Annotated in this window: 104 protein-coding genes and 1 pseudogene (1 of these 105 cut by a window edge); 57 read left to right on the top strand and 48 right to left on the bottom strand. The window is 62.4% G+C overall.

Annotated elements, in window-relative coordinates; genetic code table 11:
• Nucleotides 1–9: 9 nt before the first annotated feature.
• From aztB to aztD, 4 genes are read left to right on the top strand one after another with little or no spacing between them, the layout of a single operon-like run.
• On the top strand, nt 10–969 hold the full coding sequence (gene aztB, locus J3A64_RS07050) for a zinc ABC transporter permease AztB (protein WP_210063902.1): 960 nt from the start codon (nt 10–12) through the stop codon (nt 967–969).
• A gap of 2 nt (nt 970–971) precedes the next feature.
• The gene (locus J3A64_RS07045; protein WP_210063901.1) at nt 972–2,240 is read left to right on the top strand and encodes an ABC transporter; all 1,269 of its coding nucleotides are present in this window, start codon (nt 972–974) and stop codon (nt 2,238–2,240) included.
• Nucleotides 2,237–3,148: a zinc ABC transporter substrate-binding protein AztC gene (aztC, locus tag J3A64_RS07040; RefSeq protein ID WP_210063900.1), complete on the top strand. Its 912-nt coding sequence runs from the start codon at nt 2,237–2,239 to the stop codon at nt 3,146–3,148. Before J3A64_RS07045 ends, aztC begins: the two co-directional genes overlap by 4 nt.
• 50 nt (nt 3,149–3,198) lie before the next feature.
• Entirely contained in the window at nt 3,199–4,443 is a 1,245-nt protein-coding gene (gene aztD, locus J3A64_RS07035; RefSeq protein WP_210063899.1) for a zinc metallochaperone AztD, read from the top strand.
• Between the two features lie 169 nt (nt 4,444–4,612).
• Here the strand turns inward: aztD and J3A64_RS07030 are convergent, their stop codons facing one another.
• Nucleotides 4,613–6,061 (bottom strand): SLC13 family permease, encoded by a 1,449-nt coding sequence (locus tag J3A64_RS07030; RefSeq protein ID WP_014921761.1) that lies wholly within the window; start codon nt 6,059–6,061, stop codon nt 4,613–4,615.
• Between the two features lie 12 nt (nt 6,062–6,073).
• Entirely contained in the window at nt 6,074–7,186 is a 1,113-nt protein-coding gene (locus J3A64_RS07025) for a PrpF domain-containing protein (protein WP_210063898.1), read from the bottom strand.
• A 218-nt stretch (nt 7,187–7,404) separates the two neighbouring features.
• Here J3A64_RS07025 and J3A64_RS07020 point away from each other — a divergent pair, with 218 nt between their 5' ends.
• Nucleotides 7,405–8,364, top strand: a complete 960-nt coding sequence (locus J3A64_RS07020; RefSeq protein WP_014921763.1) for a LysR family transcriptional regulator — start codon at nt 7,405–7,407, stop codon at nt 8,362–8,364.
• Nucleotides 8,365–8,378: 14 nt separating this feature from the next.
• Here J3A64_RS07020 and J3A64_RS07015 read toward each other — a convergent pair whose 3' ends face one another.
• From J3A64_RS07015 to J3A64_RS06985, 7 genes are all read right to left on the bottom strand, one after another.
• Nucleotides 8,379–8,855, bottom strand: coding sequence for a hypothetical protein (locus tag J3A64_RS07015; protein WP_210063897.1), 477 nt, complete (start codon nt 8,853–8,855; stop codon nt 8,379–8,381).
• Between the two features lie 346 nt (nt 8,856–9,201).
• On the bottom strand, nt 9,202–9,564 hold the full coding sequence (locus tag J3A64_RS23630; protein WP_051024973.1) for a hypothetical protein: 363 nt from the start codon (nt 9,562–9,564) through the stop codon (nt 9,202–9,204).
• A 211-nt stretch (nt 9,565–9,775) separates the two neighbouring features.
• Nucleotides 9,776–10,732, bottom strand: a complete 957-nt coding sequence (locus J3A64_RS07005; protein WP_210063896.1) for a LysR substrate-binding domain-containing protein — start codon at nt 10,730–10,732, stop codon at nt 9,776–9,778.
• Between the two features lie 57 nt (nt 10,733–10,789).
• On the bottom strand, nt 10,790–12,352 hold the full coding sequence (locus J3A64_RS07000; protein WP_210063895.1) for an ATP-dependent acyl-CoA ligase: 1,563 nt from the start codon (nt 12,350–12,352) through the stop codon (nt 10,790–10,792).
• Nucleotides 12,353–12,435: 83 nt separating this feature from the next.
• Nucleotides 12,436–12,753, bottom strand: coding sequence for a zinc ribbon domain-containing protein (locus J3A64_RS06995; RefSeq protein WP_043470203.1), 318 nt, complete (start codon nt 12,751–12,753; stop codon nt 12,436–12,438).
• Complete coding sequence (locus J3A64_RS06990) at nt 12,750–13,931, bottom strand: thiolase family protein (protein ID WP_210063894.1); 1,182 nt, start codon at nt 13,929–13,931, stop codon at nt 12,750–12,752. The genes J3A64_RS06995 and J3A64_RS06990 overlap by 4 nt, the downstream gene beginning before the upstream one ends.
• An 8-nt stretch (nt 13,932–13,939) precedes the next feature.
• A complete protein-coding gene (locus J3A64_RS06985; protein WP_014921767.1) occupies nt 13,940–15,268 on the bottom strand; it encodes an MFS transporter in 1,329 nt (442 codons plus the stop codon).
• A gap of 333 nt (nt 15,269–15,601) precedes the next feature.
• On the opposite strand from J3A64_RS06985, the gene J3A64_RS06980 reads away from it, so the two are divergent.
• Together J3A64_RS06980 and J3A64_RS06975 are read left to right on the top strand one after the other, a co-directional pair.
• Nucleotides 15,602–16,405 (top strand): cyclase family protein, encoded by an 804-nt coding sequence (locus J3A64_RS06980; protein WP_210063893.1) that lies wholly within the window; start codon nt 15,602–15,604, stop codon nt 16,403–16,405.
• 52 nt (nt 16,406–16,457) lie between these two features.
• Nucleotides 16,458–18,173, top strand: a complete 1,716-nt coding sequence (locus J3A64_RS06975) for a thiamine pyrophosphate-binding protein (RefSeq protein ID WP_210063892.1) — start codon at nt 16,458–16,460, stop codon at nt 18,171–18,173.
• 15 nt (nt 18,174–18,188) lie between these two features.
• On the opposite strand, the gene J3A64_RS06970 is transcribed toward J3A64_RS06975, so the two are convergent.
• Entirely contained in the window at nt 18,189–20,345 is a 2,157-nt protein-coding gene (locus J3A64_RS06970) for an amylo-alpha-1,6-glucosidase (RefSeq protein WP_210063891.1), read from the bottom strand.
• Between the two features lie 274 nt (nt 20,346–20,619).
• Here J3A64_RS06970 and J3A64_RS06965 point away from each other — a divergent pair, with 274 nt between their 5' ends.
• A complete protein-coding gene (locus J3A64_RS06965; RefSeq protein ID WP_017198961.1) occupies nt 20,620–20,976 on the top strand; it encodes a cupin domain-containing protein in 357 nt (118 codons plus the stop codon).
• A gap of 79 nt (nt 20,977–21,055) precedes the next feature.
• Here J3A64_RS06965 and J3A64_RS06960 read toward each other — a convergent pair whose 3' ends face one another.
• The 7 genes from J3A64_RS06960 to J3A64_RS06930 form a co-directional block, all read right to left on the bottom strand.
• Nucleotides 21,056–21,754, bottom strand: a complete 699-nt coding sequence (locus J3A64_RS06960; RefSeq protein ID WP_017198960.1) for a GntR family transcriptional regulator — start codon at nt 21,752–21,754, stop codon at nt 21,056–21,058.
• 33 nt (nt 21,755–21,787) lie between these two features.
• On the bottom strand, nt 21,788–23,242 hold the full coding sequence (locus J3A64_RS06955; protein WP_210063890.1) for an NAD-dependent succinate-semialdehyde dehydrogenase: 1,455 nt from the start codon (nt 23,240–23,242) through the stop codon (nt 21,788–21,790).
• A gap of 25 nt (nt 23,243–23,267) precedes the next feature.
• Nucleotides 23,268–24,521, bottom strand: a complete 1,254-nt coding sequence (locus tag J3A64_RS06950; protein ID WP_210063889.1) for an aspartate aminotransferase family protein — start codon at nt 24,519–24,521, stop codon at nt 23,268–23,270.
• 80 nt (nt 24,522–24,601) lie between these two features.
• A complete protein-coding gene (gene solA / locus J3A64_RS06945; RefSeq protein ID WP_014921775.1) occupies nt 24,602–25,735 on the bottom strand; it encodes an N-methyl-L-tryptophan oxidase in 1,134 nt (377 codons plus the stop codon).
• A 2-nt stretch (nt 25,736–25,737) separates the two neighbouring features.
• Nucleotides 25,738–26,505, bottom strand: a complete 768-nt coding sequence (locus tag J3A64_RS06940) for an amino acid ABC transporter ATP-binding protein (RefSeq protein ID WP_014921776.1) — start codon at nt 26,503–26,505, stop codon at nt 25,738–25,740.
• The gene (locus tag J3A64_RS06935) at nt 26,502–27,398 is read right to left on the bottom strand and encodes an amino acid ABC transporter permease (protein WP_043470208.1); all 897 of its coding nucleotides are present in this window, start codon (nt 27,396–27,398) and stop codon (nt 26,502–26,504) included. The genes J3A64_RS06940 and J3A64_RS06935 overlap by 4 nt, the downstream gene beginning before the upstream one ends.
• Nucleotides 27,399–27,442: 44 nt before the next feature.
• Nucleotides 27,443–28,363: an ABC transporter substrate-binding protein gene (locus J3A64_RS06930; protein WP_210063888.1), complete on the bottom strand. Its 921-nt coding sequence runs from the start codon at nt 28,361–28,363 to the stop codon at nt 27,443–27,445.
• 335 nt (nt 28,364–28,698) lie between these two features.
• Between J3A64_RS06930 and J3A64_RS06925 the strand changes: the two genes are divergently transcribed.
• The 9 genes from J3A64_RS06925 (at nt 28,699) to J3A64_RS06885 (ending at nt 39,418) form a co-directional block, all read left to right on the top strand.
• Entirely contained in the window at nt 28,699–29,373 is a 675-nt protein-coding gene (locus tag J3A64_RS06925; protein WP_210063887.1) for a haloacid dehalogenase type II, read from the top strand.
• Nucleotides 29,374–29,399: 26 nt separating this feature from the next.
• A complete protein-coding gene (locus tag J3A64_RS06920; protein WP_014921780.1) occupies nt 29,400–30,677 on the top strand; it encodes an FAD-binding oxidoreductase in 1,278 nt (425 codons plus the stop codon).
• 17 nt (nt 30,678–30,694) lie between these two features.
• A complete protein-coding gene (locus J3A64_RS06915) occupies nt 30,695–32,245 on the top strand; it encodes an aldehyde dehydrogenase family protein (protein WP_210063886.1) in 1,551 nt (516 codons plus the stop codon).
• A complete protein-coding gene (locus J3A64_RS06910; protein WP_210063885.1) occupies nt 32,242–33,360 on the top strand; it encodes a tartrate dehydrogenase in 1,119 nt (372 codons plus the stop codon). Before J3A64_RS06915 ends, J3A64_RS06910 begins: the two co-directional genes overlap by 4 nt.
• Nucleotides 33,357–34,337: a D-2-hydroxyacid dehydrogenase gene (locus J3A64_RS06905; RefSeq protein ID WP_210063884.1), complete on the top strand. Its 981-nt coding sequence runs from the start codon at nt 33,357–33,359 to the stop codon at nt 34,335–34,337. Before J3A64_RS06910 ends, J3A64_RS06905 begins: the two co-directional genes overlap by 4 nt.
• Nucleotides 34,338–34,451: 114 nt before the next feature.
• Entirely contained in the window at nt 34,452–36,041 is a 1,590-nt protein-coding gene (locus J3A64_RS06900; RefSeq protein WP_210063883.1) for an ABC transporter substrate-binding protein, read from the top strand.
• Between the two features lie 30 nt (nt 36,042–36,071).
• Entirely contained in the window at nt 36,072–37,013 is a 942-nt protein-coding gene (locus J3A64_RS06895) for an ABC transporter permease (protein ID WP_011774659.1), read from the top strand.
• Entirely contained in the window at nt 36,997–37,842 is an 846-nt protein-coding gene (locus J3A64_RS06890) for an ABC transporter permease (protein ID WP_210063882.1), read from the top strand. The genes J3A64_RS06895 and J3A64_RS06890 overlap by 17 nt, the downstream gene beginning before the upstream one ends.
• Nucleotides 37,835–39,418, top strand: a complete 1,584-nt coding sequence (locus J3A64_RS06885) for an ABC transporter ATP-binding protein (RefSeq protein ID WP_210063881.1) — start codon at nt 37,835–37,837, stop codon at nt 39,416–39,418. Before J3A64_RS06890 ends, J3A64_RS06885 begins: the two co-directional genes overlap by 8 nt.
• Before the next feature lie 39 nt (nt 39,419–39,457).
• Here the strand turns inward: J3A64_RS06885 and J3A64_RS06880 are convergent, their stop codons facing one another.
• From J3A64_RS06880 to J3A64_RS06870, 3 genes are all read right to left on the bottom strand, one after another.
• The gene (locus J3A64_RS06880; RefSeq protein ID WP_143711700.1) at nt 39,458–40,651 is read right to left on the bottom strand and encodes an acyl-CoA desaturase; all 1,194 of its coding nucleotides are present in this window, start codon (nt 40,649–40,651) and stop codon (nt 39,458–39,460) included.
• A gap of 63 nt (nt 40,652–40,714) precedes the next feature.
• Complete coding sequence (locus J3A64_RS06875; protein ID WP_011774663.1) at nt 40,715–41,428, bottom strand: GAF and ANTAR domain-containing protein; 714 nt, start codon at nt 41,426–41,428, stop codon at nt 40,715–40,717.
• A 9-nt stretch (nt 41,429–41,437) separates the two neighbouring features.
• Entirely contained in the window at nt 41,438–42,121 is a 684-nt protein-coding gene (locus J3A64_RS06870) for a GAF and ANTAR domain-containing protein (protein WP_210063880.1), read from the bottom strand.
• Nucleotides 42,122–42,331: 210 nt separating this feature from the next.
• On the opposite strand from J3A64_RS06870, the gene J3A64_RS06865 reads away from it, so the two are divergent.
• From J3A64_RS06865 to J3A64_RS06830, 8 genes are all read left to right on the top strand, one after another.
• Nucleotides 42,332–42,736, top strand: a complete 405-nt coding sequence (locus J3A64_RS06865; RefSeq protein WP_011774665.1) for a tautomerase family protein — start codon at nt 42,332–42,334, stop codon at nt 42,734–42,736.
• Between the two features lie 162 nt (nt 42,737–42,898).
• A complete protein-coding gene (gene iolC / locus J3A64_RS06860) occupies nt 42,899–43,921 on the top strand; it encodes a 5-dehydro-2-deoxygluconokinase (protein ID WP_043806057.1) in 1,023 nt (340 codons plus the stop codon).
• A complete protein-coding gene (locus tag J3A64_RS06855; RefSeq protein WP_011774667.1) occupies nt 43,918–44,892 on the top strand; it encodes a hypothetical protein in 975 nt (324 codons plus the stop codon). Before iolC ends, J3A64_RS06855 begins: the two co-directional genes overlap by 4 nt.
• A gap of 6 nt (nt 44,893–44,898) precedes the next feature.
• Nucleotides 44,899–46,845 carry a 3D-(3,5/4)-trihydroxycyclohexane-1,2-dione acylhydrolase (decyclizing) gene (gene iolD, locus J3A64_RS06850; RefSeq protein ID WP_210063879.1) on the top strand — a complete coding sequence of 649 codons (1,947 nt, stop codon included), beginning with the start codon at nt 44,899–44,901 and terminating at the stop codon, nt 46,843–46,845.
• Nucleotides 46,846–46,890: 45 nt separating this feature from the next.
• Nucleotides 46,891–48,402, top strand: a complete 1,512-nt coding sequence (locus J3A64_RS06845) for a CoA-acylating methylmalonate-semialdehyde dehydrogenase (RefSeq protein WP_210063878.1) — start codon at nt 46,891–46,893, stop codon at nt 48,400–48,402.
• An 83-nt stretch (nt 48,403–48,485) separates the two neighbouring features.
• A complete protein-coding gene (locus tag J3A64_RS06840) occupies nt 48,486–49,403 on the top strand; it encodes a sugar phosphate isomerase/epimerase (RefSeq protein WP_210063877.1) in 918 nt (305 codons plus the stop codon).
• Between the two features lie 42 nt (nt 49,404–49,445).
• Nucleotides 49,446–50,459 (top strand): Gfo/Idh/MocA family protein, encoded by a 1,014-nt coding sequence (locus tag J3A64_RS06835; protein WP_210063876.1) that lies wholly within the window; start codon nt 49,446–49,448, stop codon nt 50,457–50,459.
• A 12-nt stretch (nt 50,460–50,471) separates the two neighbouring features.
• The gene (locus tag J3A64_RS06830; protein WP_210063875.1) at nt 50,472–51,344 is read left to right on the top strand and encodes a sugar phosphate isomerase/epimerase family protein; all 873 of its coding nucleotides are present in this window, start codon (nt 50,472–50,474) and stop codon (nt 51,342–51,344) included.
• 100 nt (nt 51,345–51,444) lie between these two features.
• On the opposite strand, the gene J3A64_RS06825 is transcribed toward J3A64_RS06830, so the two are convergent.
• The 3 genes from J3A64_RS06825 to J3A64_RS06815 form a co-directional block, all read right to left on the bottom strand.
• Nucleotides 51,445–52,467 (bottom strand): Gfo/Idh/MocA family oxidoreductase, encoded by a 1,023-nt coding sequence (locus J3A64_RS06825; protein WP_210063874.1) that lies wholly within the window; start codon nt 52,465–52,467, stop codon nt 51,445–51,447.
• Between the two features lie 110 nt (nt 52,468–52,577).
• A complete protein-coding gene (locus J3A64_RS06820) occupies nt 52,578–53,597 on the bottom strand; it encodes a sugar phosphate isomerase/epimerase (RefSeq protein WP_011774674.1) in 1,020 nt (339 codons plus the stop codon).
• Nucleotides 53,594–54,772 (bottom strand): Gfo/Idh/MocA family protein, encoded by a 1,179-nt coding sequence (locus tag J3A64_RS06815; RefSeq protein ID WP_210063873.1) that lies wholly within the window; start codon nt 54,770–54,772, stop codon nt 53,594–53,596. The genes J3A64_RS06820 and J3A64_RS06815 overlap by 4 nt, the downstream gene beginning before the upstream one ends.
• 150 nt (nt 54,773–54,922) lie before the next feature.
• Here J3A64_RS06815 and J3A64_RS06810 point away from each other — a divergent pair, with 150 nt between their 5' ends.
• From J3A64_RS06810 to J3A64_RS06775, 8 genes are all read left to right on the top strand, one after another.
• On the top strand, nt 54,923–55,936 hold the full coding sequence (locus tag J3A64_RS06810; protein ID WP_210063872.1) for a LacI family DNA-binding transcriptional regulator: 1,014 nt from the start codon (nt 54,923–54,925) through the stop codon (nt 55,934–55,936).
• A 144-nt stretch (nt 55,937–56,080) separates the two neighbouring features.
• The gene (locus J3A64_RS06805) at nt 56,081–57,076 is read left to right on the top strand and encodes a substrate-binding domain-containing protein (protein WP_193352654.1); all 996 of its coding nucleotides are present in this window, start codon (nt 56,081–56,083) and stop codon (nt 57,074–57,076) included.
• Nucleotides 57,077–57,128: 52 nt separating this feature from the next.
• Complete coding sequence (locus tag J3A64_RS06800; protein WP_043470222.1) at nt 57,129–58,178, top strand: ABC transporter permease; 1,050 nt, start codon at nt 57,129–57,131, stop codon at nt 58,176–58,178.
• Nucleotides 58,179–58,189: 11 nt separating this feature from the next.
• Nucleotides 58,190–59,113, top strand: coding sequence for an ATP-binding cassette domain-containing protein (locus J3A64_RS06795; RefSeq protein WP_011774679.1), 924 nt, complete (start codon nt 58,190–58,192; stop codon nt 59,111–59,113).
• 112 nt (nt 59,114–59,225) lie between these two features.
• Nucleotides 59,226–60,224, top strand: a complete 999-nt coding sequence (locus J3A64_RS06790; protein ID WP_210063871.1) for a Gfo/Idh/MocA family oxidoreductase — start codon at nt 59,226–59,228, stop codon at nt 60,222–60,224.
• Nucleotides 60,221–61,279, top strand: a complete 1,059-nt coding sequence (locus tag J3A64_RS06785) for a Gfo/Idh/MocA family protein (protein WP_210063870.1) — start codon at nt 60,221–60,223, stop codon at nt 61,277–61,279. Before J3A64_RS06790 ends, J3A64_RS06785 begins: the two co-directional genes overlap by 4 nt.
• Nucleotides 61,280–61,312: 33 nt before the next feature.
• The gene (locus J3A64_RS06780) at nt 61,313–62,419 is read left to right on the top strand and encodes a Gfo/Idh/MocA family oxidoreductase (protein WP_210063869.1); all 1,107 of its coding nucleotides are present in this window, start codon (nt 61,313–61,315) and stop codon (nt 62,417–62,419) included.
• A 23-nt stretch (nt 62,420–62,442) separates the two neighbouring features.
• Nucleotides 62,443–63,477 carry a Gfo/Idh/MocA family oxidoreductase gene (locus J3A64_RS06775; protein WP_210063868.1) on the top strand — a complete coding sequence of 345 codons (1,035 nt, stop codon included), beginning with the start codon at nt 62,443–62,445 and terminating at the stop codon, nt 63,475–63,477.
• Between the two features lie 81 nt (nt 63,478–63,558).
• Here the strand turns inward: J3A64_RS06775 and iolB are convergent, their stop codons facing one another.
• Both iolB and J3A64_RS06765 read right to left on the bottom strand, forming a co-directional pair.
• Nucleotides 63,559–64,452 carry a 5-deoxy-glucuronate isomerase gene (iolB, locus tag J3A64_RS06770; RefSeq protein WP_210063867.1) on the bottom strand — a complete coding sequence of 298 codons (894 nt, stop codon included), beginning with the start codon at nt 64,450–64,452 and terminating at the stop codon, nt 63,559–63,561.
• Between the two features lie 19 nt (nt 64,453–64,471).
• Nucleotides 64,472–65,212 carry a GntR family transcriptional regulator gene (locus tag J3A64_RS06765; protein WP_043470228.1) on the bottom strand — a complete coding sequence of 247 codons (741 nt, stop codon included), beginning with the start codon at nt 65,210–65,212 and terminating at the stop codon, nt 64,472–64,474.
• Between the two features lie 253 nt (nt 65,213–65,465).
• On the opposite strand from J3A64_RS06765, the gene J3A64_RS06760 reads away from it, so the two are divergent.
• The 5 genes from J3A64_RS06760 (at nt 65,466) to J3A64_RS06740 (ending at nt 72,375) form a co-directional block, all read left to right on the top strand.
• Entirely contained in the window at nt 65,466–65,891 is a 426-nt protein-coding gene (locus J3A64_RS06760) for a ChaB family protein (RefSeq protein WP_210063866.1), read from the top strand.
• Nucleotides 65,892–66,042: 151 nt separating this feature from the next.
• A complete protein-coding gene (locus J3A64_RS06755) occupies nt 66,043–67,065 on the top strand; it encodes a 3-oxoacyl-ACP synthase III (RefSeq protein WP_011774687.1) in 1,023 nt (340 codons plus the stop codon).
• Nucleotides 67,059–69,776 (top strand): alpha/beta fold hydrolase, encoded by a 2,718-nt coding sequence (locus tag J3A64_RS06750; RefSeq protein WP_210063865.1) that lies wholly within the window; start codon nt 67,059–67,061, stop codon nt 69,774–69,776. Before J3A64_RS06755 ends, J3A64_RS06750 begins: the two co-directional genes overlap by 7 nt.
• Nucleotides 69,773–70,762 carry an NAD(P)-dependent oxidoreductase gene (locus tag J3A64_RS06745; RefSeq protein WP_210063864.1) on the top strand — a complete coding sequence of 330 codons (990 nt, stop codon included), beginning with the start codon at nt 69,773–69,775 and terminating at the stop codon, nt 70,760–70,762. Before J3A64_RS06750 ends, J3A64_RS06745 begins: the two co-directional genes overlap by 4 nt.
• Nucleotides 70,763–70,881: 119 nt before the next feature.
• On the top strand, nt 70,882–72,375 hold the full coding sequence (locus tag J3A64_RS06740; protein WP_210063863.1) for an APC family permease: 1,494 nt from the start codon (nt 70,882–70,884) through the stop codon (nt 72,373–72,375).
• Between the two features lie 6 nt (nt 72,376–72,381).
• Here the strand turns inward: J3A64_RS06740 and J3A64_RS06735 are convergent, their stop codons facing one another.
• The gene (locus J3A64_RS06735) at nt 72,382–73,194 is read right to left on the bottom strand and encodes a hydrolase (RefSeq protein WP_210063862.1); all 813 of its coding nucleotides are present in this window, start codon (nt 73,192–73,194) and stop codon (nt 72,382–72,384) included.
• A gap of 120 nt (nt 73,195–73,314) precedes the next feature.
• On the opposite strand from J3A64_RS06735, the gene J3A64_RS06730 reads away from it, so the two are divergent.
• Together J3A64_RS06730 and J3A64_RS06725 are read left to right on the top strand one after the other, a co-directional pair.
• On the top strand, nt 73,315–73,521 hold the full coding sequence (locus tag J3A64_RS06730; RefSeq protein ID WP_210063861.1) for a DUF2945 domain-containing protein: 207 nt from the start codon (nt 73,315–73,317) through the stop codon (nt 73,519–73,521).
• A 4-nt stretch (nt 73,522–73,525) separates the two neighbouring features.
• Nucleotides 73,526–74,722 carry an FAD/NAD(P)-binding oxidoreductase gene (locus J3A64_RS06725; RefSeq protein WP_210063860.1) on the top strand — a complete coding sequence of 399 codons (1,197 nt, stop codon included), beginning with the start codon at nt 73,526–73,528 and terminating at the stop codon, nt 74,720–74,722.
• A 68-nt stretch (nt 74,723–74,790) separates the two neighbouring features.
• Here J3A64_RS06725 and J3A64_RS06720 read toward each other — a convergent pair whose 3' ends face one another.
• Together J3A64_RS06720 and J3A64_RS06715 are read right to left on the bottom strand one after the other, a co-directional pair.
• Nucleotides 74,791–74,994 carry a cold-shock protein gene (locus tag J3A64_RS06720; protein WP_014921815.1) on the bottom strand — a complete coding sequence of 68 codons (204 nt, stop codon included), beginning with the start codon at nt 74,992–74,994 and terminating at the stop codon, nt 74,791–74,793.
• A gap of 212 nt (nt 74,995–75,206) precedes the next feature.
• Nucleotides 75,207–76,604, bottom strand: coding sequence for a cation:proton antiporter (locus tag J3A64_RS06715; protein WP_286176205.1), 1,398 nt, complete (start codon nt 76,602–76,604; stop codon nt 75,207–75,209).
• Nucleotide 76,605: 1 nt separating this feature from the next.
• Between J3A64_RS06715 and J3A64_RS06710 the strand changes: the two genes are divergently transcribed.
• Nucleotides 76,606–77,214 carry a dihydrofolate reductase family protein gene (locus tag J3A64_RS06710; RefSeq protein WP_210063859.1) on the top strand — a complete coding sequence of 203 codons (609 nt, stop codon included), beginning with the start codon at nt 76,606–76,608 and terminating at the stop codon, nt 77,212–77,214.
• A gap of 34 nt (nt 77,215–77,248) precedes the next feature.
• On the opposite strand, the gene ligD is transcribed toward J3A64_RS06710, so the two are convergent.
• Nucleotides 77,249–78,493: a non-homologous end-joining DNA ligase gene (ligD, locus tag J3A64_RS06705; RefSeq protein WP_210063858.1), complete on the bottom strand. Its 1,245-nt coding sequence runs from the start codon at nt 78,491–78,493 to the stop codon at nt 77,249–77,251.
• 558 nt (nt 78,494–79,051) lie between these two features.
• Complete coding sequence (locus J3A64_RS23625; RefSeq protein WP_011774698.1) at nt 79,052–79,207, bottom strand: hypothetical protein; 156 nt, start codon at nt 79,205–79,207, stop codon at nt 79,052–79,054.
• Nucleotides 79,208–79,342: 135 nt separating this feature from the next.
• Here J3A64_RS23625 and J3A64_RS06695 point away from each other — a divergent pair, with 135 nt between their 5' ends.
• Nucleotides 79,343–81,091 carry a pyruvate dehydrogenase gene (locus tag J3A64_RS06695; protein WP_210063856.1) on the top strand — a complete coding sequence of 583 codons (1,749 nt, stop codon included), beginning with the start codon at nt 79,343–79,345 and terminating at the stop codon, nt 81,089–81,091.
• A gap of 1 nt (nt 81,092) precedes the next feature.
• Here J3A64_RS06695 and uvrA read toward each other — a convergent pair whose 3' ends face one another.
• Complete coding sequence (uvrA, locus tag J3A64_RS06690; RefSeq protein ID WP_374100536.1) at nt 81,093–83,681, bottom strand: excinuclease ABC subunit UvrA; 2,589 nt, start codon at nt 83,679–83,681, stop codon at nt 81,093–81,095.
• A 156-nt stretch (nt 83,682–83,837) separates the two neighbouring features.
• Here uvrA and J3A64_RS06685 point away from each other — a divergent pair, with 156 nt between their 5' ends.
• Complete coding sequence (locus J3A64_RS06685) at nt 83,838–84,254, top strand: nuclear transport factor 2 family protein (RefSeq protein WP_238324598.1); 417 nt, start codon at nt 83,838–83,840, stop codon at nt 84,252–84,254.
• Here the strand turns inward: J3A64_RS06685 and J3A64_RS06680 are convergent.
• A complete protein-coding gene (locus tag J3A64_RS06680) occupies nt 84,251–84,655 on the bottom strand; it encodes a RidA family protein (RefSeq protein WP_011774702.1) in 405 nt (134 codons plus the stop codon). The genes J3A64_RS06685 and J3A64_RS06680 overlap by 4 nt on opposite strands.
• Nucleotides 84,656–84,701: 46 nt before the next feature.
• Nucleotides 84,702–85,121: an alternative ribosome rescue aminoacyl-tRNA hydrolase ArfB gene (gene arfB, locus J3A64_RS06675; RefSeq protein WP_011774703.1), complete on the bottom strand. Its 420-nt coding sequence runs from the start codon at nt 85,119–85,121 to the stop codon at nt 84,702–84,704.
• Nucleotides 85,122–85,224: 103 nt separating this feature from the next.
• Between arfB and J3A64_RS06670 the strand changes: the two genes are divergently transcribed.
• The 5 genes from J3A64_RS06670 (at nt 85,225) to J3A64_RS06650 (ending at nt 90,419) form a co-directional block, all read left to right on the top strand.
• Entirely contained in the window at nt 85,225–86,049 is an 825-nt protein-coding gene (locus J3A64_RS06670; protein ID WP_210063854.1) for an ABC transporter ATP-binding protein, read from the top strand.
• Between the two features lie 44 nt (nt 86,050–86,093).
• Nucleotides 86,094–87,074: an ABC transporter substrate-binding protein gene (locus J3A64_RS06665; protein ID WP_014921823.1), complete on the top strand. Its 981-nt coding sequence runs from the start codon at nt 86,094–86,096 to the stop codon at nt 87,072–87,074.
• Between the two features lie 9 nt (nt 87,075–87,083).
• Entirely contained in the window at nt 87,084–89,222 is a 2,139-nt protein-coding gene (locus J3A64_RS06660) for an iron ABC transporter permease (protein WP_286176204.1), read from the top strand.
• Nucleotides 89,223–89,324: 102 nt separating this feature from the next.
• A complete protein-coding gene (locus J3A64_RS06655; protein ID WP_210063853.1) occupies nt 89,325–89,720 on the top strand; it encodes a hypothetical protein in 396 nt (131 codons plus the stop codon).
• A gap of 84 nt (nt 89,721–89,804) precedes the next feature.
• The gene (locus J3A64_RS06650) at nt 89,805–90,419 is read left to right on the top strand and encodes a dihydrofolate reductase family protein (RefSeq protein ID WP_014921826.1); all 615 of its coding nucleotides are present in this window, start codon (nt 89,805–89,807) and stop codon (nt 90,417–90,419) included.
• Nucleotides 90,420–90,444: 25 nt separating this feature from the next.
• Here the strand turns inward: J3A64_RS06650 and J3A64_RS06645 are convergent, their stop codons facing one another.
• Nucleotides 90,445–90,864: a hypothetical protein gene (locus tag J3A64_RS06645; RefSeq protein WP_286139604.1), complete on the bottom strand. Its 420-nt coding sequence runs from the start codon at nt 90,862–90,864 to the stop codon at nt 90,445–90,447.
• 231 nt (nt 90,865–91,095) lie between these two features.
• On the opposite strand from J3A64_RS06645, the gene J3A64_RS06640 reads away from it, so the two are divergent.
• A complete protein-coding gene (locus tag J3A64_RS06640; RefSeq protein ID WP_210063852.1) occupies nt 91,096–91,578 on the top strand; it encodes a pyridoxamine 5'-phosphate oxidase family protein in 483 nt (160 codons plus the stop codon).
• A 6-nt stretch (nt 91,579–91,584) separates the two neighbouring features.
• Nucleotides 91,585–91,941: a TraR/DksA C4-type zinc finger protein gene (locus J3A64_RS06635; RefSeq protein ID WP_210063851.1), complete on the top strand. Its 357-nt coding sequence runs from the start codon at nt 91,585–91,587 to the stop codon at nt 91,939–91,941.
• A 17-nt stretch (nt 91,942–91,958) separates the two neighbouring features.
• Here J3A64_RS06635 and J3A64_RS06630 read toward each other — a convergent pair whose 3' ends face one another.
• Entirely contained in the window at nt 91,959–92,219 is a 261-nt protein-coding gene (locus J3A64_RS06630) for a hypothetical protein (protein WP_011774712.1), read from the bottom strand.
• Nucleotides 92,220–92,301: 82 nt separating this feature from the next.
• Here J3A64_RS06630 and J3A64_RS06625 point away from each other — a divergent pair, with 82 nt between their 5' ends.
• Nucleotides 92,302–92,895 carry a carboxymuconolactone decarboxylase family protein gene (locus J3A64_RS06625; RefSeq protein WP_011774713.1) on the top strand — a complete coding sequence of 198 codons (594 nt, stop codon included), beginning with the start codon at nt 92,302–92,304 and terminating at the stop codon, nt 92,893–92,895.
• Here J3A64_RS06625 and J3A64_RS23620 read toward each other — a convergent pair.
• From J3A64_RS23620 to J3A64_RS06585, 9 genes and pseudogenes are all read right to left on the bottom strand, one after another.
• Nucleotides 92,892–93,230: pseudogene (locus tag J3A64_RS23620) on the bottom strand (dihydrofolate reductase family protein); the annotation flags it as partial. The gene J3A64_RS06625 and the pseudogene J3A64_RS23620 sit on opposite strands and share 4 nt — an antisense overlap.
• Nucleotides 93,231–93,254: 24 nt before the next feature.
• Nucleotides 93,255–93,446, bottom strand: a complete 192-nt coding sequence (locus J3A64_RS23615) for a hypothetical protein (protein ID WP_286176201.1) — start codon at nt 93,444–93,446, stop codon at nt 93,255–93,257.
• Nucleotides 93,443–94,750, bottom strand: coding sequence for an MFS transporter (locus tag J3A64_RS06615; RefSeq protein WP_210063850.1), 1,308 nt, complete (start codon nt 94,748–94,750; stop codon nt 93,443–93,445). Before J3A64_RS06615 ends, J3A64_RS23615 begins: the two co-directional genes overlap by 4 nt.
• A 71-nt stretch (nt 94,751–94,821) precedes the next feature.
• Nucleotides 94,822–96,030 (bottom strand): VWA domain-containing protein, encoded by a 1,209-nt coding sequence (locus J3A64_RS06610; RefSeq protein ID WP_286139605.1) that lies wholly within the window; start codon nt 96,028–96,030, stop codon nt 94,822–94,824.
• A complete protein-coding gene (locus J3A64_RS06605; RefSeq protein ID WP_210063849.1) occupies nt 96,027–98,330 on the bottom strand; it encodes a DUF5682 family protein in 2,304 nt (767 codons plus the stop codon). Before J3A64_RS06605 ends, J3A64_RS06610 begins: the two co-directional genes overlap by 4 nt.
• 3 nt (nt 98,331–98,333) lie before the next feature.
• Nucleotides 98,334–99,440 carry an AAA family ATPase gene (locus J3A64_RS06600; RefSeq protein ID WP_011774718.1) on the bottom strand — a complete coding sequence of 369 codons (1,107 nt, stop codon included), beginning with the start codon at nt 99,438–99,440 and terminating at the stop codon, nt 98,334–98,336.
• Nucleotides 99,437–100,879 (bottom strand): DUF5691 domain-containing protein, encoded by a 1,443-nt coding sequence (locus J3A64_RS06595; RefSeq protein ID WP_210063848.1) that lies wholly within the window; start codon nt 100,877–100,879, stop codon nt 99,437–99,439. Before J3A64_RS06595 ends, J3A64_RS06600 begins: the two co-directional genes overlap by 4 nt.
• Nucleotides 100,876–102,174: an SWIM zinc finger family protein gene (locus tag J3A64_RS06590; RefSeq protein ID WP_210063847.1), complete on the bottom strand. Its 1,299-nt coding sequence runs from the start codon at nt 102,172–102,174 to the stop codon at nt 100,876–100,878. Before J3A64_RS06590 ends, J3A64_RS06595 begins: the two co-directional genes overlap by 4 nt.
• 107 nt (nt 102,175–102,281) lie before the next feature.
• The gene (locus tag J3A64_RS06585) at nt 102,282–104,216 is read right to left on the bottom strand and encodes an FAD-binding monooxygenase (protein ID WP_014921836.1); all 1,935 of its coding nucleotides are present in this window, start codon (nt 104,214–104,216) and stop codon (nt 102,282–102,284) included.
• A gap of 168 nt (nt 104,217–104,384) precedes the next feature.
• Here J3A64_RS06585 and J3A64_RS06580 point away from each other — a divergent pair, with 168 nt between their 5' ends.
• The 4 genes from J3A64_RS06580 to J3A64_RS06565 all read left to right on the top strand — a co-directional run bounded on the left by J3A64_RS06580 (nt 104,385) and on the right by J3A64_RS06565 (nt 107,938).
• Nucleotides 104,385–105,335: a 5'-3' exonuclease gene (locus J3A64_RS06580; RefSeq protein WP_210063846.1), complete on the top strand. Its 951-nt coding sequence runs from the start codon at nt 104,385–104,387 to the stop codon at nt 105,333–105,335.
• Nucleotides 105,336–105,489: 154 nt separating this feature from the next.
• Nucleotides 105,490–106,047: a Clp protease N-terminal domain-containing protein gene (locus J3A64_RS06575; protein WP_014921837.1), complete on the top strand. Its 558-nt coding sequence runs from the start codon at nt 105,490–105,492 to the stop codon at nt 106,045–106,047.
• A gap of 175 nt (nt 106,048–106,222) precedes the next feature.
• Nucleotides 106,223–106,642 carry a YciI family protein gene (locus J3A64_RS06570; protein WP_043806069.1) on the top strand — a complete coding sequence of 140 codons (420 nt, stop codon included), beginning with the start codon at nt 106,223–106,225 and terminating at the stop codon, nt 106,640–106,642.
• Between the two features lie 36 nt (nt 106,643–106,678).
• The gene (locus J3A64_RS06565) at nt 106,679–107,938 is read left to right on the top strand and encodes an RNA polymerase sigma factor (RefSeq protein WP_210063845.1); all 1,260 of its coding nucleotides are present in this window, start codon (nt 106,679–106,681) and stop codon (nt 107,936–107,938) included.
• Nucleotides 107,939–108,266: 328 nt separating this feature from the next.
• Here J3A64_RS06565 and J3A64_RS06560 read toward each other — a convergent pair whose 3' ends face one another.
• From J3A64_RS06560 to J3A64_RS06545, 4 genes are all read right to left on the bottom strand, one after another.
• Nucleotides 108,267–110,312, bottom strand: coding sequence for an HNH endonuclease signature motif containing protein (locus tag J3A64_RS06560; RefSeq protein ID WP_210063844.1), 2,046 nt, complete (start codon nt 110,310–110,312; stop codon nt 108,267–108,269).
• A 425-nt stretch (nt 110,313–110,737) separates the two neighbouring features.
• Complete coding sequence (locus J3A64_RS06555) at nt 110,738–111,286, bottom strand: hypothetical protein (RefSeq protein ID WP_210063843.1); 549 nt, start codon at nt 111,284–111,286, stop codon at nt 110,738–110,740.
• Nucleotides 111,253–111,543, bottom strand: a complete 291-nt coding sequence (locus J3A64_RS06550) for a hypothetical protein (RefSeq protein WP_210063842.1) — start codon at nt 111,541–111,543, stop codon at nt 111,253–111,255. Before J3A64_RS06550 ends, J3A64_RS06555 begins: the two co-directional genes overlap by 34 nt.
• A 247-nt stretch (nt 111,544–111,790) precedes the next feature.
• The gene (locus tag J3A64_RS06545) at nt 111,791–112,708 is read right to left on the bottom strand and encodes a helix-turn-helix transcriptional regulator (protein WP_011774728.1); all 918 of its coding nucleotides are present in this window, start codon (nt 112,706–112,708) and stop codon (nt 111,791–111,793) included.
• Nucleotides 112,709–112,838: 130 nt separating this feature from the next.
• Here J3A64_RS06545 and J3A64_RS06540 point away from each other — a divergent pair, with 130 nt between their 5' ends.
• Together J3A64_RS06540 and hrpB are read left to right on the top strand one after the other, a co-directional pair.
• Entirely contained in the window at nt 112,839–113,882 is a 1,044-nt protein-coding gene (locus J3A64_RS06540) for an NAD(P)-dependent alcohol dehydrogenase (RefSeq protein WP_210063841.1), read from the top strand.
• Nucleotides 113,818–114,521: the beginning of an ATP-dependent helicase HrpB gene (gene hrpB, locus J3A64_RS06535; RefSeq protein ID WP_210063840.1), read on the top strand. 2,068 nt of this gene lie beyond the right edge of the window; the window shows 704 of its 2,772 coding nt (coding positions 1–704); it begins with the start codon at nt 113,818–113,820; its stop codon lies beyond the right edge, outside the window. The genes J3A64_RS06540 and hrpB overlap by 65 nt, the downstream gene beginning before the upstream one ends.

The raw sequence follows: 114,521 nt of genomic DNA, 5'->3' as shown, positions 1-114,521 counted from the left end.
CTTTTGATAATGAATCTCAATATGCTTTACAGTGACTGGGTGCGCTGGCTAATTGAACCCTTTACCGCAGACTTCTTCCTTCGGGCCCTCATCGGAGGAGGCCTCGTTGCGATCATCTGTGGTGTCGTTGGGACCTGGGTGGTTATACGGGGCATGGCCTTCCTTGGCGAGGCCATCGGCCACGGGATGCTGCCGGGCGTAGCACTGGCGACAGTCGTCGGCGCACCGGCCATAGCGGGCGGGGCGGTGAGCGCCGTCGTCATGAGCGCGACGATCAGCTTGCTTCAACGTCGCGGCCGGCTGTCGTACGACACCAGCATCGGTCTGCTCTTCGTCTCCATGCTGTCGCTCGGAGTCATCATCGTGTCCCACTCACGCTCTTTTGCCACGGACGCAACCGCCATGCTGTTCGGTGACATCCTCGCCATGGACGCCGGCGACCTGCTTGGGCTGCTCCTGGCGGCCTTTGCCACAGTCTTCATTGCGGTCATCCTCCACCGCAGCTTCGTGGCCACAGCCTTCGATACACGCATCGCCCAGACCTTGGGCCTCCGACCACAGCTCGCCCAGCTGGCAATGGTGGGACTGGTGACCCTCGCTGTTGTCTCTTCCTATCAAGCCGTCGGTTCGTTGCTGGTGGTGGGACTCTTGCTCGCGCCGGCTGTTGCTGCCGGCCCTTGGACACGCAGCATTCCGGCCCGAATGGCGGTAGCAGCCGCCTTCGGCATAGTGGCGGTGGTACTGGGCCTGCTGTGTTCCTGGTACGCCGGCACAGCGGCGGGCGCCTCCATCGCCATGGCCGCTATTACCCTGGCCGCCTTATCCAGCTTGGTAGCGTCCAGCGTGGTGGCGTCCAGCGTGGGTGCATCAGGTGCGGGGCGGCGCCTAAACGCCTGGCGCAGCAGGCGGGCAGCCAAAATGCCCGAACCGCAACCTGCCCCTGTCTCTGTATCCCTCATTGGAAAGTAGCTATGAACCTCCGCGCAAACCCGGTGAATCTCCGAACGAAACCCGCAGCCCTCGCCGCCCTGGCCCTTCTCTTTCTTTCGGGGTGTGGCAGCCCGTCCACCACGCAGTCGCCACAACCTGGCGCGGGCGAACTTTCCTCGAGTGGTGATGGGCACGGGACGATCAACGGCGTGGCTGAGGTTGCTGAACCGCAGCTTCACCTTGTGGCTATCGACTCCGAAGGCGAGGCCTCCATGCTGGATCTCCTCAATGGAACGCCGTCCCGGCTGGGAAGCGTTGGGTCTCCGGCTTCGGTCAGCACCGACGGGCGGTACATCTTTGCTGCCAGCAGCACCGGCGTGGACATTCTGGACAGTGGTGTGTGGACGTGGGATCACGTGGACCACTTCCACTACTACCGGGGTGAAGCCGGGAAGCTCGGCAAGGTAGACGGTGAAGGTACTGCCGCCATCGCCACGGGGATGCTCTCTACGGCGGGCACAACCGGGCTGTTCTTCCCAACCTCCGGGGAAGCAGTCCTAGTGGATAACACGGCGCTCTCCGACGGGACTATTTCCGAGACCCTTCGCATCAAGACCGAGCCACACGCAGGCTTGATCGCCCCCTTGGGCGAAGGGGCAGTGGTCACCGACCCGGACAGCGCAGGGAACGCTGCCCGGCTGCGCGCCCTCGACGCCAACGGCAAGGAAGTGGCCAGCACTGATTGCCCTGCGGCGGAAGGAACCATCACCACCAGGGTGGGATTGGTGATTGGCTGCTCCGACGGTGCCGTGATCGCAACCATGGACAACACAACACCAGTCTTCGAACACGTTCGCTACCCGCAGGGTGCTGCTGCCCCGGCCACCGAATTCAATGCACGAAAGGGCAGGCCTACGGTTGCCGGCCTGGGCACCGATTCCGGAGTATGGCTCCTGGACACCCGCCAGCAAACGTGGGACTGGCTGCCGACGTCCACCCCCGTCGTAGCTGCCGCAACAGCGGACGACGCCGAGCACCACGCGGTGATCATCGGCGCCGACGGCACGGTGCAGGTATATGACACGTCAACAAAGGAACGCATTGCCACCACGGAGCCGCTGATGGCCGCTTCCCTTGCGGATCCAGCTCTGGCCGGAAAAATTCAGCTCGCAGTCGATGCCCAGCGGGCCTACGTGAATGCCCCCGCCGAGAGCCTGATCTACGAAATTGACTATGCCGACGACGCGAGGATTGCGCGGACGCTGGACCTGCCTACAAAGCCTGTTCATTTTGCGGAGACCGGCCGATGAGGCGCGCGGTCGTACTTGCCCTCGCCGCGGCGGCCGCACTGGCCCTCCCGGGTTGCTCGCAACCCGGGACGCCGGAGAAGCCGCAGGTAGTGGTTACCACCAACATTTTGGGTGACGTTACCAAGGAAGTACTGGGTGACCAGGCCGAGGTAACAACTCTGATGCAGCCCAACGCTGATCCGCACTCCTTCGAAATATCGGCCCAGCAGGCGGCCCTCGTGGGCAGCGCAGACCTGGTGGTCTCCAACGGCCTCGGCCTGGAGGAAGGATTGCAACAACATCTGGACAGGGCCGCGAAAGCCGGTGCGCCAATGGTGGCGGCAGGTGAGGTGGTGGACGTCGTGCCTTACAGTTCCGGCGACGCCCAAGGCGCGCCCGACCCCCACTTCTGGACGGATCCGGCAGCCATGATCGACGTCGTTGACGCCGTTGAAAATGCGGCGCGCGATATTAAGGGGATCGATCCCACCCAGCTTGCTGCCAACGCAGCGGCTTATCGGAACCAGCTCAATCAGCTGAACACGGAAATGACGAGCGCCTTCGCTGCCATCCCCAAGGAGCGAAGGGCCTTGGTCACCAACCACCATGTTTTTGGCTACCTTGCCAAACGATTCGATTTCCAGGTTGTTGGCGCGGTGGTCCCCGGGGGGACAACCTTGGCGGCACCGAGCGCCGCTGACCTGCGCCAACTCAGCGAGGCCATCCGCAGCGCCGGTGTCCCTACCATTTTCGCGGATTCATCCCAGCCCGACCGGCTGGTGCAAGTCCTCGCCAGTGAGGCCGGCGTCAACGTTCAGGTCGCGGAGCTCTTCACCGAATCGCTGACAGGACCCGACGGCGGCGCAGCCAGCTACCTGGACATGATGCGCGCCAATACAGATCGCATTGCCTCCGGGCTCAAGGCCTGATTACTTCACACAGCACTCGTAACAACCCGCACTCAAAACAACACAACAGAATGAGGAACCACTACATGCTCCGCCAACGAAGCACCCGCCTGGGAGGCATCGCACTGATTGCCGGGATGACGCTCCTGGCCTCCGCCTGCGCCAGCACCACATCAGGCAGCACCACTCTAGAAGGTACAGCCGGGTCGCCCAGCGCGTCCTCCACGGACTCCGCAGAGGCTCACGGACGCGTTGCTATCTCCTACCCGGGAGGCATCAGCGTCCTGGACAGCAAAACACTGGAGGTGGTCAAGAAATTCGACTCCGAAGAGTTCACCAGGCTGAACGCTGCCGGCGACGGCCGCCACGTTATTGTCACCACTAAGGCAGGCTTCCAGCTTCTGGACACGGTGGAACCTAAGCTCACTGAGCTGGTGGTGGACGCAACGGCTGCCGGGCACGTAGTCCGGCACGCCGGCAAGACGGTCCTGTTCGACGACGGTACGGGAACCACCACCATCCTGAAGACCGACGCCCTCGCCAAGGCAGAGGGTGCTTTGCCTGAGGCGCAGACGTACAAGGCCGACTCCGCACACCATGGAGTGTCCATTGTGTTGGAGGACGGGAAGCTCCTTACCACCCTTGGTGACAAATCATCACGCAGTGGTGCCATTGCGCTCGAATCCCACGGCGACCACTGGGACAAAGTGGCCGAGAGCAAAGAATGCCCCGGGATCCATGGCGAAGGAACTGCAGCTGATGAGGCAGTGATCTTTGGCTGCGAGGACGGCGCCCTGCTGTACCACCACGGAAAGTTCGAGAAGTTCACGGCACCGGATAAGTACGGCCGGATGGGCAACGCCTTCGTCTCCGAGACCAGTCCGATTGTGGTGGGCGACTACAAAACTGACCCTGACGCTGAAGGCTACCTCCTCAACTCTGTGGCGCTGATCGACACGGATCAGCACACGTTCAATGTGATCAAGCTCCCGGAAGCCGTCCAGTACACCTTCCGGGATGTCGCCCGGGGACCCGGAGACTTGGCCTACATCCTCTCCACGAACGGCTCAATCCACGTGCTGGATCCAAAGGACGGGAAGATCGTCAACGAGTTCCCCGTGATCAAAGCCTGGGAAGGCCCGGCTGATTGGCAGGACGCCCACCCCGCCATCGTGGTCAACGGGAACATCGCGTACGTCACCGAACCGGCAGCAAACACCGTACATTCGGTGGATCTGACCACGGGGAAGATCACAGCATCGTCCAAGCTGGACGTCGTGCCCAACGAAATCGCCATCACCCTCGGAACGCACTGACCTACTACTACTGATTTATCAACCAAGGGCAGGACCACTGATGGTGGTCCTGCCCTTGGTTGGCTGGGTCCGTTCCTGCGCCCGTCGGTCGGGCTTCCTGTTGCGAATGGAGTGCAGGTGCGGTCCGTGCCGGCCGACGGCGTGCGTCGGCAGTTTGTTGGTTTCGGGGTTACATGATGCCGGTGGGTACCAGCAGCGCCCAGGCAAGGGCGGGTGCGACGAGGACTACTCCGCCTGCGTACATCATCAGTTGCTTGTAGACGCGCTGCCTGTCGTCTTCGCGGGCGTTCGCTACTACCAGGGCACCGTCGGTGGAGAAGGGCGATACGTCCACGACGGTTGCGGCGATGGCGAGAGCGGCCACCGTACCTGAGGCGCTGAGTGAGCTGGTCGCCAGCAGGGGCCCGGCCAGGGGGATGAAGGCGGTGAGCAGCGCAGTGGACGAAGCGAAGGCTGAACCGACGCCGATCACGTAGCAGAGTACCAGGGCGATGAGCAGCGGAGCGCCGAGGGCGAGGGCTTGCTCGGCAAGGGTATCGATGACGCCGACGTGCTGGAGCAGGGAGACGTAGGTGATCATGCCGGCGACGAGCAGGACCGTGGACCAGGAGACGCCGCCGATGAAGGTCCGGTGTTCCTTGATGTTGACCAGGGCCAGGAGGAGCCCGGCGGAGAGGGCAACGAAGCCGATGGGCATGTGGAAGCCCAGGGCGCAGACGAGCATGGCGACGATCAGTGCCAGGGTGAGGATCTGCTGGCCGTGCGGCCGCGTGGTGCGTGTGGTGTCGAGGTCGGCGTGTTGGCCCGTGGCACCGTCGCGGAGTTTTCCAAGGAGGGCGAACAGCACCACGGTCAGGACGGACAGGATGAGGTTCAGGGCGAAGCTGGCTCCGAAGAGCGCGCCTTGGGAGATGGGGAAGCCGTTCTTCACAGCGATGTCATGAACCAGCACACCTGCCACGGAGAGTGGGGAGAATCCGCCGGCGTGGGCTCCGTTGATGATGAAGGCGCCCATGAGGACGGGATGGATGCGTGACTCGTAGGCGAGACCGATGGCGGCGGGTGCCAGCAGTGCGACGGCGGCGGGGGAGAAGGTGCCCAGTGCAGTCAGGGACGCGGCGAGGAGGAAGAATACCCAGGGCAGAAGCAGGGTTTTGCCTCGGACGAGCCGGACGCAGGTTTGGACGATGATGTCGACGGTGCCGTTGCGTTGGGCCATGCTGAAGAAGTACGTGACGCCGATGATGGTGATGACGATGTTTGCGGGGAAGTCGGCCAGGATTTCCTTGTCGGTCATACCGAGCATGAAGTAGCCGACGCCGAAGGAGGCGACGAGTCCCATCACGCCGATGTTCAACGGCCACTTGGTGGCGACGACGAACATCACAACGAGGATGACCAGAGGGATGATCTGGGTGGCGGTCATGGTCGGCTCCGATTCCCGGGTGGCCGCCGGGTTAAGGATGGCACCCCCGAACAGGATGGCAACCAGACCCAGGATGACGGAAGCGGCAACCGTTATCAGCAGGATACGGCGGCGGTTGTTGGGACGCTGGGAACGTTCTTCCCGGATGTTGCTCTCTGCCTCGGGAGCTGGTTGGTAAATAGTCTTAGCCATGGTGGTTTCTCCTCATCGAGTGGCTGTTGCTAGTGAGGCTTCGACGGCGTTGCCGAGAGTCTCCGGGAGATGAATGATGCTGGTGGCGATGGTGCGGGCGGTCCGGTCGACGCCGACCAGAAGGGACCCGTCGTGCTCCTCGCTCCAGGTCTCGATGACGCCGGCCGGTGTCCGCAGTTTCAGGACTGCCTGGGGTGCGTCGCCGGTGATGTCGTTCATAACCGTGCCCGGGGTGCGGGCGGCGAGCGTGAGTGCGATGCTGCCGGTGATGGCCAACGCCGGATGCGGCTTGCCCATCGACAGCATCATCACGTTAACGTCCCACTCCGGCCCGGTGGGTGGGCCGACGATTGCGAGCTTGGGAACGGCGCGTGCAGCTTCGGTTGGAGTTGCTGCCATTCCCATTCGGACCGCTGCCTGACGACGGATGACGTCCAGGGTGTCCAGGTGCAATTCCACGCTGGCCTTCCACGTCTCGTAGCGGGCAGTGTCCAGTCCAAGTTCCTCGGCCCGGACGATGACTACCGGGGCGCCGGCGTCCACCATTGATACGGTCCAGCGGGTTCCGCCGGCCATGATCGTGTCTGACGCCTCACCCGTGGGGAGCAGATGTCCGGTGGTCTTGCCGGCCGGATCTTGGAAGCCAAGACCGACTCTGTAGCCGGGAAACACAACGCCGGGCATGTGCGCGTCCGGGGTGATCGGCAGCGCGCCGGCAGGTGTGGAAACCCGCTGGATGATGATCTGGCCCGTGTTGGTGTTACGGGTGACGATGCGCGTGGAATCACTACTGGGTACAACCCAGCCTTTCTCGATGGCGTAGAGGCCGACGACGGCGGAGCAGTTCCCGCAGTTGCTGCCCCAGTCAACGGTGGCCTCCTCGATGCCGACCTGGGCGAAGGTGAACTCGACATCGACATCATCGCCTGCCGGTCGGCTGAGGATCATTGCCTTGCTGGTAGTCGACGTAGCCCCGCCCACCCCATCGATCTGCCGGGAGTCCGGGCTGCCGAATAGCCTGGGCAGAAGCACGTCCCAGTCTGTGCCGGCCATATCGGTGGGGCCTGTTTCGAAGACCCAGCATTTGCTGGTGCCTCCACGCATCCATTCGGCTTCGATCTTCATGGTGTTCCCTGCTTCCCGTGGCGCTTTGTCAACTTTGTGGCCTATTACGAGAATGATGCGGATCACACATGAAGACAATGTTGGATATCCGTGGGGGAATGTAGCTTTACTTCATTCATTGCTGTGAAGAGGTTCCTGTGCCTCTTCTGTGAACGACTCATCCTTGATCATCACGGAATTGGCCCTTGACACACCGGGACATTGCATAGAATGAACTAATGAAGAACAAGGGTGAAGCATTGCTTAACGATGAATACTCGGATTTGTTCGATATCCGGCGGCTTGCCCTGCTGGTGGAGGTGGTTGAGCATGGATCGATCACGGCGGCGGCTGACATCATGATGTATTCGCCCTCAGCCGTCTCGCAGCAGCTGCGGAAGCTGGAACAGGAAGTGGGCCAGCCCCTCCTCAACCGCAGATCCCGAGGGGTGGTTCCCACTGAGGCGGGTCAAGTGCTGGCGGGGCATGCTCGGAAAATCGTCGGACAGATGAGGGCAGCCAGGTCCGACCTGGGCCAGATCGCGGGTTTGAGGCGTGGATCGTTGACGGTCGGTACGTTCCCTACGCTGGCCGGTTCCTTTTTGCCATTGGTGATCCGCGCGTTCAAAAAGCGATACCCGGCAATCGGCCTCTCCGTGCGCAGCGCGCGCTTCGATGAGCTCGTGTCAGATCTGGAGTCCGGGGTCACTGGACTGTGCTTACTCTGGGATTATCCGTGGAACCGGTTCAACGACGAGGCCATTCGGATCACGGAGGTGTTCCAAGAGAGCACGGTGATCCTCGTGGCCAAGGGACACCCCCTGGCGGACCGTGATGAAGTGACCATGAAAGAACTCCGCAAGGAGTCATGGATAGTCCGTGCGGAGGCCCACCCTGTAGTGGAGGTACTTCAGCGATCCGCTCACGACGCCGGCTTTGAGCCGACCATCGGTTTCCTTGCCAATGACTATCAGGAGGCTCAAGCCATGGTCAGTGTTGGCATGGGCGTGGCGATGGTCCCCAAGACAGCAGTGGCTCTGCAGCATCCGGATGTCAGGATCCTCAGCCTCGGTGCTGACGCCCCAAAGCGCCGGGTTCTCTTGGCCCAGCGCCAGGACAAAGTGTATGCACCCGCAGAGGTAGCCTTCCACTCAACCCTTCTGGAGATTGCGCGTGAGCGGGGCAATGACTACCTCTAAGGCGGTGCGCTGACTTAGGTAGCCCGAATTTCGTCCCGAAGCGCTGCCTGACTGGACGGATGGGGGATGAAGCGGCGGATGAACGTTGCGGTAATTGCCCCGAGTCCGGACAAGAAGATCCAGGGAACGAAGGCTGTAGCCGAAGGTGTGTAGGCGAGTTCGTAGAGGGGCGCTAGTGCTGCATTCCCCAAGACCACGGCGAGCCCTCCGGCGCTGGCCAGCAATCCGTAGTACGCGCCGGTGGGGCGGCCGGATGCAAACTCCAGAACCAGCCCCATGGTTACTGGCTGCACGCACATGTTGCCCAGTGCAGTACCTGTGACAAGAACAAGCGCTGGAAGAATCGGTAGCCAGCCCGCCGGGGGCAATGTGGCCAGGACTCCTAATGAGGCGAAGCCAAGGGTCTGGAGAGCGAAGCCCAAGGGAAGGGCTATCCCGGGCACGGCTCTCCGCATCAGGCCTGCTATCGGCCATTGCAGCGTGTTGGTCAAGACGGATGCGTAAGTAAAGACAAGCGCCAGTGAGCCGACTCCGGCTCCGCTCCGCTCCGCTCAAGTTCCACGGGAAGCCCGAAGTAGAGCTGGTGGATCGCCAAGAGGTTGACGCTGTAGAAGGCCGCGAACCGGAGGAACCTCCTGTCCTTAAGGCAGGATCAGAGGTTCGACGGCGGCGCGGGGCTGTGCAGTTCGGCAGAAGCCTTGGGGTTGGGGCTGTTTTTCGGCAGGAACAGCCAAAAGATCACGGTCATGAGGGCGAACACGCCGGCCCCGGTCAGTAGTGCCGTATCAAACCCTGTGTTGAGGAGAAACGATCCGAGCAGCGGTCCGACGACGACGCCTACCTACCGCAGATCACAAGCAATGCGAAGAGGGTTGACCGGCTGCTTTGCCCCTTGCCGTTCTTCACCGACGCGTCATCGGTGCCGCCGCCGGCGGATGGTGCGGATTCCTTGGAAGGACCGCGTTCGGCGGCGGCGCCAACGAGGCTTTGTAGTGCAGGGGAGAACAACGCCCCACCGATCCCGGTGACGATGGCCCCGATGAGAAAGAGCGGGAAGTCAGCGGCCCAAACCAAGAGCAGGAAGCCGGCAATACGCACGATGCATCCAGTGATCATGGACCGGCGGGCGCCCAGGACAATCCCGATGGCCAATGCGCCCATGCCGAAGTCACTTCGCATGGCCACTGCAAGGAAGGGCATAAAAACCTATGTTGAAAATCAACTGGCTCGCCAGCAGAAGTTGCGGCGCTGGTTCAACCCTGCCGGGACGTCCTTTTCTGATGATCGAACCGAAGGTCCGGGGAGCCGACAGGCTGATCTTTTTCTGCCGTGCGGCGGGGCTGGGTCATGATCCTATCTGGGGGCGCTGAAGCCTTCAAAGATTATCAAGAACGGTTCGCAGTTGCTTCCCTCAGGCATCCGTATCTCGACCAAGGGCAAGATCGCGTCCGATTTCGTCCCCAACTTCCCGTAGCTTCTCCGCGAGCAGTGCCGCGCTCGGAGTCAGCGGACGGTCCGGGGGAAGCAGCAAACCAACCTGTTGGGCGAGCCCCTCCAAGTGCAGGTCCAGAATCTCTACTTTCGCTTCCACAGTGGCCATGGACTCGGGCATGAGGGCAAGGAAGCCGCCCTCAACAACAAGCGTGCGCAGGGTTGCGGGTGCGCCTGATTCGACCTGCTGCGCCGGCGGTGCCAGCCCGGCATTCCGGAAGTTCAGTTCGAGTTCGTCCCTTAGGGGCGTATTAGCCAAGGGCACTACCCACCGGTGAGCGGCCAAATCGGCCAATGTCACCTGCGGCAGCGCATGCGCAGGATGCGACGGTGCAGCAACGATCCGGAACTCCTCCCTATAAAGCGGGACAAGCCGCAGCCGTGCTGTGCTTGGATGGTCGGTCACCCTGCCCACCAGCAGGTCCAAATCCCCGCTGCCCAGCTCCTGGATCAGGGTTTCCGGTGGTGCCTCGCGCAGCCGAACTTCAACCCGGGGCTTCTCAGCCATGAGCCTGGCCACGGCACGCGGCAAGAGCAGATTCGCGCCGGTGACATGGGCCCCCACCTGCACCAGGCCGGCATCGGGGTCATTAAGCTCATCTACCCGACGCCGCAGGGTTCCAAGGTGTCCTACGATCGCCTTGGCGTGTTCGAGGCAGGCTGCCCCGGCAGGAGTGGGAACCATGCCTCGCGCTGTCCGGTCGAACAGGGAGGCCCCTACGGCGTGTTCGGCTTCCCGAAGCGCACGGCTGAGCGCCGGTTGAGTCAGATACAGTTCCTCTGCGGCCCGAACCAGGCTTCCGTGTTCTGCGACAGCGAGCACTATGACAAGGTGGCGCAGCTTCAGGTGGGTTGTCAGCAGCGCCCGCAGGTCCATACGCTCATCCTACGGGCAGCTACCTCCACGGCCGGAGCTCCAGGGACTGGATGACGGTCAGCGGGCACCAACCGCCGCGGCGCGCCTCGGCTGCGCGATTTCCCGATCCCACTCGGCGGCCTCCCGGCCGGCGGCTTTAAGAACCTGTTTGCGTACCTTGCCGTTCTCCGTCTGAGGCAGTTCGTGCACAGTGCGGAAGAAGCGCGGGATGGCGAAGGACGCCAGGCGCGGAAGGCAGAACCTGCAGACTTCGCCGAAATCTACGGGCTCCCGGAGAATCAGGGCGGCCATGACTTCATCCTCACCGAGCTCGGAGTCGACCGCGTATACAGCGGCTTCCTGGATGGCAGGGTGTTGGCGGAGTACCTGCTCTACCTCGACAGAGGAGATGTTCTCGCCGCGGCGGCGGATCACATCCTTAATCCGGTCAACAAACCGCACCCAGCCGTCGTCGTCGATTACCACACGGTCACCGCTGTGGAACCACAGGTCCTGCCAGGCTTTGGCAGTTGCCTCGGGCATGTGGTGATATCCGGTGGCCATGGCGTGCGGCTGATCGCTGCGGATCAGCAACTCCCCGGGCTGGCCATCGGGAACAGGCACGCCGTCTGAGTCCACCACGCGGATGGAGAAGCCCGGCCGGACCTTACCCATGTACCCTGGTCGCCACTGCTGTGGGGTGGACCCAATAACGGAGTTGGTTTCGGTGGACCCATAACCGTCCAGCAGGAGTACCCCGAACCTCTCCCTGAAGGGCTCAACCAGGCGTGTGGGTGTGGCCGGAGAGAGTGCCAATCGGATCTGGTGATCACGATCCCCAGGGCTGGGGTCGCGACTGTCGAGTATTCCCACCATGGCGCCCAGAAGATAGGTGACCGTTGCCCCGGCCAAGGATGCATCAGCCCAGAATCGCGTTGCAGAGAACCGCGGTCCGAGCACGTACTCGCCGCCACAGATGACCGCTTGCATGAAGGCATTAAGGGCGTTGGTATGGAACAGGGGCAAGCAGGTGTACAGGACATCGTCAGGCCGTAGCCCCAGTTGGTCGGACATGTTCGCAGCCCACCAATAGAACTGTCCTTGCGGGCAGAGAACTCCTTTGGACACTCCTGTGGTGCCGGAGGTGTACAGGATGGCCGCGGTATCTGCTGGGCCGGATTCCAGAGGCTCAATGGCGGCCGAGGGCTCCGGCATGGGCTCCACCCCCAGCTCGGGGTGACTTTGTACGTTCGTCCCATCAAGGACCCAGACCTTCACCCGCGCGGGCGCCGGACCGAGGGCGGCAATGTGGGGCAGGAACTCCTGCTCGGTGACCAGCAGGACGGGGTTGGCATTTGTCAGGATGTGCCGTAGTTGCTCTCCCCGGCTGGCCGTGTTGATGGGAACGGCGATCGCGCCGATCCAGGCGCAACCGAGAATAAAGTCCAGCAATTCGGTCCTGTTGGATGACATCAAGGCAACGCTCTGGCCCGCCTCGATGCCGGCCTTGCGCAGCAGTCCACCTGTGCTGGCAGCGGCCTGAACCACCATGGTGCTGTCCCTACGGACCTCGCCGCAGCGGAACAGTGGAGCCGAAGGAGAGGTGCGGGCGCGTTCAAGCAGCATCTGTGGAATGGTCATTGGACGTTGGCTTTGATTGGCAAAACCGAGGTTCATTGTTGTTCCCCATTCAAGAGTTGTTTCGTGGTCATAGTTGTCCTCGCTCACGGTTGTTGCCCACTTGTCTGTGAGGGGTCCGGCAGGTAGGCGTACACACCGCGGGTAGTGTTCAGATTGTTCGCAAGCGGCAAACGGTCACCGGAGGATGCGGGGCCGCCGGTTACACGCCCGACGACGGATGGCCCGCCCGGGATTCTCAGCGTTGCCAAGAGTGTGCCGTCCGCTAGACGCGTTGTTTCAGCCACGTCAGCGTGCTCCACCAACTCTGTGGAGAAGTTCTCCCGACCGCACTCGGGACAGAAAAGCCGTGCCGGGAAGAAGAGGTTCCCGCAGCCCAGGCACTTTTGGATCGCGGCGCTCATTGGGCAGCCTCCAAGACCGACATGGTGGCGCAGGCTCCGTAGCGGTAGAGGACCATGCCGTAGCCGCTGACCACCGCATGACGGGCAGCTACCTGCCGTGTTCCGGCGCGGCCCATAAGCTGAAGTGCCGCTTCGGCCAACCCGTGCATTCCACCGGCGGCGCCCGCTTGGCCGGCGGAGAGCTGCCCACCGGAGGTGTTTACAGGCAGCAGGCGGGTGGCGAGCCGGGCTTTGATGAAGGTCGCAGGATCATCGTGATCGGAAAGGACTCCCAGATCCGAGAGTTGAGCCACCACCATGGCCGGGTAGTCGTCGTAGACGCAGGCCAGGCCCACGTCTTCAGGCCCAATTCCTGACTGTTCCCAGCCCAAGGGCGCGCATTCCCGCAGCCCGGTTACCAGTCCGTCGCCTGATTGCTGGTCTGTGTTGTAGGAGGCCCGGACGGAGAGCACCTTTGCCCGGGGAGTTCCGTTGCCCGGATCTGCGATCAGCACAACGGCGTCCGCGCCGGTGACCGGCGGTACGCAGTCGTACCTGCCCAAGGGCGTGGCGACCATGGGGGAGTCCAGGTATTCGTCAAGGCTCAGGGGTTTCCGGTACACGGCGCCGGGATTATCGGCGGCCCACTCGCGTTGTGCCACAGCAATACGTCCGTAGTCTTCCCGGCTGAGTCCGAGCTTCTCCATCTGCCGGGTGGTCAACATGGCAAACAGGGCGTTGGGGCCGTTCATCGGCAGCGGTGCCAGGTGGTCCTCGGTGGCTTTGTTGTAGCTGGCTACCAGGCGGGAGAAGGCTGCTTGATCCATCACATCCCCTGCGGCCAGGACTATCACGTTTGCGTCACCTGCTTCTATGGCCCGGACTGCATGTTGGAGCATGCCGCCGGCGCTGGCACCGCCGTTGGTGTCTTGCATCAGCCATGAGAGACGCAGGCCCATCCGCCACGCCAAGTCGATGGCGTGATCGGGGCCGAGGGTGAAGCTGGACACTGCGAACCCGTCTACGTCGCTTAGCCCTAGACCTGAATCGTTGAGCGCGTTGCTCACGGCACGGGCGATGACACTGGATGTTTCTGTTCCGGCTGAGGGATGCCGGGTGTAGGGGGACTGTCCTGTCCCGACGATGGAGACCGTCACGGTGATCCTTTCGGTGAGTACGTCAACAGGAAGAGAAGGCATGTCCGTTGCTACGGAACCCTCTGCACTGTGCGCTCTGCTGACTCCCGCTTTTCAGTCTTGATGCCGTGCCGGGAGAAGACCAGCGCAATGACGGTGACCAGTACCAGACCGATCACGTAGAGCGACACCGGGACGGAGGAGCCGAATTGCAGCAGCAAGGCCGTGGCGATCAAGGGTGCGAAGCCACCGGCAAAAACTGCTGCGAGTTCGTGTGCGATCGCCATCGCGGAGTATCGGACTTCAGCGGAGAACAGTTCATGGAAGAACGCAGGCTGCGTTCCGATCATGGCACCGTGGCAGAGACCGTTCGCCACGAGGAAGGCCAGGATGACCACAGCCGGCGTATTTGAATCGATCATGGCAAAGAAGGGGAAGGCCATGGCACCCATGCCGATGGCGCCGAGGGCGTATACGGGCCGCCGTCCGATCCGGTCCGAGAGGTAGCCGAAGAAGATGTAGGTGCCAAACGAAACGAGCATGGACACTGCCACAGCCATCAGAAGGAGCCCCTTGTCCACGCCCACGTGGACCCCGTAGGCGATGGAGAACGAAAGGAAAATGTACGAGCCCCCGTTCTCTGCGACCCGAAGGCCCATGGCAACCAGGATTTCCCGAGGGTGGGTTTTGATGGCGGCCAGAACCGGGAGACGGTGTTGCTTGGTCTCGCTAACTGCGGTGAATTCCTTGCTTTCAGGCAACCGAAAACGAATGTAGGCGCCCACTGCGAGCAACACAACGCTCAGCAGGAACGGTATACGCCAGCCCCACGCCATGAACTGCGAATCAGGCATCAACTGAACCAGGAAGAAGGCCAGCGAGGAGAGAACGAAACCCAAGGAGATGCCACCTTGGCTGAAAGCCGACAGCATTCCGCGCCGCGAGTCCGAAGAGTTTTCGCTGATCAGCAGAACACCGCCTCCCCACTCGCCGCCGGCTGCGATGCCTTGGGCGATTCGAAGCAGTATGAGCAACGTTGGAGCCCAAAGCCCAACCTGGGCATAAGTGGGTAGTAGACCCATGAGGGCTGTGCTGATGCCCATGATGGTGAGCGTCATGACCAACGCCCGCTTCCGCCCCAGCCTGTCGCCAATATGTCCGAAGATGATGCCGCCCAAGGGCCTCGCGGCGAATCCGACGGCGAACCCGGCGAAGGCGGCCATGGTGCCGACGAGCGGGTCGACGTCGGCGGGAAAGAACAGCCGGCCGAAGACTACCGCCGACGCTGTGGCGTAAAGAAAGAAGTCATACCATTCCAAGGCGTTGCCTACGAGCGATGCAACAACGTACCGACGGACTCCGGGACGTTGTCCTGGCAAGGTGTGCTGCTGATGGGACATTGGTGCTCCTTGAGTAAAAGCTGGGGCGTTCGTCCGGCCAGAGCGACCTCGTTGTCGCGGCCGGGACGCCTCGGCGGGGCTTACGCTCCAGTGCCGAAGCGGACGAACTGTGATGGGCGTTACAGCTGCTAATTCAGTTTCTCTCCATGCCGGGACAACGTCGAATGCCTGTTTTGCCAGGGGCTATGCCTATCCGGGTAACCCGGGACTCAACGCTTGAAAAGCTGTTCCTGAGGGATCGCGGGGGTGCTAACGTCGCTGCCACAAGTCCCGTTTGAATCTTCACGGGCCCGGCCCTGTCGAAGGGTAAAACCCCTACTAAGGAACGTACTCATGGATATGAACAGCACTACAGACGTGCGTCAGGGCAGCGTCGCCCATCTGCTGGAGGGCCTCGCAACTCGACGGATCGATGTCATCGACCTGACCACCAAACTGTCCCACGCAACGCCAACACTGGAACTACCCGAACCGTTCGCGAACCTCATCGACTTCAGCCTCGAGGAAGTCTCCGCGTACAACGAACCTGGCCCGTACTGGAAACATCACAACATCCACACCGGGGAACACATCGGCACACACTTGGATGCTCCAGTGCACTGGATCACGGGGCGCGGCGGCAAAGACGTGGCGCAGATCGAGCCGGGCCGCCTGACGGGTTCGGCCTTGGTCCTGGACGTGAGCGAAGAGGCCGCCGCCAACCCCGATTTCCTCTTGGGTCTACACCACATCCGTCAATGGGAGGCCACCTTCGGTCCTATCCCGCAGGGCAGTTGGTTACTCATTCGAACGGGATGGGAAGCCCGTGCCCATGACCGTCAGCGGTTTCTGAACAACGACGAAAAGGGTCCCCATTCACCCGGCTTGACAGTGGAATGCGCACAGTGGATCGCAGAAGAGTCGCCGTTGTCCGGAATAGGCGTGGAAACTGTGGGAATCGACGCCGGAGCCGCAGCCGGCCAAGAGCCCCCGTTCCCGGCGCACCACTTCCTGCTGGCCAACGACAAATACGGAATCACCTCCTTGCAAAACCTTTCAAAGCTTCCCCCCATCGGCGCGGCCATCATCGTGGCGCCCCTGCCGATCGTTGGCGGAACGGGCAGTCCAGCCCGGGTGCTCGCATTCGTGGACACCTGAGCGGCACTATCACTCACAGACGTCACCTGACCCACCGGAAAGAGAAACACACATGACACTTACAACCAGCAGTCCCAAGGCCGACGAGGCATCCACATGGGCAGATACAGAACCGAGCGCTGTCACTGTGGCTGAACTCGTTGGGACCACACTCGCCAGTCTTGGCGTGGGCCATGTCTTTGGCGTAGTGGGCAGCGGCAACTTCGTAGTAACAAACGCCCTGCGAAGGGCCGGCGTTCCGTTCACTGCCGCCAGGCACGAGGGGGGTGCCGCCACCATGGCCGATGCCTATGGCCGAATGTCCGGAAAGGTAGGTATAGCCACAACGCACCAAGGCTGCGGGCTTACCAACGCCGTGACCGGCATAGGCGAGGCGGCGAAGAGCCGGACACCAATGATTGTTCTTACGGCAGACACCCCTGCGCCGGCCACCCGATCCAACTTCAACATCGATCAGGATGCGCTCTCCATCAGCGTCGGAGCTGTGGCTGAACGGGTACACAGCGCTGAAACCGCGGTGGCAGATACCGTTCGGGCCTACCGTACGGCGGTTAACCAGCGGCGGACCGTGGTCCTGTCGTTGCCCACTGATATTCAGAGCCAATGGGCAGTTGAGGAAGGGAACCAGCCTGGACCGCTCGACCCTCCCCAGCATGTCAGGCCATCCGAGGCAGCCGTCTCACAGTTGGCAGAACTCATCAAAAACGCAAAGCGGCCAGTCTTCGTTGCCGGGCGTGGCGCCCGGGAAGCAGGGCCCGAAATAGCCGCGCTCGCCGACACTGTGGGTGCGCTTCTGGCGACTTCCGCTGTCGCTCACGGGTTGTTCAATGGCAACCCGTACAACCTCGGTATCTCCGGCGGATTCTCGTCCCCTTTCACCGCGAAGACCATTGCGGAAGCCGACCTGATCGTGGGTTGGGGTTGTGCGCTGAACATGTGGACCATGCGGCACGGCTCCCTGATTGGTGACTCAACAACGGTGGTTCAGGTGGACCTTGAGGACTCAGCCCTTGGTGCCAACCGTCCCATCGATCTTGGGATCTTGGGTGACTGCGCTGAGACGGCTGTGGCTGTGCTCAAGGAAGTGCAATCCGCTGGATACAGCGCTACCGGACTTCGGACGCTCGAAATGGCACAGCGCATCGATGAGCACGCCCGTTGGAACTCCGTGGAAACGGAGGACCTATCAACTGATGAGACCATCGACCCTCGAGTACTGAGCCGTGAACTGGACCGGATGCTGCCGGCAGATCGCATCGTCTCTGTGGACTCGGGCAACTTCATGGGCTACCCGAGCACCTATCTTTCCGTCCCGGATGAGTATGGCTTCTGTTTTACGCAGGCTTTTCAGTCGATCGGGCTGGGCCTTTCCACCGCTATTGGGGCGGCAATCGCCAGGCCTGAGCGGCTCCCGATCCTGGGAACCGGGGACGGGGGCTTCCTGATGGCCATTTCAGAATTGGAGACAGCGGTACGGGAACGCATCCCGCTGGTAGCAATCGTCTACAACGATTCCGCCTACGGGGCTGAGGTCCATCACTTTGACGCGGACGATTCAGATCTTGAGGTTGTGAGGTTTCCAAGCACCGACATCGCCTCCATCGCGTCCGGCTATGGAGCGGCGGCCGTAACGGTTCGGCGGCCCGAGGACCTGGCTCGAGTGAAGGAGTGGTTGGCAAGCCCCCGCCGGGCTCCGCTGGTCATTGATGCACGGATCGCCTCTGATGGCGGTGCGTGGTGGCTTGCCGAAGCCTTCAAGGGCCACTGAAGTAGGGAAGTTTGCCTAGCCCTTCTTGCGCAGCCCCGCCTGTTCCACGAGTTCGGTCAACCACGGCCGGTGTCCTTGATGGAATACCATCCCGTCCGGCAATCCCCGCACTCGGGGGACCGAATCGGCAATGTCGATGGTTACCCTGCCCCCTGCCATGGGTGCGTTGGTGATGTGCAAGTCGCCGTAGGAGGCCGGTAATTGCGGGTCCATCCAAAATCCGCCGTGAGATACGTGGGCGTCGTACCTCATCAAGCTAGTGATCAGCTGGATGGGTGAGGTGGCTGCCCAGGCTTGGGGTGAGCAGGCGGTGGGGTAGGGCACTGGCTCGCTGTACTGCTCGCGGTTGAACCCGCAGAACAGCTCGGGGAGGCGTCCCTCGGAGAAGGCGGCCGCATCGAACAGGGCTGTGGCGATTCTTTGAGCCTCCTCCACGAATCCGTAGCGCATCAGGCCGGCCGCGATGACGGCGTTGTCATGCGGCCAAATGGATCCGTTGTGGTAGCTGGCCGGGTTGTAGGCACCCATGTCGGTTGCCAGGGTGCGCACACCCCAACCACTGAACATCTCGGGTGACATCAGCCGTTCAGCTATGAGTGGCGCCTTGTCATCGTCTACCAAGCCGACCCATAGGCAGTGCCCCATGTTGGAGGCGCACGCGTCCACCTGGCGCTTTTTGCCATCCAATGCAATCGCGTAGTAGCCGCGGTCCGGCATCCAGAACTGCTCGTTGAAACGTGCCTTCAACTGGGCCGCGCGATCGGCGAGCTCTCGCGCCAAGGGTGCGTCACCGGCGTCGTAAGCCATCCAGGCCCGGGCCATGTACGCGTCATAAACATATGCCTGGACCTCGCACAGCGCGATAGGAGGCTCGGCGAGGCGTCCGTCCGCAAAGTTGATCCCGTCCCATGAGTCTTTCCAACCCTGGTTGATCAGCCCGCGATCGTTGAGGCGCTCATACTCGACGAAGCCATCGCCGTCCCTGTCGCCGTAGTCGCGGATCCAGTCGAGGGCCCGGTCTGCATGGGGGAGCAGGGCGGCGATGGTGTCCTTGGCGAAGCCCCATCGGCTCACCGAACCCAGAACCACCACGAACAGGGGAGTGGCATCGACACTGCCGTAGTAGATGGACTTGCCGCCCAAGGCCAAGCTGCTGGAAACGTCGAGTCGGACCTCATGCAAAATCTTGCCCGGTTCTTCCTCGCTTACCGGGTCAATCACCGTGCCCTGGCGCTCTGCCAAGGTTTGCAATGTTCCCAAGGCCAACGACGGATCCACCGGCATGGCCATTTCCGATGCCCACAAGGAGTCCCGTCCAAACAGCGTCATAAACCACGGTGCACCTGCGGCCACAACCACTCTCTCCGGGTGGGCAGGATCCTCAATGCGGAGGGCGCCGAGATCGTCATAACTGCGTCGCAGGGTCCTCTCGATGGAGCGGTTACCCATGTGAAGGACGGGAATTTTGGCCACCCATTCCAGTCGGCGTTGGTCGCTTCGGGAGAGTTCGCCGACCGCGGGACGCACCAGGGGCGCTGACGGTTCCGCTCCTTCAAGGCCAGGCATCACCACCACTTGGGTGGCCCAGGAGCCGCGCGCGGGGATGGTGGTCCGGTAGGTGAACCCTTCACGACTCGCCTCAGCGACATCGGAACTTACGACGACGGACTTCCGGACTTCCTGCCATCGGGCGCGAATGGTCAGTGTGTTGGCATCGACCTCGCGGCTTTCTTCCCACTGCGTCTGCACGCGCGCTTCCTTCACTTCGAAGACATCGGCGAAGTCGGAGGCTAGGGTAATCGCGATAAGGCATTCCGCAGGCTTCACAGAGTAGTTGCGGACGGTGACGTCCTCCACCATTCCCAAACCCAACTCCCGGGTGCGTTCAACAATGAGCGGGGTATCCGCATAGCCGTCGGACATGGTGATACGGCCTGCAAAGACTGCCCTGTATGGTTCCCTCGTTTGGGCTGTCAGGGGTTCCACTGACTGCCCGTTCACGGTCAGGGTCCACGCGGACAGGATGCGCGTGTCCTGAAAGAACAAGCCATGCGGATGATCCGGGCTGATGTCACCGCTGGGCAATGAGATGCAGAAGGACGTGCCCTCCACCAAGGTGACCGTCCCGGCACCCAAGGGACCGGCAGCGGTGTCGGCATTCCATCCAGCCATTTCCGGCTCCTTTGACGCTCCTGCTGAGTCCTCGGCGTTCTTCGACGTCCTCACAGTGACGCTACTCTTGCTCCGCGGCGTGGGCCAGAGCTGCGGTCGGCAGTCATCATTGGGATTGACCATGTTGGCTGGCCCTCCGGCACAGCGTCCATTCTCTGGATATTTGCCGCCATTCCTATCGTCGATTGTTGACAATTGCTAGGATTATTTCTGTGCGTTCCAAAGATGGCGGGCACATTCACGCGAGGGGCTAAGGCCCTAGGAGGAGAAATCAATGGTCAAGGCAACTGTCATGAAAAACGCGAACACCGAGAACCCTGGCGAACACCTTCCGAAGCCCACATCGAGCACACCAGGTCAGACCGAAGTGTCCCTCCGCCTTTGGGCACGGGAAGGACTCAAGACGGGCATCTGGGAGGCAACGCCCGGTGTGTCCACGAGCACCAGGCCCGGATATGACGAGATCTGCCAAATCCTCAGTGGCACGGCGACCATCACCGAAGAGGATGGAACCAGCTTCGAAGTCGGCCCCGGCTCGTTGTTCGTCACGCCGGCCGGTTGGACGGGAACGTGGACCATCCACGAAACAATGAGGAAGATGTGGGTAGTGGCCGACCTTCCCCAGGTCTAATATCCAAGGTCAATGAATGGAGGGAGGGGCCCGGTTCAATGAACCGGGCCCCTCCCTCCATTCGGAAATTCGACGATGCCTAGGCGGTTATCCCGCTTACTTCAGGCTCGGAAGTAAGGTCCTCCACGGCTTTCTGCATGTGACGTTTGATGGCATTCTGCAGGCCGCTCTGATCGCGCGCTTCGAGCAGATCCAGAATCATTTGGTGTTCCTGCACCAACGCATCGATACGTGGGTAGGCCACCTCCAAACTGAGGATACACATCCTGGATTCCGCAGCAAGGGTCTCGTATATCCGGATCAGGCGCGTGTTCCCTGTTCCGGAAACAAACGCAGTGTGGAACTGCATATCCAGCCGGGCAATGGCCTGCCAGTCCGACGCCGCGACCTGTTTGGCCATACTTCGGATGATGCCCTTAAGTTCCCGGCACGTGTCAGCGACCTGATCCGCCTCGGAACCCAGAAGCGTGTTGGCGGCGGCCAGTTCCACAGCTTCACGGACTGCATATATCTCCCTGACGTCATCCGGGGAGAGTTCCAGCACGAAGACGCCGCGGTTGCGCTTGCTCACCAGGATGCCTTCCTGACACAGCCGTTGCAGAGCTTCGCGGAGTGGGCCCCTGGACGTGCTGAGCTGACTGGCCAGTGCCGATTCGTTGACTTGTTGTCCAGGCCTGAAAGCTCCCTGGACAATAAGCTCCCGCAATTGGTCAGCTATCAGCTGCGCCGTGGGCCGGCCCTCCAAAACGAACATTCCCTCCGGTGCCGCCATTGACATCCCCTCATTCCATGCTTCGGCAATTTGAATTTATTAGACCGCTACTGCGGTGTACTTGTATTCCAAAAACTCTTCAATCCCAATTTTCCCGCCTTCGCGTCCCAACCCGGACTGTTTGACGCCACCGAACGGCGCGGCGGGATTGGATACCAAGCCGGTGTTCAGCCCAACCATTCCCACTTCCAGATCCGCGGAGAACCGCATGGCCTTGTCCATGCTCTCCGTGAAGACGTACCCCACCAGGCCCCATTCAGTATCGTTGGCCAGGCGTACGACTTCGTCTTCGCTGTCAAACGGTGTAATGGCAGCTACAGGGCCGAAGATTTCCGTGGACATCAACGCTGCGTCCCTGGGTACGTCCACAAGGACGGTGGGGGAGTAGAAGTAGCCAGGCCCTTCCGGACGGCTGCCGCCGGTTAGGATACGTGCGCCCTTGGATACGGCGTCCGCGACCAGGCTTTCGACTTTTTCCAGGCCCTTCTGTTCAATCAGGGGTCCGACGTCGGTCCCTGCCGAAGCGCCATTGCCTACCTGCAATTCTGACATCTTTTTGGAGAACTTCTCGCCAAAGTCTTCCACTACGGAGCGGTGGACGAAGAAGCGGTTGGCGGCCGTGCAGGCCTCGCCCATGTTCCGCATCTTGGCTTTCATGGCTCCATCCACGGCCTTCTCGATGTCCGCATCGGCCAGCACGATGAAGGGGGCGTTTCCGCCGAGTTCCATGGAGGACCGCATGACGTTGTCAGCAGCCTGGCGCAGGAGGATCTTTCCCACTTCCGTGGAACCCGTGAAGCTGATCTTGCGCGCAATCCCGCTGTCCGTCCAGGTCCTGACCACGCTGGAGGCGCTCGACGTCGTCACAACGTTCAGTACGCCGTCGGGAAGTCCTGCTTCCTTGAAGATCGCAACGAGGGCCAACGACGTCAGGGGCGTCAGCTCGGCGGGCTTGAACACCATGGTGCAACCGGCAGCAACTGCCGGCGCGATCTTCCGCGCGCCCATGGCGAGCGGGAAGTTCCATGGCGTAACCAGCACGGAGGGGCCAACCGGTTCCTTGGTGATGAGGATACGCGTGTTGCCGTCTACGGAGCTGGCGTTGTCTCCGCCGATCCGTACTGCCTCTTCGGAGAACCAGCGGAGCATATCGGCGCCATAGGCCACTTCGCCCTTTGCCTCCATGAGTGGTTTGCCCATCTCGGCGGTCATGATGGCTGCCAATCGCTCCGTATTGGCAATGACGAGGTCGTACGCGCGGCGGAGAATGTCCGCGCGTTCCCGAGGCGTGGATTTCCCCCACGCTGCTTGGGCGCGCCCGGCGGCCTCAATGGCCAGGGCGGCATCTTCGGGGCTGCCGTCGGCGACGTGGGCGATGACTTCGTTCGTTGCGGGGTTTTCCACTGCAAAAGTGGCGCCGTTTGCGGCCTGCTGCCAGCGTCCATTGATGAACAGGTCTGTCTGCAGTGAGCTGGGATCAAATGAGGGGGTCATGGGGGCTCTTTCAGTGATCGGGGGACTAGGAAGTGGCCGACTTGAGTGCCTGCGAGAACCTGGACAGGCCAACCTGGATCTCGTCGCTGCTGACGTTCAGTGCGGGGATGAGGCGAATGACGTTGCCGTGCGGCCCGCAGGTAAGGAGGAGGAGCTCTTCCTTGATGGCAGCCTGCTGAACGGCCAGTGCAGTTGCCGCGTCCGGGGTGTTGTCTGCTGCAGTGAATTCGACGCCCTGCATCAGGCCCCGGCCGCGGACGTTGCCGATTCCGGCGAACTCGGTTTGCAGTGTCTCCAGTCCTGCCCTGAGCTCGTCGCCGCGGAGTAGAGCGTTTTCCACGAGATTTTCGCGCTTGATGACACCAAGAGTGGCCACTCCGGCTGCTGCCGCGACGGCGTTCCCTCCGTAGGTTCCGCCTTGGGAGCCTGGCCAGGCTTTGCCCATTAGCTCTGCGGAGGCGGCGATTGCCGAGATGGGGAAGCCACTGGCGAGGCCCTTGGCGGTGATCACTACGTCAGGCAGGATTCCGGCCCAGTCGTGGCCCCAGAACTTACCGGTGCGGCCAACGCCGGCCTGGACTTCGTCGAGGATCAGCACTATGCCGTGTTTGTCTGCTCGTTCACGCAGCCCTTGGAGGAAGGCTACGGGGGTGGGGATGTAGCCGCCGTCACCGAGGACGGGTTCGATGATGAAGCCGGCTGTGTCACTGGGCGCACTGATGGTCAGGAGGAGGTGGTCCAGTTCCTTCAGCGCGAATTCGACGGCGGTGGCTTCGTCCCAGCCATACCGGTACCAGTGCGGGAACGGGGCTACGTGCACGCCACCCATGATGGGAGAAAACCCTGAACGGAACTTTGTTCCAGCTGTGGTGAGGGAGGCCGCGGCGACGGTCCTGCCGTGGAACCCGCCCTGGAAGGAGATGATGTTGGGCCTGCCGGTGGCCATGCGGGCCAAGCGGATGGAGGCTTCTACGGCCTCAGAGCCGGATGTTGCGTAAAAAACGCTATCCAAACCTTGTGGCAACACAGTTCCCAGCAGTTCAGTGAGCTCCAACAGCGGCTTGTGCATCACGGTGGTGTATTGGGCATGGACAATCTTGCCGACCTGTTCGCGGGCGGCGGCCACAACATCGGGGTGGCAGTGGCCGGTGCTGGTGACACCAATCCCGGTGGTGAAATCCAGGTATTTCTTGCCGTCGGTCGCGTGGATCCAGCTACCGGCCGCGTGGTCGACAACCACGGGGGTTGCCTGCTTCAGGATGGGGCTAAGTGTTGCCATGGCTTCATACTTTCTTAGGAACTGTAGATTGTCAACAATTGTCGAATCGAGCGTTATTCCCGCTGCTCACGCGGAACTTGTCAGGGTTCTTGGAACCGCTGGGGCCGCAGGAAGTCCAGACCGTCGAACCAGCGCTTGCCGAGCGCTTCGTTGGCTGCAATTTCCCCGTAGCCGGAGGCCATTTTGAAGCCGGCTCCGGAGAATCCGGTTGCAGAGTAGACCCTGGCGGATTTGCCGAGGAAACCCATCAAGGGCTGCGAATCGGAGGTGAAGAGGTCCGGGAACGCATCCGAGCGCACGATGCTGGGAATCAAGCCCGGGAAGAACTCCGAAACTGTCTCTATGGTTTCCGTGATCTCCGCTGTGCTGAGATCACGGGGCACGGAGTCGGCAGCGGGAGTTGGTGCCCCGCGACCATCAAGAGTGGCCTTGACGGTTACGCCGTCCACTGCGGGGGCCCCATACATGGAGCGATTTCCCGAAATCCTGATGAAGATCGGAAATTTTTCCGGTGAGAATTGTTCTGCTTCGCGGGCAACGAACCATGAGAGGAAGATCCGCTTGGTTTCGGTGTGGGCTTTGAGGTATTCGGGCATGAGTTGTTTGGACCAGGCGCCCGAGGCAACGATGACTCGTTCGAAGGTCCAGGAGTTTGCGCCGGACGTGATAACGACGCCGTCGTCAGTTTCAGTGATGCTGTCAATCGGAGTGTTGGTCTTGACCGATGCACCGTTGGTTTCCGCCGCGGTGATGGCCGCGGTGATGGCGCGATCGGTTCGCAGGGCGCCGGCGTTGGGGTCGTAGACGGCGATATCGTCGGAGCGGAGGTTGTGCTGGGGGTAGCGGCCGGCCATTTCCTCACGGCTGAGGATCTGGTGGGCGGCGCCGGTGATTCGTGTCGTTTCGAGCAGGCTGCGGAGGTACGGTCCGTCACTGGTACCGATGGAGAGTCCCCCGCAACGGGTGAGGATGTCTTGTCCGGTCTCCGCTTCGAGTTCTGCCCAGAGCCCGCGGGAACGTTCCAGGAGTGGGTAGTAGGCCGGGTTGCCTCGGTAGATCACGCGGAAGAGCCGGGTGTCTCCGCCTGCGGCGCTGCGTGCGTGGGCAGGGGAGTGCGCTTCGAATCCCACCACGGCGTCGGTGAGCCGGGAGGCTTGCCAGAGGGCCATGCTGCCTATGCTGCCCAGACCGATGATTGCGAGTTTTCCGTCCATGGTTAGAGGACCTGTTTGAGGAAGGTTTGGGTGCGGGGTTCTTTGGGGTTGGTGAGGATTTCGCGGGCGTCGCCGCGTTCTACGACGTTGCCGTCGTCCATGAAGATGAGGGTGTCGGCTACTTCGCGTGCGAAGCCCATTTCGTGGGTGACGACGACCATGGTCATGCCTTTTTTGGCGAGGTCTTGCATGACGTTGAGGACTTCGCCGACTTTTTCGGGGTCCAGGGCGGAGGTGGGTTCGTCGAAGAGGATGATTTCGGGGTTCATGGCCAGTGAGCGGGCGATGGCGACGCGTTGTTGTTGGCCGCCGGAGAGTTCGGCGGGGTAGCGGTCTCCGAAGGCTTCGAGGCCGACGCTGGCGAGGAGTTCTTGTGCGTGTTTGGCTGATTGTTTTTTGTCGGCGTGTTTGACCAGGACGGGTCCTGCCATGACGTTGTCGCGGGCGGTCATGTTGGGGAAGAGGTTGAACGATTGGAAGACCATGCCGACGCGGGTGCGTTGTTGGGCCAGTTTCTTGGGGGGGAGGGCGTGGTAGGCGGTGTCGGTTTCGTAGTAGCCGAAGTCTTCGCCGTTGACTTTGAGGATGCCGGAGTCGATGGTTTCGAGGCCGTTGATGCAGCGTAGGAGGGTGGATTTTCCGGAGCCGGAGGGGCCGATGATGCAGCAGATTTCTCCGCTGGCGATGTCGAGGTCGACGTTTTTGAGGACTGTTTTGGGTCCGAAGGATTTGCGGATTTTTTGGGCGTGGATGGTGCCGTCAGCGTTCATCGTGCGATGCCTTCCGGTGCGGTGAGTGTCACTTTGCGGGCTTTGCGGGGGACCCGGGCGGAGGTGTGGGAGTATTTTTGTTCGAGTTTTGATTGGGGGTAGCTCAGGAGCATGGTCATCACGAGGTACCAGAGGCTGGCGACGATGAGCAGAGGGATGGTTTCGTAGGTGCGGGCGTAGATGAGTTGGGCGCTTTGGAGTAGTTCGGCGACTCCGAGGACGGAGACCAGGGAGGTGCCTTTGAACATGCCGATGACTTGGTTGCCGGTGGCGGGGATGATGGAGGGCATGGCTTGGGGGATGATGACTTTGCGCATTTTCGTGGCCCCGCTCATGCCCAGGGAATCGGCGGCTTCGATCTGGCCTTTGCCCACTGAGGAGAATCCGCCGCGGATGATTTCGGCCATGTAGGCCGCTTCGTTCAGGGTCAGGCCGATCAGGGCTGCGGTGATGGGTCCCATGAGGGCGTTGGTGTCGATCGCGGTGCCGATGTCGGTGAACGGGATCCCGATGCTCAGGTTCGGGTAGAGGGCGGAGATGTTGAACCAGAAGATCAGTTGGACCAGGACCGGGGTGCCGCGGAAGATCGTGATGTAGACCCCGGCGAGGGCGGCGATGGGTTTGATGGTCGAAGCCCGCATGATGGCCAGGCCCAGTCCGAGGAGGGTGCCCAGGGCCATGCTTGCTACGGTGAGGAAGATGGTGAGCATGAGTCCGCGGAGGATGGATTCGTGGGTGAAGTATTTCGCTACGACGTCCCATTTGAAGTTCGGGTTCGTCGCGACCGAACTCAGGACGCCGACACCGACCAGGATGCAGACCACCCAGGAGACGTACTCGAACGTGCTGCGCCGCTTCAGGCGCGGCTTCAACGCCGAATCCAACCCGCTCATCACATTGCTTCTTTCCATAGTCACTTGCTTCATCGGGGCACCCACTAGTTCAGCTTGGCGTCGGTGATGGCTCCCGAGTCCAAGCCCCAGTTCTCGAGGGACTCCTTATACTCCGGGGTCTGAAGGACGGACTGGAGAGCCGCCTGGAAGGCCGGCGTCAGAGGTGAGCCCTTCTTCAAGCCGATTGCGGTCAGGTCGCTGGTGCCGACGTCGACGCGACCCACGAGTTCGAAGGAGCCCGGCTGCTGCTTCTCAGCCCACCCGAGTGCAGTTGTGTCGTACAGAATTCCGTCGATGCGCTTGGAGTGCAGCTGGGTCAGCGCGTCCTGGATGTTGGGCAGTGTCACGCCGTTGATGGCCGGCTGTCCCTTGGACGTGCAGCTCTGCTCGCTGAGGGCGGGGAGACGCTTAAGCTGACCGGTTGATCCTTGCGTCACCGCGATGTTCTTACCGCACAGGGTCTCAACGGTGAGGTTGAGCGGGTTGCCAGCGGCCACCGCCACGGAGTTGCCGGCTTTGAAGTAGTCGATCATGTCCAGGACCTTAAGGCGTTCCTCAGTTTTGGACATGGTGGTGGCAGTGAAATCGAAGCGGCCGCCATCGAGGCCGGGAACAATCGTGTCGAACTTCGTGTCCACGAACTTCAACTTCAGGTCAAGCTTCTTCGCAATGAGCCTGGCGATATCCGGGTTGAGGCCAATCGGAGTCGTATTATCCTCAGCCAGGAAGGTGGTGGGAGGGTAGTGCAGGTCCATGGCAACCGTGAGCTCGCCCTTGTCCTTGATGGACTGCGGCAACAGGGCAACAGCAGCTGAATCCGGCTGGACGCCCTCGGAAATGTCGGTGGTGTTGGCAGTCTTGCTGTTGTCGGCGGAATCGCTGTTCGCGGTGCCTCCACAAGCGCTCAGTGCCAGCAGTACGGCAAGTCCGGCAGCTGCGGTTTGCGCCTTGGTTCGAATCTTCATGGTGCTTCCCTTCGAGGGAGTCGGGCGGTGGGGAGGGGAGAAGGTCTTGGTAGTAATGTGATCCGGATCTCTCCGTCATCTACTGCAATGCAACCCCCTCAACAGTAGATTGTCAACAATTGACAGAAACTTTTTTGAACAGATCCCTTCGTTGAGAATCGTTCTAACTAGGCGCCGAAAACTGTTGACAATTTACAATTTGGCACCCTAGAGTCGAGTCAGCGGTCGAGAAGCTCCCGGACTGCCCGGCAGTTTTTTACGGGTGCATCCGCTTCACTCGACACCCTTACACGCGGCCCGCCCGCCTCCATATCCCGAAAAGAAACGGACTTGACATGGCAGAGACCAATTCCCGGCCGAAGTACATCTCCTTTGATATCTACGGCACACTCATCAACTTCGACATCGATCCCACTACGCGGCGTTTGCTCGATGGCCGAATCTCTGAAGAGCAGTGGCCCACCTTCAAGAAGCAGTTCCGCGGATACCGCTTTGACGAAGTACTGGGGGATTACAAGCCGTATGAGCAGATCCTCCAGGATTCCTTTGATCGTGTGTGCAAGCGTTGGGGAATTGGACCGACTGAAGGGGCAGGTGCAGCATTTGCTGATGTTGTCCGCGGTTGGGTTGCCCACGACGACGTGCCGGCCCCGCTGAAGCTCATGGGCGACAACTACCAACTCGTGGCTCTATCCAACGCGGACACCAGCTTCCTGGACATCAGCATTCCCAAGCTCGGCGCAAACTTCCATTCAGTCCTCACCGCCGAGCAAGCCCAGGCGTACAAGCCCCGGTACCAGGCCTTCGAGTACATGCTGGACACGCTGAATGCCAAGCCCGAGGACTTCCTGCACATCTCCTCCCACACTCGCTACGACATGCATCCCATGCACGACCTGGGTTTCCGGAACCTCTGGATGCTGGACCGCGGCTATGACCCCATTGGCGAGGGCTACGGCCTCAACACCGCTAAATCCCTGGACGAGATCAACAAGCACCTCGGTCTCTAAAACGACCACGAGGCGAAAGGCCAACCGTGAAACTTGTTCCTTACTGGCTCGACACTGCAGAGCCATCCGGCGACTACCGCCGCACTCCAGTCCCGGAGAACGTAGATGTCGCGATTATCGGCGCGGGCTTTACCGGGCTGTCCGCAGCACTTGAATTTGCCAAGCAAGGCGCCACTGTTGCTGTCTTCGAACGCCACACTGTTGGTTGGGGTGCGTCAGGCCGCAACGGGGGCATGGCTACCACTGGTTTGGCCATTGGGTTCAGTACGGCAGTCAAGCGCTACGGGGCTCCCCGTGCCGTTGAGATGTTCCGCGAATACAACGACGCCATTGAAACCATCGAGAAGCTGGTGCACGACAACGGCATTGACTGCGACTTCAAGCGCTTCGGCAAGCTCTCCCTCGCGTTCCACAAGTCCCACTACGACGGCTTCCTGAAGTCGCAGGAGCTGCTCGCCAACCTGGTTGACCACCAGGTAAAGGTCATTCCCAAGTCCGAAATCCACAGCGAAATCGGCACCGACTTCTACCAGGGTGCCATGATGGATCCGCTGGGCGCCGGCCTGCACGTGGGCAAGTTCGTGCACGGGCTGGCGAAGGTGGCAGCGGACAACGGCGCAGCCATCTGCGAAAACGCATCGGTCACCGAGCTGAACAAGGTCTCGGGCACAGTGCACGATGTTCACACCACCCGTGGAATTACCCGGGCCAAGCAAGTCCTGGTGGCCACCAGCGGCTACACCGGCAACGTCACCCCGTGGCTGCAGCGTCGCGTGATTCCTGTGGGCAGCTTCATCATCTGCACCGAGCCTCTGTCCGAAGAGGTCGTGAACCGCATCCTGCCCAACAGGCGCCAAGCCTCTGACAGCAAGATGCTGACGTACTACTTCCGCATCACGCCGGACAACAGGTTGTTGTTCGGCGGCCGCGCACGCTTTGCGCTGTCCAGCCCGGATTCGGATGTCAAGAGTGCGGAGATCCTGCACAAGGCCATGACCGAACTCTTTCCCTATCTGTCCAACGTCAAGGTGGACTACATCTGGGGTGGCCTGGTGGACCTCTCCATGGACCAGATGGTCCATGCCGGCCAGCATGATGGCCTGTTCTACTCCCTTTGCTACAGCGGGCATGGTGTTCAGATGGCTGCACACATGGGCAAGAGGATGGCCCACTACATGGCGGGGGACAAGCAGGCGAACGTGTGGGAAGACCTGAAGAACCCGCCTGTACCCGGCCACTTCGGCCCCCCATGGTTCCTGCCTTTTATTGGCGGAGCCGCGAAGATCATCGACCGCATCAAATAGGCAGGGCAAAGGATCACATGAGTTCATTATCCAAAGTCGCTGAAGCGCGCCCGAAAACAGGGCAGGAGACGGCCTACAGACGGGCCAGTATCGCCGCCCTGCCAGGAGGTGCGTTCCTGGAAGGCCGTTGGGAGACGGCTGACAGGATCCTCGAAGTCAGGGATCCCGAAGACGGCGTTCTGTTGGGAACTGTGTGTTCCTCCACTCCTCAAGATGTGCGCCGTGCAGTTGCTTTCATACACCACCACCTCCAGGAAGACGATTGGGTCCTGCGGGACCGCAGGGAGGCTTTGGAACGGGCTGCAGTGCTGCTCGTGGACAAGGCCGTGCGGTTCGCGGAGATCATTGCCGCGGAAAGCAGCAAGACCATCACCGAAGCTGAACGCGAAGTGCGTCGTTGCGCAGAGACGTTGCGGCTCTCCGCTGCCGCCTCGAGCGAACTTGTTGGAGAGACTCTTGCCTTTGAAGACAGCATGGCCGGGGCCAACAAGATTGGCTGGTACAACCGCAAACCTGTAGGAATCATTGCGGCCATCACGCCCTTCAACGATCCCCTGAACCTTGTGGCACACAAGTTGGGTCCGGCGCTGATCGGAGGCAACGGCGTCGTCCTTAAACCCTCGGGCCGAACCCCGCTTACGGGCCTTGCTTTCATCGAACTGTTGTTGGAAGCGGGCGTTCCTGCCGGTCGCCTTGCCGCTATTGTTTCCGGCCCGGGCGTCTCGGAAGCGATCGTGACGGACCCGCAAGTGGACCTTATTTCCTTCACCGGTGGACCGAAGACTGCCGATCGCATCGCTGCCGCTGCGGGAGCAAAGAAGATCCTCTCTGAGCTGGGCGGCAACAATGCGACGATCGTCTGCGGGGACGCCGACGCCAAAGCAGCAGCGGCCGCGATCGTGGCCGGTGCTTTTGGCGTGGCCGGCCAGAACTGCCTTTCCGTGCAGCGGGTCTACGTTCACGTCTCCCTGTTCGAACACCTCCTGGAAGAGGTGGTGGCCGGGACCCGGGCGCTGCGTGTCGGGGCTAAATTCGATCGCACCACGGACGTCGGACCACTGATCAGCGAAGCCGAAGCCCGCCGTGTGGAGGAATGGGTGGAGGAGGCCACAACACTTGGTGCCAGCGTCCAGGTGGGCGGCCGGCGTATTGGAGCGTTTTACCAGCCCACCGTGCTCACGGACGTGCCCGCCGAGGCCTTGGTCATCAGCGAAGAAGTGTTTGGGCCGGTGGTCAGCATCATGCCCTTTATCCAGATCACTGACGCCATCCATGCGGCCAACGCCTCCGACTACGGACTTCAGGCTGGTGTCTTCACCGAATCCATTGACCTGGCCCTGGCAATTGCCGACAAGCTGCATGTGGGGGCGGTGGTCATCAACGAGACCAGCGACGTCCGGATCGATTCCATGCCGTTCGGCGGGTTTAAGAAGTCCGGCGTTGGCCGTGAAGGCGTCAAGCACGCAGTCCGCGAAATGACCGAGCCCAAGAGCACCATTATCAAACTGGCGGAGCCCGCCACCCGCTGGCAGCAGCTGACGGGCACCTCAGAACGGAATGCATCATGACTACCCATAAAATCGCGGTTATCGCCGGCGACGGTATCGGCAAGGAAGTGGTCCCTGCGGCCATCCAAACCCTTGAGCGAATCGCTGAGATCCACTCCATCAACCTGCAGTTCACGCACTTCGACTGGGGATCCGACTACTACGCGCAGCACGGCCGCATGATGCCGGTGGACGGCCTGGATCAGTTGGCGCTGCATGACGCCATTTTCCTGGGCGCCGTGGGCTCCCCGGAGGTTCCGGACGCTGAATCTCTGTGGGGCCTCCTGATTCCTATTCGCCGCGAATTCCAGCAGTACATCAACCTGCGGCCGGTAAAAACGCTCGACGGCGTCAAGTCGCCGCTGGCGTCCAAGGAACCGATCGACATTCTGATCGTGCGGGAGAACAACGAAGGGGAGTACTCGGAGGTCGGCGGCCGGATGTACCGCGGACTGCCGCACGAAACAGCTGTTCAGGAAACCATCTTCACCCGCCGGGGAGTATCGCGTGCCGCCCACTTCGCCGCCTCCCTCGCGTCGTCGAGGAGGGGGCACCTGACCTCGGCCACCAAGAGCAACGGCATCATCCACACCATGCCTTTCTGGGACGAGGTAGTGGAAGAAACCACCCGCCTTTACCCCGACGTGACACTCACCAGCGAACTGGTGGATGCCTTGGCTGCGCATCTGGTCCTCAAACCTTGGACCTTGGACGTCATCGTTGCCTCGAACCTGCTGGGCGACATCCTCTCGGACCTGGGCAGCTCCGTCACCGGTTCCATCGGTGTGGCTCCCAGCGCGAACCTGAATCCCGACGGTGATTTCCCATCCCTCTTTGAGCCGGTGCACGGATCTGCCCCGGACATTGCAGGGAAGGGACTGGCAAACCCGGTGGGACAGATTTGGTCCGGAGCAATGATGCTCCAGCACCTGGGCCACCCCGCAGCCGCAGAGCATCTGCAGTTGGCTTTCGAGTCCGTGTTGCGAGAGGGTTTGGGTACCCGCGACGTTGGAGGACCGTCGTCGACCTCTGAGTTCACAGCGGCCGTCCTGGCTGCCATTGACGTCTTGGAGGCTGTGGGCAAGGCTGAACCCAGCGATCCCACGCCAGCGGCAGCAGCGGCGTCGTCAGCATGACGAATGCCGACGGCAAGCGGCCCATCGTCGCTGTCCTGTACCGGGAGGCCCTGCCGCCCGGATTGGACGAAATCGCGGAGCTGGCCGAAGTCCGCCTGACCAAGGCTGACGGTCTCGCTAAGGCAATGGATGGTGCGGATGTTCTCTACCAATGGCATTCCTTCTCGCCCGCGCTGCGGGAGAACTGGGCTGCAGCTTCATCGCTGAAGTGGGTCCACGTAACAGCAGCGGGCGTGAGCCAGCTCCTGTTCGACGAGCTCATCCACAGTGATGTGGTCTACACGAACTCCCGGGGAGTCCTGAGCCGTGCCATAGCCGAATTCACGCTGGGCTTCGTCCTGGACATCGCCAAAGACTCACAGGGCTCGTTCAAGCTTCAGCAGCAGCAGCGCTGGCAGCACCGCGTCACGCGAAAAATTCAGGGACAGCGCGCCTTGGTGGTGGGTACCGGGTCCATTGGTCAGGAAATCGCCTCCCTGTTCCGTGCCGTTGGCTTGCGCGTTAGCGGTGCCGGGCGCAGCAGCCGGCCAGGGGATGAGTACTTTGAGGAGATCTATTCGTCCAAGGACCTGGCCTTGGTGGTTGGCGACTTCGACTACATTGTGCTGGCCGCGCCCCTGACCGACGACACCAAAGGCTTGGTGGACGCCGACGTGCTTTCAGCCATGAAGCCCACGGCCCACCTCCTTAATGTGGGGCGCGGGGAGCTGGTCCGCACCGACTCACTGGTAGACGCGCTTCGCTCAGGTTCCATTGCCGGCGCGGCGCTGGACGTGGTCCATCCGGAACCACTTCCTGCGGAGCACCCGCTGTGGGGCATGGACAACGTCATCCTTACCCCTCACATGAGCGGCGACACCGAAGGTTACCTGGACGATCTTGGGAAGCTGTTCGTGGAGAACCTCTGGCGGTTCAGCCGGGATGAACCGCTGCAGAACGTCGTGGACAAGAGGCTCGGGTTCGTTCCCGCTTCCTGATCCCAGTCACCCGGATTGGACGCCCGTGAACCTGAGCACATTATTACGGCACTTCGGAGCGTCAATTTTCTGGAAGCAGGAGGTAAGGCTAACCTAATAGTCTTCACTTTCCCCATGCCCACCCGTTCGGGCATACATAGCAGGCGGTTCCTTTTGCGCACTCCCAGCCGTTACACGGCAGCCCTCGGGCTGGCAGCCCTCCTCACTCTTTCCGGTTGTGGCCTCAGCGGAGGCCAGCCCGGTTCCACCGAGCAGGTGGCGGATACCAATGAGCGCATCGTCGTGGACAATTTCCGTGCACCCGTTGCCAACTGGGCCCCCGAGTCGGACGCCGCCTACATCCTGTCACTCTCCGGCTGCTTGGAAACCCTCACCAAGTACGATTCCGCCCAAGGCAAAGTTGTTCCCTTCCTGGCAACGGAATGGAAGCAGACCTCACCGCTGGAATGGGACTTCACCCTCCGTGAAGGCGTGAAATTCCAGGACGGTACCGAACTCACCGCAGAGGCCGTGGCCGGCTCGCTCAACCACGTCCTCAAGGCCAAGGTGCCTGCCAGGGCGTTCAGCCCAAGCGTTGTCAGCGGTGTCCAGGCAATCGATGCAAAGACCGTTCGCGTGACCACGCCCGTGGAGAACCCCTTGGTGCCGTTCCGCCTTGCGAGCGTCAACACCGGCGTTCTTGCCCCGGCCGCGTATGCCGGCGCCACCGTTGATCCCTTCGGTCACTGCACCGGTCCGTTCACTCCTGTATCGGAGAAAGCGAAGCAGTCCCTGACTCTGGACCGCAATGAAAACTACTGGGGCGGCGAGGTGCAGCTCGCAGGGGGTGAGGTCCGTTTCATCACCAACGGCGCGACGCGCGCGGCACAAGTCCAAACCGGCGAGGCTGACATTTCCCTCTCCATCCCGGCCTCCGCCTTGTCCACGCTCGAAAACGCCCCCGAAGTCTCTGTGCTGAAGGCAGACTCACCGCGTACGGCCACGCTGTACATGAATAACGGCCGGGCCCCTTTCAACAACGTCGATTTCCGCAAAGCCCTCCGCTCGGCACTGGACCTTGAAGCCCTGGCCGCCAGCGTGTACGAAGGCGCTGCGCTTCCGGCAGCCGGACCCTATGCGCCTTCCGAACCATGGGCCGCTAGCGATGCAAGCTCACCAAAACAGAACGTTGAAGAAGCGAAGAAGCTTCTTGCCGCTGCCGGATACACGCCGGACAAGCCCTTGGAAATCATCGCGATTGTTGAACGTGCAGAGTTCGCCGACGTCGCAACCGTGGTCCAGGACAACCTCAAGAACATCGGTGTGCCCGTTGTTATCCAGGCCAAGGAATACGCCTCCGCTGAACCCGACGTTCTGGCGGGGAACTACGACATGATCCTGAGCCAGCGAAACCGGCTCATCGACATTGCCGATCCCATCGGATTCCTGACGGCAGACTATACGTGCAAGGGTACGTACAACCTCAGCCACTTCTGCGACGAAGAGTACGACTCGATCATCACCGAAGCAGCCCGCACCTCCAACAGCGAGGAACGCTACAAGCTGTATGCCAAAGCCGGTCAGCTCCTGAATGACCAGGCAGTCAACCTTTGGCTCGTCAATGAACAGGCCACCGATGCCATTCGCAGCAACGTCATGTCCTACGTCCAGGATCCGCTGTCCCGTTACGTCCTGACCGCACAAACGGCCAAGTCCGGCTCCTAGCAACGAACTGAGACCACCAGACAAACCCGCATGATCACTTTCCTTGCGAAGCGGACGGCGACCCTCGTGGCCGCCGTCCTGCTGTCGTCTTTCGCTGTCTTCCTGATTCCCTACGTCACCCCGGGCGATCCTGTCCGGAAGATCATCCGCTCCCGCGTCGCCGGGGACATAGTGGACGACGCCACCGTTCGGGCTTTGGGAGAGAGCCTTGGACTCGACGATCCCCTTCCCGTCCAATATCTGCGTTGGCTGGGGGACTTCTTCACCGGGGATATGGGGTTATCCCATATCAGCAGGACACCCGTGGTTGACCAAGTGATGCCCGCTATGGGCATCACCCTCAGCCTGGTGATCGTGGCCCTGGGCGCGGCAGTGGTGGTATCGCTGCCCCTTGGGATTGTGGCAGCGCTGAAACAAGGCAGCCGGACCGACAAGTTGATCACCACAGTCACCCAGTCCTTCATCGCAATGCCTGAATACTGGCTGGCTCCGCTGCTGGTGTTGCTGTTCGCGCTCAAACTGTCCTTGCTGCCCTCTGCAGGGTGGAACACGGCGTCCTCTATCGTCCTGCCGGCGGTAACGCTGGCATTGCGACCGATCAGCTTCTTCACGTCGGCCGTGCGATCGGGAATGATCGATGCCCTCGAGGCAGAACACATTTCCGCCGCGCGAGCCAGGGGACTGAGCCACGTGCAGACAGTCATGAGGCACGTTGTTCCCAACGGCCTGGTTCCGTTGTCCACTCTGTTCGCAGTGTGGTTCGCGGGTCTGCTGGGAGGTTCGGTCATTGTGGAGGTGATCTTCGCGATCCCAGGTATGGGCAGGCTCCTGTACGACTCCGTGGTCAACAGCGACATCCCGTTGGCTCAGGGCGGCGTGGTGGTTGTCGTGGCACTGGCTGTCACCATCACCACGCTTGCCGACTTCCTGCACCGGATCCTCAGCCCGAAGGTGAGTGGCGCCCTTGCGTAACCGCTCCGCGATCGACGCGGCCGCCGTCGTGATTCTCATCCTGATAGTCGCAGCGGTGGCAGCGGCGCCCTGGCTGGCGCCGTTCCCTCCGGACGATCAGAACCTGGCTGCGCGGCTTACACCGCCCAGCCCCACACATTGGCTGGGAACGGACCACCTGGGGCGGGACACGCTCAGCCGCTTGCTCGACGGCGGCCGCTTCTCTTTGGTGGTGGCCGCACTGGCCACTGTGCTGACCGGAATCATTGGGTTGGTCATCGGCGTGCTGAGCGCCCGCCGTAAGGGCTGGCTGGATGAGCTGTTTACGCGCACCAATGACGTCCTGCTGGCGTTGCCCGAGATGGTGGTGGCCTTGTTTATCGTCGCTGCCATGGGAACGGGCTTCACATCCCTGCTGGTGGCACTGACCGTAACAGGCTGGACGCCATTTGCACGGCTTGCCCGAACGCTGGCCTATGACGTTTCGGCACGAGGTTTTGTTGAAGCGGCGCGGGTGGTGGGCTGTTCGCCGTGGTTCATTATTTTCCGCCACATCCTCCCGCATTTGGCCGCACCTATGGTGGGTCAGGCAACGCTGCGCTTCGGTCAGCTCCTGATCGCGGTCGGAGCACTGTCATACCTTGGACTCGGCGTTCAACCGCCGCAATCGGACTGGGGTTCCATGCTGGCAGCGGCGCAACCGTACGCAGAAAGAGCGCCGTGGGGGATTGTCGCCCCCGGACTCGCCGTTTTTGTGGTGGCCCTCTGCGTGACGCTGATCGGCCAACGCGCATCCCGCCGGGCCTCTGACCCTGTGGACGTCCTTGTGGAGGAGGGCCAGCATGCCTGAGCTGGTTGTTGAGGATCTGACAGTCCACGGCGAAGACACAGGGCATCCGATCCTCGCCGGTGTCAGCTTGACGGTGAAGCCCGGCGAGTTTGTGGCGCTCGTGGGCGGCTCCGGTTCGGGGAAGACCATCACCGCACGGTCAGTCCTGCGGTTACTGCCTCAGCAGCTGAGGATTGAGTCTGGCTCCATCCGGCTCGGCTCGTTGGACATAACCCGAGCCTCGGAAACAGAGCTGAACCGCATCCGTGGCGGGCAGCTGGGGATGCTGTTCCAGCAGCCAAAAAAGATGTTCAATCCCAGCAAAACAATCGGCGCCCATCTCAGGGAACCACTTAAACTGCACTCCGGGCTACGCGGCCAGGCAGCAAAAGCCAAGGTGCTCGAATTGCTGGCCGACGTGGGCTTCGAGGATCCGCAGCGGGGTATGCGCTCATACCCGCACCAGCTTTCCGGTGGCATGGCGCAGCGGGCGATGACTGCCATGGCGTTGGCAGCCCAGCCCGGCATCCTTCTGGCCGACGAGCCGACGTCCGCCCTGGACAAGGTGCTGGAGCAACAAATCCTTGAGCTGCTGGACAGGCAACGGATCCAGCGTGGCCTGGGAATCCTCTACATCACGCATAACCTTGCCTCGGTGGCCGCATTTGCGGACAGGGTGCTGGTGATGAATTCCGGCGTGATCGTTGAATCCGGCACCACCGAAGCTGTCCTGGGCAGCCCGAAGACCGCCTACACGCGCAAGCTCCTTGAAGCGTCCAACCTGGCGCCCACCGGAATCGCGGGCGCCCCCACCCGCCAGCGCAACGCCCTGACACTGAACACTGTGGTCAAGCATTTCGGATCCGGCAAACGCCGCGGGCGGCCCGCCTTGGACTCGATCTCGCTGGACGTACACCACGGCGAAATCCTTGGTGTCCTGGGTCAATCGGGATCGGGTAAGAGTACCCTCGCTCGTGCCATTGTTGGGTTGGAAGGCATCAGCAGCGGAAGCATCACCAGGACTCTCGACGCGGATGGTGCAGGCCCAACAGCTGTGCAGCTGGTGTTCCAGGAGCCCCACGATTCCTTCGACCCCCGCATGACCCTCCGGGCCAGCCTTGAGGCGCCGCTCAGGTCGCGGAATGATCTCACCGCAGTTGAACGGTCCCGTAAGCTCACGGCAGCGATGGAGGAAGTCGAGCTTGATCCCGACATCCTGGATCGGCGTCCGGGGCAATGCTCCGGAGGTCAGTTGCAGCGGATGACCATAGCCCGGGCGTTGCTGTTGGAACCCGAGGTCCTGATCTGTGACGAAGCGACGTCAGCTTTGGACGCGGTGACCCAGCGGACCATCCTTGAACTGTTGCAGCGCCTGCACAGGGACCGCGGGCTGACTTTGATGATCATCACCCATGACATGGACGTGGTGAGGCACATGTGCCAGCGGGTTGCGGTCCTGTACCAAGGGTGCCTTGTGGAGCTCACGGACACGGACAAGTTCTTTGCAGATCCGCAGCACCAGCACAGCCAAGATCTGGTTTCGGCGGCCATCCCGTGCCGGGGGCTGCACTTGAAAAAGATCAGGGCGGCGCTTTAGCAAGCAGCCAGGGTGGAACTCTCTCCCGGTTGGCTTCCCTTACGGCCGGTGTTGACCGGCGAGGGGGCAGGTGAACGGGTCTGCCGCCGCGAGGCCGACGGTGTTGAGGTAGCGGATCACGATGGAATAGGAGCGCATCAGTGAGGTCTCGGTGTAGGGGATGCCGGTGCGAACACAGTGGGCTTTGACCAGCTGGCTGGCTTCGCGAAGATGCCGGCGGGGCATGTCCGGAAATAGGTGGTGTTCAATCTGGTAGTTGAGCCCTCCCATGAGGAACGTTACGAACCCGCCACCGGTGATATTGCGGGAGGTGAGCACCTGCCGGGATAAGAAGTCGGCACGACTGTCTGCGGGCAGTATCGGCATGCCTTTGTGATTCGGCGCAAAGGTTCCGCCCATGTACAGCCCGAAGACGGCGACCTGAACCCCGATGAAGGCCACGGCGATGCCAGGGGACAACACCAGGAACAGCAGACCGATGTAGGTCCCGAAGCGCACCCCAAGCAGGCCAAGCTCGAGCCAGCGGAACTTCACGGGCCCGCGCTTCAGCAAGTACTTCAGCGAGTCGATGTGTAGCGTCCATCCGAGGAACAACAGCAGCGGGAAAAGGAGATACCCCTGCCGTTTCCCATATGCACGTGAGAATCGTCCACGGTTGGTTGGCACCTCGTTGTGGAAGACAATGGCGCCGGGGGCGATGTCCGGATCCCGGTTGACTACATTCGGCCGGGCATGATGCCTTGAGTGTTTGTCGGTCCAGTAGGCGTAGCTCATGCCCACCATCAGTGTGGCGATTAGCCGTGCAGCCCACTCGTTGGCGGCCCGGGAGGTGAATACCTGTTGGTGTGCTGCTTCGTGGCCGAACAAAGCGAACTGCGTGAACACAATACCGAGTGCGGCAGCGACCACAAGCTGAAGCCAAGAATCGCCCACAAAGAAGAACGCCACCAAGACACCCGCGCCGGCGATGACCAGGAGTGTCAAGAGCAGGAGGTAATCTCGTCGGCACCGCTCAAGCAGTCCAGCTTCCTTGACTGACGTCAAAAGGCCTGCGTAGCTGCTGGTAACTTTGTTGATCCGGATTCCGGAACGTGCCTGTTGGGGTGGCGGCGTGAGCGTGGGCACCACTGGTGGGGGCTGGTCGATGAGCGACAAGATGTTGCCTCCTCGTATGCGCTGAACATGCGCTGCCGAGGTCTGGGGCAACAACACCAGCGTAGGCACGAAGGGCACCGCGAGTCCATAGGAAAAGGACTCTGCCAGGCAATCCCTTGCAGGCGGGCGCCCGGAAAAGCACTAGATCATCAAGGTGCGTTTGACGATGCTTTCGGCGACGTCGCGGAGATTTTGCCGGGAGGAGCGGGCGTGTGCGCGCAGCACGTTGAAGGCACTGTCCATGTCGAGGTTTTTTGTTTGCGCGATGACACCTTTGGCTTGCTCGATGAGCACTCGGGTGGTCAAGGCGCGCTGGAGCTGTTCGTTGAGGACGCCTGCTTCCCTGATGGTGCGTTCTTGGAGGAGGCTGATGGTCGCAACATCGGCCATGGCCTGGGCGATCGAGGCGTCTTCGGGTGTCAGGGCGCCGGGTTGCGAGCCGAACAGACCCATCGCGCCTATAACCCGCGTGTGGACACGCATGGGCACAGCGTGCACTGACCTGAAGCCCATGTCCAAGGCAATCTGCTGGAATGCCGGCCAGCGCTCTCCCAAAGCGCTGATGTCATCCACAGTGATAACGGAGCCGGTGTGGTAGCACTCCACGCACGGGCCGGCTCCGGCTTCGAGCTGCAGCAGTTCCACGAGTTGGCTTTGCTCGCTGGTGGAGGCAAGTAGTTGTAGGATCCCGTCGGCGTCGGAGAGCAGCAGGCCGGCTTGGGCTGCGTCGAGTAAATCAACGGCGTCCTCCACGAGGGTGTGCAATAGGTCCAGGACGTCGTAATCGGCAACGAGGGTGTCGGTAAGCTTCACGAACGTATCGCTGAGACGCTCGGCCCTGCTCTTCATGACCATCTCTGCATTTTACTGTGAATCGGTACCGGCGGCGCCCGTCGTCGGGGTGAAATCCAGCCGTCGGCTGACGACGTCTGAGGCAGTGTCCTGCAGCGAGCGTCCGCTGGCGAAGGCATGGCCGCGCAGCAACTGCAACGCTTCTGCAGCGGTGCTATCGGTCTGGACCAGCACCATACCGGTTGCCTGGTGGATTTCCCGCCGGGCCAGCGGGACGCCCGCCGAGTCGGATTCGCTGCCGGGCATCAATCCGCGCAGTAGAGTCCAGGCCGTTCGGCTGGCAAGCCGGGTGGCCCCGTTGACCTGGGCGGGGCTGAGGACGCGCGGCGCGTTGCAGTAGAGTTCTGCCACGCCTATGACCAGCCCGCCGGCAAGCAACGGGAAAACAAGGAAGGCTTGCGCATTCGTCATGGCTGCAGCTTCGGCGAATGCGGGCCATGAGCGGACTCCTGGGGCACCGAGGTCAGGGATCATCACGGGCAGGTGCGTGCGGAATACATCCCACCGCGGTCCGTCCCCGAGATCGTACTGAAGCTCATCGAGCCGTGCAGCCGTAGCGTCCGAGGCACACATCAAGGTTTCGGCCGCAGAACCGCCGAAGACGGAAATGGCTGCACCATCAAGGGGAAGTTCCTGGAGGAAAGCGGCACAGAGATCGCCGTGGGTACCGTACGTCGCCGCCATCTGCTCAAACATGGTTCTTCAGAGCTCTTTTGTGATGGCTCGGCTGCACCAACGACCACCACTCGTTTGTTTTGCAAGACAGCCGCACAGTAGCTGCTTCCTCAACCATAGACCCGCGCAGTGCTGTGTACCGGTTGCCCCTGCCCGTCCGCGCGGCTGGGTGGTCTTGAGTTCCTAGGATTTGCTTTGTTAGTATGACAGGACAAACTTAGGAGAGTAGATATGCCGCTTATTCGTATCGACGTTAACCAGGGCCGCTCGCCAGAGGAGCTGGCCGCCCTTAGCCGCACGATCCACGATGCCATCCTCGCGGAGTATGGAATCCCGGAGCGGGACTACTTCCATATCCTCACCGAACACCCGCAGGGTCAGATTGTCGCCCAGGATGCAGGTTTAGGTTTTGAGCGCAGTTCCGCCGTTGTCATGATCCAGATTTTCACTCAGGGTGGTCGCAGCCAAGAGGCCAAGAGCTCCCTTTTCGAAGCTATTGCAGGCCGTCTCGCGGACGTGGGGATCGCGGGCGAGGACGTCTTTGTGGGCTACGTGGAGAACTCGCCAGGTGACTGGTCATTTGGTTTTGGGCGAAGCCAATATGTCACGGGAGAACTGGCCGTGCCCCGCAAGTAATTGCGCTCTGTGTCATGTTGTAAATATGTCAGTACAAACCTTTGACAGGACATTAAATCTGGTGCAAAGTAGTCATGTGGCCCCGCTCACTGAGGGGTGGCAAGGCATTGGGGCCCAGCGCTCAAAGGTTCAGAGTTCACAAGAGAAAGGTCAACGATCACCGTGACCCACGAACTGCTTACGATCGGGCGCATCAGCGTTGATATCTACCCGAATGACATCGGAGTGGACCTGGAGGACGTGACGTCCTTCGGCAAGTACCTGGGAGGTTCCCCTTCCAACGTGGCCGTCGCCGCTGCGCGCCACGGCCGCCGCACCGGTGTCATCACCCGCACCGGCGACGACGCCTTCGGGAAGTACCTGCACCGCGAACTTCACAAGTTCAACGTTGACGATTCGTTCGTTTCCCCGGTGGCTCAGTACCCCACGGCAGTGACGTTTTGCGCGATCAAGCCTGCAACGGACGAGTTCCCGCTCTACTTCTACGGCCGCTTCCCCACGGCGCCCGACCTGCAGATCAAAGCCGAAGAGCTGGACCTGGAGGCCATTGGGAACGCCGGTATTTTCTGGTCCACCGTCACCGGTCTGTGCCAGGAGCCCAGCCGCAGCGCGCACATCGCTGCCCATGAAGCCCGTCCCCGGACCGGCTTGAATCCAAGCCAGTTCACCATCCTGGACCTGGATTACCGCCCTATGTTCTGGTCGTCCGAAGAAGAAGCCCGCACCGAGGTCGCCAAGATCCTCCCGCACGTCACTGTCGCGATCGGCAACGACAAGGAATGCGCTGTTGCCGTGGGTGAGGGAACGCCCGATGAGCAGGCAGACCGCTTGCTGGCCGCCGGCGTCGAAATCGCCGTCGTGAAGCTTGGCGCTGAAGGCGTGATGGCCAAGACCCGCACGGAACGCGTGGTCTCGGCGCCTGTCCCGGTGGAAACCGTCAATGGCCTGGGCGCCGGCGACTCCTTCGGCGGCGCTTTCTGTCACGGACTGCTGTCCGGTTGGCCGTTGTCCGAAGTCCTCGACTACGCCAACGCTTCGGGAGCGATCGTCGCCTCCCGCCTTTCCTGCGCGGACGCGATGCCGACGCCGGACGAGGTCACCTCGCTGCTCGCCGAACGCGGCCGCCCCATACCCGGCGCCACCCTTGCAGCCTCCTCCACACTTGCAGAAGGAGCAGTTCGTTGAGCCTCAATGATGACCCACGCCGTTACGAGCATTTGAGTCGAATCCGCTTGGAGGACCCTGAGGCCGTCGCCCGTGCCGCGGCCACGCGCCGCCGCCACCCGGGCTTGAAACATGATGCCCAGAATTTCATTGTCGCCGCGGATCACCCGGCACGGGGCGCTTTGTCGGTGGGCACGCGGCCGATGGCGATGGCTGACCGCCGCGACCTTTTGGACCGCCTGCAGATCGCGTTGGCGAACCCAGCCGTTGATGGCATCCTGGCTTCGCCTGACATTATGGATGACCTCCTGTTGCTGGGGGCTTTGGAGGGCAAGCTCGTCTTCGGTTCAATGAACCGTGGCGGCTTGGCAGGTTTGGTCAATGAGTTCGATGACCGTTTCACCGGGCACACTGCAGCTGCGTTGGAGGCACTCGGCGCTGATGGCGGCAAGATGTTGACGCGCATCTGCCTGGGTGACCCGGACACCGTGGCCACTCTCGAAGCCACCGCCAAAGCCATTGATTCGCTGGCCGAGCGCAAGCTCATAGCCATGGTGGAACCATTCCTGTCGGTCCGTGACGCTCACGGCAAAGTCCGCAACGACCTCCGCGCTGACGCGGTGATCAAGTCCGTTGGCATCGCCGAGGGCCTTGGCTCTACCAGCGCCTACACCTGGATGAAACTGCCGGTGGTGGCTGAGATGGAACGCGTCATGGCGTCCACCACCATGCCTACCGTGCTGTTAGGTGGTGATCCTGACGGCAGTCCGGACGAGGTTTTCGCCAGCTGGCAGGCAGCCCTGGCCTTGCCCGGCGTTCGCGGCCTCACTGTCGGGCGGACCCTTTTGTACCCGCACGACGGCGATGTTGCAGGGGCCGTGGCGACGGCCGCCTCGCTGCTGAACAACAGCGGGCCCGTCCCGGCAATCGTCGAACCGGCTACCGCAGAGCGCCCATCGTCCAACCGCATCCCCGTGAAAGTATCGGAGTAAGAAACCATGGGAACAGCAACCCGTCGGATGACCGTGGCCCAAGCCGTGGTCGAGTTCCTTTCCAAGCAATACACTGTGGATTCCATCAATGGTGTGGAGTACCGTGAGCGGTTGATTCCGGGCACGTTCGGTATTTTCGGGCACGGCAATGTGGCTGGTGTGGGCCAGGCGTTGAAGCAGTACCAGGCTGCGGATCCTACGATCATGCCGTATTACCAGGGCCGCAATGAGCAGGCCCAGGTGCATCAGGCTGTGGGCTATGCACGTCATACCCGCCGCCGCCAGACCTTCGCGATCAGCACCTCGATTGGCCCGGGTTCTTCGAACCTGCTGACAGGTGCCGCTTTGGCCACCACCAACCGCCTGCCCGTCCTGCTGCTGCCGAGTGACACGTTCGCCACACGCGCGGCGGACCCTGTACTCCAGCAGCTGGAACTCCCGTACGCCTACGACATCACGGTCAACGATGCTTTCCGTCCTCTGTCCAAGTTCTTCGATCGGGTTTCGCGTCCGGAGCAGTTGTTCTCCGCGTTCCACCACGGACTTCGTGTCTTGACGGACCCGGCTGAGACCGGCGCGGTGACCATTTCGCTGCCACAGGATGTCCAGGCTGAGGCCTTCGATGTCCCGGAAGAGTTCCTGGCCGAGCGTGAATGGCGGATCCGCCGTCCCGAGGCCGAGGATGACGACATCCGCCGCGCCGTGGAGGCTATCCGCGCCGCGAAGCGCCCGCTGATCATTGCCGGCGGCGGCGTCCTCTACGCCTACGCCAACGACGAACTTGCCACCTTCGCTGAGCTGACGGGCATTCCGGTTGGCAACACACAGGCCGGCGTGGGCGTCCTGCCGTGGGACCACAAGCACTCCCTCGGTGCCATCGGTTCAACCGGCACGACGGCGGCCAACGCCATCGCAGCCGAAGCGGACCTCATCATCGGGATCGGTACGCGGTACGAGGACTTCACCACCGCGTCCCGTACGGCGTTCCAGAACCCGGACGTGAAGTTCGTGAACATCAACGTCGCCCCGATCGACGCGTACAAGCACGGAACCACGTTGCCGATCGTCGCTGACGCCCGCAAGGCCCTGGTAAAGCTGAACCAGGCCTTGGGTGGTTACCGGGTGGGTGCCGACCTGGAAGAGAAGGTCGCAGCAGAGAAGAAGCGCTGGAACACCATCGTGGACGAGGCCTTCGAGACCCGCTTCACGCCGTTGCCGGCCCAGAACGAGATCATCGGAGCCACCAACAAGGCAATGGATGACCAGGACGTCGTCATCTGCGCCGCCGGTTCGCTGCCCGGCGACCTGCACAAGATGTGGCGCGTACGCGACCCCTTCGGCTACCACGTGGAGTACGCGTACTCCTGCATGGGCTACGAAATCCCCGGAGGCTTGGGCGTCAAGCGTGCAGCGCTGGCCGAAGCCGCAGCAGGCGGACCGGATCGGGACGTAGTTGTCATGGTGGGGGACGGCTCCTACCTGATGATGCACACCGAACTGGTCACCGCCGTCGCCGAACGCATCAAGCTGATCGTGGTCCTCATCCAAAACCACGGCTATGCCTCCATCGGCTCGCTCTCCGAGTCCCTCGGTTCCCAGCGCTTCGGCACGCAGTACCGCGTCCTAAATAAGGAACAGCACAGCTTCGACGCCGGCGAGAACCTTCCCATCGACCTCGCCACCAACGCAGAATCCTTGGGCGCGAAGGTCATCCGGATCGAACCTGGCGAGAACGTCATTGATTCACTGGGCGCCGCCATCAAGGAAGCCAAGGCCGCCCCGGAAACCGGACCGATCGTCATCCACGTCGAATCCGATCCGCTGCTGGACGCCCCGAGCTCCGAGTCCTGGTGGGACGTTCCCGTCTCACAGGTCTCAGACCTCGAATCCACCCAGCAGGCCTACAAGACGTACACCGACCACAAGAACCGCCAGCGCAAGCTGCTCGGCTAGTCACAGCCCCGCCCTAAAAGCCACAGACTAAAAGGAAGTCCGCACATGTCGACGACGACCACACTGACCACCATTCACCACTTCATCAACGGCGCCGAGACCACAGGCGAAGGGGACCGCACCCAGCCCGTGTACAACCCGGCCACCGGCCAGGTTGCGGCTGAGCTGCGCCTGGCCAACGAGGCTGACCTGAACACCACCGTTGCCGCGGCCCGCAAGGCGGCGGATTCGTGGGGGGATATTTCCCTGGCCAAGCGCACTGCGGTGTTGTTCAAGTTCCGTGAGCTCGTCGCCGCCCACGTGGACGAACTGGCTGAGTTGATTACCGCCGAGCACGGAAAGGTCCTTTCCGATGCGAAGGGTGAGATCGGCCGTGGCCTGGAGGTCATCGAGTTCGCTTGTGGCATTCCGCAGCTGCTCAAGGGCGACTACTCGGACCAGGTCTCCACCGGCATCGATGTTTTCTCCTTCCGCGAACCCTTGGGCGTTGTTGCGGGCATCACCCCGTTCAACTTCCCGGTCATGGTGCCGTTGTGGATGGCTCCGATGGCCATTGCCACCGGCAACGCGTTTATCCTCAAGCCCTCCGAACGTGACCCCTCCGCCCCGATGCTCCTGGCAAAGCTCTGGAAGCAGGCCGGCCTGCCCGACGGCGTGTTCCAGGTCCTCCACGGCGGCAAGGAAACCGTTGACGGGCTGCTGACCCACCCGGACGTGGACGGCATCTCCTTCGTCGGCTCCACCCCGATCGCCCAGTACGTCCACGAGACCGCCACCAAGCAAGGCAAGCGCGTCCAGGCCCTGGGCGGTGCGAAGAACCACGCCATCGTGATGCCCGACGCCGACCTCGACAACGCCGCCGACCACCTCGCAGCTGCCGCGTTCGGCTCAGCGGGGGAGCGCTGCATGGCCATCTCCGTCGCCGTGGCGGTCGGAGATGCCGCTGACCTGATCGTGAAGAAGGTCGAAGAACGCGCCCTGGCCATCAAGGTCAAGAACGGCACCGAACCCGACGCCGACATGGGTCCGGTCATCACCCCGGCTTCCAAGGAACGCATCGTCAAAATCGTCACCGAGGCCGAAACCGCCGGCGCAGCAATGGTCGTTGACGGCCGCGACCTGGTGGTCCCCGGCCACGAAGAGGGTTTCTGGGTCGGCCCAACGGTGATTGACCACGTCAGCACCGAAATGACCGCCTACACCGAGGAAATCTTCGGACCTGTCCTGGTAGTGGTCCGCGTCGAAGACCTCGAGGCCGGCATAAAGCTGATCAACTCCAACCCCTACGGCAACGGCACCGCGATCTTCACCTCCTCCGGTGCGAACGCACGGAAGTTCCAGCGCTCGGTGACCGTGGGCATGGTGGGCATCAACGTCCCCCTTCCCGTCCCGGTGGCCTACCACTCCTTCGGCGGGTGGAAGAACTCCCTCTTCGGCGACAAGCACATCTACGGCCCCGAAGGCGTGTCCTTCTACACCCGCGGCAAGGTCATCACCTCCCGCTGGCCCGAACCCACCCACGCCTCCGGCGCCTCCTACAACTTCCCCTCCAACTAGAATCCCCACCGCCGCCCTCGCCTCGCAAGCTCGGCCAGGTAACCCTGGCGGCGTGGGCCCTGCTAGAGAAAGACACCGTTGTCATGACTGACGTCGAGAACAAGCTCATCATTGGTACCGCCCCGGACTCCTGGGGTGTGTGGTTCGCCGATGACCCCCAGCAAACTCCGTGGGAGCGTTTCCTGGATGAAGTTGCAGAGTCCGGCTACAAATGGATTGAACTGGGTCCGTACGGCTACTTGCCGAACGATCCCACGCGGTTGGCTGAAGAGCTCAAGCAGCGCGACCTCCGAGTCACCGCGGGAACGGTCTTCACCGCCTTCCACCGTGGCGCCAATCAGTACGACGAGGCATGGGAACCGGCCCGCAAGGTAGCCGAGCTGACCGCAGCCATGGGCGGTGAACACATCGTGGTCATCCCCGCGATGTGGCGCGATGATGTCACCGGTGAGGCAGTGGAGAACGGTGAACTTTCCGACGAACAGTGGGCAGACCTCTTCGCCGGCCACAACCGCATGGGCAAGGTGCTCCTCGAAGACTTCGGTTTGCACCAGCAGTTCCACTCACACGCGGACTCCCATGTTGGTGCACAGAGGGACATCGAAACCCTGCTGGCTGCAACGGATCCGCAGTACATGAACCTCTGCCTGGATACGGGGCACGCTGAATACTGCGGGGCGTCCAGCCTGGAACTCATCAAAAACTACCCGGACCGCATTGGCTACTTGCACCTCAAACAGATCAACCCGGACATCCTTGCCGAGGTCAATGAGAAGAACATGACCTGGGCAGCTGCCAACCTGGCCGGCGTCATGACCGAACCGCCGAACGGCCTTCCGGACCTGCGCGCGGTCATCGAAGCCGTAGAGGGACTCAACAGGCCCATCTTCGGCATCGTGGAACAGGACATGTACCCGGTAGCGTTCGATGTTCCGATGCCCATCGCCAAGCGGACCCGCAATTACCTGCTTTCCTGCGGATCCCGCACCCGGATTCAGTAACGCCGTCCACTAGCAAACCAACTTTCACGAAGGACAGATACAGTGACAAAGACTCTCCGCGTTGCCGTCATCGGCGCAGGCCGCATGGGTGCGGACCACATCAAGCGCCTCAGCACGCGCATCCACGGCGCTGAAGTAGCCGCCGTCGTCGACGTTGACCTGGCCCGCGCGCAAGCCGCAATTGAAGGCATCGACCGCGCCGTTGCGCTAGCCAGTGCCGACGAAGCGCTCAACAACGGCGACGTGAATGCCGTCTTGATCGCCACCCCGGGCTTCCTCCATGAGGAAATCCTGTACAAGGCACTGGAGAAGGACTTCCCGATTCTTTGCGAGAAGCCGCTGACGCCGGACGCCGGGAGTGCCTGGAAGGTTGTCCAGGCTGAGCAGGCGCTGGGCCATAAGCGCATCCAGGTGGGCTTCATGCGCCGCTTCGATGCCGAATACTCGGCGTTGGGTGCGATTATCCGCAACAGCGAATTGGGGGAGCTGTTGATGTTGCACCACCAGCATCGCAACCCGAGCACGCCCGAGGGCTTCACCAACGAGATGCTGATCAACGACTCCGTAGTCCACGAATTCGACGCGATCCGTTACTTCACCGGTGAAGAAATCACCTCCGTGCAGGTCCGGTTGGGCAAGCCCACCCGCAGTGCGCCCAGCGGCCAGCATGACCCGCAGCACGTGCTGCTGGAAACCGAGTCCGGTGTGTTGGCCGACGTCGAAATCTACGTCAACGCCAAGTTCGGCTACCAGGTGGCCACGCAAGCGTCTTTCGAAGAGGGCATTGTGAGCATCGGGAGTGATAACGGCCCGTACGTCCAGTCCGCGGGCAAGTGGGGCGGCAACGTCACCCCCGGTTTTGAAGAGCGTTTCGGAGCGGCATACGACGTCGAGGTGCAGGCTTGGGTGGATGCCGCCCTTCGCGGCGAAATCGGCGGTCCAACCGCTTGGGACGGTTACGCCACCGCAGCCTGCTGCGAGGCCGGGGTCGAGGCCCAGAAGTCGGGCGAGAAGGTCAAGGTCCAGCTGAACACCAAGCCGGATCTCTACAAGTAGGGGATAGTCGCCATGAAAATTGCACTGGATCCCACACCGTTCCACCACAGCCACACCCTGTTGGAGTTTCCCCGCGTTGCTGCAGATCTTGGCTACAAGTACCTGCAAATGACCCCGCATGCGGACCTCATCCCGTTCTTCAACCACCCCAAGGCCGATGACGAACTCGTGGGCAAACTTAAGGCAGCCTGCAAGGACGCCGGCGTCGAAATCGCCTCGGTCCTGCCCGTCCTGCGCTGGTCGGGTCCGGACGAGGACGCCCGCGAGGCCGCAGTCCGGTATTGGAAGCGAGCCATCCAGATTGCCGTGGATCTCGGCGTCCAGACGATGAACACAGAGTTCAGCGGCCGTCCGGAGAAAGCCGAGGAGTCCGAGCGCGCGTTCTACCGCTCCATGGAGGAGCTGCTCCCGATCATCGAACGCGAGGGTCTGGACGTCCTGATTGATCCGCACCCGGACGACTTCGTGGAGGATGGCCTGGCCGCACTCCGCGTTATCAGGGGCGTCAACTCACCGAACATCGGCATGGTCTACGTCGCTTCACACAGCTTCCACATGGGCAACAAGCCGTTGGAGATCATGCGGGCCGCGGGGGACAAGCTTCGTCTGGTGCACGTCTCGGACACCATGAACCACCACGCCTCCCACGGCCTCCGCTACATCACCAACCCTCCCGGCAACGCCGTCCGCGTTCACCAGCACCTGAAGATCGGCGACGGCGACGTGAACTGGGACGAGTTCTTTGGGGGCTTGAAGGAGATCGGCTTCCTGGACAAGGAGAACACCGTGATGGTCTCTTCGGTTTTCGCCGAGGACGAGAACGCGGAAGACGTCTCCCGCTACCAGCTCAAGACGATGGTGGACTACGTCGCCCGCACAAAGTAAGGGCCGGAGCAACCCCTCCTCTACTCCCGCGGTCACCACAAAGAAGACGCCCGACGCCGGCAGGCATCGGGCGTTTTCTGCGCCATGGAGCAATGAAACTTCAGAGTGCGATCACAACATTTTCCAGCGCGCTGCGGCGTGCCGCGTCCAGGACTTCCAACGTACGGATGCCTTCGGACGCCGGCACAGGTTCAGGGCCGTCGCCGCGGACGGCCCGCGCGAACTCGGTGTAAAAGCCGGTGTAGTTTCCTTGCTCCGACGGAACGGTCCCGCGGCGGTCTTTGAGGGACAACGTACCCCAATGTTCGGCTGCATCGATTCCCCAGGTTTCGGGCTCGGATATCGGTCGGCGTCCCGCCAGGAGGGCGTCCGCCTGGACGTCCGAACCTGACGCGACGTAGCTTCCCCGGCTGCCATAAGCACGTAGTTCCCTGGTGGTGGAGTGGTTGAGTTTGCTGGCGGATACCGTGGAGACCGCTCCGGAAGTGTGGGTCATGGTGACGAAGAAACCGCAATCCGTACGCTCTCCAAACCGGTCCGTCCAATCGAGGGTGGCGTGGACGTGGCTCACCGGACCAAGGAGCCACAACATCTGGTCAACAAGGTGGCTGCCGAGGTCACGCAGCAACCCTCCGGCCGCACCGAGCTCCAAGCTGTCGGCGTTGTCCTGGTCCATGATCGAGTGAACCCGCCATATCTCGCCCAACTCTCCTGATTCCAGGACCTTTGCGAGTGTCAGGATGTCTGCATCACGGCGACGATTGTGGAAAACGTTCAGGGTCACTCCTGCTCGCTCCGCAGCCTCCGCCAGCGAACGCGCCGACTCTGCGGTAGGGGCGAAGGGCTTGTCGGCCACAACATGGACGCCGGAGTTGATGGCTTCCATGACCAAGTCGTGCCGGGTGTGCGGCGGGGTGGTGATGGTGACGGCATCCACTCCGGCGGCGAACAATTCGCTGAGGCTCGCGTAGGTGGGCAGCCCCGGGAAGTCCGACTCCACTGAGGCTTTTGTTGCGTCCGAGCGGGCTACAATCCCCACCAGTTCGATGTCTTCAGCTGCTTCAATGAACGGTGCATGGAAGTACTTCCCGCCTGCTCCGTATCCAACAATGCCAAGACGCATTTTCTATCCTTCCATTTGTGATCCGGGAGGTAAAAAGATGGGGACGGCGCATGAGCGCCGTCCCCATCCAGGCCCGGCGGTTAACCCCTGGGGTTCCGGGCAATGAAGTCTCAGGCCGTTGGGTTCAAGGAGGCCGAGAGTGCTGCGTCGGCGTCGAGCAGGACCTTCGCGGCTACCTGGAGGCCTTCGATGCGGCCCAAGGAGACGTCTTCGTGTTCGATGTTGACCAGCATGTCCGGGTCCACTTCATGCAGCGCGCGAAGGAACTCTGTCCAGAACGCGGTGTCGTGTCCACGGCCGAGGGCCACAAAGTCCCACGCGGAGTTCTTGGGCCATTCGTTGGCCCACTCGTCCCCGCCAAGGTTTGTCCGGTTCTCATCCGGCGAGAGCCGGCGGAAGCTGTTGTCCAGCACTCCGTAGAGAGCCGCGTTCTCTGTGTTCACACGGACATCCTTGGCGGCGGCCTGTAATACCAGGGGACCGAGTTCCCGGACGACGGCAACCGGATCCATCTGCTGCCAGAAGAGGTGCGAGGCATCCAGTTCCACGCCAACATGCGTGGCGCCGGTGAGCTCGATGAGCTTGTGGACATCAGCGGTATTGAACACGATGTTCTGCGGGTGGAGTTCAAGGGCAACCTTGACGTCGTGATCGGCAGCGAGGCGATCGGTTTCCTTCCAGAAGTCCGCAGCGACGCCCCATTGGTAGTCCAGCACGTCCAGTGCCGCTGAGTTCCAGGCGTTGACTACCCAGTTGACAGTGGTGGCCCCTGGTTCGCCCCCGGGCAGGCCTGACATGGTGACTACCCGGTTCTGTCCCAGTCGATGTGCCAGCCGGATGGAGCGCCGGATGTCTTCAGCATGCTTTTCGCCGATTTCACGTTTCGGGTGCAGGGGATTGCCATTGCAGTTCAGGCCAGCGATGGAAACGCCGGTCCCTTCGAAGAGCCCCAGGAAATCGTCGCGGGCAGCGTCGCTTTCCAGGACTTGGTCCATGGTGGGTACGTGGACGGCGGGGAGGAATCCACCGGTATTGATCTCTATGCCGGTCAGTCCAAGGTCCGCAATGACCTGAAGGGCATCGGGGAGCGGGCGGTCGTGCAGGATTGCGTTGTAGACACCGAGTTTCATAGCGTGATTTTCTTTCCGTTACTAAGGGCCGACTCGGTGACGGCACTGAGCAGTTCCATATTGCGCACACCGTCGTCGAAGGTGGCGCAGCGCGGCAGTGACGTACTCTCGCTGAGGCCTGAAACTTCCTCGAGGAACGCCCGGGCCTGGTAACCGAAGGCGTCGTTCTGGCCGAAGCCGACCTCGGGAGCGTCCATGGCAAGGCCCCCGGAAATGTACGGGTGGCCCGGGCCGAGGATGACCTGACGGTAGCCGTTCTCGTTGCCTGAACCAGCATTGAGGAACAACTGGATTTCCGAGGGACGGCGCTGGTCGAACTTGGCCGCACCCTTTTCGCAGAAGACCTCGAACTGGAGGCTGTTGGCATGTCCTGCCGCGACGCGTGACACCTCGAAGCTGCCGGCACCGTTTACGAACTCCGCGTTGAATGCAGCGTAGTCGTCGTTCTCGACGACTTCGAAAGTGTCGCTGACGGCCACGTGGTCGTGGCCCATGACGGCGCTGAGCGGCAACGGTCGTTTGTCGATTGCAGTGGTGAGTCGCCCACCGCTGATTGAGGTGATGTCACCGCAGAGGAATTCGGAGACGTACGTCAGGTGGCTTCCGACGTCGGCCAGCGCACCTGAGCCGGGGCCGCCTTTGTAGCGCCAGCTCATCGGAGCTTCGGGGCTGAAGCCGTAGTCGGTCCAGTAACGGCCGCTGAAGTGCAGGACATTTCCCAGGGTGCCGTTCTGGATGAGCTCCCGGATGTAGGCAATGCCCGGGGTTCGGCGGAAGGTGAAGCCGATGCGCGCGATAGAGCTTGCGTTACGGGCAGCTTCGGCCATGGAACGGGCGTCTTCCAGCGAATCGCTCAACGGTTTCTCGCACAACACGTGCTTGCCGGCGGACAGTAAGCCTTCCACCACCTCGCGGTGCAGGGAGTTTGCGATGACCACGCTCACAACATCAATATCATCCGCTTCTGCGATGGCCTGCCATGAGGTGTCATTTCGCTCGTACCCAAAGCGACGGGCTGCCAGCGAGCCGAATTCGGCGTTCACGTCACCAATGGAGACCAGCCGGATCTGCGGGAGCACCGGGCTGTAGAGGGTAGACGCTGCCCGGTAGGCCGCTGCATGGGCTTTTCCGGCCATACCTGCGCCGATGACCGCGACGCCAAGGCTTTCAGCCATGATTTCTCCTTTGAAATACTGCCGCGGCGGGGACACTCGACGGCATTTTGTAGCGCTACAATTTTGTATGCTGAACTCGAGCGTAGTCATGTCTATATGTCCTGTCAATCATTCATGCAAAGGTGGCCGTTACCCTTGGAAGTTGATCCCATGAGCGCGAGCAAGCCTCAGGGCCGACGCCCAACAATTTACGATGTCGCAAAGCTGGCCGGCGTCTCGCCGTCGCTGGTTTCACTGGTGCTTCAGAACCCCGGGAAGGTCAGCGACAAGCGCCGTGACGCGGTAAGAACCGCGATCACCGAGCTGGGATACCGTCCCAGCCGGGCGGCCACAACCCTCGCGAGCAGTCGGACCAAGAGCATCGGGCTCGTCATTGACGACTATCGGAACGCGTGGTTCGTCGATCTGCTGCGGGGCTTGGAGTCAGTGCTGGCAGAACATGGCTACCAGGTCACGCTCGCCGATTCCCGCCCCGGGGAGAACCGCATCAAGGAGGCCGCCGACGGGTTGCTTGCCATGCATGTGGACGGACTCGTGATCGCAGCGGAACCGGGCGCCACGGTGCTCAGCGGCACGGAAGTTCCCACCGTGGTGGCTGGGTGGCGGAACGGGGTGCCGGATGACGCTGATCTCATCACCAACGACGACGACGGTGGCGGTGCGATGGCAGCGGTCCACCTTCTGGACCTCGGCCACAGAAGGATCGGCCACCTTTCGGGTTCCGGTGGTGCCGCAGCCCACCGGCGGGCCGGCTTCGACGCGCGACTCCGGCAATCAGGTGTCAAACCATTGATTGTGGGGGAGGAGGGGGGTACCACGGAAGAAGACGGTTACGCATCCGCCTGCTGGCTCCTGGATCACCATCCGGACATTACTGCGATTTTCGCCGCCAACGACACTATGGCGCTTGGCGCCTTCGGTGCGATCAAGGCGCGCGGCCTGGTGGCGCCGTCGGATATCTCGGTCATGGGGTATGACAATTCAGCACTGGCGAAATCCCGATATCTCGAGCTGACGTCCGTGGATAACCGCAGCGATGTGGTGGGGATGGGCGTCGCACAGGCGCTGCTGGCGCGCATCCAAGGCTCCACTGTAGGAGCGCAGCGCAAGCTGATCCAACCCGCACTGGTGGTTCGGCGCACTACTGCGGCACCCCGATCCTGAGCCTTGGCAAGGCTATTACGTACGAACATACTAATGTCAGGACAAACTATTGACATTCGTGAGGTAGGTCACCATGATCGAGGTAGGCGGTGCATCCGGGGCTGCAAAGTGGCAGTCCGGACTTGGGAATCAAAGGAGATTATGGTGACTGTATTTTCGTGGCGTAAGGCGGCGCTTGTTGCGGCGGTTGTGCCCTTGGTGGCTCTGAGCGCCTGTTCAAGCACTGGCGGCAGGGAGCCGGAGGCAGGCTCCGGCGGTGGAGGGGGTCAGGTGGCCTCCACCGAAAGGATGAAGATTGCGTTGATCGCCCATGCCCCTGCAGGTGACACCTTCTGGGACACGGTACGCAAGGGTGCCGAAGAAGCAGCAGCGAAGGACAATGTAGAGCTGCTGTACACCTCTGACCCGGAGGCCGGCCGGCAGGCGCAATTGATCGAGCAGGCCGTGGACCAGAAAGTGGATGGCATCGCCGTGACACTGGCTACGCCGGATGCGCTGAAAGACGCACTGAAGAAGGCAACGGACGCGGGCATCCCGATCGTCAGCTTCAATGCCGGCGAAGCAGCGTCGGCCCAGCTCGGAGCTTTCACGCACTTCGGGTCGAATGAAAAGTTGGCCGGCGAGGCCGTGGGCTCAAGGCTCGCAGAAGGTGGCTACAAGCACCCGGTTTGCGTGATCCAGGCCCAAGGACACGTGGGCCTCGAGGCCCGTTGCGCCGGTGTGAAGGCGAAAGTACCCGGTACGGAAATCCTGTACGTCAACGGGGCGGACATGACGTCGGTAGAGTCCACCGCCACCGCAAAGCTCCAGGCTTCGAAGGACGCTGATGTGATCATCGGCCTCGGCGCTCCTATCACCCTGACGCTCCTGAAGTCTGTGACCACCGCCGGCAGTTCGGCCAAGGTAGCCAGCTTCGACCTCAACAAGGAACTTGCCCAGAAGGTCTCCGATGGCAGCGTGCTGTTCACCGTGGACCAGCAGCCGTGGCTCCAGGGCTACGGTGCCGTGGATGCCCTGTGGCAGAACAAGCGGGGCGGATTCAAGGTTGGCGGCGGACAGTCGGTCCTCACTGGTCCGGCCATCGTTGACCAGTCCAATGCCGCCGAAGTCCTGACGTTTGCTGAACAGGGTATCCGCTAACAGCCCGCTTGCCGGGTTGGTGGAAGCCAGCCCGGCAGCAAGGAGAAACATCATGACTATTACCCAAAACAAATTCACCAAAGCTGCGATTGATGAGCGGGTTGCCCGGCGCAGTCCATTGCAGAAGCTCCTTGGCCGGCCCGAGGTGGGTGCCCTGGTGGGCGCAATCGTTCTGTTTGTCTTCTTTGCGTTGGTATCGCCGACGTTCACCCAGCCCAACGCCCTGGCCACGGTGCTGTACGGAAGCTCCACCATTGGAATTATGGCGGTGGGAGTGTCACTGCTGATGATCGGCGGAGAGTTCGATCTCTCCACGGGCGTCGCTGTGATCTCGTCGGCGCTGACAGCTTCAATGTTCAGCTGGTACTTCAGCACGAACGTCTGGGTGGGTGTCATTCTGGCTTTGCTGGTGTCCCTGGCCATTGGTTTCATCAACGGCTGGATCCTGATGAAGACCAAGCTCCCCAGCTTCATTGTCACCTTGGCCACGTTCCTGATGCTGACCGGCCTGAACCTGGGTTTGACGCGATTGATCGGCGGCTCTGTTTCGTCTCCGTCCATCTCCACCATGGACGGCTTCGACACCGCCCGCGGTGTCTTCGCATCCTCGGTCACCATCGCTGGCATCGATGTCAAGATCACGGTGTTCATCTGGATTGCCCTCGTGGCAGTGGCAACGTGGGTCCTCATGCGGACCCGTGTGGGTAACTGGATCTTCGCAGTCGGGGGCGACGCAAACGCCGCCCGAGCGGTCGGAGTTCCGGTCAAAGCCACAAAGATCGGGCTGTTCATGGGTGTGGGCTTCTGCGGTTGGATCCTGGGCATGCACAACTTGTTTGCCTTCGACACTGTGCAGTCCGGCGAGGGCGTGGGCAATGAATTCCTGTACATCATCGCCGCAGTGATCGGTGGTTGCCTTTTGACGGGTGGTTACGGTTCAGCAGTGGGTGGCGCGATCGGCGCGTTCATCTTCGGCATGGCCAACAAGGGCATTGTGTACGCGCAGTGGAACCCCGACTGGTTCAAGTTCTTCCTGGGCCTGATGCTGCTGCTCGCCACCATCGTCAACCTCATCGTCAAGCGCCGCGCGGAACTCAAGTAAGGGGCCCGGAAATGAATGCCAAAGCGATCGACCAGGAAACGCTGCTCCAGAATGAGCGTGATCCCCTCACCCACACACCCGTACATCTCCTTTCCTTGGAAGGAGTGGGCAAGCACTACGGCAACATCATCGCGTTGAGTGACGTCACCATGGCCGTGGACAACGGCCGCGTTACCTGTGTGCTGGGCGACAACGGTGCGGGCAAGTCCACGCTGATCAAGATCATCGCCGGTCTCCACCAGCACGACGACGGCGTCTTGAACATCATGGGTGAGGAACGAAAGTTCGGTTCCCCCCGCGATGCCCTGGACGCCGGCATCGCCACGGTGTACCAGGACCTTGCGGTGGTACCGCTGATGCCGATCTGGCGGAACTTCTTCCTCGGATCCGAGCTCACCAAAGGCTTCGGCCCGTTCAAGTACATGGACGTCGAACAGATGAAGGCCATCACGCTCAAGGAACTGGCCGAGATGGGCATCGACCTGCGCGATGTAGAGCAACCCATTGGGCAGCTTTCCGGCGGTGAACGCCAGTGCGTCGCGATTGCCCGCGCCGTGTACTTCGGGGCCAAGGTCCTCATTCTGGACGAACCCACGGCGGCCCTGGGCGTCAAGCAGTCAGGCGTGGTCCTGCGCTACATCCTCCAGGCTCGCGACCGCGGACTCGGCGTCATCTTCATCACCCACAACCCGCACCATGCCTTCCCCGTAGGCGATCGGTTCCTTCTGCTCAAGCGCGGCAAATCCATTGGTTACTACGACAAGAAGGACATCACACTGGACGAACTCACGGCCCAAATGGCTGGTGGTGCTGAGCTTGCTGAACTTGCCCATGAGCTGGAACAGCTGGGCGGCCATGGCGACGTCGTGAAAGAGGTCAAAGCCGAGGTCGCGGACGTTGACAGCGTGAACGCCGGCGGCCCGAAACACGCGTAGAAGCAGCACGCGGCGGTGTCCTCCGGAGATCTCTTCGAAAGACCCCGTCCGCTGTGCGTACGGCCCGCTTACCTCGTCAACAGAACGCACATCGTCAATAGAAGGGAACACCATGCCGATCCGGGTAGGTGTCATCGGCGCCGGAGTCATGGGCGCTGACCACATCAGGAACCTCTCCACCACCATCGGCGGCGCGAAAGTCACCTTCGTGGCAGATCTCGACGCCGGCCGGGCAGCGGCTGCTGCGCCACCGTCGGCACGCATCACCACGGACCCGACGGAATTGATCAACTCCAGTGACGTTGACGCGGTAGTTGTTGCCTCGCACGACTCCACACACGCGGGCCTGGTCCTGGAGTGCTTTGAGGCCATGACCCCGGTCCTGTGCGAAAAGCCCCTGGCGCCCACGCTCCTGGAAAGCCTCGAAGTGGTAGCGGCCGACGCCGACATTGTGGCGGCAACGGGCGCATCCCTGCTCTCCCTCGGCTTCATGCGGCGCTTCGACCCGGGCTATGTTGCACTTCGGCAGGCCGTGCAAGGCCGGGTGCAGGGCGAGCCCCTCATGGTCCACTGCGTCAGCCGGAATGCCGCGGCAGGACCCGGAACCACGTCAGAATCAGCCATCACCAACTCGGCCATACATGAGTTGGACATCATTCCCTGGCTTCTGGACTCTCCTGTCACGGAAGTGTCGTGGCAGGCCGGGAAGAAGACAAGCCGTGCCGAGCCGGGCCTGCAGGACCCGTCGTTCATGACCCTCCGCACTGCAGATGGAACCCTCACGACACTTGAGCTTTATCTCAATGCCCAGTATGGCTACACCACTCGCTGCGAAGTGGTCTCTGAACAGGGCACCACGTCCCTGCAGGAGTCTTCACTGCTGGGCATTGAACAGGACGGAACCCGGCAGGCGGTGATCCCCGCGGACTGGCGCCCCCGCTTCGCCGACGCGTACCGGCTGCAGTTGCAGGCCTGGATTTCTGCACTCGCTGGTGGCGAAGCGCCATCCCTTGCAGGCGCACAGGACGGACTCAACGCATCGCTCGTTGCACAAGCCATGATCCAGTCGCTGCACAGCGACGGGACAACTACGAAAGTCAGCTACTCATGACCCTTCAAGCACTCCCTCACTCCCGCGTTCCGGGGTCCCGTGGTGCTCCCACCCTCAGATGGGGCATCATGGGCCCGGGATGGATCGCCGAACGGTTCACCGAATCCATCCAGGCGCATACCGGGCAGGTGATAGCCGCCGTCGGATCCCGATCCGTGAACCGGTCCAAGGCCTTCGCGGAGGCGTACAACGTCCCCGCCGCCTACGGGAGCTACGAGGAACTCGCTGTTGCCCCGGACATAGACATCGTCTACGTGTGCACCCCCCACACCGGCCACCACGCAGCCGCGGTCCTGGCCATTGACGCCGGCAAGCACGTCCTGATCGAAAAGCCCATCGGCCTCAACGCGGATCAGGCGCGGGACATCGCCGCGCGGGCGGGGGCTGCCGGCGTTTTTGCCGCCGAAGCCATGTGGACGTTTTTCCTGCCGAAATTCGATGTGATCCGGCAGATCCTTGAGGCAGGAACGCTGGGCAGCATCACCACGGTGGTCGCAGAGTATGGCGAGCATTTTGATCCTTCGCACCGCATCTTCGATCCGCAATTGGCTGGTGGTCCGCTGCTTGACCTGGGTACGTACCCGCTTGCCCTGGTCACGGAAGTTTTGGGTAGTCCACACAAGCTGCATGCAATCGGCCAGCCGCACGAGTCGGGAGTGAACGCCCAGCTGTCCGCCGTGATGCAATTCGACGGCGGCGCGCAGGCGGTGGTCAATACCCACTTGCATAACTTCACTCCCACTGCCGCCACCATAGTTGGTTCCAAAGCCACGTTGACCATCGAGGGTTCCTTCACCATGCCCGGCGCCTTCGAGGTCAGGTTCCCTGACGGGACGCGGCTGCGCTACGACGAGCCGGCTGGCGGACACTTCGAAGGCCTGCACTTCGAGGCCGCGGCCGTGGCCCGGGCGGTTGCCGGAGGTAGCACGGAAGCCAGCCAGCGGACGCTGGCAGCCTCCATCCGCACACTGGAAGCAGCCGATGAGATCCGGCGCCAACTGGGCGTGGTGTTCCCCGGTGAAAGTGGCGTCCCGGGCATATCCGCCCGGCCCTGAAGACACAGAACCGACACCCCGAAAGGACGGCCCATGGCCTACCTCGCTCCACATTCTGTCCCCTTGCCGGCTCCTGTACGGATCGGCCTCATCGGATCCGGCTGGATGGGCGCGTTCCACGCCGAGAGCATTGCCCATCGTGTCCCGGGCGCGGTGCTGGCGGCTATCGCAGATCCCAACCTCGAATCTGCTGAGGCCCTCGCAGCATTGCTCGGCACGGCCCACATCACGGCAAACCCGGACGACATACTGGCCGATCCCACCATCCATGCCGTGATCATCGCCAGCCCCGCCCGCTTTCATGCCGGTCTGATCACCAAGGCCGCTGCAGCCGGAAAGCACGTTTTTTGCGAGAAACCCGCAGCCCAGGACCTTGCCGAACTCGATGCTGCCCTGACCGCCGTGGAGGCCGCCGGAGTTCATTTCCAGATTGGCTTCAACCGCCGGTATGCGGCGGACTTCCAAGCGGCAAAGCAGGATCTGGCCGCCGGGATTGTGGGTAGGCCGCAGCTCCTTCGCTCGCTGACGCGCGATCCAGGCAGCGGCAGCATCGCTCACGCAGCCGAGGTCCCGGCGTGGACAATCTTCCTGGAAACCCTCATCCACGACTTTGACACCCTGAACTGGTTCAACGAAGGGGCCGAGCCGGTGGAAGTCCATGCCGTAGCCGATGCACTGGTGGAACCCGGTCTGCGGGACCAAGGGTTCCTGGATACCGCAGTGGTGACCGTGCGTTACAGCAACGGAGCCATCGCTGTGGCAGAAGCGAACTTCAGTGCCCTGTACGGTTACGACGTCCGGGGGGAAGTCTTTGGTTCCAAGGGGATGGTCCAGGCCGGCCGTGCGACGGAAACCGCAGCACGCCGCTATACGGCCGACGGACTGGGAGCAGACACCCCTCGGCTGAACGTGGAGCTCTTCCGGCAGGCCTACACGGATGAACTCGCCGATTTCACCGCGGTGGTGAGTTCACGGCGCGATGGTACGCCGCCGCCGTCGAGCGCTTTTACGCTCACACCCGGCGCGTCTGACGCCCGCAGGGCACTTGCCTGCGCGCTGGCGTGCATCGACTCCGTCAAACAGGGCAAATCTGTGCGCGTGCCCCAGGTTGCGACACTGCAGCCCACGCAGATCCGCTAACGCATCTACCCACGAAGGAAATGATGAAAGAAGTCACTCTTGGCCTGGTTGGCGTGGGGCGCATCGGCGTCATGCACGCCAACAACATGGTGGCCCTCAATGAAACGCTCCGAGACAGGGGCGTCAACGTTCGCCTGAAGCTCACAGACGTGGCCACGGAACATGCCCGGTCGGTCGCTGCCGGATTGGGCGCGGACTTCGTGCCATCCGTGGCCGAACTGCTGTCCTCCGGTGTGGACGGTTTGGTCATTGCTACGGGTACGGCGACCCACCCGGAGCTGATCCGTGCCGGAGTGGACGCCGGAATCCCTGTCTTCTGCGAAAAGCCGGTGGCCATGAATGTTTCCGACGCGTTGCCGGTGCTGGATTACATCAGTGAGCACGACGGCGTGGTGCAAATCGGACACCAACGACGCTTCGATGCCGGTTATCTGGAAGCCAAGCGCGCGTACCAGGCCGGCGAGTTGGGTTGGATCCACTCGCTGCGCGCCGTCACGTGCGACATGACGCCGCCCCCCGTGGAGTTCCTGGCGACGTCCGGGGGCCTGTTCCGGGACTGCTCGGTTCATGATTTTGATATCCTGCGCTGGCTGACGGGACGCGAAATCGTGGAGGTCTATGCCAAGGGATCCAACAATGGCGATCCAGCCATTGGGGAAGTAGGCGACGTGGACACGGCATTGGCGCTCATTACTTTCGACGACGGCACGGTGGGAACGGTTTCTGCCAGCCGGTACAACGGGGCCGGCCACGATGTGCGGTTGGAGATCCAAGGCTCACGCAAGACGGTCATGGTGGGTTTGGACGAGAAGTCTGCTGTGGCTTCGGTCGAAGCTGCAGTCGCTTTCCCTGACGGTGACCCGCATCAGACCTTCGCAGAGCGCTTTGACCAGGCATACCGTTCCGAGATGGTCGCCTTTGTGGAATTGGTGCTGCAGGAGCGCGGGAATCCGTGTACCCCGGAGGACGCAGTAGCAGCATCCCGAGTGGCAGATGCGGCCCAGGAATCGCTGGCTACCGGTGTTCCCGTGAGGGTTGCTCTCAAAGTGTCCAGCTGAGTCTCCCACACCGCAAAGTGCCCCTCTCCGAATCTCAGGGATTCCGGGAGGGGCACTTTTGTGTGTTCGGAAGTTGACGATCTAGGCGCTGAACGGCAGCCGGGGGTCGATGTTCTGCCCTTCCCAGCTTTGCCGTACCCAACCGTGGTGGGGGTCGTCGCTGATGAGCCATTCACGGACAGGACCCGGGCCTGCCATGACGTTGAGGTAGTACAGGTCGTAGCCCGGTGCGGCCATGGCCGGACCATGCCAACCATAGGGGACCAGGACGACGTCGCCGGTGCGCACCTCAGCGGACACGTCGATGGGGCGTTCGTCCGAGGCGTAGACCCGTTGATAGCCGATTGCGTCGGCGTCCGCCGGAGCGCCGGAACCTGCGGCCACTTGGGTCTCGAAGTAGTAGATCTCCTCGAGGTGGGTCTCCCCGTCTTTTTCCTCATCGTGTTTGTGAGGCGGATAGGAGGACCAATTCCCGGCCGGTGTAATGACCTCGCAGACGATGAAGCGGTCTGCCTCCAGTGCCGCCGGCGTGCCGAAATTGTGCACCTGACGCGAGCAATTGCCGGCGCCCCTCAATTCCACGGGTGTCTCAGCGGCCAGGACCAGCCGGGTGGGGTAGGAGGTGCGCGCCGGGGCGGTGGCGACGGCCACGCGGCCGCCGTCGGCCGAGCTGATGGTGACGGCTTTTCCCGTGCCCGAGTACAGGACGTCGCTGGGTCCGTGAAACACAGAGGACCGGCCCGCGAGGGGGTGGTTGACGCCATCGACGGTTACGGTAAAGGCGCCGTTGAGGGGCACCACAATGCGTTCTTCAGCAACGGCAGGAAGTTCGACGGCGGTGCCCGCCGCGACGGTGGCGACCTTGAGGCCGGTGTGTGCCCAGCCGTCGATGGCTATGGCGGAATCAGAAGTGCCGAGTGAGATGTCCCAAACGCCGTCGGTGGCGGAACCCAAGGGGTAAACCCAGTTGGTCATGGCAGGGGAGTCCTTTGTTTTAGCGCTGTACGAGTGTCATTTCGAAACTGTAGGAATCGGCGCGGTAGACGTGGTGGCCCGTCTCCACATGACGGCCGGTATCGTCCACAGCTGTGCGTTCCATGGTGACCAAAGCGGAATTCACTTCGGTCTCAAGGAGGGGTGCCTGGTAGTCATTGGCGATCATTGCGCCGATGCGTTGTGTGGCAAGACGGAAGTTGACGCCGCCGCGGCGCAGGATTGAGTAGAGGCCCTCTGCTGCAAGCATGGCTTCGTCCATGGTTGCGATGTCATCGCGCACCCAGTTCTCCATCAAGGCCAGTGGTTTGCCCCCCACTTTGCGGAGTCGGGTGAAGTGGTACACCTTGGAGCCGGCCGGGAGCTCGAGCGCCGCGAGGGTGGCGGGGTCGGCTTCCTCGTGGGAAAAGCTCAGCACGGTGGTAGTGGGCTTTTTGCCGTTGTTGGTGAGGTCGTCAAAGAGGCTGGAGAGCTCCAGGGGGCGGCGGACCTGACTGGATACCACTTGGGTTCCTACGCCGCGTTTCCGAACCAAGAGACCGGAACGGACCAGTTCGTCCATGGCCTTACGCATGGTTGGCCTGGACAGATTGAGCTGGGCCGCGAGGTCGATTTCGTTCTCGAGGCGGCTACCGGGCTCCAGTACTCCGCTGTGGATGGCGGCCTCGATCCCCTGAACCACCTGGTGGTACAGGGGCACGGGAGAGGATCGGTCGATGTTAAGACCAAGTTTAGTAACCACTGGATACCCCGAATTCAGGCTCAAACCCTTGCCTCCCTGTCAGGACGATCCAGGTTTGTAGCCATTTGTTCTCTTGATAGGACATAGTTCTCTCTTGATGGTAGCAGCCAACTTTCGATGGTCAAACGGTCGAGCCACCGTGTTCGCTCCGGTTCTTGTTCCAGGGCGCGGGTTCACCCCAGACTTGACGTGGTGACGCCCAACCGGAGCGCCGGGCGGATACTGTGCCTTCCACGACAGGAGCTTGAGTGCCATGCCAAAGACTGGAAAGAACCATCACGCCCGCAAGGACGAGTTGCCGTCCACCTTGCAGCGCTCGGAGCAGAAGGCGCAGGACACCTTTGCCAAGACCTACGATTCGGCGATGGAGTCCTATGACAACGATTCGAGCCGGGCGGCCCGCACGGCCTTCGCGGCACTGAAGCACAGTTATGAGAAGGTGGGCGACCACTGGGAGGCCAAGGAGGAACGCGGACCTTCGGATGAGCACGCGGAGGAAGGGGCGGACTCCAGGAAGCCGACGGCCGGGGGAGTAGATGCCAATGCGTCCAAGGAGCACCTCTACCGGCGTGCGCGGGAACTGGAAATAAAGGGACGCTCAAGAATGGACAAGGACGAGCTGGTGAAAGCGCTTCAGAAGGCCAACGACGCCGCCACACGGAAGGCTCGGGAGGGCTGACGTCCCACAGTCCCGCTTCGGTCCCGAGACCGCTCCAAGGACGCCAAATATGCAGGAAGCGGTTTACACCGGCATAGTTAACGTCTTGGGGTTGCACTTTATGGGTACAGTCACCGCATGAAGGCAGGACAGAAACGAACAGGGGCTTAACTTGGCAGGGAATGCGACCTTCCGGCACAGCAACACCGCGCTGCTCTCGGTGAGCAGCGTCGAGGCTCCGAGGATAGTGAGCTCCACGGATTTCGACCGGAGATTGGCTTCGACCCTGCAGCGGCTGAAGTTTCCACCGCGATTGCTTGAACGTGTTGCAGGGATCACACACCGGCGCTGGTGGGCCGCCGGGACATCGTTCGATGACGCTGCCGTGGAAGCGGGCGCAAAAGCCTTGGCTGAAGCCGGAGTCGAAGCCTCGGAAGTCGGCTTGCTGATCAACACCTCGGTTACCAGGCGCAACCTGGAACCGTCCGTAGCGGTCAAGATACACCACGAACTTGGCCTGCCGTCCTCGGCCATGAACTTTGACCTGGCCAACGCCTGTCTTGGATTTGTGAACGGCTTGATCCTCGCAGCCAACATGATCGATTCGGGCCAGATCAGGTATGCGGTCATCGTTAACGGAGAGGACGCGCAAGGCACTCAGGAAGCCACGCTGGCGCGACTCCAAAGGCCTGAGACCACGCGTGAAGACTTTAATCGGGAATTTGCCACCCTGACGCTCGGATCCGGAGCTGCCGCGGCCGTTCTGGGCCCCCGTGATGAGTACCCCGGGGCGCACCGGCTTGTGGGTGGGGTCATGCGTGCCGGCACCGAGCATCACGAACTGTGTGTTGGTGGAATCGACGGCATGTCCACCGACACGAAAGGCTTGCTGGACGGCGGCCTGCAGCTTGTGGTGGACGCCTGGCATGAAGCCCAGCCTGAGTGGGACTGGGCCAGCATGGACCGCTACGTCACACATCAAGTCAGCAATGCCTATACCCAGGCGATCATCAATGCCATCGACCTGGACCCGGATAAGGTTCCCATCACTTTCCCGCACTGGGGCAATGTGGGTCCTGCATCGCTTCCCATGACGCTCGCAGCCCAGGCGCAGTCATTGACCTCGGGAGACCGGGTCCTGTGCATGGGCGTGGGCTCAGGCCTGAACGCTGGAATGGTGGAAATCGTTTGGTAGCCGCCAACTGGCCCGGAGTGGACCCTGAATGGTCCCGGACACTCCGGGTAAGGTCCACGTCGGAGGTGGACGCGCCGGGCGTACTTCGTCGCTGGCATGTGCTGGATAACGGCGCGCAACTCTCTCGCCGCGGCCTGACTCCGATCGGGACCTTGCTCTGCGTGCATGGCAACCCCACCTGGTCCTATCTGTGGCGGACGCTGGTGAGGGCGGGATCCGATCCGGCTCATCCATGGCGTGTTGTTGCTGTGGACCAGCTGGACATGGGCTACTCGGAGCGCACCGGGACATTCCGGCGCCTGGCTGATCGAATCAACGACCTCGGAGACCTCACAGATGCGTTGGGCCTGGAGGGGCCGGTTGTTACCGTGGGCCATGACTGGGGCGGCGTGATCAGTTCGGGCTGGGCGCTGGTGCACCCACAGCAGGTAACAGCTGTTGTGTTGACCAACACCGCCGTCCACCACCCTTCCGATTCGCCACTCCCGGCGGCCCTTCGGCTCGCCTTACACCCTGCCGTGCACCGCTGGGGCACCACGACGTCGGACGCCTTCCTGCGTGTGACGCACTCGCTGGCGAACCCGCCGCTGCCGGCCGACGTCCGCCGGGCCTTCATGGCCCCCTATCGCGGAGCCGCCCGCCGAACCGGAGTGGGGAACTTTGTTGCGGACATCCCCGCAGACCCCTCCCATCCCAGTTTTCCTGCGCTGACACGCGTAGCGGAAGGCTTGCGTGGGCTAAAGGTTCCCGCCCTGATGCTCTGGGGTCCCACGGATCCAATATTTTCAGACCGGTACCTCAAAGATCTCATCGCCCGGCTACCTCACGCGGACGTGCATCGCTTCGAAGGTGCCGGACACCTCGTGGGAGAAGACCGGGACATTGCCACGCCCGTTTTTGACTGGCTTGCTGTGCACGGTGCCAAGATCTGTGGGGATGATTCCCCGGTGGCTGCGGCTCCTGCCAGCCGCCACCTGATCAAGGACACCGAAGAAGAGAAGCCGGCATTCAGACCCCTGTGGGACTCGCTCAGCGAACTGGCTGCGGGTCCGGCAAAGGAAGACATTGCTGTTGCGGAAATGGCGAGCGACGGAAGCGTGAGTCACTCGCTCAGCTGGCAACAGCTGGACCGGAACATCCTGGATATGGCGGAGGGCTTACGGGAATCCGGTGTGGGGCACGGTACTCGTGTGAGCCTGATGGTTCCGCCCGGAACCGACCTCACCGTTGCCCTTTACGCCTGCCTTAAGCTGGGGGCGGTTGTGGTCGTGGCCGACGCCGGACTTGGAACCAAAGGCATGAGCCGTGCGGTGAAGGGCGCTACTGCCGATTTCCTCATTGGCATTGACAAAGCACTCGCGGCTGCCTCGTTACTGGGCTGGCCGGGACAGCGCATTAGCGTGAAGGACCTCCCGGCTGCCCGCCGTCGGATCCTGGGGGTTGAGACCTCGCTTGCGGCCCTGGCAAGGAACGGCGCAACGATCAGGGACGCTCGCAGGCTCCGGAATGGGGACGAGCTGCCGATGGACAGCGTGGATCCGTCTGCGCCGGCTGCGGTCCTCTTCACGTCGGGCTCCACGGGCCCCGCAAAGGGCGTGCTGTACACGCACCGGCAGCTTGCGGCGATGCGTGACACAGTGGCGGCGACTTTCGGGATCCGTTCCGGTTCCCGGCTCGTAGCGGGCTTCGCCCCCTTTGCCTTGCTGGGCCCGGCACTGGGAGCGGTTTCGGTGACGCCCGCAATGGATGTTACTGCGCCGCGCACCCTAACGGCCGGTGCCCTGGCGGACGCCGTCGCAGCCATCGAGGCCTCAGTGGTCTTTGCTTCGCCCGCAGCCCTGCGCAACGTCATAGACACCCGGGGTGACTTGAGCAGGACAGGGCTAATCGCTCTTGAAAACGTTGAGTTGCTCTTGTCCGCAGGCGCCCCCGTGCCCGAGCCGCTCCTGGCGCAGGTACAGCAGCTGATGCCCGGGGCGTCCCTCCATACGCCCTACGGAATGACGGAAGCGCTGCCGGTCACCGACATCAGCCTGGATGAAATCCGGGCCGCCGATGCTGACGCGGATGCCGGGACCATAGCCGGAGCCGGCAACGGGGTTTGCGTGGGGAAGCCCGTGCACGGAGCCCGCGTGGCGGTTATCCCGCTGGCGGCGAATGGAACCGCGCCCGGACCGAACCGTGTGACCGACGCCGGCGTCACCGGCGAGATCCTGATCAGCGCTCCTCACGTCAAGGAAGCCTATGACAGGCTCTGGTTGACTCAACGCGAGAGTACCAGCCTGGCCGGATGGCACCGAACGGGGGACGTGGGCCACTTCGACGCCGCCGGCCGGCTTTGGGTGGAAGGACGCCTTTCTCATGTGGTGACGGCGCCGGGGGCTGTGGTGACGCCTGTCGGGGCCGAGCAATCCATCGAACGCCTAGACCGCGTGCGCATGGCCGCCATCACCGGCGTTGGACCCTCAGGAACCCAGGCGGTGGTTGCGGTGGTCGAGACCGTGCCTCCCGTCCCGAAGGCCGGCCCCGCTGACCCGCAACTCGCCGGGCACGTCCGACGAGCGGCCTCCCAGGCCGGCGTCGAGGTCAACGCAGTGCTCGTGGTCCCCACCCAGCCCACCGACATCAGGCACAACGCCAAGATCGACAGGACCCGGCTGGCCCGTTGGGCTTCGCAGGTGCTGGCCGGCGGCCGTCCAGGTAAGCCATGAGGGTCCTGGTCACCGGCGCCAGCGGGCTTCTGGGAGGAGAAGTGGCCCGGCAACTGGTCCATCAAGGCCATGACGTGGCTACATTTCAGCGCCGCCCGTCGGGCATCGACGGTGCGGAGGACTTCCGCGGGTCCTTGAACGACGATGGGGCGCTCCGCAGCGCAATTGACAGGGCGGAAGGCATCATCCACCTTGCTGCCAAAGTGTCCATCACGGGCCGCGCGGCCGAGTTTGACGCCGTGAATATTGAAGGAACGCGCCGGTTGCTCCAGATGGCCCGTATGGCGGGGGTCCGGGACGTTGTGTATGTCTCGTCACCATCTGTGGCGCACTCCGGTTCCGCGATTGTGGGATTGGGCGCGGAGCAGGCTGACCCACGCCATGCACACGGCGACTACGCCCGCACCAAGGCCGAGGCTGAGTTGTTGGCCCTCGCGGCGGACGGACCTGACATCCGGGTGGCAGCGGTGCGCCCCCACATTGTGTGGGGGCCCGGAGACACCCAGCTGGTTGAACGCGTTCTGGCCCGCGCAAGCCACCGTCGGCTGCCGTTGCTGGACGCCGGTGCCGCACTGATCGACACAACGTACGTGGACAACGCAGCGTCGGCCATCGTCGCCGCCCTGCACCGTATGGAACACGTCCATGGCAGAGCGGTGGTGGTGAGCAACGGTGAACCACGGCCGATCGGCGAGCTACTGGCGGGCATTTGCGATGCAGGTGGCGTGGCCCCGCCGTCGTGGTCTGTGCCGGGTGGCCTGGCAAGGGCAGCCGGTGCGGTGGTTGAAAGGTTCTGGACCATGGCAGGGCGCAAAGAGGAGCCGCCAATGACCAGGTTCCTCGCTGAACAGCTCTCCACCGCCCACTGGTTCGACCAGCGCGTCACGCGTGAACTCCTCGACTGGACACCTGCTGTTTCGCTTGATGAAGGACTGGCCAGGCTGGCCGAGTACTACGGCTCCGGAACAACAGGCCCACTTGCCTAAAAGCCGTTTCGCCTTTTCACCGGATCAGTGTTGCCAAACCTGGACGTCAGGATCAAAGTGAGATAGATCAGATCACTTACACGATTCCGGGGATCGTGTAATGGCCGGGGGTCGACACCATGAGCACCACGTCAGACAACGCCTTGGAAGCAACGCCCGAAGGTGAGGAACCACAGCTCAAACGCGTGCTGGGACCCAAACTGCTCCTCCTCTTTATTGTGGGAGACATTCTGGGGGCCGGCGTCTATGCGGTCACCGGGACCATGGCCGGGACGGTTGGTGGCATCGTCTGGTTGCCGTTCCTTCTCGCCTTCGTTGTGGCCACCCTCACCGCGTTTTCCTACCTCGAACTCGTCACGCAGTATCCCCAGGCAGCTGGCGCCGCGCTTTATACGCACAAGGCCTTTGGGATCCACTTCGTCACCTTCCTTGTGGCGTTCGCCGTTGTTTGCTCCGGCATCACCAGCGCCTCAACATCGGCGAATGTCCTTGCCCAGAACTTCTTTGGTGGCTTGGAGGTTAACGGCTGGATGGACGTACCCGACCGCGGCGTGATCACTGCGGTGGCGCTGGGCTTCATGTTGCTGCTGGCGGTGATCAACCTCCGCGGCGTGGGGGAGAGCGTGAAGTTCAACGTGGTGCTCACTGCGGTGGAGGTGATCGCGTTGTGTGTGGTGATCGGGGTGGGCTTCTTCGTGATGGCCCAGGGAACCGGCAATGTCCAGGAAGTTTTCGTCTTCACCGACTACCAGGACAAAGGGTTGTTCCTGGCTGTTACCGCCGCCACGTCCATCGCCTTTTTTGCCATGGTGGGCTTCGAGGACTCCGTCAACATGGTGGAGGAAACCAGGAATCCGGAGCGGATCTTCCCCCGCACCATGTTGACTGGCCTCGGCATCGCGGTGATCCTCTACATGCTGGTCGCAGTGTCTGTGGTCAGTGTGCTGACTCCCGGAGAGCTGGGCGAGATCAGGGAAGCCGAAGGTGCGGCGCTTCTTGAAGTGGTGCACAAAGGCTCACCGGATTTTCCCATCGACAGGATCTTTCCTTTCCTCGCCGTCTTCGCAGTGGCCAACACAGCGTTGATCAACATGTTGATGGCCAGCCGGCTGATTTACGGCATGGCCCGCCAGCACGTCCTGCCGCGCTCCTTGGGGCGGGTCTTGCCGGGGCGCCGGTCGCCATGGGCCGGAATCGCGTTCTCCACCGTCCTTGCCCTGGGACTGATCTGGTACGTCAGCAGCGACCCATCAAGCAACATCGTGGCCAACCTGTCCGGAACCACAGCGTTCCTCCTGCTGTGCGTGTTCACCTTGGTCAACGTGGCGTGCGTCGTCCTCCGCCGCAAGCGGGATCCCCACCGGAAGGTGTTCTTCACCTCGCCCGGTCAGCTGCCTTTGGTGGCGGCCGTCTTGTGTGCCTTCCTCGCAGGGCCATGGGTGGGCAGGAACCCCGTCCAGTACCAAGTGGCCGGCGGGCTGATGGCCATTGGCGTGGTGCTGTGGTTCATCACCTGGCTGATCACCAGGAAAAGCAACACCGAATCCGGAGAACCAGTCAGCGCGCAGGCGGACACGGATGGCCAGGGCCCGCCGGTGCCACCGCGGGAATAAGCCGGATCAGGTCAGATGGTCAAAGTCCCCCCGCGTCCAAGCGGCGTGCCGTTGAGCCGATCGGTGCAGGACGTCTTTCGCTCCGGAGTGGATGGCGTTGTTGAAATTGCCGTAGATCCGATCGAACTCAAGCTCTTCCAGCTGAGCGGCGATACGTAGCGCCACCGCGCCGGAGAGGGGCAGGCGATTCGGATAGCTGCGCATGAACGCTACCGTCCGACGATCAGGATTGGGAAATACGCTGTCTCCCGTCAACAGCACGCCTTTCCCGTTGGATCCCGCAGCCCAGTGCACCACCGCGCTGCCTGGGAAGTGCCCGCCAACCTGATGCAGGACCAACCCGTCAGCGATTGCTGCGGTGCCGGACCAGTAGTCAACGTTCGGGCCACTGCGCCCCAGCCATTGGCGATCAGCCTCGGCGACCAGGACCGGGACGTTTCCAAGACGGCGCGACCATTCCACCTGTACGCCAAACATGTGTGGATGGCTGGCGGCAATAGCTATTACAGAGCCATGGTCAAGGACCGATTCCACACCGCTGTCGTCGACATAACCCACTGGATCCCACAGCAGCGAGCCTGCGGGCGTTACCACGAGCTGGGCGGTCTGGCCGATCCCGACTTTTGGCTCCGTTCTGACCGCGAAGAGTCCGGGCTCGTTCTGTTCCAGCACCGTTTGCCGTCCAGTCCGGGTCAACTCGTCCAGAGTGAGCCATTGTTGTCCGTCCTCGGGCACGTACTGGCGTTCATCGGCGCAGATGGGGCATATGTCGGGCACAGGTTGGTCACGTTCAACGGCGCATGTTGCGCAGATCAGCATTGGGAGTCCTTTCCACAGCACTTCGTCTAAGGCTGTCCCGCCGGGTACCGCGAGATGATCACCATGCTTACTATTGTGGAGCAGCCGAAGTCGGAGAGGGACACCACACTAGGAGCGGACATGGCACTGAGCAAGGGAACACGCGTGGAGTGGAACACCCCGCAGGGCAAGACGCACGGAAAGATCGTGGAGAAGAATACCAGCGACTTTGTACTGGACGGCAACAAGCACGTGGCCAGCGAAGACGAGCCGCAGTATGTGGTGGAGTCAGCGAAAACCGGTGCCAGGGCAGCGCACAAGGGCTCCGCATTGACCGAGAAGAGCTAGCGGAATGGCGCGCCAGCACGACGTCGTCATCATCGGCGGCGGCAATGGAGGCGTGTCGCTGGCTGCCCGTTTGCAGCGATACGGCGTCCACGACATCGCCCTGATTGAACCAAAGGAGCACCATCTATACCAGCCCTTGTTCTCCCATATCGCCGGTGGCCGCGCGCGGGTCAAGGAGGCCGTCCGCAGCCAGGAATCCGTGACGCCAAAAGGCGTCGCATGGATCAAGGACAAAGCAGTAGGCGTGGAGGCGAAAGCCAACTCGGTGACGTTGGCGTCCGGTGCCACTGTGAGCTACGGGCACCTGGTTGTATGCCCGGGGCTGCAGTACAACTGGGACGCGGTGCCGGGGCTGGGCGAGGCGGTGAACTCGCCGTACGGCTCCTCTCATTACGAGTTCGAGCTTGCGCCAAAACTGTGGACCCTCTTGAGCACCATGAAGTCCGGCACCGCCATCTTCACCATGCCGTCAGGGCCTGTTAAATGTGCCGGGGCCAGCCAAAAACCTATGTACCTGGCCTGTGACTACTGGAAGGAACACGGCGTCCTGGACAATATCCGGGTTGTCATGGTCCAGCCTTATCCCACAGTGTTCGGCATTCCCGAGGTTGACCGGGAGTTGGACCGCAAGATCGCCGAGTACGGAATCGAACTGCGGACAAACAGCGAGCTGGTGGCGGTGAACCCTGGCGGTCGCACGGCAACCATCCGAAACAACGCGGACAACACCTCCGAGGACCTCCTCTACGACGTCCTCAACGCCGTCCCGCCCCAGTCCGCGCCGGATTGGCTCAAAGCCACGGACTTGCCGGCAGCAGGGGACGAGTACGGCTTCGTGGAGGTGGACACGCAGACGTTGCGGCACTCCAGGTACCCAAATGTCTGGTCGCTGGGCGACGCTGCGGGAACCGCCAATTCGAAGGCCGGCGGTGCGCTGCGCAAGCAGACCAAGGTCCTGGCTAAAAATCTGATCTCGGCGCGCAAGGGCGAACCTCTGAGCCAAAAGTACAACGGATACTCCGTATGCCCTTTCACCGTTTCACGGAACACGGTGGTCTTTGCCGAGTTTGACCATCACTACAGCCCCATGCCGACCATCCCGAAGGTACCCACATGGAAGGAAAGCCGGATTTCCTGGTGGGTGGACCGCGACATGTTCCCGCAGGTGTACTGGAACCTGATCCTCAAAGGCCGGGCCTAGCAGGCGCCAAGAGACCGGTCAGGCATCAGGCCGGACCGGTCTCTTGTGGTGAATCCAGTGTTGTGAACCTAGGCGGGCTGGATATTCTCCGCCTGCGGACCCTTAGGCCCCTGCGTGATGTCGAACTGGACCTTCTGGTTCTCCTCCAGTGAGCGGTAACCGCTCGACGTAATCGCTGAGTAGTGAGCAAACACGTCCGGGCCTCCATCGTCCGGGGCGATGAATCCGAAACCCTTTTCAGCGTTAAACCACTTAACTGTTCCTGTTGCCATGCCTTTATTTCCTTCACCCGGTCGCTGGTCGGTCCCGCTGGTCGGTTTGCCGTCCCTGCCACTCACGATATGAGCCTATGGGCCGCTTCGGCTGGGGGCAACACATTTGGCGGAGTCGCGTACGCGTAGGCAATAGGAGCGCACGACGGCGGGAGGCCGCCGTCGTGCGCTTGTTGCCTTTGCCGGGTCTGCTTCAGGGCAGCCGGGAAACGTCACGCTTTTGGCGTGCGCTGCTTGGGGTCTGCCGCTTCTGTGCGGCGCAGCAGGCGGAGTGCGAGCAACGGAAACAGGAGTACCGAGAGCATCCCCGCACCTATGAGGGCTGAGGAGATTCCGCTGGTGATGTATCCGTGCTCCCGGCCGATGGTTGTCACAGCCACGATGATGGGCAAAGCCGTGGCTCCGAACAGCAAAAGGGCCTGTTTGTCCGCCCGCGAGGAGCCCGGGGGCGTGGCGAGCAATGACGGCACGCCACGGATGAGCAGCAGCAGCGACAGGAACAGCGGGACCATGGCCAAGGTCAGGGGGCTGGAGGTCAGGGCGCCCAGGTCGAAATCGATGCCCGTATCGATGAAGAAGATGGGCACCAGGAAACCAAAGGCGACGGCGTCAATTTTGGTCTCGATGACTTTCCGGTCTGCAACAGGAGCGCGTGCGATGGTGACCTTCCAGAGGACGCCTGCGGCGAATGCACCCAGCAGCATATCGAGTCCCAGGACCATGCTGAGCACCACCAGCGAGCTGAGAATCAGCAGGATGGACCGCATGGCGAACTGGCTGCTGGTGTGCAACGTGGCAGTGACTTGGGCATGAAACAGCGTGTGCCGTGCTTGCGAGGCAAGGTAGAGGGCCACGCCGGTTAGGAGGACGAACCCCAGAAGCACTCCTGATGCCACGCCGAGTTGCTTGCCGCTGAAGAACAATGAAATGGCTATGAGCGGACCAAACTCGCCGGCCGCGCCCAGGGCGGTCGCGGCGACACCGATCGGCGACTTGGAGGCACCGGCGTCCCGGAGGATCGGGAGCAAAGCGCCCAAAGCGGTGGAGCACAAAGCAACACCGATGATCACGGCGGCTTCAGGTGAAGGCCCCAGGACAAAACCTGCCCCGATGCCGGCGGCCAAGGAGATGACCCACCCCGCAGAGGCACGGTAAATGGGACGGCCGCGGATTGCCGCGAAGTCAATCTCGTTGCCGGCAACGAAGAACAGCATGGCAAGCCCGAAATCAGCCAACGTGTCCGTGAAGGGAGTGGACTGGACCCATCCCAGAACGCTTGGGCCGAACAGGATGCCAAGAACAATTTCAAAGACCACAATGGGCACTTTGACCCAACGATCCAAGAGCCGTGTAGCAACGGGTGCCAGCACAGCCAACACGGCGATGAGGACCAGTGACGCGGACAAGCCTTGCATCGGCAGTGCCTCCGGTACCTCGGCTGCTTCAAGGAAAAGTACTCCAAAGCTACCGCCACCAACCCTCGTGCGCCATAAGTCCGGCGCCCGAACTGCAGGTTCCGGGTTCCGCGGGAAACCCTGAAGCAGCATACTGATTCGAAGAAGACGCCACCGGCTCGCAGCATCCGCCGCGGTCCATGCGAAGGAGTGCATCGTGGGAATTCTTACCGCCAACCTGTTCATCACCCTTGACGGGGTCTACCAGGCACCCGGCGGCCCTGAGGAGGACAGGGGCGGGGGCTTCGAGTTTGGTGGCTGGCAGGCAGCATATTTTGACGATGAGACGGGCGAAGCCATTGGGGCAGGCATCGACCGCATGGATGCCCTGTTGCTGGGACGGAAAACCTACGACATATTCGCGGGATTTTGGCCTCAGCAGAAAGACCACATTGGCGAGACCTTCAATGCCCTGCCCAAGTTTGTGGTGTCTCGAACCCTGACTCGGCCTGAATGGGACGGGACCACGGCCTTGTCAGAGGTTTCTGAACTGGCCGAACTGAAGGAACAATTCGACGACATCCACATGTTCGGCAGCGGCCACCTCATCCGCTCGCTGCTGGAGGCCGATCTCCTCGATCGACTGAACCTTTTCCTCTACCCGCTCACCTTCGGCTCGGGAAAGCGACTGTTTGACGACGGCTCCGGCGTCCCCGCTGCTTTCAGGTTCGCCCAACCACCCGTGGCGTTCCCGAAAGGTGCGGTCCTGCTGTCCTACGAGCGTTCCGGAGAGCCGATTACGGGCATCACCATCGGGCAAGGCTAGCCACTCACCGAAATGTCGCAGATCATGGCCCTCTTCAGGATCCTGGCCGGCCTGGCCACTCCTTGCCCGCCCACGGGTCATAGTCTGCGATCAACTCCTCCTGAGCCGGTCGTCGGTCTTCCGGGATGTGTTGGAGATTCACCCGCACCCGGTACCAAAGCGAACTCGATCCCCGCATCCCGTCCACCAGGACGTCGGCGGGGTGCAGGAAGGAGACAACGCCTGCGTGCCGGGACTTCCACTCCTCAAGTGCTGCCCCGGCCTCGGGTTTGGTCTTGGTCCGGGCCACCTCGATGAGGGGCATCATTGACACCCGGCGACCCGAGCCATCGCCTGCTCTGGGGGCTTTCTCGGCCGGGCCGAGCTCGGCAGCCAAGGCCAAGAGTCCATCGAGCGAACCGGGAGCTTCATCGATTCCTGCGTGAGGGTCGCCCAGATCCGAGAAACGCGCAGGTACTGTGCGGACCGTGAACTGCTCCGGCCGGGCGGAGCGCACCTCGTCCCACGTGAGCGGCGTCGAGACTCGGGCGTCGGGCCTGGAACGGACCGAGTACGCGGAAGCTACGGTGCGGTCCTTGGCGTTCTGGTTAAAGTCGACGAAGACGCTCTCACCCCGCTCCTCCTTCCACCATTTGGCCGTTGCCAGCCCCGGAGCACGGTTCTCCACTTCGCGGGCAAGGGTCTCCGCGGCGAGGCGCACATCCCGGTAAGACCACTGCGGCGTGATGCGAACCAGAATGTGAAGACCGCGGGAGCCACTCGTCTTTGGCCAGCCCACCAGCCCGACGTCGTCCAGCACTTCTTGTGCCACATACGCGGTGTCCACGATCCGGGACCAGTCGACGCCGGGCATCGGGTCCAGGTCCACCCGAAGTTCGTCCGGATGGTCGAGGTCCTCCGCGCGTACGGGGTGCGGGTTGAGATCCAGGCACCCCAGATTCACCACCCACGCGAGGCCTGCCGCATCGCGGATGACTGTTTCCTCGGCGGAGGTACCGGACGAGTAGTGGAGAGTTGCCGTGTCAATGAAGTCGGGGTGGTTTTCGGGCACGCGTTTCTGGAAGAACGGTTCAGAATCGATGCCCTTGGGGAAGCGTTTGAGCACCATGGGGCGGCCGCCCGCGCCGCGCAGCGCACCGTCCGCGACTGCGAGGTAGTAGTTTACAAGATCCAGCTTGGTCAGCCCGGGCTCGGGAAACACCACTTTGTCCGGGTTGGAGATGCGGACCTCGTTGCCGGCGATGTCGAGGATCTCAGCCGGGGACTTCGACGGGTTCATGCGGCCACGCTAGCAATGAACAGCCCTCCCAGCCAGAGTCGCGGCGGGGAAAGAGCATGGAAAGCCCATTGGCGTGAAGCGCTGAATTCCGCAACTGGCTTTAAAAGTATAAGTGGGTATGGTGTTGTCATATCCAAAATACTGAAGGAGCCTAAAATGTCTGGGAAGTCACCCAACAGTGCCAAGTCGAAGAAGTCTGGAAAAACCATTCTGGAAAAGAGGGCCGAAAAGAGGGCAAAGGCTGAGGGCAATGAGAATCTCTTATCGAAACCCAGGAAAAACCAGCGCTAGCGTCCGGAAGCGTCGGCCCGCTGAAGTCGTTCGGTGCATTCGCCCACGTAGTGCCGCCAGCCGGCACCATGTGTTGCGGAAAAGGAAAGCCGCCAGTGTAAAGAAACGGAAATTCAAGCTATGCGTTATCTAATGAACGCTCTCATTATCCCGGCACGCCTTCATGAGTGTATTCGCGTGGAGGAGATTGAGCCGGTTATGGAAGTTCACCAATCCCTGGTGGAAGGGAACGTTGAAGCAATAACGGGCCATGGATGGCACGTTCTTCTAAATGACGAAGCGATACACATTCCTTTGCCACCGAACCCTCGGGCTGAGGTCTTGATTCGTGAAGCAGGCGCTCCTGTCGAAGACACCGTCTGCGGCACTGCGGTTTTCCTCGGTCACGGAACCGGCGGTGATGACCAAGATGTCCCGAGCCATCTGTTGAGCCTGGCGGAGCGCCTGTTCGAGACTCGGCTGGCAGCTTAAGCAGCAGCCGTTCCCAGCCGGGGCCGGGGCGGGCCGACTATATTGGCCCTGTCAGCCCACCACCACCACTGAGGGAGCCTGCACACTATGGCCAAGGAACTTGCCACCCAACTTATCGAACAACTCCAGGCTGCCGGTGTGCAGCGGATCTACGGAATCGTTGGCGACAGCCTCAATCCGATCGTGGATGCTGTCCGGCAAACAGGAGGCTCAAAGAAGGGCGGCATCGACTGGATCCATGTCCGCCACGAGGAAGCTGCCGCATTTGCTGCCGCTGCAGAGGCCCAATTGACGGGAAAGTTGGCTGTTTGCGCGGGCTCATGCGGGCCCGGCAATCTGCACCTGATCAATGGACTGTACGACGCCAACCGTACCGGGGCCCCGGTGCTCGCCATCGCTTCCCACATTCCCAGCAAGCAGATTGGCAGCGGCTTCTTCCAGGAAACCCATCCGGACCGCCTCTTCAACGAATGCTCGGTGTATTCGGAGATGATCAGTACCGCCGAGCAAGCGCCGCGGGTCATGCACAGCGCCATCCAGAGTGCGGTTGCACTGAGGGGTGTGGCAGTCGTGACGCTTCCGGGCGACATTGCCGGGCTTGAGGCAACCGCGCCAACCCCGCTGCCGGCAACGTTCCGGCCCGCCACAGTGGTTCCGGATTCGGCCAGCGTCCGCGAACTGGCCGACGCCATTAACGACGCAGCTAAGGTGGCCATTTTCGCCGGCGCCGGCGTCGAAGGCGCCCATGACGAGTTGATCGCACTGGCAGAACGGGTCAACGCACCCATCGGCCACTCCCTGAGAGGGAAGGACTTCGTCCAGTACGACAACCCCTTCGACATCGGCATGACCGGGCTCCTCGGCTATGGAGCGGCCGCCGAGGGCATCGAAGACGCAGACCTGTTGATCCTGCTCGGCACCGACTTTCCCTATGACCAGTTCCTGCCGGACACCCGGACGGCCCAGGTTGACCGTGCGGCACAGCGGCTGGGGAGGCGGACCGACGTCGACATTGCAGTCCATGGTGACGTACTGCCAACCTTGAGGTCCCTACTGCCGTTGGTGACGCCGAAGAAGAACCGACGGTTCCTTGACCAGATGCTGAAGAAGCATGACCGCCTGATGAACAAAGCCGTGGGCGCCTACACGCGGAAAGTGGAGAAGAAGCAGCCCATCCACCCCGAGTACGCCGCCTCCCTGCTGGACCAGGTGGCAGCCGAAGACGCCATCTTCACAGCCGATACCGGCATGTGCAACGTTTGGACTGCGCGCTACATCAACCCGTTGGGAACCCGTCGTCTTATTGGTTCCTACCTCCACGGTTCCATGGCCAACGCCCTTCCGCACGCGATCGGGGCGCAGGTGGCCTACCCGGGGCGACAAGTAGTGTCTGTATCCGGCGACGGCGGCCTGTCCATGTTGCTGGGGGAGCTCATCACAGTGGCCGCGCACCAACTACCGGTGAATGTGGTGGTCTTCAACAACTCCACGCTGGGCATGGTGAAGCTCGAAATGCTGGTGGACGGGCTACCCGACTTCGGCGTGGACGTCCCTGACGCCAACTACGCTGCGGTGGCCAAGGCCCTGGGTTTCCATGCCGTTCGGGTCACGGATCCGGCGGACATGGAGGCAGCGTACCGGGCGGCATTCGCGCATCCCGGCCCGTCCTTGGTGGAGCTCATCACTGACCCCAACGCCCTGTCCATTCCGCCAAAGATTTCGGGTTCGCAGGTCATTGGATTCGCAACGGCCATGTCCAAAGTGGTCCTGAACCGCGGTGCCGGGGAGGCTGTCAGCATGGCACGAAGCAACCTGCGCAACATTCCCCGGCGGTAGGCTACCGCCCGCAGGCGGCGGCGAGGTACGGTGCTGTCCGGCTTGTTCGGGAACCCGCGACGACGGCCGGCGGGCCGGCGACGATGATCTCGCCGCCGGCATCGCCGCCGTCGGGACCCAGATCGATCACCCAGTCGGCCCCTGCCACGACGTCCATCTCATGTTCCACCACGATGACGGTGTTACCGGCATCCACCAACCTGTGCAACTGGGCCATCAGGAGTTGGACGTCGGCAGGATGCAACCCTGTGGTGGGCTCGTCCAGCAGATAGAGGGTGTGGCCGCGCTGGACCCGCTGCAATTCCGTGGCGAGTTTGATGCGCTGAGCTTCGCCGCCGGAAAGCTCCGTGGCAGGCTGGCCCAGGCGGAGGTAGCCCAAGCCCACTTCGCGAAGAGTTTGGAGGCTGCGGGCAACGCCCGGGAGATCAGCCAGGAACTCGGACGCTGCGTTCACGGTCATGCCCAGGACATCGGCAATGGTCCGTCCGCGGTAGGTGACCTCCAAGGTTTCGGGATTGAACCGAGAGCCGTTGCATTCGGGGCAGGGGCCGTAGCTCCCCGGCAGGAACAGCAGTTCCACCGCAACAAACCCTTCTCCTTGACAGGCTTCGCAGCGGCCTCCGGCCACGTTGAAGGAGAACCGGCCAGCGCCGAAGCCCCGGGAACGGGCGCCTTCAGTGGCGGCAAACTCTTTCCGGACTCCGTCGAAGAGCCCTGTGTAGGTGGCCAGGTTGGAGCGAGGGGTCCGGCCGATGGGCTTTTGGTCCACCTTGACCAGGCGATCGAGCTGGTGGAGCCCGGATACCAAGCCCACAGCGGCTGGCGTGTGCGGAGTGTCTGTGCGTGCGATGTCCGGGTCGAGAGCTTCCGGATGCAGTTCGGCCCCCACCACCTCGGCCAGAACGTGGCTGACCAGAGTGGACTTGCCAGAGCCCGACACACCTGTCACGGCTGTCAGCACGCCCAGCGGGAACTCGGCCTGTAGCTCGCGAAGGTTGTGCCTGTTGATGTTCTGGAGCTTGAGCCACTCTTTCGGTGGCCGCGGAGATGCAGGGCCCTTCCCGGCGGTGACCAAATCGTCGTCGTGCGTCTTCTCTGAACCAGCGGATAGCGAGCGGTTATCGGGGAACAGGAAGGGTCGCGTGATGGAATCCTGCACATCCGCCAGCCCGCCCACGGGACCGCTGTAGAGCACCTGTCCGCCGCCCTCACCCGCGTGCGGTCCAACATCCACCAACCAATCGGCAGCCCTGACGAAATCCATATTGTGTTCCACCACGAACACTGAATTGCCGGACCGCTTCAGCTGGTCCAGTACCGCGAGGAGAGGCTCGGCATCGGCCGGGTGTAGTCCGGCAGATGGCTCATCAAGGACGTAGATGACGCCGAAAAGCCCTGAACGGAGCTGCGTGGCGATACGAAGCCTCTGCATCTCGCCGGGGGAGAGAGTAGGGGTGGGGCGCCCCAGCGCGAGGTAACCCAAGCCCAGATCCAGGAGTACCGTGACCCGGCTCAGCAGGTCCCGGGTGATGGCGACGGCTACCTCGTTGCCTTCACCGGAGGTCTGGGTGCGCGAGGCGGTGCCGGCCGCAGTCAATTCCGTGGTGGGGCGGATGATGTTGGCAAGCTCGGTCATCGGCATCGCATTGAGTTCGGCTATGGTTTTGCCGGCGAACGTGACGGCGAGTGCTTCCGGCCGCAGCCCACTGCCACCGCACTGCGGGCACCGCCCCGTTTCCATGAATCGCAGCACCCTGTCACGCATGGTGGTGCTCTTGGAGTCGGCCAGAGTGTGGAGGACGTAGCTCTTGGCACTCCAAAACCGGCCCTTGTAAGGCTTGGCCACGCGATCCCGTTGGGGCGTCACTTCCACTACAGGCTGCTCGTCCGTGAAGAGGATCCAGTCGCGATCCTTCTTGGGCAGCTTTCGCCATGGTGTGTCCACGTCGTAGCCCAGGTGAGTGAGGATGTCGCGGAGATTCTTTCCTTGCCACGCTCCGGGCCATGCAGCGATCGCACCATCGCGGATACTGAGGGACGGATCGGGAACCAAGGATTCTTCGGTGACAGTGTGGGCGACACCCAGTCCATGGCACTCCGGGCAAGCACCGGCGGCTGTGTTGGGAGAGAAAGCGTCGGAGTCCAGCTGCCGGGCGCCTTCCGGATAGCTGCCCGCACGCGAGAAGAGCATCCGCAGCGAGTTGGACAGCGTCGTCAGCGTGCCAACGCTGGAACGGGCGGTGGCTGTGCCCCGACGTTGTTGGAGTGCGACGGCGGGCGGCAGCCCGGTGATTGACTCCACCTTGGGGTTGTGGCCCTGTTGGATGAGGCGTCGGGCGTAGGGGGCCACGGATTCGAAGTAGCGGCGCTGGGCTTCGGCAAAAATGGTGCCGAACGCCAGGGACGACTTTCCGGAGCCCGAGACTCCGGTGAACGCGACGATTGCATCGCGGGGTACGTCCACGTCCACGTTGCAGAGGTTGTTCTCGCGGGCACCACGGACCCTGACGAAGCCATCCTCGGCCTCGGCAAACTGTGGTGTTGGCTGGTCGGAATCGGGCTGCCGGGCAATTGTCAGTTTACTGTCCATTGATACGACTCTATCGTTCCGGACCCGGCGCGCTGTACGACGAATCGGTGGACATGGGCGAGCATCTTCAGGCATTCATGAACCTGATCAAGAAGGCCTGATCCAAGAATGATAAAGCCGTGGTGTTATCCGGTCCCCGAGAGGACAATGCGGTTCATGGCTGAACAAATCCTCGGGGACCAGGGCGTTCAAGAACAAGGCGGCAATGAGAACGTGGTCAAGCGGTTAATCGACTGCATCAACGATCGCCGGATCGAGGTTATGGATGAGCTCTTCCATGACGACGCCGTGATGCACTGGCCTCAGTCCGGCGAGCTTGTTCGCGGCGCAGAAAACCGGCGGGGCATCTACAACGCCTTTCCGCAGCTCCCCACCATCACGCCGCGTCGCCTGCTCAGCGACGGCAATCTGGTGGTAGCTGAGGCACGGCTGGACTACGGTGGACCCACCTTTGAGACGGTCTTCATCTTTGAATTTCGCGACGGCAAGATCGCCAAGGAGACAGCATACTGGAGTGAGGCCTTTCCGGCTCCGGAATGGCGTTCGCAGTGGGTTGAGATCAGCAGTTCTTAGGGGCGCTCGACGGCGGCCACCGCACTGATCTCCACCAAGGCCCCTGGTACGCCTAGTCCCGCCACAAACGCTGCGGTCACCAAGGGCGGTTCGTCGGATGCGAGCTTGGCAGCAATGGCTCCGTACCCGGCTGAGAGGTCGGCGCCGTCGACGAAGAGTACGGTCCACTGAATGACATCTCCGAGTGTTGCTCCTACGGCCTCCAATGCTGTCTTGGCGTTGTCCAGGGCGCGTGCAGACTGAACAGCCGCATCGCCTTCCCCGATGAGTGCACCCTGTGCGTCCACGGCGTTCTGCCCGCCGACGTAAATGGTGGTGGCGCCGGGAGGAACAACGGCGACGTGGCTGAAGGCAGGACTGGTCACGAGCCCGTCCGGACGGATGCGTTGAATGGGTGACATGACTGTATGGTCTCACCAGCGGCCGTCAGCTAACAGGGGATGAAGCCTACTCCGCGGCTGGTCGGCGTCGTTGCTGCTTGGTCGCTGATCTGAGTTCTTTTGCTGCACGGTGGCGTCGGGCGGAACCGCGCGTCGGCTTGGAGGCGCGGCGGACGGTCTCCGGAACGAGGCCTGCCCTGATGAGTTCGGCGAGCTTGGCCACAGCGATGTCGCGATTCCGTAGTTGGGATCGTTCCTCCGACGCGGTCACGGTAATCACCCCAGCGACGAGCCGGCGTCCGAGGCGTGTGAGCAGCAACTGCCGCTGCTCATCTGTCAGACTCGCCGATCCGGCGACACTCCACATCAACTCCGCACGACTGTCGGTGGTATTCACATGCTGACCGCCGGGTCCGGACGAACGGGAGAATCGCCAGCTGAGTTCCGCGGCGGGGATCGTCAGCGAGGGCGAGATTTCCAGGTCCATGAATCAAGCGTCGCACGTCATGGGCGCTCCCGCGGGCAGGTCCTGAGTGACATTTACTGACACGTTTCGGGAATTAGGTAAGGCTAAGCTAATCTTTCATTTTGTGATTGAACTGAGTGAACTCTCCGGGCTCGAGGCTACTGACCTGGTCCTCCGTTATGGGGACAAGGATGTGGTCCATGGAGCAGGACTTCGCCTTGAGCCGGGTCGTATCGTTGCGCTGGTGGGTCCGAATGGCAGCGGAAAGTCCACCCTGCTCCGCGCGCTTGCGCGATTGCACGAGGCATCTTCCGGAACCGTGAAGGTCAAGCCCGCCGACGGTGAGGCAACGGATGCGCTGATGATGAAGCGCAGCGACTTCGCCCGGCATGTGACACTGCTCTCCCAGAGCCGTCCCGTGCCGCACGGGCTGAGTGTCCGCGACGTCGTCGAGTTCGGACGCCATCCGCACCGGGGACGGTGGCGCGCGGCCGATCCTGAAGGTCCTGCCGCCGTCCACCGTGCCATGGAGCTGACTGGCGTAGCCGGGCTTGCTTCCCGGGGCGTCCACGAACTGTCGGGCGGACAACTGCAGCGTGTATGGCTGGCAAGCTGCCTGGCGCAAGACACCTCGGTTCTGCTGCTCGATGAACCAACCAACCACCTGGACCTCCGCTACAAAGTGGAGATTTTCGATCTGGTGTACGACCTCGCCCGCGTCCATGGAGTGGCAATCGGCGTTGTCCTGCACGACCTCGATGAGGCAGCCGCACTTGCCGATCACGTGGTGGTTCTGTCCGAGGGTCGCATAGCGGCCGCCGGACCCGCCCACGAGGCTCTCGATGCTGCGCTTCTCAGTGATGTCTATTCAATCCCCATCGTTACTCACACAGATCCGCTGACCGGCAGGCTGCGCACCCGCGCCGTCGGACGGCACAACGACAACTAAACCCCTGTAATACGTCATAACTCCCCAATACGAAAGGGACCACCGTGTCCATGAAAATCCACAAGGCCCTCGCGGCTACCGCTGCCTTGGCGGTCCTGCTCACCGGTTGCGGCACCACCGAAGGCCCCGCGAGCTCGGCGTCGAACAGCGCCGGCGCCGGTGAAGCCATCACTGTTACCGACGCCCGCGGCACCGAGGTTAAACTCGACGGCCCCGCCAAGCGCGTGGTCGGAACCGAATGGAACGTAGTGGAGAACCTGACCACCCTCGGCGTCATGCCGGTAGGCGTCGCGGACGTCAAGGGCTACAGCGCCTGGGTCACCGCCGGCAAGCTGGACAGCACTCCCACGGACATCGGAACGCGCAACGAGCCCAGCTTCGACACCATTGCTTCCCTCGACCCTGACCTGATCGTCGCCACCACCGACCTCGCCGAGCCAGTGATCAAGCAGCTCGAAGAGCTGGCTCCCGTCGTTGTGGTGAAGTCAGCCGATGGCAGCCGCCAAATCGCGCAGGCCGAGGACAACCTGAAGCTCGTCGCCAAGGCAACCGGCACCGAGACGAAAGCCGACGAGGCCATCGCGGCATTCGACGCAGCCGTGACAAAGGGCAAGGCCGAGCTTGAGAAGGCCGGTGTGGGCGGTTCCCGCGTGGCATTCGCCGACGGCTGGGTCGCCGACGGCAAGGTCTCCATCCGCCCCTTCACCAAGGGATCCCTGCTGGCAGACATCAACACCGAACTTGGCCTGGTGAACCCGTGGACCGTTGAAGGCGACCCTGCCTACGGCCTGGGTTCCACGGACGTGGAAGGCTTGACGGCCGTCAACGCCGATCACTTCGTGTACATCACCAACAGCGCGGACGGCGATTTCACTGAACAGCTGACCGACAACGCAGTATGGAAGTCGCTTCCGTTCGTGGCGGCCGGCAACGTGCACCGCCTTTCGGACGGTATCTGGATGTTCGGTGGCCCCGCTTCGATGACCCAGTACGTCGACGCAATCGTCGCCTCCCTCACCAAGTAGTCCCCACGCATGACCGACACTGTGAAAAGGCCCGCCATGACCGTTCCCGCGGCCGTGGCAGGTACTCCCGTGCCCCCGCCGGCGACTGGACCGGGTGCCCGCCGTCGTTCCGGACCAGCCCTGGTGGCTGGCACGGGGGTGGTACTCCTGGCACTGTTCTCGTTAATCCACCTCACACAAGGAACGGCCGACGTCGGCCCTCTCCAGTTGCTGGGGTTGCTTACCGGCAGCGGTTCGGACCAGGAAACCGCAGTGTTGGTCGCCTCGCGGGTACCGCGACTTTTCGCCGGCCTGCTGGTCGGCGCCGCCTTGGGGGTGGCCGGCGCGGCTTTGCAGTCGGCCACCCGCAACGTCCTTGCTTCCCCTGACGCTCTGGCTGTGAACGCCGGCGCGCATTTCGCCATAGTGGCTGTGGCGGCGTTCGGCCTATCCCTTCCGGCGCTCTTGTCCGGTGGCATCGCGTTCATCGGCGGCCTCGCCGCGGCGGTGCTCGTCCTGGCGTTGTCAGGCGGAGGTGCCAATGGCACCGGCGGTCCTATCCGCCTGGTCCTCGCAGGCACAGCATTGGCGTTGGGGCTGCATTCTGCCACCAGCGCCTTCCTTCTCTTGTTCAGTCAGGAAACTACCGGCCTCTATGCCTGGGGGCAGGGCAGCCTCTCGCAGTCCCGCACCGATGAGCTGATCCAGTTCACCCCTGTAGTTCTCCTGGCCATAGTAGGGCTTTTCCTCCTCGCCCGCAGGATGGATCTCCTCGGACTGGGTGACGACGCGTCCCGGCTGGCAGGTGCAGATCCGCGCCTTGCCCGGATTGGCGCCGTCGTACTTGCCGTCGTCCTGTCGGCCGCAGCGGTGACCATCGCTGGTCCGATCGGATTTGTTGGGCTCTGTGCCCCGGCGATTGTGCGCCTCCTGGCCTCCCGCCTCCGCGGCCTGGGCCGGCATCGTGCTCTGCTGCCTATCTCGGGCCTGGCCGGTGCCGTGGTGGTCATCGGCGCTGATGTCCTGGTCCGAGGGCTTTTCGGTGCGCAGGCAGGCGTTGAAGTTCCCACCGGTGCTGTTACAACGGTCTTCGGCGCCGTCTTCCTGGTAATACTGGCCATGCGGATGTCCGATGCCGGATTGAGCGTTGCCGGTGATGCCCTGGCGCGGCTTCGATCCCGCAGGTTCTTCCTCACCGTCTTGATCGGACTCCTGGTCCTGCTCACTGCTTTGCTGGTGGCCGGAGCATTGCTGGGTGATGCCAAACTCCTGCTCGGTGATCTCATCAATTGGCTCACCGGACAGTCGGGAAACCGTGTCAGCGCGGTTCTGGGTACCCGAATGCCGCGTGTTCTGGCGGCCGTTCTTGCCGGAGCTGCCTTGGCCCTCGCCGGCGCGCTGATCCAAGCAGTGTCCCGGAACTCGCTGGCCGAACCCGGCATCCTTGGCGTCTCCGGCGGTGGTGGCTTGGCCGCAATCATCGTCATCACCACCGTTCCGACGGCCGGTTCGTGGGTCATCACCGGATCAGCGCTCGGGGGAGCGGCCCTGTCTGCGCTTCTGGTCTTCGGGCTGGCCTTCAGCGGTGGGCTTCAACAGAACAAACTAGTTTTGATCGGCATCGGCATTTCCGCGGGGCTGGCAGCTGCCATCACAGTCCTCCTGGTGACAACGGACCCATTCAATCAGACCAAAGCCCTGACCTGGCTCTCCGGCTCCACCTATGGCCGCAACTTTGCCTCCGTCCTGCCCCCGTTGCTTGCCCTGGTGCTGGCGCTACCGGTTCTGGCGGGCATGCGGCGTGATCTAGACTTGATCGCCGTGGACGACGATTCGCCCCGGGTGCTTGGAATCAGGCTGTCCGGATCCCGGCTGATCCTGCTCTCCATCGCAGTGCTGCTGACTGCTGGGGCTGTCTCATCAGTAGGCGTCATTGCCTTCGTGGGCCTGGTTGCACCGCACGCGGCCCGCACACTGGTGGGTGCACGACACTCGCGTGTTCTTCCCGTGGCGGCGCTGATTGGCGCCTGCACGGTGGTCCTGGCGGATGTCATCGGCCGCACGGTCATAGCGCCGGCCCAGATTCCCGCCGGAATTATGACGGCACTGGTGGGCGCCCCGTATTTCGTTTACCTGCTCTGGCGTTCAAGAGTTGACCGGACGGTCTGACGCTCACACCTTCTGCGCTGACTTCACCTCCTGCGCGGTGTTCATGTTCTGCGCGATGTTCATGTCCTGCGCGGGTTCACCTCCTACGCATAGGATCGACTCATGGCCGGTTCCCTGGATTTCCTTGGCCCCATCCTGGAAATGATGACGTGGGTGGGGTTCGTTCCGGGCGTGCCTCTTCTGATCAGCGCCTGGGTCCTGGCCAAGCGTCGGTGTGTTTGGGGGACTGCGGCCGGAGAACAGTTCGCTGCCGGGGGATTTCTGGGCGTGCAATGGCTGGATCAGTCGAACGAGGAACAAAAGGTCCTGTTGGACATCCCTGCCCACGACGGCAGCATCGATTCCCGCTCAGTGGTGGTCCATTACGACCTCTGCCACCCCTCCCGATGTTCACTGCAGCCACCGCGTCACGACAACACTGTGTTGATTCTGGGCTGGATCCTCACTGGTGTTGGGATTCTCAGCACCATTGGGGGATTCTTCCTCCTTCTCCTCTAGCGCGGACCTCTTGAACGCCCGAGCGCACCGGGGCTAGCATTTCCGCGCACCGTCAACGCGCACGGTTAAACCGAGGAGACTGCTATGAGTGAGACGACCGCAACCCTGATGGTGGACCTGATCATTTCCCTGGACGGCTACGCTTCCGCCGAAGGGTGGCCTGGCTGGTGGGGTTTGGAAGGTCCGGAATACTTGGCCTGGCTCGACGAAGAGGGAAAGAAGGACTTCACCACCCTCATGGGGGCCACCACGTATCGAGTGATGTCCAGCATGTCGGAGGAAGCGTCTGGGGACAGTTCAGGGTTCTCCGAGGAAGAGGGCGCCAGCTTGACCGGGCTGGCTGCCATGCCCAAAATCATCTTCTCCTCCACGCTGAAGGAGCCCTTGGTGTGGCCCAACTCGGAGCTTATTTCCGGTGACGCTGTGGAGGCCGTGCGGGAACTGAAGCGGACCCGATCAGGAACGTTCAGCACGCTGGGCAGCTTGAGCCTTTGCCGCTCCCTGCTGGCAGCCGGACTGGTGGACAGGTACCGTTTGGTCGTCTTTCCCGTGATAACCGGGAAGACGGGGCGTGAGCGCATTTACGACGGATACCCGGATGTCGCTCTGGACATGGTGGACAGCCGGACGTTTGACGGCCGGCTCCAGCTGCTTGAGTACGTTCCCCGCGTCATCGACGCCCCGCTGACCAGAGGATGACTTCCGCTGCTCCGGTAGTATCCGGTTAAGCGCGCTGCTTGGCGAAGAGGGGCTCCAAGCACTCTGCGTAGTGGGTCATCATTTCCGAGAATGTCAGCAGACGGCGTCCCGTCAAGTTGGCCGTGCCGGCGTCCTGCGGCTCCGGTGTCGTCACCACGCAAAGAAGAGGTTCTGTACTGCTCCCGCCCGAGGTGAGGACTGCGATTCCCCATGGATCCACGGGCTCGGTGACTGAGATGCCCGCATGGTCGAAGGTGTCGCGGAGCACGTACCGGGTAACCGTCCGCCATGACTGGAGAAACGGCGGCTGCAACTGCTCTATGAGGTCATCGTCAGTGGCGTCATAGGCCTCTGTGAGGGCGGCCGACAGTCCGTCCCACTCGTTGGCGTCCCGAACCATGAGGTGTGCGGTCCTCAGGCGATCAATGGTTTCAATCAACGTCATGGCAGTCCCCAAACTTCCCGTTGCTACGCCTGCCCCGAACCGGGCAAGCCTGACCGCCGTCGGCATGTCACATCAAGAGAACGGTTGGAGCGGCAGCATGATTCCCGGAGCAGTTTGCACCTTTGTTTCCGGCTGCTCCCGCACTCCTTGGGCGCCTAGTAAATCAGTAGTCTTACTAATAGGCTGGTCGCTTGGGGAAAGTCCCCGAGCTGAAGGGAAACGAGGCGAGGCATGACCGAAGAGCAGGGAATCAGCAAGGTTGTTGACATCATCAACGACTCCAGGATCGGAATGTTGACCACTATCAACGAAGCGGGGGCCCTGGTCAGCCGGCCACTGGCCGTTCAGGAAGTCAAGGACGACGGCGACATGTGGTTCTTTACGGGACTGGGCACCTCGCAGGTTGCCCATGTGCGTCAAGAGCCGCGGGTCAATGTTTCATTCGGCAAAAACACCGAATGGGTTTCCATAGCCGGGACTGCCGAGGTTGTCACGGACCGGGAGAAGATCCGCGAAATGTGGAACCAGGTGGTGGAGGCATGGTTCCCCGACGGCCCGGACACCCCTGAAGTGTGTCTCCTGCGCGTTGACTCGGAATCCGCCGAGTACTGGACCAGCCCCGGCGGAACAGCCGCGACGGTACTCCAATGGGTTAAGTCGAAGGTCACGCATTCCCGGTTCAGCGTGGGCGAAAGCGGCACTGTAGAACTATGACCTGCCGTGGTTGATGTGGAGCGGTTTCGGCTTCTCCTTGAGGAGGAACGTGACCGCAAACTCTCCCTGCTGAAGTCGCTGCGAAGCGACATCAGTTCGGTAAGCCTTGCCCGGCAGGACTCCAATGTGGACGACGAGCACGACCCTGAGGGCAGCACCATAGCGTTCGAGCTCTCTCAGGCTTCCGCACTGCTGGAGCAGAGCCGGGTTGGCCTGGATCAGATCAACGCAGCCCTGGAGCGGATTGCCGCCGGGAGCTATGGTCGATGCGAAATCTGCGCAGTAGCTATTCCGGAGGGACGGCTTGAGGCTCGGCCCTGGACGCCATTTTGCGTGGAGCACGCCTCGGGCAAGCCAAGATAGCCTGCGGAGAAGCTGAGCTAGGTGGACATTCCCGGCGAGACCGGCACGAAGTCAATGCCCTGCTGGACCTTCTTTTGGGGCCCCCGGTTGAACCCCTTGGCGTCCAGGTGATTGCCCGCCCTGTAGGCTGCGAGCGCTTCGTCGTAGATCTCGTTGAGCCGCCACCCGGTGAATACTTCCTGGCTTCCATCGGAAAAGACGACGGCCACGGAAACGCTGGCGGGAAAATGCCTGTTCATCCGGATAAAGCCTTGGGGGTCCTGCTGCAGGGAGATCACGTGCCAACCGCGCTTTCAGTAGTGGGTGCTCCCAGTCTTCCGTACTTGGGCTGCATTTACATCCAGGTGACGCAGGGCCACAATGGCCCCCATGTCCATTCTGAAAGTGCCGTCCGAATCCGGGGCCACCGGGCTGACGGCCGAAATCTATGAAGCCGATATCCGTTCCATGGGTTACGTTCCCAGCCACACCAAAGCCATGAGCCTGAACCCCGAGGCGCACCAGATCTGGGAGTCACTCACGCAAGCCATCAGTTCGTCTTTGGGCCTCCGGCGCTATGAGCTGGTGACCCTCGCCGCAGCCCAGGCGATTGGGTCGTCACACTGCAGGTTGGCTCACGGCAAGAAGACCCTGACCATCATCGACGAGGAGCAACTGCGCGCCATCGCCCATGATTATCGCGAAGCCGGGCTGCCTCCCGAGGAAGTAGCCATGATGGACTATGCCGTGAAACTCAGCACTGATGCCGCCGCAATGAACGACGACGATACGCAGCGGCTTCGCGACGCAGGCTTCAGCGACCGCGAGATCGCGGATATCACCCTGGCGGCTGCGGCGCGGAACTACTTCAGCCGTGCGCTCCTTGCCCTGGCTGTGGAGTTGGATGTCCCTCCAGGGGTCAGTCCTGAACTGCAGGAGGCGCTGCTGGCGCCGCTGCCCGCCTCAGGTGACTAGCCGCCGTCGGGAGCTTTTCCTTTGTTCTCCAACCGGTAATTGAGCAGCACGATTCCGGAGGGGTAGTGCCGGCACTCCAGGAGTTCCAGTGTGGTCCACTGGCTGACCCGGCCGAAGAAGGGAACGCCGCCGCCCAGAACCACCGGGATGATGGACAAACCGAGTTCGTCAATCAAGCCCAGCTCGACGAACTCCGTGACCAACTCGCCTCCTCCGAAGAGACAAATGTCCTTGTCCTGGGGGATGGATTCCTTGATCCGGGTGACGAGCTCGCGCAGCTCTCCGGAGAACAGTTCCGTCCTGCCCTTGGTAGCTAGCGTTTGATCGTGCGTGACAACATACGTTGGGACCTTGGATCCTCATCCTCCCATCTTCGACACCTCGCGGAAAGTGTTGGCTCCCATGATGTAGGCGCCGGTCCTCCGCTCGGTCGATTCAAAACCGTAGTCTTCGTTTTTTCCCATGGAGTTGTTCAACCACGAGAGGTCGCCGCTTTCGGAGGCGATAAAGCCGTCCAGGCTTGCGGCCATTCCGCCGAACACGATGCTCATTGCCGGGGCTCCTGGTCGGATTCGGTCTCGGACGTCGAGGCCCGGTCCGCCGTCGCGCCGTGCTTCCGGCTGGCCAGCAGGAAAGGCAATGCGATGAGCTCGATGACACCGGCCATGGCCAATGATGCCGGGTAGCCGTAGAGGTCGGCTCCCCGGCCCAGGGCGGGCTGGATGACGACGCCGCCGCTGGAACCCATCAGTGAATCGAAGCTCAGGACGGTGGCCCGTTGCTTGGACGGGATCATGTCGTTTACATAGGCCTGCCGGACGGGCGTGGCCGCAGAACCTACAACGGCCCACAGCGCGAGCAACACCAGCGCCACCCAGAAGATCCGAGTCAAGCCCAGGACCAGCAGAATCAGGCCGCCAACCAAGGCGCCGAGGATGAGCACGGATGTGCGCTTGTGGAACAGCTTCCGGGCGTGGGGGGCGAGCCAGCCTCCCAGGATCTGCGATCCTGCCACGATCGCGGCGGCCAATCCCGCTATTGAATAGGCCTCCGGGTCGCCGAACAGGTCCAAAAGGTACGGCTGCAGTGCGTAGAAGACGTAAATTCCGACGCCGGCACTGAACGGCGCTGCCAACATCACGTATCGGACGGGCGGGTTCTTCAAACCGTTCTGGATCGACGCGGACAGCACCGCGCGGGTGGCGCGGAGGGGGTGGGTGGAACGCTCAGGCGTGAAGCCGACGTCGTGCATGAGTCCAAAGGCCACCGCGAACATGGCGAGCAGTACCAGCACGCGGAGGAGGAACGGCACGCCAAGGTTGGTGGCCTGGGCAATCACCCCGCCGGCCACTGAGCCCACCAGCATCGCTACGCCCTGAACCATTTGGCCGCGCCCCAGCACGGATTCCAGCCCTCCTTCGTAGCCGGAGAAGCGAAGGGCATCAACCAGCCATGCCTCAACGGCGCCGGAGAAGAACGTGAAGCCGAGGCCCAGGAGGACGGATACGACCGCCCACATCCAGAAGGGGGCGGAGATCTGCCACATCACGTAGTACAGGTAAGTGGATACGGCCAGTGTCACCGTGCCCAGCAGGAACGAGACACGCCGCCCCCACCCATCAGCAACCACCCCTGTGGGGATCTCGAAAAGAACCATTCCGGCTGTGAAGAAGGCGTTGGCGGCGAAAGCCTCCAGGTTGCTCAGGCCGGCATCCAGCAGGAACAGGGTGTTGATTCCCCAGATGAAAGACGCCGCGACGGTATTACCCAGCGTCAAGGTGAGGTAGACGCGCTGGATCTTGCGGGCGGCGTCATTCAGGGTGTCGCCGCCCCCGCCGTTGCGAGGAGGGACCACCAGCTAATTCTCGCCCTGTTGGTCTTCCGCCGCCAGATCCCCAAGGCCGCCAAGTCCCCAGGGATCTGCCGCTACGTTTCGTGACTTGTGGGGATGTCCTGGGAAGCTGCCCATTCGCTGACATCCCGGCGTTCAATGGCGGCAGCCATCATGTCCGGAAAGAGATCCGGCGTGCACGCGAATGCAGGCACACCGATGCCGGCCAGCGCTGCGGCATGGCTGGAATCGAAGGATGGATGGCCGCTGTCGCTCAAGGCCAGCAACGCAATCATGGTGGTGCCGCCGCCCACAATTGAGGCGGCACGACGCAGCATTTCCTCGGCTATGCCGCCTTCATAGAGGTCGCTGATCAGTACGAGGATGGTTTCGGTGGGTTTGGTGATTTGGTCCTGGCAGTAGGCCAGTGCTCGGTTGATATCGGTACCGCCGCCCAACTGCACGCCGAACAGCACGTCCACGGGATCATCCAGATCGTCGGTCAGATCCACAACTTCGGTATCAAAGACCACCAACTTGGTGCTCACGGACCGCAGTGAACTGAGGACTGCGCCGAAGACACTGGAGTACACCACGGATTCAGCCATGGACCCCGACTGGTCGATGCACAGGATGATCTCCCGCTGAATCTCGGAGCTGCGTCTGGCATGGCCATGGAGCCTCTCGGGCACTACCGTCCTGTACTCGGGTTGGTAATGCTTGAGGTTGGCGGCAATGGTCCTGTTCCAGTCGATATCCCGGTGCCGTGGCCGGCGGGTCCGAGCGGATCGGTTGAGTGCGCCGGAGACTGCTTGGATGGTCCTGGCACGTAGACGTTCTTCAAGTTCCTTGGTGACCTGCCGGATGACGGACCTTGCTGTCTCCCGGGAAGCCTCGGGGATCACCCGGCCCAGGCCCACGAGGGTACTCACCAATCCAATATCCGGTTGGACAGTGCGGAGCATCTCCGGTTCCAGGAGCAGCTGCCTCAGGCCTAGCCGGTCCATGGCATCGGCCTGCATCACTTGGACCACTGACGATGGGAAATATCCGCGAATATCACCGAGCCATCGGGCCACGCGCGGGCTGGACGAACCGAGCCCTCCACGTTGCTTGGACCCGTCACCGTAGAGCTCCTCCAGCGCCTGATCACGGCGAACGTCGTCGTCGGACAGCTGAACCGGCATGTCCTCCGCCGTCGTGATGCCATCAGCGTCGTGCCCGCCCAGGACCAGACGCCACCGGCTCAACCGGTCACGGTTGTCTCCGTTGGAAACATTGGCATCGGCAGAAACATCGCTCATGAAATTGCCTCCCATCCAAGGATCTTTGCCATCGCTCGTAGTGCCGGGCCGGCTGCGGCCAGGTCCGCGCTGGTGGACTCGGCGGTAAGGGCGGTGGACCCGACGCGGCTCAACTGCTCGCCAATTTCGCGCCGCTCGGGCCTACTGAAGGCCGAGAATGTCCTGCGGACCAGGGGCAGAACGTCCTCGAACACGTCATCGTCCACGCCATCCACCCAGTCATCGACAATCTGCAGGAGCCGCCGATCGTGGATCAGCAGCGTCGCATCGCCGGACAGCAGCCCATCCAACCAGGCGGCGGCTTCCGGAGCGGGGGTGGCGATGGACAGGCGTCGGCTAAGCCGTGCGGCGATGTCGTCTCCATCCACCAAGCCCGCATCCAGGAGGAGCCGTGTGGCCCTGCCGGCCACCGCGCCGTGGATCTTATCGGAATGGGCCACGGCGCCCAAAGCAGTGTGCCAATCGTCCATGGGCAGTTGCGGAAGCAAGGTAAGGCCGTCTTGAGCTGAGTCGATGGCGCGCCGCATAGCTCCCGCGGCGTCGTCATCGAGCCCGGCGCAAGCAGTAGGCAAAGCCACGCAGGACCGCACCACCGTGGTTTCCAGGATCTTCCGGACATCGCTCACGTCCACCCCGCGGACATTTCCGTATCTGCAGGTGCGGGCAAGAGGGGCGATGGTTTCCAAGAGAGGCGCGACGTCCTGCTGCAGGGCGGTGCGTTCAGCCAGGGCAGATACGACGCCGGCAATACCGTCGGGCAGCTCGGCCAACAGACAGCTTTCCAACAGTTTGCTCAAAGCAGGCAGACTTTCGGCTGCCTGCGCCTGCTCTGCGACGAAACTAGCTGCGGCGGAGGCAACGGTGGTGCCGTAGCGGCTTGCTTCTACCACTGAAACAGCCAGCTCAGGCTTCCATTCAAGGATCCAAGCCTCCTTGAACGTGCCGGTAGTCCGACCGGTGTCCGTTGGCTGACCCCAATCCACACCCACCAGGGCCAGACGATGGAGGAGCACCGAACGCGCCAGCTGGTTCGGCTTGCGCAGGTCCAGGACCATGACCTCGTGCATCGCGCCGGGCTTCATGCGCAAGCTACGCTGGGTGGCGGCGAGGTCGGCGGCCAAGGGCAGGGTGGGTACGGTATCCGGTACTTTTCCGAGCTCGTGTCCGACGGTGAGCTCCCTGTGTACCAAAGCCAGTGGCAGGGGAGAACCATCGCAGAGAACAGTCTGCGCTGCATCGTCCAGTTCAGGTAGGCCAGGGCTGGGCCGTCCGCGAACGGCGGCCAAGGCAGTAGCCATCCTGCTGGCCTCCACCACGGAGGCCGTGGAAGCATCCAGGTTCTCTTTCCGCAGGGCGTGGGCTACCCGAACCAACCATGTAGTGGCAACGTCCCTCGTGGGGTCCTGGGCCATCCAATGTGCGAACAGGTGTTGATACCAGCCGGGCGCGGTGACGCCTGCACCGTATCCGCTGCCCAGGCTGAGCCGGCTCGAGGTCCAAGGGACCCAGGTGACGGCCACCTTGGTTTTGGGCAAGCCTGCGAGCACTTTGTTGTCGGCAGAAAGTGAAGGGAAACCAGCGGGCACCAGCGCCGGTGCGTGGTACGCGCCGCACACTACTGCGATGCGTTCATGCCCTTCGCGTATGGCGGCGCGCAAAAGGCGTCGCATGGCAGCTTCCCTGCGGTTGTTCTCCACCACGTCAGGATGGTCAGCGGGACGTTGGTCCAAGGCCCTGATTTCGGAGATCGCATCGATGAGGGCTTCGAACCGTTCAACAGGGTCTGTCTTCCGGTGCTCTACCGCGTCCTCCCACCAGCGCTCCGCATCGCTGTAACCGGCAGCTTCGGCCAGCATCCCGATGGCGTCTGGCCGGTAGGCCTGCTGCGGGACGGCGGGAGGTTCCAAGCCGTCGTCGGGAGTAGAAGCGGCAGGCTCTTCCTCCTCAGTAGCCGACAGGGCACGTTCCTCCGCGGCCCGCAGCGCAAACGTGTGCGCCGCGGGTAAATCGATGGCTCGCACCAACTTGCTCGTGGACAGGGCCCAACGAATCGCCACCCACTCGGGCGAGAAGCTGGCCATCGGGTAGAAGGAAGCTAAACGGGGCTCGTCCACCGCGTAGATCAGGCCTGCGACGGGCGGAACCATGTCCGGATCCGTGACCAGCGGGATGACTTGGTCCAGTTCCGGCGGCCCTTCCACCATCACCAGATCGGGCCGAAGGGTGGCCAAGGCCTCAGCGACGGAATGGGCAGAACCCGGACCGTGGTGCCGGATCCCCAGAATATGGACGTCTGTCATGTTTCAGTTGGACGATTCGAGGTCGCGGCAGGCCCGGTACAGGTCTTTCCATTCAGGCCGGTTCCGGACGACTGTCTCCAAGTATTCCTGCCAAATCACGCGGTCCTGCACCGGATCCTTGATCACCGCGCCCACCAAGCTGGCGGCCACGTCCTCCGCCCGTACGGTGCCATCGCCAAAGTGCGCTGCCAGGGAGAGCCCGTTGGTCATCACGGAGATGGCTTCTGCCGTGGACAACGTGGCGGATGGCGATTTGATGGTGGTGCGTTGGTCCTGGGTCACGCCTGAACGCAGTTCGCGCATGACGGTAACCACCCGGCGGATCTCGGACAGTGCAGCCAAATCGGCTGGCAGCTCCAAGGACTCTCCCAGGCTGCGAACCCGGGTGGTCACGATTTCCACCTCCTGGTCGATGCTGTCCGGGAGCGGCAGGACCACGGTGTTGAAGCGGCGGCGAAGGGCGGACGAGAGGTCGTTGACGCCTTTGTCGCGGTTGTTCGCTGTGGCGATGACGTTGAAGCCCTTCCGCGCCTGAACTTCCTCATTGAGCTCAGGGATGGGCAGGGTCTTCTCGCTGAGGATGGTGATGAGGGAGTCCTGCACATCGGAGGGTATTCGAGTGAGCTCCTCTACCCGTACCAGGCTTCCTGTTTCCATGGCCCGCATGACAGGACCCGGAACCATGGCGGCGCGGGAGGGGCCATCGGCCAGCAAGCGGGCATAATTCCATCCATACCGCAGAGCCTCTTCGGGCGTGCCGGCAGTACCCTGCACCACCAACGTGGACGAGCCTGAGATGGCTGCCGCCAGATGCTCACCAAGCCACGTTTTGGCGGTTCCCGGGACACCCAGCAACAGCAGGGCGCGGTCTGTGGCCAGTGATGCCACGGCGATTTCCACCAGGCGTTCAGATCCGAGATACTTCGGGGTGATCCGGGCGCCATTGGCCAGGGTTCCTCCCAGGATGTACGTGGTGACAGCCCAGGGAGACAGCCGCCAGCTGGGGGGACGGGGGCGGTCGTCAACTGCAGCCAAAGCGCTGAGTTCATCGGCATACGCATTCTCGGCGTGGGCGCGAAGGACCTCTGTTGCGTTCTGGGCATCGGTCATCGGAAAGCCTCCGTCAGGGATTGTCTGAATGATTCGTATTGGACTGCGTCGCGCAACACTCGGCGCCGGGCGACGTCGTCGTCTGTTCGTTCCAGAAGCTGCCGGCAACGTTGGTTGGCCTCAGGTGGAAGCGCGGTAGGCAAAACTGCGGCCAGGGATGCTGCCAAACGGCCCCCGTCCTTGCCGGAGATCACTGTGAGCACAGCTTCAGCCAAGGACACGGACCACGGCTGCGGCAGGTCTTGCAGAAGCGGAGCCAGCGTCAAGGGGTCGTCGCCGCTTTCCCGGACATGCCGCTCCAGCCAATGTTCCCGTTCTTCGGCAGGCAGGCAGACCAGCAGTCTTCTGTCCGTCCTGACGGTGAGCAGCGCACGCGCCCACTCGGTATCTTTGCGGGCGGCAGCGGTGGCGATCAATACGTCCAGGATGCGCGGTTCGCCCTGCACCAACGCAGCGGTGGCCGCCCGGTTCCGGCCCGAAACCGAGGTCCATACATCCAGCGGGGCTCCACTGATGATGGCGTCCAACCGCGCCAGTCGGTCTGGTTCGCCCCTGCGCGGGTCGGCCGGAACCCCGTCGCGTAGTGCCGCCCCGTCAGGGTCCGGAGGGAGATCGATGTCCAGCCGTTTGTTCAAGAGCCCTTTGACGTGCAGCAGGGGTACCAGCCGGGCGGCCATGCGGGCCGCGCGGGCACTCCCCGGAAGCTGGTCCAGGAGCCGGAGTGCCACGTCGCGAACACTCTTGGCTTTGTCGTCCAAGGCCTGCTCCAGCAGTGCTTCGTCGTCATCATGCACGTTGCCGGCGAACAATGCCAGGTTGCCGGCGCGTTCCCTTGCGCTGAGAGACGTCCAGTGCGCCAGGAGTTGCTCACGCGCAGCTGCCGGATCAAGGCCTCTTAGCCGGTCAAGCTCTACCGCGGCGTCGGCGCTCCCAAGTTCAGACCACTCTGCCGCAGCCTCCTGTGAAGATGGGCTCTTGAGTTCCTTCAGCCAGCGGCCGCGGGTTCCAATGGCAGGTTCAAGGCGCCTGAAAACGGCGGATTTGGTCTCGGCCACAAGGAGCAACGCGGGCAGCAGGCGGTGGGGGACCCGCCGTCGTGTTTCTTCCGCGAACTGTAGCCAGTCCACTACCAGCTGGGTTCTCAGTTCGAGCCCCACGGGTGGCTGGGTCAGCAAGAGTTCCAGGAGCCGGGCGGCCTCGCCACTGGCTTGGGGCTCCGTGTCAGCCGGGGCCGGCGAAACAAGCCCGCTGCTTGGGGCTGCGGCTGCTGTCCGGGATGTACGGGTTGCGACGTCGGCCATGGCGGCTTGATCAAGCAGGGATTCCTCGCGGGGAAGGCCTTCAGGCGCACGAAATCCCAGTTCGTCGGGCGGCTTGGGTGCGTCGTGTCGTCCTGTCCCCACCAGCGCTGCTGTTCGGAGTTCAGCCAACCACGTCATGGAGTTACCACCATTCCGTCGACGACGACGGTCAGCGGACGAAAACGGCCGTCATCCAGTTCGCCGAAAATGTCCACAGCATGGCCACCGGTCAGTGCCAGCAGGGAGTCAAGGGGAGCATCCACCAGAGGAAGGGCGTGGCCTTTTGGATCGTGCAACCACCCCCTCTCCTCGGGGTTGACGGTGACGCCGCCCAACAGCACGGGGTGCCGGGTCCGCCATGGTGAGCGCGCAACTGCAGCTGACTCCTGTTCGAGCGCTTGCATGATGCTGTTGCCGTTCCCGAGGCTTTTGACAACCCCCTGCGGGACGATGGCGCTGGTGAACATGGCACGCTGCGGTGCTGAGCCGGGGTAGCGGGCAACCGTGGCTTCAAGCTGTGCGCCCGCAAGTTGCGGCGCCGCCAGCCCCTGGCCTTGCGCGGCGAAGTCAAGGACCACCACCATGGTTCCGTCGGGGGCGCGAAGCCAGGTCCGTTGTTGCTGGAGGCGTCCGTCGTCGCTCCGATGGGCTCCAAGTACCAGCCACGGGCCCGCCAAGGACTCGGTATCCTGTACGTCGGCAGACGCCGTGGCCCATCCGAGGGCAGCCTTGACGTCAGCGAATTCTTCCGGCGAGAGTGTGTCCCGTGCTTTCCATGCTTTGGCCAGCGCCCACCAGCGGCCGGCGTGAAGGAGGAGATGGTCTGCCCAGTCCGTCCTGCCGTGGATTTGGGAAGCCATGTCCCGCACTTGGTCGGCCAAACCAGGAAGCTGCGAGTCCACCAAACGGGCAGCCACACCGTCCCACCACGAATAAGGCTGCCTGCGTGCAGCGGCAAGTCCTGTCCGGACAAGGTCCGTCAGCCAGCGCGAGAAGTCGTCTATCCCGGCGTCCATGAGGGCCAGCCTGGCGGCGAGACGTTTTGCCTGGGCTTCCGGATCTGCGGGTTGTTCGGCTTGTCGACGTCCTTTGGCCGAGGCACGATCAGCCCTTTGACCGGCCCATTCCTTTGCGAAATCGGCGGCGTCGGCGCCGGCCTCGGCCGCCTCACCCCGGGACCAAAGAAGCAGCAAGGCCAGAGCATGCTTGCAGGGGAACTTCCGGCTGGGACACGAGCACCGGTAGGCGGGTGCGACGATGTCCACGCTCACTTGGTACGGCGTTTTTCCGCTGCCTTGGCACTTTCCCCAAACAAGGACATCGTTGCTGCCCGATTCAGACCACGGGCCGGGATGTGCAAGTTTCCGTGCTGCTGCGAGCGAGGAAGAGTCCGGAGCGGCCTTCATCACTGTATCTTCGCTCCACCGCCCCATGAATCACATTCTGCCTGACCGCTCCGACACTATAGAACAACGTCACGGTGTGGCGCCGGAACAACCGGGGAGTTGACGGTCGGTTCCCCGGCTGATTCCGGTTCTGTTCAGGCTTGGTTGCTGACCAAGCCCGGCTCTGCGGCGCCCGCTTCAGTACGTCCCGCAGACAACAGCGGCGCGAAGAATCCGCCAAGTTCCGCCGTGGCCGTCAGGGGCAGCACGTTGGCGACATACTGGTCAGGGCGGACGACAACAACGACGCCGTCGCGGCTGAGGCCTCGTGTATCGAAGATGTCAGCGTTCGGGTCGGCGCCGAAGACCTTCTCGAGGTACGTGAGCTTGAATGGTCCGACCGTCGGCTTGAAAGCTGCAGGTACTGCGTTGATATCGATGGTGGTGTGGTCTTGCTGGTAGATCACCTTCACATCGAACCAGGCGTCGCGGTCAGCGCTCGACGGCGTCGCGGCCAGCGGCGATTCCGGCGAGTTCGCGATCCATTCGGCGAAGTCCGCCACCGGACCAGCGGCGCCAGCCTGGGCGGCGTCAGCGAAAACGTAGATGCGCCAGCGCCCATCAGCTTTGGCGTGGTGACCCAGGTGCATGGGATTGGTGTCGCAGACGCGGACAACCGACGCGGACTTGAAGCGTTTACCCACCGGGAAGCCGGTGGCGAGTTCCTGGTGCTGTGCTTCGGCTACAAGCATCGATGGGGCGTATTGGGTCATGAAGCCGGCAGGGAATTCGGCGGTGCTGGTGTAAAAGGTCTCCAGTTCCGCGGGATCTTCGAACTCTTCGGGTTTCTTGGCCATCAACGTGGACCACTGCTTGTCGAAGTCGATGAGGTTCTTCGCCACTACCTGGCGTTCGGCCGAGTAGGTGTCCAGCAGGCTTTCCGGGCTGCGGCCTTCGAGGACGTGGCCGAGTTTCCAGCCGATGTTGAAGCCGTCTTGCATGGAGACGTTCATGCCTTGGCCGGCCTTGGCGGAGTGGGTGTGGCAGGCGTCGCCGGTGATGAACACCCGTGGGGTGCGCGTTCCGCGCTCCTCCGGCAGAACGTCGTCGAACCTGTCCGTGAGCCGGTGGCCTACCTCGTAGACGCTGTGCCAAGCAACGTTGCGGACGTCCAATGTGTACGGGTGGAGGATGTCGTTGGCCTTTTGGATGATCTGCTCAATGGTCGTCTTGCGCACAGCGCCTTTGTCATTGGGATTAACTTCGCCCAGGTCCACGTACATGCGGAACAGGTGGCCGCCCTCGCGGGGGATCAGCAGGATGCTGCCGCCCTCGCCGGACTGGATGGCGCACTTGGTGCGGATGTCAGGGAAGTCGGTGACGGCGAGGACGTCCATGACGCCCCACGCATGGTTGGCTTGGTCGCCGGCAAGGTGGCAGCCAATGGATTCGCGAACCTTGCTGCGGGCGCCGTCTGCTCCCACGACGTACTTGGCCCGGATGATCCGCTCGTGGCCTTCGTTGGGCCCGGACGTGTGGGCAAGCGTTACGGCCACAGGATATTCGCCCTCGCCGGTGACCTGGAGACCGTGGAACTCATAGCCGTAGTCCGGCGTCATGCGTGTGGGGGAGTTGGCCATGAACTCCGCGAAGTAGTCCAGGACGCGGGCCTGGTTGACGATCAGGTGCGGGAATTCGCTGATACCGGCCGGATCATCCACGGCGCGGGCGGCGCGGACGATGCGGGAGTGGTCAGCCGGGTCCGGCTTCCAGAAGGCCATCTCCGTGATGCGGTAGGCCTCGGCGGTGATGCGCTCCGCAAACCCGAATGCTTGAAAGGTCTCCACGCTGCGTGCTTGGATGCCGTCTGCCTGGCCGATGGCCAAACGACCGGGACGTCGCTCAATAATGCGGGTGGTGACATCCGGAAACTGGGAAAGCTGAGCCGCGGTCAGCATCCCAGCAGGACCCGTGCCCACGATAAGGACGTCAACTTCGTCGGGAAGCTCGGCTGGGCGGTTGATTCCGACGCCGGCCGCAGGCTCGACTCGCGGGTCACCGGATACGTAACCGTGGTGGTGGAACTGCACGGGCTTTCCTCACTTCTTTGTGGGCAATGATCTAGGTTTGTTCGATAATAGAACAGCGTGTTCTATTATCGCTCCAATAATCGTAATGCGGCTCACACCCGCGTTCAAGTACCTCACGCGTCTTATGACAGAACCTGGTGTTCGCCTCCTTCGGATTGACCTACGGGCATGTCAGGATCAGGTATGCCGCGACTGATGCTCCTGGACACTGCCTCCCTGTACTTCCGTGCCTTCTACGGTGTGCCCGATTCCATCCGCCGACCCGACGGAACACCCGTGAACGCAGTGCGGGGACTCATGGACATGATCGCCCGCCTCACCACCGACTACGAAGCCACGCACCTCGTCGCCTGCTGGGACAACGACTGGCGCCCTCAATGGCGCGTGGATCTGATCCCCAGCTACAAGTCCCACCGCGTCGCTGAAATCGTTCCAAACGGCCCGGACGTTGAGGTTGTCCCAGACCCCCTTGAAGCGCAGATACCCATGATCCGCCGTGTACTGGACCTTGCCGGGATCGCCGTGGTGGGCGTTGACGACCATGAGGCCGACGATGTCGTGGGGACCTATGTGAGCCAAGCGCACATCCCGACCGACGTGGTCACCGGCGACCGCGACCTTTTCCAGCTCGTCGACGATGACCGTGAGGTCCGTATCATCTACACCGCCCGGGGCATGAAAAACCTGGAAGTTGTCACGGACGTCGTAGTGGTGGGCAAGTACCGTGTCCTGCCCCAGCAATATGCCGACTTCGCAACACTCCGGGGCGATGCCTCCGACGGGCTCCCCGGCGTTGCCGGCATAGGAGAAAAGACGGCAGCATCATTGCTTGGCGAGCACGGATCATTGGAAGGACTGCTTGAAGCGGCAGAAGACCCCGACGGCGGTCTGTCGGCTTCCATACGGGCGAAGCTGTCCGCGGCTGCTGACTACCTCAAGGTGGCACCCGCCGTCGTGAACGTTGTGCGCGACTTGAACGTGCCGACGCTTGAACAAGCGGGCGCTGAACTGCGCCCGGTCACCGGCGACGCGCGCACCGAACTTGGGCAGCTGGCCTCTGACTGGAACCTGGGTGGATCAGTCAAGCGGCTGCTGGACGCGCTGGACCGGGTCCGCTAACGACACGTCCCACAGACTCGGCTTTACTTTCACAGCCGAATGACAGGTTCGAAACAGCCTGGGCTGTGGTGGGCCTCTCATGGTGTTAAGAGGACGGCACCATTGACCGTCCCTCAGACACCAGCCGTACGGACGGCTCATTGAGGAGAGGTACATGTCGAGAACCAAGAGAATCACCTTGACCGTCGCAGCAGGAGCGCTCGCATTGGGCGCCGGATTGGGCGCGACCAGCATCGCCACTGCTGCCACCACACCGTCGCCTAGCGCCACGTCATCCGCGGACGCCACCACACCGTCAGATCGCGGCGGTAGGCCCGGCGGCCACGGACACGGCCGGGACGGCGGCCAGATCGCCGCGGAACTGGCCACCAAGCTGGGAGTGGACGAAGCCAAGGTCACCGAAGCCTTAAAGGCGTTCCGCGAGGCAAACAAACCCGCCACACCGCCCGCACAAGGAACGGAAGGAACCAAGCCGGACCGCACAGCACAGGATGCAGCCCTGGCGAAGTCTCTCGCCGAAGCACTCGGTGTAGACGAAGCCAAGGTCACCACGGCACTGGAAGAAATCCGTGCCGCCGCCCAGGAAGAGCGTTCCGCTGCGCTGAAGACCAAGCTCGACAAAGCGGTAACGGACGGCAAGCTCACACAAGCCGAAGCTGACGCCGTGACCAAAGCTGTTGAAGCGGGGGTCATCGGAGGAGGCGGACGCTAACTGAACCAACTACGACGATGATCGCTTGATCAAGGATCCCCTGGAGCATTCCGGGGGATCCTTTCCGTCGCATCAAAAACTCTTCCAAGGTGTTGTCGATTTTTACTCGCACTGTTCGACCTATGGATGAGAAAGTCGAAAAGGCGGCTTTCCACGACACAGGAGATTGAGTGAAATGGCGAAATACATGTTGATCATGCGGGCAGACGACGCTTCCTACGCCAAGTTCGAGAACATCGACTTCAACGAGATCCTCGAAGCCATGGGCAAATTCAACGACGAACTTATCCGTGCCGGAGTCCTCTTGGCCGCTGAAGGCCTTGACGATGCGAAACATGGCGTCGTGGTGGACTTCACCGGTGAAACCCCGGTTGTCACCGACGGCCCCTACGGAGAGACAAAAGAACTGTTCGGCGGCTACTACATCCTGGACGTCGCATCCCAGCAGGAAGCCGTCGAATGGGCCAAGCGTGCGCCCATGACAGCCGGTACCAAGACCGAAATCCGCCGCGTCACCAGCATCGATGAGTTCCCGCAAGACAACGAATGGATCCAAAAGGAGCGCGCATGGCGCGAGCAGACCGGCCAGCTCTGATTCCCACCACGGAAACTCCGGTCAACACCCACCCGCGTGAGCAGCAATGAGGCAAGGGCCGCCGTCGAAGCTGTGTGGCGGAGCGAATCCGCCCGCATCGTCGGCGCCCTTGCCCGCTACACCGGCGACTTCACATTGGCAGAGGACCTTGCGCAGGAAGCGCTCGCAGAAGCCCTCGTGTCCTGGTCGGTCAGCGGCATCCCCGCAGAGCCGGCAGGTTGGCTCCTGACGGCGGGCCGGCGTCGGGCGATCGATTCGTTCCGGCGACGTGCCGTGCGGGACGAAAAGTACGCCTTGCTGGCCCGCGGCCTGTCCGAGGAGGAACCGGGCGTGGACACTCTGTTCAACCCCGATTCGATCAACGATGACGTGCTCGCGCTGATGTTCATCTCCTGCCATCCGGTGTTGTCCAAGGAAGCGCGGATTGCCTTGGCGCTGCGGGTAGTGGGCGGCATGGGCACGGAGGAGATCGCCAAGGCGTTCCTGATGCCCGTTCCAACTATCCAAGCCCGCATCACACGGGCAAAGAAGACACTTGCTGCGGCCCACATCCCGTTCGCCGTGCCGGAGCCATCTGAAATTCCCGAGCGGCTGGGCTCGGTGCTGCAGGTTGTCTATCTGATTTTCACGGAAGGTTCCTTCGCTTCCGGAGGGGATTCGTGGATGCGGACAGAACTAGCCAGTGACGCACGCCGCCTCGCCCGTGTGTTGGTACGGCTGGCCCCCGAGCCCGAAGTGTTTGGCCTTTTGGCCCTGATGGAACTGACGGCCGCTCGCTTTCCTGCCAGGCTCGACGCCGCCGGACGGCCTGTCCTTCTTGAAGACCAGGATCGACGGCGATGGGATCAGTCCGCCATACGCCGGGGCAGGGCGGCACTTTCGACGGCGGTCGCTGCGGGCCGGGGGCTGGGCGCCTACGGGCTGCAGGCGTCCATCGCGGAATGCCATGCAGTGGCCCGGACTGCGGCAGAGACCGACTGGCAACGGATCGTCATTCTGTACGAGGCCCTCGGGCGGCTGTCTCCATCGCCCGTTATTGAACTCAATCGCGCAGTTGCCGTGGCCATGGCTTCAGGTCCCGCTGCCGGTCTGGACCTCGTGGACGCACTCAAGGGCAGGGGTGAGCTTGAAGGCTCCCACCTCCTGCCGACAGTTCGAGGTGAACTCCTCACCAGACTGGGTCGCCACACGGAGGCAAGGAATGCCCTGCTGGAAGCCCTGAACCTGTGCGGGAACGCCGCCGAACGGAGTGCACTGGAACGGAAGATCGCTGACCTTGCAGACCGGCTGAGCTGAAAGACAAACTGAACTGAAGGTCACGAAGAATGTGGCAAGGCGAGTGTCTGACAGAGTCTCCCACGTTAGGGCTGGGCCCGAGGACGGCCCGCATCCCAGTGCGGCCGTGACCAATGGCACGGTGGCCGGTAGAGAGGTGGCACGTAGGGCCCTGACCAAGGCGGCCGTGACGGGTTCCGCACTAACCCAGCCGTGGCTGCACTCCAGGACGGCGCTGCAAGTGGCGCTGTGACCTATACGGGCGCGCTCCTGCAATGGCCGCACCTTTTTGTGGCCGCGCCTGAGACAGCGGTGACTCAACAGGTTTTCGGTCGCGAATGGCCAGGCCTCACTTCACCGCGTACCCACCACCACTCCTGGGCTGACTTGTTGATGTTTTGAGGGGTGTGTGGTGGTGGTTGCGTCGGGGTGTTTGGTGGGGGTCGATGTGGGGTGGGGGTATGAACCAGGGGATGCCTGTTGTCATGTCGATGCGCCATTGCTCCTTGTGGATGAGGTGGTGGTGGTGGCTGCAGAGCAGGGTGCCGTTGTTTGTGCCTGTGGTGCCGCCGTGGGACCAGTAGGTGGTGTGGTGGGCTTCGCACCAGGGTGCGGGCATGGTGCAGTCGGGGAAGGCGCAGCCTTGGTCGCGGGCGGTGATGGCTTTGCGGATGTGGGGTGGGAAGATCCGGGTGGTGCGGCCGATGTCCAGGATTTGGGAGTCGCTGCCGAGCAGGACGGGGAGGATGTCGGCGTCGCAGGCGATTTTGCGGATGGTGTTCGGGTGGATCGGGCCCAGGAATGTGGCGGTCCCGGTGCTGAGCCGGTTCCCGGAGCCGGGCTGGGTGGGGCTGAGTTGGAGTTGGTTGAAGAGGTCGCGGCGGTCGATGGTGACGGTGACTTGGGGTCGGAGACCGCCGTTCGACGGGAGTTTCCCGGTGCTCATCGCGACGCTGCACGCACCGACGAGGCCGTCGAGGAGTTTCTGGGCCCTCGAGCGCCGGTCCAGATCCGGGCCGCTTGATCCGAGATCTGCTTCTTGCATGGTTGCTTCGTCGGCTCCGGATCCGGCCGGGTAACCTGTGCCAGGTCCTTGATCCGGGCCTTCGCTGGGTGCCGTGCCGGACTCCGGACCATTGAGTCGGGGGTTGGTGGCGGCGTTCATGGCGGTGGTGAGGGTTTCGTATTGTTCGGCGGTGGCGAAGATTTCGAGGTGGTGGAGTCCGTGGCGGCGTCGGCGGCGGAGGAACGCGCCTTGGAGTTGGCGGAGTGCTTCTTCAGTGGGTTCGGGGCCGTCTTGGTCGATGAGGTCGGTCCATCGTTTGGCCATTTTGGTGACGAAGTCGGGGTCGGTTTCGATGGCGGTGGTGGTGAGGGCGTGTTCCATGTCGGTGATGGTCTGGGGTTCTGCGAGGTGCCGGACTTTGTCCAGGGCGGTACTGATGATCGTCGCGGACCGGGAGGGCACCAAAGCCGATCCGATGGCGTCGGCGAGGATTTCACGCCGGGCCGGGACGTCCTGCCCGGTCACTCCGACCTGGGGGAGGACCTCGGCGGCAAGGGCGAGCCTGCGCCGGGCCTCTCCGATACCGATCCGCAACCGTGCCCGCAAGAATTCCGCCGCGTTCCGGTACCCGTCATCCAAGACACTGGCCCTGGCGGCGGAAGACCTACGTGCTGATTCGGTCCCCGCCACGAAACCATCTCCACCGGCGGAAGGTGTGGAACGTGCTTCACCAAAGGTCGCCCCAGCTGTGGCGGTTCCCGTCCTACTCTGAGAAGTCGCGCTCTGGGAAGCTGCCGCAGTCTCGGGTCCTGCCACCGGCTCAGTCCACCCCGTCCGCCACTCCCGCGCTGCCGCCGACACCCCCGGCCGGGCTTGCTGAGCTTCCTTCCGAGTCCGTTCCACCGCCTGCGCAGCAACCAGCTGCAAATACTCCACCGACCGGGAGATCTCCTCGACCCTGCCAGCAAAATCCGCGGCCTCAACAAACCCGAACAACCGCACCTCATCGGCCGCCACTGATCGCAACGCCTCCGCTGCGGCAGCACCTTCAAGGAGCGCCGCTTCCATAGCGTGCAAACCAGACAACGAGGACTCCGCGGGCAACTGTTCTGGCGGGGGTTCCTCGGGCCACGCGCGCGCCTCTTCGGGCACGGACTCTCCGGGCGTGGGCACCGACTGGAATCCAACAAGCGGCCCTGCGCAACGGGCTCTATCGGCAACGGTGGCTGCCGTCTCAGAGCCAGCGTACGCAATGTCCTTGTGCGCGGAGCCCTCGTACTCTGCCAGCCGGGCAGGCACAGCTAAAGAACGACGGGCGCGCTGGCGAAGCAACTCATAGGCGCGCGGCGACCCTGCCCGCCTTGCCACGACCTGCCCGATGATTCCCATACAAAAACCATGTCATGGGGGTCTGACATTTTTTGGTTGCCGGTGCTCAGCCCGCTGCGTGACGGCAAGAAGAGTCCAGATCGGTGGAGAAGTACCGGCGTTTGATGCCTAGAGTGTCGGAAGCAAATACGCCGGTTCAGGCCGATGGACGCCCTGAGGCCTGTATCCCAGGGCTTCGGCGTTTCCGAGAAGGTCGGCCAGGTACCAGACGATGGCCAGCCACATTTCGGTTCCCTGCAGGGTTGGAAGGTGCTGGTTCCCACTCTCTGGTGCTGCGCTGAAGGCCATTCCCTCGCCGGAATGCCACCGACCCAATGCGTGCTTCAGTTGAGTCCGTGCCCACGCGTTCATTTCCAGCGTCGGTGCTTCGTCTGCTTGGACGCGAGCCACAGGGGATGGACGACGTCCAGGACATTGCAGGCGTTCTACCGGTCAGGGGCGAAATAGCGTGGGTCCGCGGAGTGCTCCAGAACCGTGTCAACGAGCCGCTCAACGTAGGGCACTGGCAATCCGAACTGGGCGAACGTGCCACGCGTCAAGCGGTAATAGCCGTTGACCACCTTGAGCCTGTTGTCATCCGTGGGTTTTCCCCAGATTCCTGCCGCGGGATTGACGTGGGTCAGCAACCAGCCGAACAGCGCGTCAAGGGAACCGGGGGAGTTCGGCTGCGCCCGGGCCAGGTTCCAGTACGCCGCGGTTCCCCAAGCATCCACCCACGCGCCGGACCCCCACGCTTCCTTCCGCCAGGGGAGGGCATCCAGTGAAGCTGTCAGCGCTGCCGGATCCGTGTCAGCGACGGCGTGAATCGGATGTAAGAACCGGGCACCGACCAGGTCCAGCGCGTACCCCACGGAGAGCACGTGGTAAGTCGAGGGGCCGGTACCGAAGGCAAGGTCGGCAAGCCCTTGGTCTTCAGATCCGGACTCGGGAACCAAGCCTGTCACAGGATCCTGGAGGGCTTGCAGGCGCGCCACGTGCTCGTCCCTCGACAATTGCGGAGGAGCGGCTGCTTGAACACAGGCTCGGAAGGGTCCATGGAGTGGTTGAACCCGAGGATGGACGTGTGGGCGCCGATCCGCACGGCGTCGCCCATGGTGACGTTCCCTCGAACCACGGTGAACGCATTGACGGTGCAGTCATCACCGATGGCAATGCGGCCGGTGACATAGGCATGGGCGGCGATGAAGGAATCGGCGCCAATCATGAAAGTGTCCGGGTCAATACTTGCCAAAGGGGACAGGAAGGCCCGCTCACCTATGCTGACTCCGGCCCGTTCGGCGAAGCCCTTCTGGTACTAGTGCTGCGCCTCGCGTTCGGGTTCCGTAGCCGAACTCCAGAGAGTCCAGGGAGAATAGTCATAGTTGAGGTGGTGCTGGGGATTCACGTCGATGTCTCCGCGGTCGGGCTAGCAGTTCGGAAAGCGCTACCCCTCCTATTCGCGTCCCTCAACCACCGGTCAGTAAGCAGTCAGCAAACGATCAACCTCGATCACTCCTGGATGACGTGTTGGATATGTCCCTGTAAGCTCCGGAATCCTCGGGAATGGTGAGGGCGGTCGCAGCCCAACTTGCGAGCAGTTGCAGGGCGTCCGCCGTGCCGGTGCCGGGCTCAGCGTTGTAAACCGTCAAGGTCAAACCGGCATCGGCGGACAGCTCGAGGGCTTCGTACAACAAATGCAGGTCGCCCACTATCCGGTGGCGGAAATGTTTCTTTCCGGTGTAGTGCTGGCGGACATTGTGCGACGCCCAACGGACCCGGAATTCCTCGCTGCGGGTGGACAGCTCACCCACCAGGTCACTGAGCCCGCGGTCGTAGGGATCCCTGCCGGCTTCGGTCCTCATGATGGCCACGGTGTCGTTGGCGGCGCGTTCCCAGTCCGTGTAGAAATCGTGGCTGCGAGGGTCGAGGAACAGGAATCGTGCATGGTTGGGTGGTCCGGCGGGACTGTCGTAAATGTCGGCATATAAAGCCCGGCCCAGGGCGTTGGTTGCCAGTAGGTCCAAGCGACCGTTGCGAATGAAAGCGGGGGAGCCGCTAATCGCATCCAAAGTGAGTTGAACGCCAGGCCGGATGGCCTGCTTCCGGACTGGTCGACGCCGGGACTTGCCGCCGTCGCTTGCCGCCCGGGCGAGGTCGTAAAGATGGGCGCGTTCAGCGTCGTCAAGCTGCAGTGCACCGGCCAAGGACTCCAGCACGCTTTCAGAGACGCCGGAGAGGTTTCCGCGCTCCAAGCGGGTGTAATACTCCACACTCACTCCGGCGAGCATGGCCACCTCGCCGCGACGAAGTCCCGGGACACGCCGGTTTCCGCCGTAGGCCGCCAGTCCGGCCTGCTCGGGGGTAATTTTCGCCCGCCGAGTGGCAAGAAAGTCGCGTGTCTCAGTCCGATTGTCCATGCTTCCTACGGTATGACTTTTGATCAGCTCAGGGAGTCCCTGTCATTACCCCTAACAACAGTGACTCCTTGCGTCCAGGGAAACAGGGTTAGATGGAGACATCCACCAACGTTCACCACGCAGGAGAAACATGCCTACCGCTAATGCTTACGCTGCCCCCTCGGCTACGGGCGACCTGACCCTGACCACCATCGAACGTCGTGAGGTCGGCCCCAACGACGTCCACATCGATATCAAGTTCGCCGGCATTTGCCACTCTGATATCCATACTGTCCGCGGTGATTGGGGCCCGCAGCAGTACCCGTTGGCCCCTGGCCACGAAATTGCAGGCATCGTCACCGAGGTTGGCTCGGACGTCACCAAACACAAGGTGGGCGACCGCGTGGGCGTCGGCTGCATGGTCAACTCCTGCAAGGAGTGCAAGAACTGCCTGGCCGGAGAAGAGCAGTATTGCCTCAAGGGAAACGTAGGGACCTATGGCTCCGTTGACCGCGACGGCACCATCACCCAGGGTGGCTACTCCAGCCACGTGGTGGTGAACGAAGACTTCGTCGTCACCATCCCGGAAGGCCTGGACCTCGACGTCGCAGCGCCGCTGCTGTGCGCCGGCATCACCACCTACTCGCCGCTGCATCACTGGGGCGCCGGCCCCGGCAAGAAGGTTGCCGTCGTCGGTCTCGGCGGTCTCGGCCATATGGCCGTCAAGATCGCGCACGCCATGGGCGCTGAGGTCACAGTCCTTTCGCAGTCACTTAAGAAGATGGAAGACGGGCTCAAGCTGGGTGCGGACCACTACTACGCCACCAGCGATCCCACCACGTTCGAGCAACTCGGCGGCACCTTCGACCTCATCGTCAACACGGTCAGTGCTTCCATCGACATCAGCGCGTACCTTCAGTTGCTGACACTCGATGGCACGTTGGTCAACGTTGGCGCACCGGCCGAACCACTGCCGGTTAACGTGTTCTCACTGATCACGGGTCGTCGCCGGTTCGCTGGTTCGGCCATTGGCGGCATCCGCGAAACGCAGGAAATGCTGAACTTCTGCGCAGAGCACGGCCTGGGCGCCGAGATCGAGGTCATCCCGGCCAGCAAGATCAACGACGCCTATGAGCGCGTCCTTGCCTCGGACGTCCGCTACCGCTTTGTCATCGACGTCTCCACTATCGGCTAGAGACGCAGCCCCACCGAAACGGCCACGCTTCCTTCGAGGGGGTGTGGCCTTTTCCCTGTCACCCAACAGGGACAATGGTCTGGTGACTTTCAGACTGGACACCATAGGTACGGGGCTGGTGTTTGCTGATTCCCTCTCGAACCTGACCGCCGCCCTGGCAACTCAGGGCGGCGGCGGCGCGGCAGTGGTACAGGCGCCGCCCGGGACAGGTAAGACCACCCTCGTGCCTCCGCTGCTCGCCAACCTAGTGTCCGAACAGAGTCCAGGCCGGCCGCGCGTCGTCGTCACGCAGCCCCGCCGTGTAGCGGCCCGCTCAGCCGCGCGCCGCCTCGCGTCGCTGGACGGCAGCCAGCTGGGCCGCCGGGTTGGCTACACCGTCCGCGGGGAAAGCAAAGTCAGCCAGGACACGGTGGTTGAGTTCGTCACGCCAGGTATTCTCCTGCGGCGTCTCCTTGCCGACCCCGGTCTTGAGGACGTCAGCGCTGTGGTCCTGGATGAGGTCCACGAACGTGGACTCGAAACGGATCTCCTGGTGGGCATGCTTGCGGAGGTCCGGGAACTTCGCGGCGACATTACCGTGGTGGCGATGTCGGCAACCCTCGACGCCGCGCGTTTTGCCACACTGCTGGGGACAGGGCT

It is taken from the genome of Pseudarthrobacter sp. PvP004 (assembly GCF_017876035.1).
GTDB lineage: Bacteria > Actinomycetota > Actinomycetes > Actinomycetales > Micrococcaceae > Arthrobacter > Arthrobacter aurescens_A.
Note: the sequence above shows the minus strand (reverse complement) of the source record. Positions and strands in the feature narration are given on the sequence as shown.

Excerpts from the sequence above, each read along its gene's own strand:
- aztB (WP_210063902.1), top strand. The coding sequence starts at position 10 with ATGAATCTCAATATGCTTTACAGTGACTGGGTGCGCTGGCTAATTGAA.
- J3A64_RS07045 (WP_210063901.1), top strand. The coding sequence starts at position 972 with ATGAACCTCCGCGCAAACCCGGTGAATCTCCGAACGAAACCCGCAGCC.
- aztC (WP_210063900.1), top strand. The coding sequence starts at position 2,237 with ATGAGGCGCGCGGTCGTACTTGCCCTCGCCGCGGCGGCCGCACTGGCC.
- aztD (WP_210063899.1), top strand. The coding sequence starts at position 3,199 with ATGAGGAACCACTACATGCTCCGCCAACGAAGCACCCGCCTGGGAGGC.
- J3A64_RS07030 (WP_014921761.1), bottom strand. The coding sequence starts at position 6,061 with ATGGCTAAGACTATTTACCAACCAGCTCCCGAGGCAGAGAGCAACATC.
- J3A64_RS07025 (WP_210063898.1), bottom strand. The coding sequence starts at position 7,186 with ATGAAGATCGAAGCCGAATGGATGCGTGGAGGCACCAGCAAATGCTGG.
- J3A64_RS07020 (WP_014921763.1), top strand. The coding sequence starts at position 7,405 with ATGAAGAACAAGGGTGAAGCATTGCTTAACGATGAATACTCGGATTTG.
- J3A64_RS23630 (WP_051024973.1), bottom strand. The coding sequence starts at position 9,564 with ATGCCCTTCCTTGCAGTGGCCATGCGAAGTGACTTCGGCATGGGCGCA.
- J3A64_RS07005 (WP_210063896.1), bottom strand. The coding sequence starts at position 10,732 with ATGGACCTGCGGGCGCTGCTGACAACCCACCTGAAGCTGCGCCACCTT.
- J3A64_RS07000 (WP_210063895.1), bottom strand. The coding sequence starts at position 12,352 with ATGACCATTCCACAGATGCTGCTTGAACGCGCCCGCACCTCTCCTTCG.
- J3A64_RS06995 (WP_043470203.1), bottom strand. The coding sequence starts at position 12,753 with ATGAGCGCCGCGATCCAAAAGTGCCTGGGCTGCGGGAACCTCTTCTTC.
- J3A64_RS06990 (WP_210063894.1), bottom strand. The coding sequence starts at position 13,931 with ATGCCTTCTCTTCCTGTTGACGTACTCACCGAAAGGATCACCGTGACG.
- J3A64_RS06985 (WP_014921767.1), bottom strand. The coding sequence starts at position 15,268 with ATGTCCCATCAGCAGCACACCTTGCCAGGACAACGTCCCGGAGTCCGT.
- J3A64_RS06980 (WP_210063893.1), top strand. The coding sequence starts at position 15,602 with ATGGATATGAACAGCACTACAGACGTGCGTCAGGGCAGCGTCGCCCAT.
- J3A64_RS06975 (WP_210063892.1), top strand. The coding sequence starts at position 16,458 with ATGACACTTACAACCAGCAGTCCCAAGGCCGACGAGGCATCCACATGG.
- J3A64_RS06970 (WP_210063891.1), bottom strand. The coding sequence starts at position 20,345 with ATGGCTGGATGGAATGCCGACACCGCTGCCGGTCCCTTGGGTGCCGGG.
- J3A64_RS06965 (WP_017198961.1), top strand. The coding sequence starts at position 20,620 with ATGGTCAAGGCAACTGTCATGAAAAACGCGAACACCGAGAACCCTGGC.
- J3A64_RS06960 (WP_017198960.1), bottom strand. The coding sequence starts at position 21,754 with ATGTCAATGGCGGCACCGGAGGGAATGTTCGTTTTGGAGGGCCGGCCC.
- J3A64_RS06955 (WP_210063890.1), bottom strand. The coding sequence starts at position 23,242 with ATGACCCCCTCATTTGATCCCAGCTCACTGCAGACAGACCTGTTCATC.
- J3A64_RS06950 (WP_210063889.1), bottom strand. The coding sequence starts at position 24,521 with ATGGCAACACTTAGCCCCATCCTGAAGCAGGCAACCCCCGTGGTTGTC.
- solA (WP_014921775.1), bottom strand. The coding sequence starts at position 25,735 with ATGGACGGAAAACTCGCAATCATCGGTCTGGGCAGCATAGGCAGCATG.
- J3A64_RS06940 (WP_014921776.1), bottom strand. The coding sequence starts at position 26,505 with ATGAACGCTGACGGCACCATCCACGCCCAAAAAATCCGCAAATCCTTC.
- J3A64_RS06935 (WP_043470208.1), bottom strand. The coding sequence starts at position 27,398 with ATGAGCGGGTTGGATTCGGCGTTGAAGCCGCGCCTGAAGCGGCGCAGC.
- J3A64_RS06930 (WP_210063888.1), bottom strand. The coding sequence starts at position 28,363 with ATGAAGATTCGAACCAAGGCGCAAACCGCAGCTGCCGGACTTGCCGTA.
- J3A64_RS06925 (WP_210063887.1), top strand. The coding sequence starts at position 28,699 with ATGGCAGAGACCAATTCCCGGCCGAAGTACATCTCCTTTGATATCTAC.
- J3A64_RS06915 (WP_210063886.1), top strand. The coding sequence starts at position 30,695 with ATGAGTTCATTATCCAAAGTCGCTGAAGCGCGCCCGAAAACAGGGCAG.
- J3A64_RS06910 (WP_210063885.1), top strand. The coding sequence starts at position 32,242 with ATGACTACCCATAAAATCGCGGTTATCGCCGGCGACGGTATCGGCAAG.
- J3A64_RS06905 (WP_210063884.1), top strand. The coding sequence starts at position 33,357 with ATGACGAATGCCGACGGCAAGCGGCCCATCGTCGCTGTCCTGTACCGG.
- J3A64_RS06900 (WP_210063883.1), top strand. The coding sequence starts at position 34,452 with ATGCCCACCCGTTCGGGCATACATAGCAGGCGGTTCCTTTTGCGCACT.
- J3A64_RS06895 (WP_011774659.1), top strand. The coding sequence starts at position 36,072 with ATGATCACTTTCCTTGCGAAGCGGACGGCGACCCTCGTGGCCGCCGTC.
- J3A64_RS06885 (WP_210063881.1), top strand. The coding sequence starts at position 37,835 with ATGCCTGAGCTGGTTGTTGAGGATCTGACAGTCCACGGCGAAGACACA.
- J3A64_RS06875 (WP_011774663.1), bottom strand. The coding sequence starts at position 41,428 with ATGGTCATGAAGAGCAGGGCCGAGCGTCTCAGCGATACGTTCGTGAAG.
- J3A64_RS06870 (WP_210063880.1), bottom strand. The coding sequence starts at position 42,121 with ATGTTTGAGCAGATGGCGGCGACGTACGGTACCCACGGCGATCTCTGT.
- J3A64_RS06865 (WP_011774665.1), top strand. The coding sequence starts at position 42,332 with ATGCCGCTTATTCGTATCGACGTTAACCAGGGCCGCTCGCCAGAGGAG.
- iolD (WP_210063879.1), top strand. The coding sequence starts at position 44,899 with ATGGGAACAGCAACCCGTCGGATGACCGTGGCCCAAGCCGTGGTCGAG.
- J3A64_RS06845 (WP_210063878.1), top strand. The coding sequence starts at position 46,891 with ATGTCGACGACGACCACACTGACCACCATTCACCACTTCATCAACGGC.
- J3A64_RS06840 (WP_210063877.1), top strand. The coding sequence starts at position 48,486 with ATGACTGACGTCGAGAACAAGCTCATCATTGGTACCGCCCCGGACTCC.
- J3A64_RS06830 (WP_210063875.1), top strand. The coding sequence starts at position 50,472 with ATGAAAATTGCACTGGATCCCACACCGTTCCACCACAGCCACACCCTG.
- J3A64_RS06825 (WP_210063874.1), bottom strand. The coding sequence starts at position 52,467 with ATGCGTCTTGGCATTGTTGGATACGGAGCAGGCGGGAAGTACTTCCAT.
- J3A64_RS06820 (WP_011774674.1), bottom strand. The coding sequence starts at position 53,597 with ATGAAACTCGGTGTCTACAACGCAATCCTGCACGACCGCCCGCTCCCC.
- J3A64_RS06815 (WP_210063873.1), bottom strand. The coding sequence starts at position 54,772 with ATGGCTGAAAGCCTTGGCGTCGCGGTCATCGGCGCAGGTATGGCCGGA.
- J3A64_RS06810 (WP_210063872.1), top strand. The coding sequence starts at position 54,923 with ATGAGCGCGAGCAAGCCTCAGGGCCGACGCCCAACAATTTACGATGTC.
- J3A64_RS06800 (WP_043470222.1), top strand. The coding sequence starts at position 57,129 with ATGACTATTACCCAAAACAAATTCACCAAAGCTGCGATTGATGAGCGG.
- J3A64_RS06795 (WP_011774679.1), top strand. The coding sequence starts at position 58,190 with ATGAATGCCAAAGCGATCGACCAGGAAACGCTGCTCCAGAATGAGCGT.
- J3A64_RS06790 (WP_210063871.1), top strand. The coding sequence starts at position 59,226 with ATGCCGATCCGGGTAGGTGTCATCGGCGCCGGAGTCATGGGCGCTGAC.
- J3A64_RS06785 (WP_210063870.1), top strand. The coding sequence starts at position 60,221 with ATGACCCTTCAAGCACTCCCTCACTCCCGCGTTCCGGGGTCCCGTGGT.
- J3A64_RS06780 (WP_210063869.1), top strand. The coding sequence starts at position 61,313 with ATGGCCTACCTCGCTCCACATTCTGTCCCCTTGCCGGCTCCTGTACGG.
- J3A64_RS06775 (WP_210063868.1), top strand. The coding sequence starts at position 62,443 with ATGAAAGAAGTCACTCTTGGCCTGGTTGGCGTGGGGCGCATCGGCGTC.
- iolB (WP_210063867.1), bottom strand. The coding sequence starts at position 64,452 with ATGACCAACTGGGTTTACCCCTTGGGTTCCGCCACCGACGGCGTTTGG.
- J3A64_RS06760 (WP_210063866.1), top strand. The coding sequence starts at position 65,466 with ATGCCAAAGACTGGAAAGAACCATCACGCCCGCAAGGACGAGTTGCCG.
- J3A64_RS06745 (WP_210063864.1), top strand. The coding sequence starts at position 69,773 with ATGAGGGTCCTGGTCACCGGCGCCAGCGGGCTTCTGGGAGGAGAAGTG.
- J3A64_RS06740 (WP_210063863.1), top strand. The coding sequence starts at position 70,882 with ATGAGCACCACGTCAGACAACGCCTTGGAAGCAACGCCCGAAGGTGAG.
- J3A64_RS06735 (WP_210063862.1), bottom strand. The coding sequence starts at position 73,194 with ATGCTGATCTGCGCAACATGCGCCGTTGAACGTGACCAACCTGTGCCC.
- J3A64_RS06730 (WP_210063861.1), top strand. The coding sequence starts at position 73,315 with ATGGCACTGAGCAAGGGAACACGCGTGGAGTGGAACACCCCGCAGGGC.
- J3A64_RS06725 (WP_210063860.1), top strand. The coding sequence starts at position 73,526 with ATGGCGCGCCAGCACGACGTCGTCATCATCGGCGGCGGCAATGGAGGC.
- J3A64_RS06720 (WP_014921815.1), bottom strand. The coding sequence starts at position 74,994 with ATGGCAACAGGAACAGTTAAGTGGTTTAACGCTGAAAAGGGTTTCGGA.
- J3A64_RS06715 (WP_286176205.1), bottom strand. The coding sequence starts at position 76,604 with ATGCACTCCTTCGCATGGACCGCGGCGGATGCTGCGAGCCGGTGGCGT.
- ligD (WP_210063858.1), bottom strand. The coding sequence starts at position 78,493 with ATGAACCCGTCGAAGTCCCCGGCTGAGATCCTCGACATCGCCGGCAAC.
- J3A64_RS23625 (WP_011774698.1), bottom strand. The coding sequence starts at position 79,207 with ATGGCTCGGGACATCTTGGTCATCACCGCCGGTTCCGTGACCGAGGAA.
- J3A64_RS06695 (WP_210063856.1), top strand. The coding sequence starts at position 79,343 with ATGGCCAAGGAACTTGCCACCCAACTTATCGAACAACTCCAGGCTGCC.
- uvrA (WP_374100536.1), bottom strand. The coding sequence starts at position 83,681 with ATGGACAGTAAACTGACAATTGCCCGGCAGCCCGATTCCGACCAGCCA.
- J3A64_RS06685 (WP_238324598.1), top strand. The coding sequence starts at position 83,838 with ATGGCTGAACAAATCCTCGGGGACCAGGGCGTTCAAGAACAAGGCGGC.
- J3A64_RS06680 (WP_011774702.1), bottom strand. The coding sequence starts at position 84,655 with ATGTCACCCATTCAACGCATCCGTCCGGACGGGCTCGTGACCAGTCCT.
- arfB (WP_011774703.1), bottom strand. The coding sequence starts at position 85,121 with ATGGACCTGGAAATCTCGCCCTCGCTGACGATCCCCGCCGCGGAACTC.
- J3A64_RS06660 (WP_286176204.1), top strand. The coding sequence starts at position 87,084 with ATGACCGACACTGTGAAAAGGCCCGCCATGACCGTTCCCGCGGCCGTG.
- J3A64_RS06655 (WP_210063853.1), top strand. The coding sequence starts at position 89,325 with ATGGCCGGTTCCCTGGATTTCCTTGGCCCCATCCTGGAAATGATGACG.
- J3A64_RS06650 (WP_014921826.1), top strand. The coding sequence starts at position 89,805 with ATGAGTGAGACGACCGCAACCCTGATGGTGGACCTGATCATTTCCCTG.
- J3A64_RS06645 (WP_286139604.1), bottom strand. The coding sequence starts at position 90,864 with ATGACGTTGATTGAAACCATTGATCGCCTGAGGACCGCACACCTCATG.
- J3A64_RS06640 (WP_210063852.1), top strand. The coding sequence starts at position 91,096 with ATGACCGAAGAGCAGGGAATCAGCAAGGTTGTTGACATCATCAACGAC.
- J3A64_RS06625 (WP_011774713.1), top strand. The coding sequence starts at position 92,302 with ATGGCCCCCATGTCCATTCTGAAAGTGCCGTCCGAATCCGGGGCCACC.
- J3A64_RS23615 (WP_286176201.1), bottom strand. The coding sequence starts at position 93,446 with ATGAGCATCGTGTTCGGCGGAATGGCCGCAAGCCTGGACGGCTTTATC.
- J3A64_RS06610 (WP_286139605.1), bottom strand. The coding sequence starts at position 96,030 with ATGAGCGATGTTTCTGCCGATGCCAATGTTTCCAACGGAGACAACCGT.
- J3A64_RS06605 (WP_210063849.1), bottom strand. The coding sequence starts at position 98,330 with ATGACAGACGTCCATATTCTGGGGATCCGGCACCACGGTCCGGGTTCT.
- J3A64_RS06600 (WP_011774718.1), bottom strand. The coding sequence starts at position 99,440 with ATGACCGATGCCCAGAACGCAACAGAGGTCCTTCGCGCCCACGCCGAG.
- J3A64_RS06595 (WP_210063848.1), bottom strand. The coding sequence starts at position 100,879 with ATGACGTGGTTGGCTGAACTCCGAACAGCAGCGCTGGTGGGGACAGGA.
- J3A64_RS06590 (WP_210063847.1), bottom strand. The coding sequence starts at position 102,174 with ATGGGGCGGTGGAGCGAAGATACAGTGATGAAGGCCGCTCCGGACTCT.
- J3A64_RS06580 (WP_210063846.1), top strand. The coding sequence starts at position 104,385 with ATGTCAGGATCAGGTATGCCGCGACTGATGCTCCTGGACACTGCCTCC.
- J3A64_RS06575 (WP_014921837.1), top strand. The coding sequence starts at position 105,490 with ATGTCGAGAACCAAGAGAATCACCTTGACCGTCGCAGCAGGAGCGCTC.
- J3A64_RS06570 (WP_043806069.1), top strand. The coding sequence starts at position 106,223 with ATGGCGAAATACATGTTGATCATGCGGGCAGACGACGCTTCCTACGCC.
- J3A64_RS06560 (WP_210063844.1), bottom strand. The coding sequence starts at position 110,312 with ATGGGAATCATCGGGCAGGTCGTGGCAAGGCGGGCAGGGTCGCCGCGC.
- J3A64_RS06545 (WP_011774728.1), bottom strand. The coding sequence starts at position 112,708 with ATGGACAATCGGACTGAGACACGCGACTTTCTTGCCACTCGGCGGGCG.
- J3A64_RS06540 (WP_210063841.1), top strand. The coding sequence starts at position 112,839 with ATGCCTACCGCTAATGCTTACGCTGCCCCCTCGGCTACGGGCGACCTG.